Annotated in this window: 69 protein-coding genes and 3 pseudogenes (1 of these 72 cut by a window edge); 39 read left to right on the top strand and 33 right to left on the bottom strand. The window is 66.9% G+C overall.

What is annotated here, in order from left to right; translation table 11 throughout:
- Window positions 1-87: 87 nt before the first annotated feature.
- Window positions 88-234, top strand: coding sequence for an integrase core domain-containing protein (locus tag SM191_RS01120; protein ID WP_341504589.1), 147 nt, complete (start codon window positions 88-90; stop codon window positions 232-234).
- Window positions 231-644, top strand: a complete 414-nt coding sequence (locus tag SM191_RS01115) for an IS5 family transposase (RefSeq protein WP_341504578.1) — start codon at window positions 231-233, stop codon at window positions 642-644. Before SM191_RS01120 ends, SM191_RS01115 begins: the two co-directional genes overlap by 4 nt.
- 324 nt (window positions 645-968) lie before the next feature.
- Here SM191_RS01115 and adhP read toward each other — a convergent pair whose 3' ends face one another.
- Window positions 969-2,003 (bottom strand): alcohol dehydrogenase AdhP, encoded by a 1,035-nt coding sequence (gene adhP / locus SM191_RS01110; RefSeq protein WP_341504577.1) that lies wholly within the window; start codon window positions 2,001-2,003, stop codon window positions 969-971.
- 60 nt (window positions 2,004-2,063) lie between these two features.
- A complete protein-coding gene (adh, locus tag SM191_RS01105) occupies window positions 2,064-3,575 on the bottom strand; it encodes an aldehyde dehydrogenase (protein WP_341504576.1) in 1,512 nt (503 codons plus the stop codon).
- A 187-nt stretch (window positions 3,576-3,762) separates the two neighbouring features.
- Here adh and SM191_RS01100 point away from each other — a divergent pair, with 187 nt between their 5' ends.
- A complete protein-coding gene (locus tag SM191_RS01100) occupies window positions 3,763-4,800 on the top strand; it encodes a sigma-54-dependent Fis family transcriptional regulator (protein ID WP_341504575.1) in 1,038 nt (345 codons plus the stop codon).
- A gap of 256 nt (window positions 4,801-5,056) precedes the next feature.
- Here SM191_RS01100 and SM191_RS01095 read toward each other — a convergent pair whose 3' ends face one another.
- Together SM191_RS01095 and SM191_RS01090 are read right to left on the bottom strand one after the other, a co-directional pair.
- Window positions 5,057-6,043, bottom strand: a complete 987-nt coding sequence (locus SM191_RS01095; protein WP_341504574.1) for a FecR family protein — start codon at window positions 6,041-6,043, stop codon at window positions 5,057-5,059.
- On the bottom strand, window positions 6,043-6,558 hold the full coding sequence (locus tag SM191_RS01090) for an RNA polymerase sigma factor (RefSeq protein ID WP_341504573.1): 516 nt from the start codon (window positions 6,556-6,558) through the stop codon (window positions 6,043-6,045). Before SM191_RS01090 ends, SM191_RS01095 begins: the two co-directional genes overlap by 1 nt.
- Window positions 6,559-6,820: 262 nt before the next feature.
- On the opposite strand from SM191_RS01090, the gene SM191_RS01085 reads away from it, so the two are divergent.
- The 7 genes from SM191_RS01085 to SM191_RS01055 all read left to right on the top strand — a co-directional run bounded on the left by SM191_RS01085 (window position 6,821) and on the right by SM191_RS01055 (window position 20,756).
- Window positions 6,821-9,271 (top strand): TonB-dependent receptor domain-containing protein, encoded by a 2,451-nt coding sequence (locus tag SM191_RS01085; protein WP_341504572.1) that lies wholly within the window; start codon window positions 6,821-6,823, stop codon window positions 9,269-9,271.
- A 93-nt stretch (window positions 9,272-9,364) separates the two neighbouring features.
- Window positions 9,365-10,693, top strand: a complete 1,329-nt coding sequence (locus tag SM191_RS01080) for an amidohydrolase (protein WP_341504571.1) — start codon at window positions 9,365-9,367, stop codon at window positions 10,691-10,693.
- Window positions 10,690-12,063, top strand: a complete 1,374-nt coding sequence (locus tag SM191_RS01075) for a putative 2OG-Fe(II) oxygenase (RefSeq protein WP_341504570.1) — start codon at window positions 10,690-10,692, stop codon at window positions 12,061-12,063. The genes SM191_RS01080 and SM191_RS01075 overlap by 4 nt, the downstream gene beginning before the upstream one ends.
- Window positions 12,064-12,155: 92 nt before the next feature.
- Window positions 12,156-14,945 carry a M14 family metallopeptidase gene (locus SM191_RS01070; RefSeq protein WP_341504569.1) on the top strand — a complete coding sequence of 930 codons (2,790 nt, stop codon included), beginning with the start codon at window positions 12,156-12,158 and terminating at the stop codon, window positions 14,943-14,945.
- A 167-nt stretch (window positions 14,946-15,112) separates the two neighbouring features.
- Complete coding sequence (locus tag SM191_RS01065) at window positions 15,113-18,139, top strand: TonB-dependent receptor domain-containing protein (RefSeq protein ID WP_341504568.1); 3,027 nt, start codon at window positions 15,113-15,115, stop codon at window positions 18,137-18,139.
- A gap of 26 nt (window positions 18,140-18,165) precedes the next feature.
- The gene (locus SM191_RS01060; protein ID WP_445949798.1) at window positions 18,166-19,626 is read left to right on the top strand and encodes an amidohydrolase; all 1,461 of its coding nucleotides are present in this window, start codon (window positions 18,166-18,168) and stop codon (window positions 19,624-19,626) included.
- A 491-nt stretch (window positions 19,627-20,117) separates the two neighbouring features.
- Complete coding sequence (locus tag SM191_RS01055; protein WP_341504567.1) at window positions 20,118-20,756, top strand: TonB-dependent receptor; 639 nt, start codon at window positions 20,118-20,120, stop codon at window positions 20,754-20,756.
- 124 nt (window positions 20,757-20,880) lie between these two features.
- Here SM191_RS01055 and SM191_RS01050 read toward each other — a convergent pair whose 3' ends face one another.
- Window positions 20,881-21,879 carry a class 1 fructose-bisphosphatase gene (locus tag SM191_RS01050; RefSeq protein WP_341504587.1) on the bottom strand — a complete coding sequence of 333 codons (999 nt, stop codon included), beginning with the start codon at window positions 21,877-21,879 and terminating at the stop codon, window positions 20,881-20,883.
- Window positions 21,880-21,884: 5 nt separating this feature from the next.
- The gene (locus tag SM191_RS01045) at window positions 21,885-22,901 is read right to left on the bottom strand and encodes a LacI family DNA-binding transcriptional regulator (RefSeq protein ID WP_341504566.1); all 1,017 of its coding nucleotides are present in this window, start codon (window positions 22,899-22,901) and stop codon (window positions 21,885-21,887) included.
- A 161-nt stretch (window positions 22,902-23,062) separates the two neighbouring features.
- Here SM191_RS01045 and ptsP point away from each other — a divergent pair, with 161 nt between their 5' ends.
- The 4 genes from ptsP to SM191_RS01025 are packed head-to-tail and all read left to right on the top strand — an operon-like array spanning window position 23,063 to window position 29,701.
- Entirely contained in the window at window positions 23,063-25,609 is a 2,547-nt protein-coding gene (ptsP, locus tag SM191_RS01040; RefSeq protein ID WP_341504565.1) for a phosphoenolpyruvate--protein phosphotransferase, read from the top strand.
- Window positions 25,609-26,577 (top strand): 1-phosphofructokinase, encoded by a 969-nt coding sequence (gene pfkB, locus SM191_RS01035; RefSeq protein ID WP_341504564.1) that lies wholly within the window; start codon window positions 25,609-25,611, stop codon window positions 26,575-26,577. Before ptsP ends, pfkB begins: the two co-directional genes overlap by 1 nt.
- Window positions 26,574-28,247 carry a PTS fructose transporter subunit IIC gene (locus SM191_RS01030; protein ID WP_341504563.1) on the top strand — a complete coding sequence of 558 codons (1,674 nt, stop codon included), beginning with the start codon at window positions 26,574-26,576 and terminating at the stop codon, window positions 28,245-28,247. Before pfkB ends, SM191_RS01030 begins: the two co-directional genes overlap by 4 nt.
- 50 nt (window positions 28,248-28,297) lie before the next feature.
- On the top strand, window positions 28,298-29,701 hold the full coding sequence (locus SM191_RS01025) for a carbohydrate porin (RefSeq protein ID WP_341504562.1): 1,404 nt from the start codon (window positions 28,298-28,300) through the stop codon (window positions 29,699-29,701).
- A gap of 45 nt (window positions 29,702-29,746) precedes the next feature.
- On the opposite strand, the gene SM191_RS01020 is transcribed toward SM191_RS01025, so the two are convergent.
- From SM191_RS01020 to SM191_RS01005, 4 genes and pseudogenes are all read right to left on the bottom strand, one after another.
- Complete coding sequence (locus tag SM191_RS01020) at window positions 29,747-31,255, bottom strand: tryptophan halogenase family protein (RefSeq protein ID WP_341504561.1); 1,509 nt, start codon at window positions 31,253-31,255, stop codon at window positions 29,747-29,749.
- On the bottom strand, window positions 31,252-31,968 hold the full coding sequence (locus SM191_RS01015) for a DUF6445 family protein (protein WP_341504560.1): 717 nt from the start codon (window positions 31,966-31,968) through the stop codon (window positions 31,252-31,254). The genes SM191_RS01020 and SM191_RS01015 overlap by 4 nt, the downstream gene beginning before the upstream one ends.
- A gap of 71 nt (window positions 31,969-32,039) precedes the next feature.
- Entirely contained in the window at window positions 32,040-34,880 is a 2,841-nt protein-coding gene (locus SM191_RS01010; RefSeq protein WP_341504559.1) for a TonB-dependent receptor, read from the bottom strand.
- 443 nt (window positions 34,881-35,323) lie between these two features.
- Window positions 35,324-35,819 (bottom strand): annotated as a pseudogene (locus SM191_RS01005) (integrase core domain-containing protein); the annotation flags it as partial.
- Between the two features lie 132 nt (window positions 35,820-35,951).
- Here SM191_RS01005 and ku point away from each other — a divergent pair.
- The 3 genes and pseudogenes from ku to SM191_RS00990 form a co-directional block, all read left to right on the top strand.
- On the top strand, window positions 35,952-36,842 hold the full coding sequence (gene ku, locus SM191_RS01000) for a non-homologous end joining protein Ku (protein ID WP_341504558.1): 891 nt from the start codon (window positions 35,952-35,954) through the stop codon (window positions 36,840-36,842).
- The gene (gene ligD, locus SM191_RS00995) at window positions 36,820-39,336 is read left to right on the top strand and encodes a DNA ligase D (RefSeq protein WP_445949797.1); all 2,517 of its coding nucleotides are present in this window, start codon (window positions 36,820-36,822) and stop codon (window positions 39,334-39,336) included. The genes ku and ligD overlap by 23 nt, the downstream gene beginning before the upstream one ends.
- Before the next feature lie 95 nt (window positions 39,337-39,431).
- A pseudogene (locus SM191_RS00990) lies at window positions 39,432-39,956 on the top strand (aminotransferase class I/II-fold pyridoxal phosphate-dependent enzyme); the annotation flags it as partial.
- 98 nt (window positions 39,957-40,054) lie between these two features.
- On the opposite strand, the gene SM191_RS00985 reads toward SM191_RS00990, so the two are convergent.
- From SM191_RS00985 to SM191_RS00975, 3 genes are all read right to left on the bottom strand, one after another.
- The gene (locus SM191_RS00985) at window positions 40,055-41,245 is read right to left on the bottom strand and encodes a serine hydrolase domain-containing protein (RefSeq protein WP_341504556.1); all 1,191 of its coding nucleotides are present in this window, start codon (window positions 41,243-41,245) and stop codon (window positions 40,055-40,057) included.
- Window positions 41,242-43,506: a penicillin acylase family protein gene (locus SM191_RS00980; protein ID WP_341504555.1), complete on the bottom strand. Its 2,265-nt coding sequence runs from the start codon at window positions 43,504-43,506 to the stop codon at window positions 41,242-41,244. Before SM191_RS00980 ends, SM191_RS00985 begins: the two co-directional genes overlap by 4 nt.
- Window positions 43,507-43,598: 92 nt before the next feature.
- The gene (locus tag SM191_RS00975; RefSeq protein WP_341504554.1) at window positions 43,599-46,547 is read right to left on the bottom strand and encodes a TonB-dependent receptor plug domain-containing protein; all 2,949 of its coding nucleotides are present in this window, start codon (window positions 46,545-46,547) and stop codon (window positions 43,599-43,601) included.
- Window positions 46,548-46,822: 275 nt separating this feature from the next.
- Here SM191_RS00975 and SM191_RS00970 point away from each other — a divergent pair, with 275 nt between their 5' ends.
- The 7 genes from SM191_RS00970 (at window position 46,823) to dacB (ending at window position 56,374) form a co-directional block, all read left to right on the top strand.
- A complete protein-coding gene (locus SM191_RS00970; RefSeq protein ID WP_341504553.1) occupies window positions 46,823-49,159 on the top strand; it encodes a penicillin acylase family protein in 2,337 nt (778 codons plus the stop codon).
- Complete coding sequence (locus tag SM191_RS00965) at window positions 49,156-50,742, top strand: N-acyl-D-amino-acid deacylase family protein (RefSeq protein WP_341504551.1); 1,587 nt, start codon at window positions 49,156-49,158, stop codon at window positions 50,740-50,742. The genes SM191_RS00970 and SM191_RS00965 overlap by 4 nt, the downstream gene beginning before the upstream one ends.
- Window positions 50,743-50,813: 71 nt before the next feature.
- A complete protein-coding gene (gene dgcN, locus SM191_RS00960; protein WP_341504550.1) occupies window positions 50,814-51,860 on the top strand; it encodes an N-acetyltransferase DgcN in 1,047 nt (348 codons plus the stop codon).
- Window positions 51,818-52,816 carry an N-acetyl-D-Glu racemase DgcA gene (gene dgcA / locus SM191_RS00955; protein WP_341504549.1) on the top strand — a complete coding sequence of 333 codons (999 nt, stop codon included), beginning with the start codon at window positions 51,818-51,820 and terminating at the stop codon, window positions 52,814-52,816. Before dgcN ends, dgcA begins: the two co-directional genes overlap by 43 nt.
- Window positions 52,807-54,072, top strand: coding sequence for a dicarboxylate/amino acid:cation symporter (locus SM191_RS00950; protein WP_341504548.1), 1,266 nt, complete (start codon window positions 52,807-52,809; stop codon window positions 54,070-54,072). The genes dgcA and SM191_RS00950 overlap by 10 nt, the downstream gene beginning before the upstream one ends.
- Window positions 54,069-54,953: a LysR family transcriptional regulator gene (locus tag SM191_RS00945; protein WP_307001005.1), complete on the top strand. Its 885-nt coding sequence runs from the start codon at window positions 54,069-54,071 to the stop codon at window positions 54,951-54,953. Before SM191_RS00950 ends, SM191_RS00945 begins: the two co-directional genes overlap by 4 nt.
- On the top strand, window positions 54,950-56,374 hold the full coding sequence (gene dacB / locus SM191_RS00940) for a D-alanyl-D-alanine carboxypeptidase/D-alanyl-D-alanine endopeptidase (protein ID WP_341504547.1): 1,425 nt from the start codon (window positions 54,950-54,952) through the stop codon (window positions 56,372-56,374). Before SM191_RS00945 ends, dacB begins: the two co-directional genes overlap by 4 nt.
- Window positions 56,375-56,385: 11 nt before the next feature.
- On the opposite strand, the gene SM191_RS00935 is transcribed toward dacB, so the two are convergent.
- From SM191_RS00935 to dld, 5 genes are all read right to left on the bottom strand, one after another.
- Entirely contained in the window at window positions 56,386-56,529 is a 144-nt protein-coding gene (locus SM191_RS00935; protein WP_307001003.1) for a hypothetical protein, read from the bottom strand.
- Entirely contained in the window at window positions 56,526-57,410 is an 885-nt protein-coding gene (locus SM191_RS00930) for a BadF/BadG/BcrA/BcrD ATPase family protein (RefSeq protein WP_307001002.1), read from the bottom strand. Before SM191_RS00930 ends, SM191_RS00935 begins: the two co-directional genes overlap by 4 nt.
- A gap of 15 nt (window positions 57,411-57,425) precedes the next feature.
- Window positions 57,426-58,490, bottom strand: a complete 1,065-nt coding sequence (locus SM191_RS00925) for a beta-N-acetylglucosaminidase domain-containing protein (RefSeq protein ID WP_341504546.1) — start codon at window positions 58,488-58,490, stop codon at window positions 57,426-57,428.
- On the bottom strand, window positions 58,481-59,797 hold the full coding sequence (locus tag SM191_RS00920) for a serine hydrolase domain-containing protein (RefSeq protein ID WP_341504545.1): 1,317 nt from the start codon (window positions 59,795-59,797) through the stop codon (window positions 58,481-58,483). Before SM191_RS00920 ends, SM191_RS00925 begins: the two co-directional genes overlap by 10 nt.
- A gap of 100 nt (window positions 59,798-59,897) precedes the next feature.
- Window positions 59,898-61,607, bottom strand: coding sequence for a D-lactate dehydrogenase (gene dld / locus SM191_RS00915; protein WP_341504544.1), 1,710 nt, complete (start codon window positions 61,605-61,607; stop codon window positions 59,898-59,900).
- A 136-nt stretch (window positions 61,608-61,743) separates the two neighbouring features.
- On the opposite strand from dld, the gene SM191_RS00910 reads away from it, so the two are divergent.
- From SM191_RS00910 to SM191_RS00885, 6 genes are all read left to right on the top strand, one after another.
- A complete protein-coding gene (locus SM191_RS00910) occupies window positions 61,744-62,601 on the top strand; it encodes a hypothetical protein (RefSeq protein WP_341504542.1) in 858 nt (285 codons plus the stop codon).
- A complete protein-coding gene (locus SM191_RS00905; RefSeq protein ID WP_341504541.1) occupies window positions 62,601-63,698 on the top strand; it encodes an anhydro-N-acetylmuramic acid kinase in 1,098 nt (365 codons plus the stop codon). The genes SM191_RS00910 and SM191_RS00905 overlap by 1 nt, the downstream gene beginning before the upstream one ends.
- A gap of 121 nt (window positions 63,699-63,819) precedes the next feature.
- Window positions 63,820-66,570, top strand: coding sequence for a TonB-dependent receptor plug domain-containing protein (locus tag SM191_RS00900; protein ID WP_341504540.1), 2,751 nt, complete (start codon window positions 63,820-63,822; stop codon window positions 66,568-66,570).
- 99 nt (window positions 66,571-66,669) lie between these two features.
- Window positions 66,670-68,244 (top strand): sodium:solute symporter, encoded by a 1,575-nt coding sequence (locus SM191_RS00895; protein ID WP_341504539.1) that lies wholly within the window; start codon window positions 66,670-66,672, stop codon window positions 68,242-68,244.
- On the top strand, window positions 68,244-69,137 hold the full coding sequence (locus SM191_RS00890; protein WP_341504586.1) for an N-acetylmuramic acid 6-phosphate etherase: 894 nt from the start codon (window positions 68,244-68,246) through the stop codon (window positions 69,135-69,137). The genes SM191_RS00895 and SM191_RS00890 overlap by 1 nt, the downstream gene beginning before the upstream one ends.
- 2 nt (window positions 69,138-69,139) lie before the next feature.
- Entirely contained in the window at window positions 69,140-69,868 is a 729-nt protein-coding gene (locus SM191_RS00885) for a GntR family transcriptional regulator (RefSeq protein ID WP_267433123.1), read from the top strand.
- Between the two features lie 64 nt (window positions 69,869-69,932).
- Here the strand turns inward: SM191_RS00885 and SM191_RS00880 are convergent, their stop codons facing one another.
- On the bottom strand, window positions 69,933-71,840 hold the full coding sequence (locus tag SM191_RS00880) for a TonB-dependent receptor domain-containing protein (protein WP_341504538.1): 1,908 nt from the start codon (window positions 71,838-71,840) through the stop codon (window positions 69,933-69,935).
- A gap of 5 nt (window positions 71,841-71,845) precedes the next feature.
- Window positions 71,846-73,951 (bottom strand): TonB-dependent siderophore receptor, encoded by a 2,106-nt coding sequence (locus tag SM191_RS00875; RefSeq protein ID WP_341504537.1) that lies wholly within the window; start codon window positions 73,949-73,951, stop codon window positions 71,846-71,848.
- Between the two features lie 131 nt (window positions 73,952-74,082).
- Here SM191_RS00875 and SM191_RS00870 point away from each other — a divergent pair, with 131 nt between their 5' ends.
- The 3 genes from SM191_RS00870 to SM191_RS00860 are packed head-to-tail and all read left to right on the top strand — an operon-like array spanning window position 74,083 to window position 77,494.
- Window positions 74,083-74,820 carry an ABC transporter ATP-binding protein gene (locus SM191_RS00870; protein WP_341504536.1) on the top strand — a complete coding sequence of 246 codons (738 nt, stop codon included), beginning with the start codon at window positions 74,083-74,085 and terminating at the stop codon, window positions 74,818-74,820.
- Window positions 74,817-76,253: an ABC transporter permease gene (locus SM191_RS00865; RefSeq protein WP_341504535.1), complete on the top strand. Its 1,437-nt coding sequence runs from the start codon at window positions 74,817-74,819 to the stop codon at window positions 76,251-76,253. Before SM191_RS00870 ends, SM191_RS00865 begins: the two co-directional genes overlap by 4 nt.
- Window positions 76,253-77,494 (top strand): ABC transporter permease, encoded by a 1,242-nt coding sequence (locus SM191_RS00860; RefSeq protein ID WP_307000990.1) that lies wholly within the window; start codon window positions 76,253-76,255, stop codon window positions 77,492-77,494. Before SM191_RS00865 ends, SM191_RS00860 begins: the two co-directional genes overlap by 1 nt.
- A gap of 204 nt (window positions 77,495-77,698) precedes the next feature.
- Here SM191_RS00860 and SM191_RS00855 read toward each other — a convergent pair whose 3' ends face one another.
- From SM191_RS00855 to SM191_RS00845, 4 genes are all read right to left on the bottom strand, one after another.
- On the bottom strand, window positions 77,699-78,082 hold the full coding sequence (locus SM191_RS00855) for a winged helix-turn-helix transcriptional regulator (RefSeq protein ID WP_341504534.1): 384 nt from the start codon (window positions 78,080-78,082) through the stop codon (window positions 77,699-77,701).
- The gene (locus tag SM191_RS19845) at window positions 78,001-78,267 is read right to left on the bottom strand and encodes a hypothetical protein (protein WP_373461782.1); all 267 of its coding nucleotides are present in this window, start codon (window positions 78,265-78,267) and stop codon (window positions 78,001-78,003) included. The genes SM191_RS00855 and SM191_RS19845 overlap by 82 nt, the downstream gene beginning before the upstream one ends.
- Before the next feature lie 101 nt (window positions 78,268-78,368).
- A complete protein-coding gene (locus SM191_RS00850) occupies window positions 78,369-79,496 on the bottom strand; it encodes a metallophosphoesterase (protein WP_341504533.1) in 1,128 nt (375 codons plus the stop codon).
- A gap of 327 nt (window positions 79,497-79,823) precedes the next feature.
- Entirely contained in the window at window positions 79,824-80,558 is a 735-nt protein-coding gene (locus tag SM191_RS00845) for a 3-oxoacyl-ACP reductase family protein (RefSeq protein WP_341504532.1), read from the bottom strand.
- Between the two features lie 130 nt (window positions 80,559-80,688).
- Between SM191_RS00845 and SM191_RS00840 the strand changes: the two genes are divergently transcribed.
- Entirely contained in the window at window positions 80,689-81,000 is a 312-nt protein-coding gene (locus SM191_RS00840; RefSeq protein WP_341504531.1) for an ArsR/SmtB family transcription factor, read from the top strand.
- Here the strand turns inward: SM191_RS00840 and SM191_RS00835 are convergent, their stop codons facing one another.
- Both SM191_RS00835 and SM191_RS00830 read right to left on the bottom strand, forming a co-directional pair.
- Window positions 81,001-81,213, bottom strand: coding sequence for a hypothetical protein (locus tag SM191_RS00835; RefSeq protein ID WP_307000987.1), 213 nt, complete (start codon window positions 81,211-81,213; stop codon window positions 81,001-81,003). It abuts the gene before it with no gap.
- Window positions 81,214-81,341: 128 nt separating this feature from the next.
- Entirely contained in the window at window positions 81,342-81,740 is a 399-nt protein-coding gene (locus SM191_RS00830) for a VOC family protein (protein ID WP_341504528.1), read from the bottom strand.
- Between the two features lie 118 nt (window positions 81,741-81,858).
- Between SM191_RS00830 and SM191_RS00825 the strand changes: the two genes are divergently transcribed.
- Both SM191_RS00825 and SM191_RS00820 read left to right on the top strand, forming a co-directional pair.
- Window positions 81,859-82,179 carry a hypothetical protein gene (locus SM191_RS00825; protein WP_341504527.1) on the top strand — a complete coding sequence of 107 codons (321 nt, stop codon included), beginning with the start codon at window positions 81,859-81,861 and terminating at the stop codon, window positions 82,177-82,179.
- A 57-nt stretch (window positions 82,180-82,236) separates the two neighbouring features.
- Window positions 82,237-82,509, top strand: a complete 273-nt coding sequence (locus tag SM191_RS00820) for a hypothetical protein (RefSeq protein ID WP_267433157.1) — start codon at window positions 82,237-82,239, stop codon at window positions 82,507-82,509.
- Here the strand turns inward: SM191_RS00820 and SM191_RS00815 are convergent.
- From SM191_RS00815 to SM191_RS00790, 6 genes are all read right to left on the bottom strand, one after another.
- Entirely contained in the window at window positions 82,504-82,881 is a 378-nt protein-coding gene (locus tag SM191_RS00815) for an NAD(P)/FAD-dependent oxidoreductase (RefSeq protein WP_341504585.1), read from the bottom strand. The two genes, SM191_RS00820 and SM191_RS00815, sit on opposite strands and share 6 nt — an antisense overlap.
- A 387-nt stretch (window positions 82,882-83,268) precedes the next feature.
- Window positions 83,269-86,493: an efflux RND transporter permease subunit gene (locus SM191_RS00810; protein ID WP_341504526.1), complete on the bottom strand. Its 3,225-nt coding sequence runs from the start codon at window positions 86,491-86,493 to the stop codon at window positions 83,269-83,271.
- Window positions 86,490-87,650 carry an efflux RND transporter periplasmic adaptor subunit gene (locus tag SM191_RS00805; protein WP_341504525.1) on the bottom strand — a complete coding sequence of 387 codons (1,161 nt, stop codon included), beginning with the start codon at window positions 87,648-87,650 and terminating at the stop codon, window positions 86,490-86,492. Before SM191_RS00805 ends, SM191_RS00810 begins: the two co-directional genes overlap by 4 nt.
- The gene (locus SM191_RS00800) at window positions 87,647-88,906 is read right to left on the bottom strand and encodes a TolC family protein (protein ID WP_341504524.1); all 1,260 of its coding nucleotides are present in this window, start codon (window positions 88,904-88,906) and stop codon (window positions 87,647-87,649) included. Before SM191_RS00800 ends, SM191_RS00805 begins: the two co-directional genes overlap by 4 nt.
- A 57-nt stretch (window positions 88,907-88,963) precedes the next feature.
- Window positions 88,964-89,302: a hypothetical protein gene (locus tag SM191_RS00795; protein ID WP_341504523.1), complete on the bottom strand. Its 339-nt coding sequence runs from the start codon at window positions 89,300-89,302 to the stop codon at window positions 88,964-88,966.
- Window positions 89,303-89,444: 142 nt separating this feature from the next.
- Entirely contained in the window at window positions 89,445-90,578 is a 1,134-nt protein-coding gene (locus SM191_RS00790; protein ID WP_341504522.1) for an ROK family transcriptional regulator, read from the bottom strand.
- A 123-nt stretch (window positions 90,579-90,701) separates the two neighbouring features.
- Here SM191_RS00790 and SM191_RS00785 point away from each other — a divergent pair, with 123 nt between their 5' ends.
- The 3 genes from SM191_RS00785 to SM191_RS00775 are packed head-to-tail and all read left to right on the top strand — an operon-like array spanning window position 90,702 to window position 95,388.
- Entirely contained in the window at window positions 90,702-93,242 is a 2,541-nt protein-coding gene (locus tag SM191_RS00785) for a TonB-dependent receptor (protein ID WP_341504521.1), read from the top strand.
- On the top strand, window positions 93,242-94,399 hold the full coding sequence (locus tag SM191_RS00780; protein ID WP_341504583.1) for a YdcF family protein: 1,158 nt from the start codon (window positions 93,242-93,244) through the stop codon (window positions 94,397-94,399). Before SM191_RS00785 ends, SM191_RS00780 begins: the two co-directional genes overlap by 1 nt.
- 11 nt (window positions 94,400-94,410) lie before the next feature.
- Window positions 94,411-95,388 carry a nuclease gene (locus SM191_RS00775; protein ID WP_341504520.1) on the top strand — a complete coding sequence of 326 codons (978 nt, stop codon included), beginning with the start codon at window positions 94,411-94,413 and terminating at the stop codon, window positions 95,386-95,388.
- A gap of 53 nt (window positions 95,389-95,441) precedes the next feature.
- Here the strand turns inward: SM191_RS00775 and SM191_RS00770 are convergent.
- Window positions 95,442-95,741: pseudogene (locus SM191_RS00770) on the bottom strand (MFS transporter); its annotated part runs 939 nt beyond the window's last position; the annotation flags it as partial.

Below are 95,741 nucleotides of genomic sequence, written 5' to 3'. Positions count from 1 at the left end.
AAGGCACAGTTCGCCGTCATCTTCGGCGAACGCTTCATCAGGGCCATGGCGGCGTAATGTTCATCCGCCCGCCCGCACACGAAATTCCTGACACTCCCCGCCTCGGTCCCCGAAGCCCGCGCCGGCATCGGCCGCTACATCGCGTTCTACAATGCCGTCCGGCCGCACTCCGCGCTTGGCGGCCGCACGCCCGACCAGATATACTTCGACCAGCCGTTACTCGCAGCGGCGTGATCAACCAGCGGCAATCCACTTATTCGAGCCGCGAGCCTGTTCAGACAAATCAAGCCACCTCTCCCTATGCCCTGATCCTGACAGCCGGCAATGTCAGCGACGTGAAGGCAGCGCCTGCGCTTCTCGAACGGGCGGGCCGAATGCGTTACCTCCTTGCTGACAAAGGCTATGATGCCGACCGGCTGCGCCGTTCGCTACGTGACGCCGGATCCGTTCCCGTCATTCCCGGACGGCGAAACCGCAAACGCACAGTCCGCTACGACAAGAAAAGGTATCGCGGCCGCCACCTGATCGAAAACGCCTTCTGCCGCCTCAAGGATTTCCGCCGCGTAGCGACCCGCTACGACAAACTCGCCGACAACTTCCTCTCAGGCGTCGCTATCGCCACTGCAATCGCCTTCTGGCTCTGATTGAGTCTCGGCCCTAAGGCCTATACAGCGGCCAGCTATGCCCAATTTTGAGTTGGGTCGGTTCGTTCGTCTGTATCCTATCGTCTGCCATGGGGGCGCAACTGAGGGCGAGCGCTCGATCAACAGTCGAGTGGAAATGGCTGCGTTATGGCGGCGCTTATGATGTTTTTGCGCCCTGTCCACGGTAGGGCATCTGCGGTGTACAGAGATTTGTCTTAACGGTGTGGGCTGGCCGAATCTCGCACCAAGAGCGTCGAAGTCTCATCCCTGCTGGACTTCCCATGCGCTGATCGGGCGGGGCCGGAGCCACCGCCCGCCGCGATTTCAGGCCGTCAGGTCGAGGACGATGCGGCCCTCGATCTGGCCTTGGCGCATCCGGTCGAAGACTTGGTTGACCTCGCCCAGCGGCACGCTGGCGACCGTCGCCTTCACCTTGCCGTCGGCGGCGAAGTCCAGCGATTCCTGAAGGTCCAGCCGGGTGCCGACGATCGACCCGCGCACTGTGATGCCGTTCAGCACCAGTCCGAAGATATTGAGTGGAAAGTCGCCGGGAGGCAGGCCGTTGAGTGCGACGGTGCCGCCGCGCGCCATCATGCCCACGGCCTGTGCAAAGGCCCTTTCGCTGACCGCCGTGACCAGCGCGCCTTGTGCGCCGCCGCCGGTCTCGCGCCTGATCGCCGCCGCCGGGTCCGCTTCGGTCCGGGCGTTGACCGTGACCTTCGCCCCCAGCCGCCGGGCGAGGTCCAGCTTGGCGTCGTCGACATCGACCGCCGCGACGTTCAGGCCCATGGCGACGGCATATTGCACCGCCATATGGCCCAGCCCGCCTATGCCGGAGATGACGACGGTATCCCCCGGCTTGGTATCGGTCATCTTCAGCCCCTTATAGACCGTCACCCCGGCGCACAGCACCGGCGCGATCTCGGTAAAGCCGATATTGCCGGGCAGATGGCCGACGAAGTTCGGATCGGCGATGACATAATCGGCAAAGCCGCCATTGACCGAATAACCGGTGTTGAGCTGGCTCTCGCACAGCGTCTCCCACCCGCCCAGGCAGTGCACGCAGTGGCCGCAGGCGGTGTAGAGCCAGGGCACGCCGACCCGGTCGCCTTCCTTGATGTGGCGAACGCCCTTGCCGACCGCCGAGACATAGCCGACGCCCTCATGCCCCGGAATGAAGGGCGGGTTGGGTTTGACCGGCCAGTCGCCCTCGGCGGCGTGCAGATCGGTATGGCACACGCCCGAGGCCTGGATCGCGACCTGGATCATGCCGTCGCTGACTTCCGGTACGGGGACTTCGTCGATGGTCAGGGGAGCACCGAATTCGCGGACGACCGCCGCCTTCATGGTCTTCGACATGGATATTCTCCTATCGTCGGGGTGATGAAGCGGGGATGGGCATCCCCGCCTTGACCGGGGTCAAAAGAAGCCGAGCTTCTTGGCCGAGTAGCTGACCAGCAGGTTCTTCGTCTGCTGATAGTGATCGAGCATCATGCGATGCGTCTCGCGCCCGATCCCGGACCGCTTGTACCCGCCGAACGCCGCATGGGCGGGATAGGCGTGGTAGCAGTTGGTCCATACCCGCCCCGCCTGGATCGCGCGGCCCATGCGATAGGCGCGGGTGCCGTCGCGGGTCCACACGCCCGCGCCCAGCCCATAGAGCGTGTCGTTGGCGATACGCAGCGCCTCCTCATCGTCCCTGAAGGTCGCGACCGAGACGACGGGGCCGAATATCTCCTCCTGGAAGACACGCATCCTGTTGTTGCCGCTCAGCACGGTCGGCTTGACGTAATAGCCCTCCAGCCCCTCGGGCCGGTTGCGCGTGCCGCCGGTCAGCACCTTCGCGCCCTCGTCGCGGCCGATGTCGAGATAGCCGAGGATCTTGTCCATCTGCTCCTGCGATGCCTGGGCGCCGACCATGGTGGCGGGGTCGAGCGGATCGCCCTGGATCATCGCCTCGACCCGCGCGACAGCCTTTTCCATGAAGCGGTCATAGATGGACTCGTGGACCAGCGCGCGGCTGGGGCAGGTGCAGACCTCGCCCTGGTTGAGCGCGAACATGGCGAAACCCTCGATCGCCTTGTCGAGATAGTCGTCATCCTCCGCCGCGACATCGGCGAAGAAGATGTTCGGGCTCTTGCCGCCCAGTTCCAGCGTGACGGGGATCAGGTTTTCGGACGCATAGGACATGATCAACTGCCCGGTCGTCGTCTCGCCGGTAAAGGCGATCTTCGCGATGCGCGGGTTCTGCGCCAGCGGCTTGCCCGCCTCCACGCCATAGCCGTTGACGATGTTCAGCACGCCCTCGGGCAGCAGGTCGGCGATCAGTTCGGCCAGCACCATGATCGAGGCGGGGGTCTGTTCGGCGGGTTTCAGCACCACGCAATTGCCCGCCGCCAGCGCCGGCGCCAGTTTCCAGCAGGCCATCAGCAGCGGGAAGTTCCACGGGATGATCTGCCCCACCACGCCCAATGGTTCGTGGAAGTGATAGGCGACGGTGTCGTGGTCGATCTCCGAGATGCCGCCTTCCTGCGCGCGGATGCATCCGGCGAAATAGCGGAAATGGTCGATCGCCAGCGGCAGGTCGGCGGCGGTCGTTTCGCGGATCGGCTTGCCATTGTCCCAGGTTTCGGCGGTGGCGAGCAGGGCGAGATTTTCCTCCATCCGGTCGGCGATGCGAAGGAGGATCAGCGCGCGTTCGGCGACGCTGGCGCGGCCCCAGCCGTCCTTGGCCTTGTGCGCGGCGTCGAGCGCCAGTTCGATATCGGCGGCCTGGCTGCGCGCGACCTGGCAGATCACCTGCCCGTCGATCGGCGATCGGTTGTCGAACCAGCGTCCGTCGACCGGATCGACCCATCGGCCGCCGATGAAATTGCCATAGCGTTCCTTGAACGGCGCTTTGCGGGTCTTGATGGCTTCCTGGATCGTCATCGAACCTCTCCTTTGTCGATTATGGGACAAAGGCTCCGCCCATGCCGGGGCGAGGGCAAGCGGGTCCGCGACGAAGCGCGCGTGTCGCGATGGACTTTCTGCGCGCGAAGCGTAGCATGTGTCGCACGACGCGACGTGAAAAGCGCGCCAGTGTCGCAATTTGCGACAGTTGGAGAAGGATGCGGCGATGGATGGCGCCGGGATAGAACAGGGGCGACGAGCCTATTTCGACGAGGGGCAACTGCCCCTGGAAAGCGTGCGCCAGCCGGTGTTGCGCTCCTGGCTGCGCTGTACCGACATGGGGCTGGCCCAGGGCAGGCGACGGAACGGCGGGCCGCTGACCGAAAGCGAACTGACCGTCCTGCGCCAGCGTCGCGAGTCGCTGCGTCGCCTGTGCCGCCCCGAACTGGAAATGTTGGCGGGCGAGGCGCGCGAGACGGGCAGCGTGGTGATTCTCGCCGATGCGGACGGGATGATCCTGGACAGTATCGGCGATACCGGCTTCCTCTCGCGCGCGGCGCAAGTGGCGCTGCGGCCGGGCGTGTCATGGACCGAGGCCAGCACCGGCACCAACGCGATCGGCACCGCCATTGCCGAGCGTCGCCCGATCGCCGTCCATGGCCCGGAGCATTTCTTCGCCGAACATGCGGTATTAAGCTGCGCGGCGACGCCGATCCTCGACCCGCGCGGCGCGATCGTCGGCGCGCTGGATATGTCGGGTCCATCGGTGAACGGGCATGGCCATGCGCTGGGGCTGATCCGGCTGGCGGTGGACCAGATCGAGCATCGGCTGTTCCGCTCGGGCTTCGCCGATTGTCGCGTGCTGCGCCTGCATGACGATGCGGCGATGCTGGGCACCGCGCGCGAGGGGATATTGGTGTTCCGCGACGAAAGGCTGGTCGCCGCCAACCGGCGCGGGCTTTCGCTGGTCGGGCGCAGTTGGGAGGCGCTGGACGATACGGCGCTGGGCGAAGTGGTGGACATGCGGGACCAGGGCGCGCGGGGGCGATTGCGCCTGACCAACGGTGCGACGCTGATCGGCGGCTGGGATGCCGAAGGGCGGGGCGGCGTCGAACTGCCCTTGGCCGCCCGCCCGCTGGCCGACGACCGGGCCGAGGCGATCGACGCGGCGCTGGCGGCGCATGGCGGCAATGTCTCGGCAACGGCGCGGCAATTGGGCGTCCATCGCAGCACCATCCACCGACATCTGGCCCGGCAGCGCTGACCGGGGCGGCCCGGCGCTTCGATCGTCACCTCATCGACAGCCAGACTTATCGGGAACAACGCTCCGCCGATTTGGCGGAGTGGCATATCTGAATGTTGATCCGGCCTGGCCGGCTAAGCGAAGGCCTTCAGAGACCGAGATGCATCGTGGGGAGAGCGGTTCGCGTCAGACTGCCAGCACCCAGCAGATCGCGGCAATGGCCTAACGGTCGAGGGAATTGCTCCGCCTTGACGAGGTTGCCTGCGCAACCTGCTTTTCATGATTGGGAAGCGAGCGCCAATCGTGTCTTGTCGGCATATATGACGCGAGCGATCCCGTAAGCCGATAGCGCGTCGGCGAGCGCATTACCCCCGCCCTCGATCTTCAGGACGCCGCTGAACACGCGGTTCGCGAGCTGCTTGTCGGTCAGTTCGATACGTTGCGTGGAATAGCGGTTGAGTTCGGCCACGACCTCTCTCAGTGGCGTAGCCTCGAACGTCAGTTCCCCCTTGCGCCATCCGGTCGCGGTATCGGCACCCGCGCTGGTGAGTTGCAGACCCGATCGATCGATCGTCAGCCTATTGCCCGGTACCAGCGTCATCGCGCGACCCATGGTGCGGCTGTCGACGCGAACCGATCCTTCGATCAAACTGACGACGACCCGGTCGGCCGCCGCGCGTACCGCGAATTGCGTGCCGAGCGCGGTGACGCGGTTTCCGTCCGCGGACACGATGAACGGATGGCGCGCATCATGCGCGACTTGGAAAAACGCCTGGCCGCGCTCGATCGCCACTCGGCGCGTCGCACCCGGCACCGCGACACGGACAGCGGATTCCGCATCGAGCGTCATCAGCGTTCCGTCCGGCAGGGTGATATGGCGCATCAACCCGGTCGGCGTCGCATAGCGTGTATCCGCGACCTGGGTCGCCGGCCCCGCCGCATATCGGTCGACGACCAGCGCGGCGGTGCCACCGATGGACAGTAGCACGGCCGCAGCGGCCGCCATCGGCCACCAGCGACGCGCGGGGGCGGGGCGCGTATCGTCGCGGGCCGCTGCGACCATGGCGAGCAGGGCCGGATCGCTCCGTGCGTCATCCAGGATGCGGGTCGTGGATACCAGTTCGTGCCAGGCGCGATCATGCGCATCGTTGGCCGATAGCCATTGCCCGAACGCGGCCCGATCCGCCGGTGTCGCGTTATCGGCATGCAGTCGCGCATACCAGGACGCGGCGGCGGCGTCCGGATCCCTCGATACGGAACCCATCAGCGTAGCGAGCCTGCAAGGTGCTTGATGGCTTTCATGATATGCTTTTCGACCGCACTCACCGATATTCCCATATGTCGGGCGATCGCAGCGTAGCTCATTTCCTCGAAGCGATGAAGGACGAACGCCTGGCGCATGCGCTCAGGCATGTCGTTCATCGCGGCGATGAGCTGCGCGAGATGCTCCTTGCCTTGTAGGACGCGCTCGGGCGAGCGGTCCTCAACGGGATGATGAATTTCTTCAAGGCTGTCGTGCGCGGAACGGTGGCGCACGGTGTCACGGCGGCCACGATCGGCAAGCACGCTTTGCGCGACCTGGAACAGATAGCCGTCGATATTGTCGATGGCGTCGGTCGCGCGGCGGGTCTGCATGCGCAGTGCAACCTCCTGGACCAGATCGTCGACCTCGCCGATCGGCGCACGCTTCGTCAGGAACCGGCGGACCGCGTTGAGATGGCCCGATAGGTCGATGGCATCCCCGTCACCGCCGGAAATGCGCGCATAGGAATTCCGCATGATCGGCCCCGTCTTGCCCGCCCGAGCCTCTGGCATCCCCCTTTATATATTCGCCGCAATCGATCATGTTGCCAGCAGGCCGTCAAGCGTACAGTGTCGCAAAACCGTCATCAGAGCGGAGGGGAGGGGCAACAGCGTATTCCGGGGGGTCGAAACGCGCGTCCTGATGCATGCCCGTGATCTTGCTATACGAACGATTGCGATATCCGCGGCCTGCGTTGCCAATGGCGAGGCGGCATCGTCGCCGCACGAACGGGTCGTGTTGGCCATCCCCGCCGGGCGGCTGGATGTCGCGCTGCGTCGACTGGCGACGCAGACGGGGCAGCAGATCCTGTTCGATCCTGCGGTGATCGGCGGTCGTACCAGCGCGGCGCTGCACGGGCCGATCGAGCCGGAACGCGCGCTTCGGATGCTGCTCGCCGACACCGGGTTGGTCGCAAAGCGTGTCCGCGCCGGCGTCATCATCATCGTTCGCCAGGCCCCGCCGCGATCGGCCGCCAATACCTTGGCGGCGGGGCCGGCGGGGCGAACGCCGGAAATCCCGGTGCCGTCCGCCGAGATCGTCGTCACCGCCCTCAAACGCCCCACCTTTCTCGGTGATACCGAGATCAGCATGGACGCGGTCAGCGGCGGCCAGGTGGTGGCCCGGGGCGCGTACGACCTGCGCAGCGCCGCCGCCCTGTTGCCCGGGCTGGTCCCGATCGCCACGGCACCGTTGCAGCAGCGGATCGCCATTCGAGGCGTCACCGGAACCGGCGAGTCCATGGTCGGGGTCTATTATGGGGAAACGCCGATCAGCGGGCCGTCGGGGACCACTTTCGATCCCGCCGCGAGTACGCCCGATATCGACCTGGTCGATATCGACCGGATCGAGCTGCTGCGCGGGCCGCAGGGTACGCTCTACGGCGCGAGTTCGATGGGCGGCACGCTGCGGGTGCTGTTCAACCAGCCCGACGCGACGCGCTGGGCGGGCCATGTCGAGGGGGGCGTGTCGGCGGTGCAGGGGGGAGGGACAGGCGCAAACGTCGCCGCGGTCGTCAACGCGCCGATCATCCGCGACACTTTGGCGGCGCGGTTCGTCGTGCATCGTCGAACCGTCGGCGGCTATGTCGACAATGATCGGCTGGGGGTGAAGGACACCGGCGCCGTGCTACGCCGGGGCGTCCGGATGGGGCTTGCCTGGACACCGTCACAGGCGGTGCGCGTCGATGCGCTGGCGCTCCATCAGGATACGCGGGTCGACGATGCGGGATTCTGGTACCCGGACCTGGGCCGCTATCGCAACGATCAGCCGGTGCGCACGCCCAATAGCGAGCGGCTCGACCTCGCCAGTGTCACCGCGCACTGGACGACCGACGCCGTTGCGGTCGTGGCGACGGGCTCGCACTATCGCTGGACGATCGTCAAGGAAGGCGACTTCACGGCGGTACTGGCGCAGCAGGCGACCAGCGACGCGAGTTGCCGGCGATATGCGATGCTTGTCGGCGAAACCGGCTGCACCCCTGAGCGGCGCCGCGCGTTCCAGGCCTATCTGCAAACGCGATTGCCGGGCGTGCTGTACCAGCCGTTTCGCGTCGACAGCACGACCGCGGAGGTTCGCGTATCCTCCGACCGGCCGGGGGCGCCCGCCTGGACCATCGGGGCGTTCGTCGAGCGGCGGCGTGATTCGGCCGAAAGCTATACGGTCCGTGCCGACGCCGTGACCGGGAAGCGGGTCGTGCCGCTCGACATCACAGGATTGCGGCTGCTGCACAGCGCGCTCGACCAGCAGGCGTTGTTCGCGGAGACGCGCTGGGGCATCGCGCCGCGACTGTCGGCGACATGGGGGCTGCGCTATTTCCACTATCGGCGTAGCGCCGACGGGTCGGTCCCGATCCCCAATATCATCACGGGCACCGGCGCGATCGGCAACGGCCGCTATGCGCGCGCGGATGACGGCGTCAACCTGAAGGCGGAACTCGCCTATCGCCTGCCGGGCGAGACCCTGATCTATGGAATCGCATCGGAGGGGTTCCGGCCCGGCGGGGTCAACATCACGCCCGACCTGACCGACCAGGAACGCATCTACGACGCCGACCATGTCTGGAACTACGAACTGGGCGTCAGGACCAGGGGCGCGGGCGGGCGGCTCGCGATCGACGGCGCGGTCTATCATATCGACTGGTCCGACGTGATCTATGCGGCATGGAGCGCGAACGGCGCGTTCGGATACAACACCAATATCGGTACGGTGCGGATCGATGGGGTCGAGGCCAAGGCAAGCCTGGCGATCGGTGCCATAAGGCTGACCGGATCGGCCAACTATACCTATGCGCGACTTGGCGAGGACCAGCCGGTCGGTACCACGGATGGCGCGGGACGACGCGGCGATCCGCTACCCAACGTGCCACGGCTGGGCTATGCGGCAGGGGTGCAGACCAGCATGTCGGTGGCGGGCGGGAAGGTCGCCACATTCGGCATCGACGCGGTCGGCGCGACCCGCGTGCCCACCGCCTTCAACGATCGCAGTCCCTATTACGAAGTCACTCCGGCACGGTTCATAATCGACGCCAACGCCGATATCCGGCTGGCACGGTGGCGTGCCGCGATCGGCGTGCGCAACGTACTGAACGCGGTCGGCGCGAACCGGCTGACGTCGAGTTCGTTCGGCGAGCGGCAACTCTACAGCAGCGCGCCCCGCACGGTGATGCTGTCCCTCGATCGCGATTTATGAGGGGCGTGGCGTCGTGGGGTTGAGGACATCGGACGCAATCGCGTCTCGCATAGCAAGGGGGCGTCGCCCCGGTCTCGAACGATGGGTGTTTCTATGAAGATGATGCTGCTTACCGGATGTGCGATGATGGCGAGTGTCGGCGCGGCGTGGGCCGATCCCGCGCCCGGTCCTGCCGCCAACAGGGCGGCGATCGATGCCCAGATCGAGAAGACCTATCCCGCGCTCGACGCGCTGTACCGTGATATCCATGCACATCCCGAAATCGGGATGCAGGAGGTGCGCACCGCCGCGCTGTTGGCGAGCAAGATGAAGGCCATGGGTTTCACCGTGACCGAGAAGGTCGGCGGAACGGGGGTGGTCGCGATCTACCGCAATGGTCCCGGGCCGACCGTGATGGTGCGCACCGAACTCGACGGCCTGCCGATGGAGGAGAAGACCGGGCTCCCCTATGCGAGCCGTGCGCAGACCGAATATGAAGGCAAGACGACCTTCGTCGCGCAAAGCTGCGGCCATGACGTGCACATGGCGGCGTGGATCGGGACGGCCCAGGCGCTGCTGGCGATGAAGTCGCAGTGGAAGGGCACGTTGATGTTCATCGCCCAGCCCGCCGAGGAGCAGCTGAAAGGCGCCAAGGCGATGCTTGATGACGGATTGTTCACCAGGTTCGCCAAGCCCGATTACGGTTTCGCCGCGCATGTCGGGTCGGGCGAGACGGGGACGGTGCTGGTCAAGGACGGCGTCACCAGCTCCAATTCGGACAGCTTGCAGATCACCTTCAAGGGGCGCGGCGGGCATGGATCGATGCCGAGCGCGACGATCGACCCCATCGTGATGGGCGCGCATTTCGTCACCGACGTCCAGACGGTGATCAGCCGCCAGAAGGACGCCAACGCGTTCGGCGTGGTCACCATCGGCGCATTCCAGGCGGGAACCGTCGGCAACATCATCCCCGACATCGCCACGCTGAAGCTGAGCCTGCGGTCGTTCGACAAGGATGTGCGGCAATTGCTGCTCGATGGCGTGAAGCGGACTGCCGAGGCTTCGGCGGCGATGTCGATGGCGCCCGCGCCCGACGTAAAGTGGCTGTACGGCACCGCCGCGGTGTTCAACGACCATGCGCTGGCCGAACGCGCGGCGGCGGAACTGAAGGCGGCAGGCGGCGACCGCGTCACCTATGTGCCCGCAACCGCGCCCGGCTGGTCGGCGAGCGAGGATTGGTCGGCGTTCGTCGATGCCGGGGTGCCGTCGGTCTATTTCACGATCGGCGGCTATGACGCCGCGACCCTGGCCGCGTTCAAGGCCAAGGGCGAAGCGGTACCGAGCAACCATTCGCCCTTCTTCGCACCCGATCACGACAAGGCGATCCGGACCGGTATCCGCACCCTGACGCTTGCGGTGCTGATGGTGACGACGCCGAAGTGACCGCTTCCGCGACGATGGAGCAGGCGCGGCGGGCCAAGGCGGCGGGCGATCTGCGCACCGCCGCCATCCTGTACGCCCGCGCCGTCGCGGAACGGCCCCAAAGCGCGGTGGCGGAGCATAATCTCGCCTCGACGCTCGGCGATCTCGGCGAATTCGCCGGGGCGGTGGAGGCATCCGCTCGCGCCCTTGCCAAGGGATCGACCGCGCCCGAGACGTGGTTGGTCCACGCGCGGGCGTTGCAAGGGACGGGGGATTTCGATGCGGCAGAGGCGGCGTTCCTGTCTGCGGTCGAATTGCGCGCGGACTATGTGGCGGCGCATCGCGACCTGGCGCAACTGCGCTGGATGCGGACGGCGGATGTCGGCGCGGCACTCGCGGCGGTCGACGCGGACCGCATACCCGCACTCGCGTCGGTCGAGGCGGTCGTGCTGATGAGTGCGGGCGAGCTGGAGCGCGCGGCGGCGGTGCTCGACCTGGCGATTGCGCTCACGGCGGATGCCGGGCTGCATCTCCTCGCGGCGAATGCGCGGGCCGCTTTGGGCGAGGCCGAGGGCCAGCTTGCCCATGCGACGGCGGCCTTGCGGCTTGCGCCGTCATCCGCCGAGGCGGCGAAGGCGGTGGTGGAAGCCTTGCTGCACGACGGGCGTCCCGCAGAGGCGGCGACATTGGCGATGCGGATCGGCACTGCCGCACCGGACGATCAGGGGGTGATCGCATTGCTTGCAACCGCGTGGCGACTGCTCGGCGATCCGCGTTATGCCGTGCTGTGCGATGATCCCGCACTGGTTTCGGCGCGCAGTATCGACGTGCCGCCGGGATGGTCTTCGTTAGCGGCTTTCCTCGACGATCTCGCGGAGACGCTGCGCGCGCGGCATGCTTGGCGAACCCATCCGCTCGGCCAGTCGCTTCGCCAAGGCAGCCAGACGCAGGAGGATTTGAGCAAGGTCGACCATCCGGTCCTACGCGCGCTGTTCGCGGCGCTCGACACACCGATCCGCGCGCATCTGGCGCAGTTGGGGACGGGGGCCGATCCGGTGCGGCGGCGCAACACCGGCGGATATCGTTTCGCGGGGGCATGGTCGGTGTTGCTGCGGTCCGGTGGCTATCACACTGATCACGTCCATCCGCGCGGGTGGTTGTCGTCCGCCTTCTATGTCGATCTGCCTGCGTCCGTAGCGGAGGAACCGCAGGGCTGGCTGGCTTTCGGGCGGCCCGGCGTGCCGACCCGACCTGCGCTGCCGCCGACGCGCCATGTCCGGCCGGTGCCCGGACAGTTGGTGCTGTTCCCCTCCTATCTCTGGCATGGGACCGAGCCGTTTTCCGGGGATGTCCCCCGGCTGACGGTGGCGTTCGATCTGATACCGCGCTGATTTATCGTCACGGCGGACTGAGGGACCGACCCGAGCATACGTCTTGAGGAACACGGGGACGGTCACGTCCGGCGGCAAAGGGGCGATATCATATGTCGAAGGTCATGCTTTTTCTGGGCGTCGGTGCGTTCGCGCTGGCAAGTGCGGCCTCCGCCGAGCCGATCACCCCAAAGGTCGGCGCCGTTACCGCACCGTTCGAAGCCTTTGCGCAGGAACCGGGCAGCGACTATTTCCTCGCCGATTACGACGCCTATGAAGCCTATCTGAAGAAGCTCGCGAGCCAATCGGACCGTATGAAGCTGGTCGATATCGGCAAGTCGGCGGAGGGACGCACGATGTGGGTCGCGATCGTCAGCTCGCCTGCGAACCTGGCGAAGCTCGGCCATTACCGCGACATCGCACGCAAACTCGCCAAGGCGGAGGTGAAGACCGAGGCCGAGGCGCAGGCGCTCGCGAACGAGGGCAAGGCGATCGTGTGGATCGACGCCGGGATGCACGCGACCGAGACGGTGACGACGCAAAGCCAGATCCATGTGCTCTACCGCATGCTGACCGGGAACGATGCGGAAACGATGCGCGTGCTGAACGACGAGATCATATTGTTCGCACAGGACAATCCGGACGGGCTTCAGCTGGTCGCGGACTGGTATATGCGCAATCCCGACCCCAAGGATCGCGAGTTCCGGACCATCCCGCGTCTCTACCAGAAATATATCGGCCACGATAACAACCGCGACAGCTTCATGGTGCAGATGCCGGAGACCGAGGCGGTCAATCGGATGCTGTTCCGGACCTGGTTTCCGCAGATCATCTTCAACCAGCACCAGACCGGACCCGCCGGCATGGTGGTGTTCGTGCCGCCGTTCCGCGACCCGTTCAACTATAATTACAACCCGATCGTGATGACCGAATTGCAGGAGGTCGGCTCCGCGATGCACAGTCGGCTGGTGTCGGAACAGAAAGGCGGATCGGGGATGCGCAGCGCCGCGCCCTATTCCACCTGGCATAACGGCATGGAACGCTCCGTCGCCTATTTCCACAATTCGATCGGGTTGCTGACCGAGATCATCGGCGGTCCGACCCCGGAAAAGATCCCGCTGATCGCCGACACCCAGCTCGCGCGCAGCGATGAGCCGTTGCCAATCGCACCGGGCGAGTGGCATTTGAAGGACAGCCTGGAATATCAATGGTCGCTGAACCGCGCGGTCATGGATTACGCGTCGCGCAATCGTGAGCGGCTGCTGATGAACATCTGGCGGATGGGCCATCAGGCGATCGTTCGCGGCAGCGAGGATAGCTGGACCACCACGCCGAAACGGGTCGATGCGCTGAAGGAGGCGGGGAAGGGGGCCAAGGCCGACGAAGGCTATGTGGGCTATAACAGCCGCGCGAGGGAGGGGATGGTCGCGCCTTCGCTCTATGCCACGGTGTTGCAGGACCCGGCCAAGCGCGACCCGCGTGGCTATGTGCTGGGTCCCGACCAGCGTGACATGCCGACCACGATCGCGTTTCTCAACGCGCTGATCAAGAACGGCGTCGATGTCGATCGCGCCACCGCGTCGTTCACTGCCGGCGGCAAGCGCTATCCGGCGGGGACATATGTGGTGAAGACCGCGCAGGCATACCGCCCGCACGTGATCGACATGTTCGAACCGCAGGATCATCCGCACGACCCCGAATTTCCCGGCGGTCCGCCCAAGGCGCCATATGACGTCACCGGCTACACGCTGGCCTATCAGATGGGCATTCGCTTCGATCGCGTGCTCGACGATTTTTCGGGCAGCTTCGAACCCGTGCCAGACCTGTTGACGGTGGGCCCTGGCCGCGTGATCGGTTCGGGCAAGGCGGGCTGGATCGTCGGGCATGAGGCGAACAACAGCTTCATTCTCACCAATCGCCTGTTGAAAGCGGGCGTGCCGGTGGCCTGGATCGGGGCCGCGACCAGGGCGGGCGGCAAGGATCTGGCCGCCGGTGCGATCTGGGTCCCGGCGTCGGCGGCCGCTGCTGCCATCATGGCGTCGTCGACCAGGCAGCTCGGGATCGACGCCTATGCCGTGGATCGTGCGCCCGCTGCCACCAGGCTGGCGTTGAAACCGGTGCGCGTCGGCCTGGTCGATCGCTATGGCGGGGTGATTCCCGCTGGCTGGACCCGCTGGTTGCTCGAACAATATGAATTCCCGTTCAGCGTGGTGTATCCGCAAGAGCTGGATGCCGGGAACCTGAACGCCAAATATGATGTGCTGCTGTTTGCGGACGGTACCGTGCCTACGACGCAGGGCGGGCCGTATCCGGGGGGCTATCGCTTCGCGATGCCCGCCGCGAAAAACATCCCGGCCGAGTATCGCGGCTGGCTGGGCGAGGTCACGCCCGAAAAGACGCTTCCCGCGGTCGCGGCGTTCGCAAAGGCCGGGGGGACGGTGGTGACGGTCGGCAGCGCGAACCGACTGGCGACGCTGCTGGATCCGCAGATACAGCCCGCACTGGTCACGAAGAAGGCCGATGGGTCGCTCGCCGCGCTCGACAAGAAGCAATTCTACATTCCCGGCGCATTGCTGTCCGCCCGGGTCGATACCCGCCAGCCGCTGGCATACGGCATGACGCCGACGGTCGATATCTTCTTCGACGAAAGTCAGCCGTTCACGCTGTCCGGCACCGCGGCGAAGAAGGTCGCGTGGTTCGAGGGGGCGGCGCCGTTGCGCAGCGGCTGGGCGGTGGGGCAAGAGCGCCTCGACGGTACGGTCGCGATCGTCGATGCCGATCTGGGCAAGGGCAAGCTGTTCGCGATGGGCCCTGAAATCACCCAGCGCGCACAGCCCTATGCGACGTTCAAGCTGTTGTTCAATGGCCTGCTATACGGTCCGTCGGTGACCGCCACGCGTTGACCTCATGATATAATAGTACGCGATGATGGCATTTTGGGGGCGATTGGGAACAATCGCTCCCTTTTTCTTGGAACTTTTTTCTTTGCGCACGTGAGGTGCCGCGATCGGACCGCGTCATGATCCTTGAGGCCGCCAACGATGCGGTTGGTTCAAGGGGGAAGTTCGACATGGTTGTACGGGGTATCACGCGGGCGTTTCTCGGCGGGAGCTGCGCTTCCATTGCACTCGCCGCCGGCACGGCGCATGCGCAGAGCAGCGTGCCGACCGCGCCGCCAGCCAGCGTACAGGCTGAACAGCCCGAGGATGAGTCGCTCGGGGAAGTCACCGTCACCGGATCGCGCATTGCCCGGTCCGACTATGTCGCGAACAGTCCGATCGTCTCCCTGTCGAGCGATACGCTGGAAAATACCGGTCGTGTCACCGTCGAGAGCGCATTGTCGCAGATGCCGCAGTTCACCGGCGCGTTCGGGCAGGGCAATACCGGCAGCACCAGCACCGGTCTGAACGGCGGCCAGGCCAATGCCAGCCTGCGCGGCCTGGGGGCGAAGCGCACGCTGATCCTGCTGGACGGCCGCCGGATGCAGCCCTCCAACCCCGATGGCTCGGTCGATCTGAACACCATTCCGGAAGCCCTGATCGAGAATATCGAGGTCATCACCGGCGGGGCATCGACCACTTATGGGTCGGATGCGACCGCCGGCGTGGTCAATTTCCGGCTGCGCCGCAATTTCAAGGGCGTGACCCTCAACGGCCAGACCGGCGTGAGCGACTATGGCGACGGCAACACCTATCGCATCACCGCCACCGCCGGTTCGACCTTCGCCGATAATCGCGGCAACGCTGTGCTGTCGTTCGATTATACCCGCCGTGACCCCGCGCAGCAGATCAAGCGCGACTATTATACCTTCCGCACCACCACGCCCGGGCTGAGCACGATCCCGCAGGGTACCGCGCTGTTCGGTGCCAACCTGCCGACGCTCGCCGCGGTCAATTCGGTGTTCGTGGGACAATATGGAACGCCCGCGCTGACCGGCAATGCGGCCGGGCGCTATACCGGGCAGATCGGCTTCAACACCGACCAGACGCTGTTCAGCACGGCGGGCGTTCCCGTGCTCAACTATCGCGATCCCCAGACCGACGAAGCCTATATCGTCAACAGCGGCACCAACAGCCAGCAGGTCAATTTCGGCTATAATGGCGGATCGCTACAGGCCGATCTCGATCGCTATTCGGTGTTCGGCAAGGTCGACTACGACGTCACCGACAACATCAAGGCGTTCGGCCAGTTCAGCTATACCACCTATAATTCGGTCGGGATCACCAACCCGACGCTGGCCTCGAACGTCTATGGCCTGACGGTGCCGACGACGAACCCGTTCATCTCGCCGGCCTTCCGCTCGATCCTGGCGTCGCGGCCCAATCCCAACGCGGCGGTCACCTTCTACAAGGCGCTCAACATCCTGGGTCCGCGCGTCCAGTCCTATGAATACGACGTATATCAGTTGACCGCCGGACTGTCGGGCAAGCTCGGCATCCGCGACTGGACCTGGGACATCTACGCGAACACCAGCAAGGCCAAGTTCCAGAACGCGCAAACCGGCGGCGCCAGCGCGGGCGCCATCTCGCGCCTGCTGAACAGCCCGACCGGCGGCACCGAATTGTGCGCCGGTGGCTTCAACCCGTTCGGTAACGTGACGCCTTCGCAGGAATGCGTTAGTTACATCTCTCGGCGCACGCTCAACACCAACGAACTCCAGCAAAAGACCATTGAAGCAAATATCCAGGGCGGCCTGGCAGAGTTGCCGGCGGGGAGCCTCCGCTTCGCGCTGGGTGCCGACTATCGCAGCAATTCCTATGCGTTCCAGCCGGATGCGCAACTCTCGCTGCCTGACGGGACCAGCGATATCCTGGGCTATAGCGTCCTGCGCGCGGCCGGCGGAACGGTCAGGGTGGGCGAGGTCTATGGCGAGCTGCTCGTGCCGTTGCTGCACGATATCCCATTGATCCAGCAATTCGATCTCGATCTCGGCTATCGCTATTCCAACTATAATTCGGTCGGCGGGGTGCACGCCTACAAGGCCGATGCGAACTGGCAGGTGTTCGACGCGCTGCGGTTGCGCGGCGGATATAATCGCGCGATCCGCGCCCCGAGCGTGGGCGAACTCTACGCCCCGATCTCGACCGGCAGCGTCGCGATCGGCAGCCCCGCCGCGACCACCGCGAACGGCGATCCGTGCGACGTGCGATCGTCCTACCGCGTCGGCGCGAACGGCGCGCAGGTCCGTGCGTTGTGCCTGCAACAGGGTGTGCCGACCGCGATCATCGATAGCTATCAGCTCGGCACGGCGCAGGTGTTCGCGCTGACCGGCGGCAACCCCGACCTTCAGGAGGAAATCGCCGACACCTATTCGGCGGGCGGCGTGATCCAGTCACCCTTCTCGTCGCCGCTCTTCCGCAACATGTCGCTGTCGGTCGATTATTACCGCATCGACATCAAGCAGGCGGTCGGCCCGCTTTCGATCGCGCAGGCATTCCAGTTCTGCTTCAATGCGGGCGGCAACAACCCGCAATATGCCGCCAGCAATTATTACTGCTCGCTGATCTCGCGCAATACGTCGAACGGCGTGCCGGTGAACCCGCTGCAACCGCTGCTCAACCTCGGCACCTTCAAGGTGCGGGGCATCGACGTCCAGTTCGACTGGAAGGTCAATCTTTCGGACATCGGGCTGGGAAGCAACGCCGGGACGGTCGCGCTGAATACCGCGGTCAGCTATCTGGCGTCGTTCACGATCCAGGCACTGCCGGGCGCGCCGAGCTATGATTATGCCGGCAGCATCGGGACCGGCGTCGAAACGACGGCGGGGCTGGCGCATCCCGAATGGAAGTCGGTGACGTCGTTCACCTACTCGCTGGGCGGGGCCAGCCTCGGGCTGCGGTGGCGGTATATTGACGGCATGATTGCCTCGGCGAAGGTCGTGAACCCCGCGAGCAGCACGCGCGGTGTCGACGCATACAACGTGTTCGACCTGAACGCGCGGTTCGAGGCGGGCGATACCACCGAATTCCGGATGGGGGTCACCAACCTGTTCAACACGAAGCCGCCGCAGGTCGGCGACACCCAGGGCAATTACGACGCGCAGAATTACGACGTGATCGGTCGCTACTTCTTCATGGGAATCACCAAGAAGTTCTGATCCGCACGGACTTGAGGAGATAGACGATGAAGACCATGATGCTCTGGGCGGCGCTGATGACGACGACCGCCGCCATGCCCGTCACGGCGCAAGACCTTGCGCCTACCGATCGCACCGCGCTGATCTCTGCGGTCGATGCCAATGCCGCGCCGATCTCGGACACCGCGCTGCAAATCTGGAAATATGCCGAGATGGGCTATCTGGAGACGAAAAGCTCGGCGCTGCTGCAAGCCCGGCTGAAGGCTGCGGGGTTCACGGTGAAGGCGGGGGTGGCCGGCGAGCCGACCGCCTTCGTCGCCAGCTTCCGAAACGGGACAGGACCGGTCATTGGCGTGCTTGCCGAATATGACGCTCTCCCCGGGCTGTCGCAGGCCGCCTTGCCGGTGCGGACCCCCTTGGGTGGGGATGCCGGTCATGGTTGCGGCCACAATCTGTTCGGCACCGCGTCCACCTATGCCGCGATCGCCGTCAAGGACTGGATGGTCAAGAACGGCGTGCAGGGCGAAATCCGCGTCTATGGCACGCCGGCCGAGGAAGGTGGGTCGGGCAAGGTCTATATGGTCCGCGAGGGCCTGTTCAACGACGTCGACACCGTGCTGCACTGGCATCCGGGCAATGCGAACTCCGCATCGCAGGCGCCGTCGCTCGCCAATATTTCCGGCAAGTTCCGCTTTCACGGCAAGTCGTCGCATGCATCGGGCGCGCCCGAAAAGGGGCGGTCGGCGCTGGACGGAGTCGAGGCGATGGACGCCATGGTCAACATGATGCGCGAGCATGTTCCCGACCATACGCGGATCCACTATGTCATCACCAACGGGGGCAAGGCGCCCAACGTCGTGCCGGACGAGGCCGAAGTCTATTATTATGTCCGCGACCAGGATCCGGAGATCGTCAAATCGGTTATGGAGCGGGTCAAGAAGGCCGCGCAGGGCGCCGCGATGGGCACCGAGACGACGGTCGACTTCGAACAGATCGGTGGCGTCTACAGCCTGTTGCCGAACGAAGTGCTGATGAAGGCGATGGATCGCGGGCTGCATGCCGTGGGCGGGATCACCTGGACACCCGAAGAGATCGCCTTCGCCACCCAGTTGCAGAAATCGATGCCGGCGGGCGCCCCCGCTCTCGCCAGCGTCGGCCAGATCGAACCCGCTCGGCTTGAGACGAAGGCGATCGGCGGGTCCACGGACGTGTCGGACGTCAGTTGGGTGACGCCGACGGTGGGGCTGTCGACCGCGACCTTCGTGCCGGGATCGGCGGGGCATAGCTGGCAGAACGTCGCGGCGGCGGGATCGAGCATCGGCGTGAAGGGCGCCATCGTCGCCACCAAGACGCTCGCGCTGACGGCGGCCGAACTCTTCCGCAACCCGGCCGAAATCGCTGCTGCCAAGGCGGAGCTCCAGAAGCGCCGGGGGCCGAACTTCACCTATGAGGCCATGCTGGGCAATCGCAAGCCGCCGCTGGATTACCGAAAGACCGCGTCGGAATAGCCTCGAAGATCGGGCGCTTCCCGGAACGCGCGACCATCATGAGTGTCCATCGGTGTCCAAAGGGGATCCCTGCTCCGTCGCGCCAACATGGCAGGCGAGGCAGGGGGCCGATGCTGACGATGGATGAACCGGAACTCGAGAGCGTTGCCGCCCGGCCTTAGCGATCGTGCGCAGAATGTGCTGTAACATCCCGCTCAGGGAGACGGTGGCGAAGGCGTCGATGTGCGACGACATGGGGGGCTCATCGACGCTATCCGGACCGGAGACCGGATTGCGGCTTCGCCTGAAACCGTCGCTATTGGCATGGCCTATGCCTGTTCGGAGTGGCGCTCCGCAGCCTGGGCCATCCCGCGTCTTCCGCGAAAGGTGCGGGGGCTCATGCCGGCCCGCACGCTGCTTATCCGTGGCGGCTATCAGCGAGCGGTGCGCGCGCCCATCGGCGAGTTGCTCAGCTCGCCGATGGGCGCGAACGGATCACGGGTCCGGGCACGGTGCTGCGGCCTGAATTCGCGTCGCCGGTCTTCAACAGCCTGTCCTTCTTGGTCGACTATTACGACATCTCGATCCGCGACGTGATTTCGACGGTGGCGGGCAACACCACGCTGGCCAAATGCTATAACCAGGACGGCAGCAACCCGAGCTACAGCGCGACCAACACTTTCTGCCTGCTAATCTCGCGCGGCAATAGCGGCGGTATCGCCAATGTCTCGCTGCCCTATCTCAATCCGGGCGGGTTGAAGGCCAGCGGTGTCGACTTCCAGCTCGACTGGGCCGTGCCGCTGGGGTCGCTGGGTAGTCTGGGCGAGGGGCGCTTCACGCTCAACTCGGTCGTCAGCTATCAGATCAAGAACTTCGCAACGGATGCATTCCAGGAGTTCCGGGGCACGATCGACGCGACCAATGCGCTTCCGCTGCCCCGCTGGCGCCATCTGAACGCGATGCGCGACGTCACGGCGGTGATCCGCCCGGCAAACCCTGCGTCCGGCGCGCCGGCCTGTGATCTGTTCGACCTGACCGCGCGGGTTCGTGTGAACGACGCCTATCAGTTCCGGTTCGGCGTCACCAATTTGTTCGACAAGGCGCCGCTGGTGATCGCGGGCACTCCGGGCAATACGCTGCCCGGCACATAGGACGTTCTGGGCCGGTCCTTCTATGTCGGCGTCAAGGCACGGTTTTGATGTGCTTTCGGCCCGCCTCTCCGCAGGCGGGCCGATTTCTTCGGGAAAGATGATGTGGGTGGCGCCGCGATGCCGTTCAACAAGGCGAGCCACGCAGTGCGGTGATCTCCTCCGCGTCGCCGAGCATCAATCCGACGCGCTGATGCAGTCCGGTGGGCAGGATATCGAGGATTCGTGTTTCGCCATCGATCGCCGCGCCGCCCGCCTGTTCGATCAGATAGCTCATCGGATTGGCCTCGTACATCAGGCGAAGCCGGGCTTGTCCGGTGCGCGCGTCGCTGGGGTAGAGGAAGGTGCCACCGCGCTTCAGGATGCGGTGAACGTCGGCCACCATCGATCCGGTCCAGCGCATTGAATAGTCCCGGCCGCACGGCCCCTCGGTTCCGGCGACCCGGTCGTCGACGAAACGGGCGACGGCCTCCGACCATTGGCGCCGCCGCGCCGCGTTGATCGCGAATTCGGGCGTGCCGCCGGGCATCCGGATTGGGCCGTCGGTCAGGTTCCAGGACCCCACTTCACGGTTCAGCGTAAACTCGTACACACCGGTCCCGATCGACAGGATCAGCAGCGTCTGCGGGCCATAGATGGCATAGCCCGCCGCGACCTGCTCCGAACCGGGCTGGAGGAAATCCTCCTCACCGATCTCGCGACCCGCCGCGTCCGCCGGAGCCTTCAGCACCGAGAAGATCGTGCCGACCGACAGGCAGACATCGATGTTGCTCGACCCGTCGATGGGATCGAACAGCAACAGATATTCGCCCTTGGGATAGCGGTTGGGGATGCGGTGGATCGTCTCCATCTCCTCCGACGCCATCGCCGCCAGATGTCCGCCCCATTCATTGGCATCGAGCAAAAAGTCGTTGGCGATGACATCCAGCTTCTTCTGGACCTCGCCCTGCACATTCTCGCTGCCCAGCGACCCGAGCACCTCGCCCAGCGCGCCCTTCGACACGGCATGGCCGACCGTCTTGCAGGCGCGCGCCACCGTCTCGATCAGCAGGCGCAGTTCGGAAGGCAGGTTCGCAGGCCCCCGCTGCTGTTCGATCAGGAAGCGCGTGAGCGACATTCGTGGCATCATGGTCAGGCTCCGGGAACGGTGGAGGAGAGAGAAGGCGTCAGGGGTTCGCTGGAGCCGCGGGCGATCAGGCGCCCGGCCAGCACCACCTTGCGGACCGCCGCATCGGCATGGTCGAGTCGGTCGATCAGCATCGTCATGGCGGTGCGGCCGATCTCCTCGACCGGCTGCTCGATCACCGACAGGCCGCCGCCGACCAGATCCATCCACCCCTCATTGTCGAACCCGGCCAGCGCCATGTCGCCCGGCACCGACAGGCCGAGCCCGTGCAGCGTGCGCAGCACCGCCATCAGGGCCAGGCCGTTGCTGGCCACCAGCGCCTCGGGGCGGTCCGGGCGGGCGAGCCGGTCGGCGACGATCCGCGCCACCTCGCCATCGCCATGCGGCACGGCGATCGCCTCGGCCTCGAGGCCCAGCCGCCGCGCCGCTGCCTCGAAGCCCGTGCGGCGTTCCTCGCCGGTGCTGCTCGAAGCGCCGAACAGTCCAGCGATCCGGCGGAAGCCGCGCGCATGGAGATGCTCGACCAGCATCGCCGCCATCGCCGCATTGTCGAGCACCACGCAGTCATGCGCGATGCCGGGCGTGGTGCGATCGATCAGGATCATGGGATAATCGGGCTTGGTCTTGGCCAGTTTGGCCAGCCCCTGCCGGGTCGGTGCCAGGATGACGCCAGTGACGCGCTCGTCCTGCATCAGTTGCAGGTACATGGCCTCACGGACCGGATCCTCGTCGGTGTTGCACAGGATCACCCGCATGCCACGCGCATAGGCCAGGTTCTCGATGACGCGCGAGACGGCGGTGAAGAACGGGCTGCGGATGTCCGCGACGACCAGCCCGATGGTGTTGGTATGCCGCGAGCGCAGCCGCCGCGCGGCAAGGTTTGGCCGATAGCCCGTCGAGCGCACCGCCGCGAGCACGCGGTCGCGCATCGACTCATCGACGTTGCGACCGCCCAGCACGCGCGAGACGGTCGCGGTCGAGACATTGGCGACTCGCGCTACATCCTTGATGCCTACCGTCATGGAAAACGTTCTCTCCTCTCCGCAGCGTGATCTGACGTCGCTTTCTGCCTTTTCATGCCCGCTCACCTGATTTGTGGCAAGCGCTATTGACTTAAATTCGAGAAAACGTTTTCTAGAGCAGCAAGCGATGATCAGAGTCGCGTCGGAGAGGCCCGAGAGACATGTCCACCCAAGCCCCACCCCCTGCCGTCCGCCCGGAGTTGATCCGGCTTGGGGCCATCGCGACCGACAAGCAGGACGCGATCCGCCAGGCGGGGCAAATGCTCGTCGCGGCGGGCTGTGTCGGGCCGCGCTATGAGGACAGCATGATCGCGCGCGAAGGCGTGGCGAACACCTATCTGGGCTCGGGCGTGGCGATCCCGCACGGCTTGGGCGAGGACAAGGGGTTGGTCCGCCGCGACGGAATCGCGGTCCTCCAGTTCGTTGACGGGATCGAATGGAATCCTGGTCAAGTCGCACATCTGGTCGTCGGCATCGCCGCCAGTTCGGACAGCCATATCGCAATCCTGCGCCGCCTGACCCGCCTGATCCAGGACGAGGCGCGGCTTCACCAGCTGGCGACCACGACCGACCCGTCACTGATCATCGCAGCGTTGCAGGATGATGCCGTCGACCAAAACCGGGCCCGCCTGCCGGCCGAGGATCTGGACGAGCGGGTGACCTGGACCGTCGATTATCCGACCGGCCTGCACGCCCGCCCCGCCGCCGCCTGGGCCGAAGCCGCCAAGGCGCTGCCCGTCGCCCTGCGCGTCCGCCACGACGCAGAAACCGCCGATCCGCGCAGCCTGGTCGCTCTCCTGCAACTCGGGCTGAAGGCGGGGAACGCGATCACCATCTCGGCGTCGGGCTCTGGTGCAAAGGCTGCGCTGGACAGCTTCCACGGCACGATCGCGCGCCTGACCACGCGCGAAAAGGCCGATGCCGCCCGCGCTGCCGAAAAGGCCGCCGCCGCCGTGCCGGTCCAGGGCTGGAAGCCGGTCGGCACGCCCGCGATGATAGCGGGTGTCGCGGCCAGTCCCGGCCTCGCGATCGGCAAGGTCCATGTCCTGGCCTCCGCCGAGCTGGACGTGGTCGACCATCCCGTCGACCTGGCGACCGGCGGCGCGCTGCTGGAGGGGGCGCTGGTCCGTACCCGCGCGCAGATGCAGCGGCTGATCGACGACACCACCCGCCGCCTGGGCGCGGGCGATGCGGCGATCTTCAAGGCGCAGGCGGGCCTGCTCGACGACACCGACCTGATCACGCTCACCTGCCAGCTGATGGTCGAGGGACATGGTGTCGCATGGGCCTGGCATCAGGCGATCGAGCGCATGGCGGGTCAGCTGTCGGCGCTGGGCAATCCGGTGCTGGCCGCGCGCTCGGCCGATCTGCGCGATATCGGGCGGCGCGTGCTGGCGCAGATCGACCCCGGTCTCGGTCTGGGCACGCTGGACGACCTGCCCGATGCGCCGTGCATTCTGGTCGCGGGCGATCTGGCGCCGTCCGACACCGCCGCGCTCGACACCAACCGCGTAGCGGGCATCGCCACCGCGCTGGGCGGGCCCACCTCGCACAGCGCCATTCTCGCCCGGACGCTCGGCCTGCCCTCGGTCGTGGCGGCGGGCGCGGACCTGTTGTCGCAGGCGGCGGGGACTGTCGCGATCGTCGATGGCGATACCGGCCGCGTCTGGCTCGACCCGTCCGAGGCCGACCTGGCCTCGGCGCGCGAGTGGATCGCTGCCATCGCCGCACGCCGCGCCGCCGAGGAGGCCGAGCGCAGCCGCCCGGCGGTGACCCGCGACGGCCACAGCGTCGCCATCGCCGCCAATGTGAACCGCCCCGATCAGGTCGCCGAAGCGCTGGCGCAGGGTGGCGAGGGCGTCGGCCTGATGCGCACCGAGTTCCTGTTCCTCGAAGGCGGCGACAGCCCCAGCGAGGACGAACAATTTGAAGTCTATCGCGCGATGATCGACGCGCTGGACGGCCGCCCGCTGATCGTCCGTACGCTCGATATCGGCGGCGACAAGCAGGTGCCGCATCTGCACCTGCCGAAGGAGGAGAACCCGTTCCTGGGTGTGCGCGGTGCGCGGTTGTTGCTGCGCCGCCCCGACCTGCTGGAGCCGCAACTGCGCGCGCTCTATCGCGCCGCCAGGGAGGGCGGCGACCTGTCGATCATGTTCCCGATGATCACCTCGGTCGCCGAGCTGCTGACCCTGCGCGAACGGTGCGAGGCGGTGCGCGTGGCGCTCGACGCGCCGGTGGTGCCGGTCGGCATCATGATCGAGGTACCCGCCGCCGCCGTGCAGGCCCATGCGCTGGCGAAGCACGCCGATTTCTTCTCGGTCGGCACCAACGACCTGACCCAATATGCGCTCGCCATCGACCGGCAGAATCCCGAACTGGCGAGCGAGGCCGACTCGATGCATCCCGCCGTGCTCAAGCTGATTGCGATGACCGTGGAGGGTGCGCGGAAACATGATCGCTGGGTCGGCGTATGCGGCGGGCTGGCGGGCGATCCGTTCGGGGCGGCGCTGCTGACCGGGCTGGGCGTTACCGAGTTGTCGATGACCCCACGGGACCTGCCCGCCGTCAAGGCGCGGCTGCGGGTCAGCGAGCTGCCTGCGCTCCAGGCGCTCGCCGCCCACGCGCTGACCGTGGAGAGCGCCGCCGAGGTGCGCGCGCTGGACGTCGCACAGGTCGTCGAGATCCGCGAGAGGAGCGCCGCGTGATGCGTATCGCGACCGTCACCTTCAATCCCGCGATCGACCAGACGATCACGCTCGACCGGTTGGTGCCGGGCGAAGTGCACCGCGCCCGCTCGATCCGGCAGGATGCAGGCGGAAAGGGCGTCAATGTCGCCAGTTGCCTGGCCGATTGGGGTGCGCCGGTCACCACGTTCGGCCTGCTCGGCGAAGGCAATGCCGCGCTGTTCGAGATGCTGTTCGAGCAGAAGGCGATCCAGGACCGTTTCATCCGCATCGCGGGCGACACCCGCGTCAACATGAAGATCGTCGACGATACGGACACCACCGACATCAACATGAGCGGTCCGGTGGTCGGCGAGGCCGATGTCGCCCAGGTCACGCAAGGCGTGGCGGCGTTCGCGGGCGAGGACGCGCTGATCGTCCTGTCGGGCAGCCTGCCGCCCGGATGCGACCCGATCCTCTATGCCGAGATGGTCGCGACGCTGACCGCGCGCGGCGCGCGGGTGCTGCTCGACACCAGCGGCGCGCCGCTCACCCAGGCCCTGCGCGCCGATGTGCTGCCGATGATCGTCAAGCCCAATCGCCGCGAACTGGCCGCCTGGGCCGACACCTCGCTGGAGACCATGGCCGATGTCGTGGGGTGCGCCACCGCGCTGCATCGGCGCGGCGTGGCCTTGGTGGTCGTGTCGATGGGCGGGGACGGCGCGCTTTTCGTGTCGGAGGAAGGCGCGCTCGTCGCGCATCTGCCCGCCGGGCCGCTCGCCAGCACGGTCGGTGCAGGCGATGCGATGGTCGCGGGGCTGGCCGCCGGGATCGCCGAGGGCGCGGGGCTGGAGCGGATCGCGCGACTGTCGACCGCCTTCGCCGTCGCCAAGCTGGGGCGGCTGGGGCCGCATCTGCCCGATCTGGCAACCATCGACGCGCTGGCGGCGCAAGTGACGATCAGCGGAGCCGGGATCAACGGCCCGTCCATGGTGGGAGAGGACGCATGAAGAGGCTGTTGGCGATCGTCGACGCCGGGGACGCGGGCGTCACCGGCGTCCTGGCGGGCGAGGCACTGCGCCGCGCGGCGCGCGATGCGGGCCGGTCGATCGAGATTGAACTGCGCACCGCGCAGGGCGTGGTCAATCCGGTATCGGCCGGGGACGACGACATGCTGCTGTTCGTCGGGGCCGAGGACAGCGCCGACGCGGCGACCCGCGCGCGCGCCGACCGGCTGCTGACGCTGGAGGCGGTGCTCGCCGATCCGGCCGCCGCCCTGGCTATCGGCGAGAACACCCGCGCCGCGACGAAGAAGATCGTCGCGATCACCTCCTGCCCCACCGGTATCGCGCATACCTTCATGGCGGCGGAGGGGTTGCAGGAAGGCGCGCGGCAACTCGGCTATGACATCCATGTCGAGACGCAGGGGTCGGTCGGCGCGGGCAACCCGCTGACGCCCGAACAGATCGCCGAGGCCGATGTCGTGATCATCGCCGCCGATCGCGAGGTCGACCGCGCGCGTTTCGCGGGCAAGCGGGTGCTGGCCAGCAATACCAAGCCTGCCATCACCGGCGGCGCGGCGCTGATCGAAAAGGCGCTGGCCGAGGCCAAGGTGCAGGGTGGCGCGACGACCGCCGCCAGCACCCCTGAGGCAACCGAGCGTGCCGGGCCGTACAAGCATCTGATGACCGGCGTTTCGTTCATGCTGCCCTTCGTGGTGGCGGGCGGCCTGCTGATCGCGCTCGCCTTCGCGCTGGGCGGCATCCACGCCAATGACGAGGCGAATGCGGGCACGCTCGCTTATGCCCTGTTCACCATCGGGGCCAAGGGCGGCTTCGCGCTGATGGTGCCCGCGCTTGCGGGGTACATCGCCTATTCGGTCGCCGACCGGCCCGGCATCGCGCCGGGCATGATCGGGGGGATGCTGGCGAGCAGCTTGGGTGCGGGCTTTCTGGGCGGCATCGTCGCAGGCTTCATCGCAGGGTACGGCGTCGATGCGCTCAACCGCGTCATCCGCCTGCCGAAGAACCTCCAGGGGTTGAAGCCGGTCCTGATCCTGCCGCTGCTCGGCACGCTGCTGACCGGCCTGCTGATGATCTATGCGGTCGGCACGCCGGTCGCCGCCGTGTTGTCCTTCCTGACCGAATGGCTGCGCGGAATGCAGGGGTCGAACGCGGTGCTGCTGGGGCTGATCCTGGGCGGCATGATGGCGTTCGACATGGGCGGGCCGGTCAACAAGGCGGCCTATGCCTTCTCGGTCGGACTGGTCGCCAGCCAGGTCTATACCCCGATGGCAGCGACCATGGCGGCGGGCATGACCCCGCCGCTCGCCATCGCGCTCGCCACCCGGCTGTTTGGCAACCGCTTCACGGCGGACGAGCGGGAGGCGGGCGCGGCGGCGGCGGTGCTCGGCCTGGCCTTTATCAGCGAGGGTGCGATCCCCTTCGCGGCGCGCGATCCGCTTCGGGTGATCCCGTCGCTGATGGCGGGTTCGGCGGTGGCGGGGGCGATCTCGATGGTCGCGGGCGTCGAACTGCGCGTGCCGCATGGCGGCGTCTTCGTGCTGCCGATCCCCGGCGCGGTCACGCATCTTGCCGCCTATGTCGTGGCGCTGGCGGCCGGAGTGGTGGTCAGCGCGGTGCTGGTCGGATTGGTGAAGCGCCCGGTCACGCAGGTCTGACATCTGCGGCCTTCGGGGCGGACAAGAGTTTTCCAAGAGGGGAAAATGTCATGGCTGGAGTGAAGAGCCTCGCGGCGATCGCCGCGCTGGGCATGGGAATGGCTGCGTCCGGTGCGCGAGCGGAGGACGTACCGCCAGCGACGGGGCCTGCGGCACCGCAGGTATCGCGTCAGGCGACCAAGACGGTGCCGGTGGTGCTGGGCCAGAAGAAGAAGGGCGTCGAGACCTATCAGCCGCTGGCCGATGACGGGATCACCCTGGCGCTCAACTATACCGGTGAGGCCGCTGTGAACGCGACCGGCGGCTTTGCGCAGAAGGCCGCCTATACCGGGCAAATCTATGTCGGTGCGGACATCGACTTCGACAAGATCGCCGGGATCAAGGACGGTGGCCTGCACCTGGCCATCACCAACCGACACGGCCAAAGCCTGTCGCAGATCGCCATTGGCAACAACACCTCGGTCCAGGAAGTCTGGGGCACCCAGAACACGCACCTCGCCATCCTGACCTGGGAGCAGAAGCTGTTCGGCGGCGCGCTCGATATCGAGGCGGGCAAGAGCCAGGCGAACATCCATTTCCTGAACTCGCCCTATTATTGCCATTTCCAGACCAACTCGGCCTGCGGCAATCCGACCTTCGTCTTCAAGAACAGCAACTTCACCTATTTCCCGGCGTCGAGCTGGATGGCCAAGGCCAAGCTGACGGTGGCCGACCGATGGTTCGCCCATGCCGGCATCTACGAGGTCAATCCCAACCGCAAGCGGCCCGACGACAACGGTTTAAGCCTCAGCTTCAAGGGCGGCACCGGCTTCGTCGTGCCCTATGAGCTGGGCTATGCCTCCGACTATCAGGCCGACCGGCTGCCGCGTCATTACATCCTGGGCGGCTGGATCGACCGGGGCGACTATGCCGATCCGCTGCGCGACGACCGGGGCGGAATTGCGATCCTGAGCGGACGGCCCGCCGCGACGCTCAAAGGCCGCAGCGGCCTCTATGTCCGGTTCGACCAGATGCTGACCCGGCCGGATCTGAATTCGCATCGCGGGCTGGGCGTGTTCGGCGTGGCGATGACCAACCTGTCCGGTCGGGTCGAGGAGCGGCATTTCCTGGAACTGGGTCTGCTTCAGACCGGCACCTTCGCGGGCCGCGATCAGGACACGATCGGCTTCGTCATCAACCAGCAGAGCTTCTCCGACCTGGCGATGGCGCGGATGCGCGCGGCTCGGCTGGCGGCGGGCGGTGACGGCAACATCCGGCGCAACCAGTATATGATGGAACTGGCCTATGGCGCGCAGATCGGACCCGCCGTCCGCGTCTCGCCCAACATCCAGTATATCCTCCATCCCGACCAGACCGGAATGCCCTTCCGCCGGACGAGCATCCCCAATGCCCTGGTCTTCGGGTTCAAATTCACCATCGACGCGCCCACCCTGATTGCCGCCGCCCGCCGGTGACGGGTGCCATGGCCCGCTAAAGACCCCCCGGCGGTGCGCAGGGGTTCAGGCTTTCGCGGAACAGTGGCGTGCTATGAAGTCGCCATGCGCGGGCATATGCCCGGTCGCAGCCCGGGTCACCGCCGCGATCCGTCCCAATCGCGCGCGCAGCTCGTCCCTCGGCACGGCGGTCGCCAGCGGATCATGGCCGCTGGCGACCAGCCCCTGTCCATCCATCACCGCCAGCCAGCTGGTCTTGGTGAACAACTCGTCCGCCTCGTGATAGACGCGGCCCGTGCGGGCGTAGATGGCCAGCCGTTCGACCAGAGTCTCGGGGATGTCCATGCCCGCCAGTTCGCGCCAATAGGCGGTGTCGCGCCGCTCGGTCGCGTGGAAATGCAGGATCAGAAAGTCGCGGACACTGTCGAACTCCGCCGCCATCAGCCGGTTGTAACGGCGCGTGTCCGCCGGCTCGAACGCCTGGGTGGGCAGCATTTCCAGCAGCCGCGCGATCCCCGCCTGGATCAGATGGATGCTGGTCGACTCCAATGGCTCCAGAAAGCCTCCGGCCAGGCCCAGCGCCACGCAGTTGCCGATCCAGAACCGGTCCCGCCGTCCGGTGCGAAAACGCAAGGGGCGCGGATCGGCCAGCGGCGCGCCATCGAGATGGGCCAGCAGCGTCGCGACCGCCTCGTCGTCGGACAGATGGCGGCTGGCATAGACCAGGCCGTTACCGGTGCGATGCTGAAGCGGGATGCGCCATTGCCAGCCCGCACCATGCGCGGTCGAGCGGGTGAACGGCGTTGGCGGCCCGACATTGGCGGTGGGCACCGCGACCGCACGGTCATTCGGCAGCCAATGCCCCCAATCCTCGAACCCGGCGCCCAGAGCACCCTCGATCAGCAGGCCGCGAAAGCCCGAACAGTCGATAAAGAAATCGGCCGCGACCCGGCGCCCATCGGCCAGCACCACCGCCTCGATGAAATCGCGTGGGGCCCCGCGCTCGACCGACACGACACGGCCCTCCTCACGGCGAACGCCAGCGGCCTCGGCATGGCCGCGCAGGAAACGGGCATAGAGCGCGGCGTCGAAATGAAAGGCATAGCCGATATGCGCAAGCGGCGTATTGCCCGACTGGGGCCGCATGAACCGGCCCGCGCGCGCGGCGGCCGCACAGATTGAATAGGCTTCGAGCGGAAGGGCCTCCCCCGCCAGCCGCAGCCGCTGCCACATCGCCTCGAACGGCACCGCGCCCTTGTCGATGCCGTACACGCCAAAGGGATGGAAATAGCGATGGCCGGGTCGCCGCCAGTCGACGAACTCGATACCCAGCTTGAACGTGCCCTGCGTCGCGCGGACGAAATCGTCCTCATCGATGCCGAGCAGCGCGTTGAAGGCCTGGATCGGCGGGATGGTCGCCTCGCCGACGCCGACGGTGCCGATTTCCTCGGATTCGACCAAGGTGATCGTCGGTCCCCCAGGTCCCAGCACACGGGCGAGCGCGGCGGCCGCCATCCACCCGGCGGTGCCTCCGCCGATGATCGCGATCCGGCCGATGGGCGCGTCGTCGCTCATGCCGCCAGCCGACATTGCAGGAACAGATTGCCGGTCAGCCGTCCCGCGCTGGGGTCAGCAGCCCGATTGGGAATGCGGGTGATGCGCCCCGAATGGAGCAGGTTCGCGCGGTAGAGGATCAGCCGGTCGGGCCTGGCGGCAATGGCATCGATCATTTCGAACGCGGCATCGCCATCGGAGCAGTAACCGGCGGGCGGTGGCGGATCGCTGGCACGGGCGGCGTGATATGAAGACAGGCGATCGGCATCCAGCGTCTCGAAGCCGGTGGCGCGATGGCGAAAAAACGCGGTGCCGTCCACGTTGCCCGGTGAGAGGAAGTGGACGGTGGCAAATTGCAGCCGGTCGGCGGTGTCGACATGCGGCACGCGTTGATCCTCGGATAATGCGGCGGGATCGGTGGTGACCAGCGAAAAATTGCCGCGCGCGCGGGCAGGGCGCACGGCGGTGCCGGTGAAATACATCTCGATCAGCGGCAGGACCCGGCGCACCATCGCATCGACATAGGCGACCGGCGCAGGACCGAGCAGGCCAGGATAGGCGCTGCCCACCCCGGCGGCCGGGGCAAAGGCGGACCGCGTGGCGGCGAAATCGCGCAGATGCTCGATCCATCCGGTCGCACCGTCCAGAATGACGACCGGCTCGCGCTCATGACCGATCTGGCGGACGGTCGGGATGGCATCGGCGGCGAATTCCAACACGGGCGGCATGGCCATGATCCTTCCTACCCCCTGTGCGAAAAAAGACCGGCATGGTCCGTCATCCAGACCATGCCGGCAGGCGGGGATCAATAGGTCGCGCGGAGCGACAGGCCGAAGCGGCGATCGTTCAGCTGATACTGAAGCGGCTGGCCCATCGTGCCGATGTACGTGACGTTCATGCGGTTGGTCAGGTTCACCGCATCGGCGGAGACCGCGATATGACTGTTCAGATTGACGCTGACCGAGGCATCGAGCGACGCATAGGGCTTGGCATATTGCGGCTGGTTCGTGCCCGCACCGAACGTCTGGTCGAGATAGCTCGACCGCCAGTTATAGGCGAGGCGCGCGGTCAACGGCCCCTTTTCGTACAGGCCGATCAGATTGTAATTATGCTTGGACAGCTTCTCCAGCGGCAATTGCGTGTTGCCCGATCCGGCGATGGCGAACGGGTTGGTGACGTTGGAGTCGACATAGGTGTAATTCGCCTGCACGCCGAAGCCGCTGAGCAGGCCGGGCAGGAAGTCGAAGAACTGCTGATAGCCGATCTCGGCGCCCTTGACCGTGCCCTTGCCTGAATTCAGCACGGTGTTGACGTCATAGGCGCGCCCCTGAAAATTCTGGACGATCACGCCGCTGGCCAGGAAGCCGTCGACCTTCTTGTAGAAGAGACCGCCGGTCAGCGATCCGGCCGGCGCGAAATACCATTCCGCGGTCACGTCGAAATTGTTCGATGAGATCGGCCGCAGGCGCGGATTGCCCGAATTGGCGCTGGGACGGCCGGTGATCGGATTGATCTGATTGGGGTTGTTCAGCGTCAGGTTGGTCGACAATTGATCGAAATTCGGCCGCGCCAGCCCCTTGGAATAGGCGAAGCGCATCTGGAATTCTTCGGTGATCCGCGCCCGCAGGTTCACGCTGGGCAGCGCGCGGGTATAGCTGTTCTGGATCGAGAGCGGCGAACTGGTCCCGTCGGAATTGAACTGGGTGCCGAACGAGGTCAGGTCGGTCTTGACCAGCCGGACACCGATGCCGCCATCGAAACGCAGGCCCGCGCCTTCGAAGGCATAATCGACCGCGCCCCAGGCGGTGTAGGTCTTCTCGGTCTGCGAATTCAGGTCGCCCGGTGCGAAGGCATCCTTCGTCTGGGCTCCAAAGAGGGCATAGAGCGCCTTGGTCTGCGCCCAGACCCCGTCGCCGGCGGGGAAGGCGGGGTAGAGGAAACCGCCGGTCACGCTGCGTCCGTCGAAGAAGTTCTTGGACGGACCCGGCATCGCCAGCTGGGGATTGCGGCTGAGCGGGATCAGCGCGGTGCCGTCCGGTGCCGAACAGGACCGATCGGGCCCGGTGGCATAGAGGCAGACGCCGTTCCAGGTGCCACGCAGATCGATCGAATTGTCCGAATAGCGTGCGCCCCCGCGCAATTTTTGCAGGAAGCCGCCCTCCAGATCATATTCGATGTCATAGGCCAGGGCGAGCGTGTCGGCGTCGTTGCGCTGCAATGCGTCGGCGATGAACGGCGTGCTGTAATTGGCCGGATTGCTGAGCAGCGCCTTGTCGCGCACGTCCCATTGCGGACGGCTGCCGCGCAGGTCGAAGTCGATGATCGACGGGTGCGGCGACCCGGTGGGCGTATTCTGCCCGGCTGCGGTAAACAGCGACAGGACGTGGCCGTTGCGGTCGGCGTTGTAATAGCTCTTCAGATACTGGGCGTCGAAATGGACCTTGGCCCGGTCCGTCGCCTGCCACTCGGCGGCCAGGGTGAAGTTCTGGCTCTGGCTCCACAATTCCTGATCGAAACGGCCGGTTTCGAAATTCTGCCCGCGCAGCGAGCCGGAGGTCGCATAGCCTTCGTTGTTGAAGGTGAAGGTCGATCCGGGCAACGGGTTGGACTCGCTGCCGCCATTGACCGTGTAATAATAGGCGCCGCGCCGGTTGAACCAGTATTTCGCGAGCTGATATTGACCGGTGATCAGCAGGTTGTCCGCGGCCTGCCATTGCACCGCGCTGGCGATACCCAGGCGACGGCGATCACCCAGGTCGTCATAGACCTGCATACCCATCGGCGCCTTGGCATTGGCGGGCGCACCGGAAATGCTGCCGGCCGGAATCGGCTGCTGCGGGTTCGCGAGGATGCCGTCCTGGCGGTAATGGCTGGTCGAATAGACGGCGTTGAAGAGGAAGCCGATCTCCCCGATGCCGGTGTCGAAGCGGTTGCTGTACAGGCCCGAGGCCGAATAGCCGAACTTGTCGACGCGGTCGTAATAATTGCCGCGCAGCGTGCCGCTGATCGTCTGGCCCGGCTGGTCGAAGGGGAGGCGGGTGCGCAGGTTGACCGCGGCGCCGACGCCGCCCTCGATGATATTAGCGGGCGCGTTCTTGTAGACGTCGATACCGCCCAGCAGTTCGGGCGGAATCCCCTCCAGATCGAAGGCGCGGCCACCCGATGCCGAATAGATGGCGCGGCCGTCGAGGAAATTCTGCACCTGGGTCAGGCCGCGCACGGTGATGGCGGGCGATGTGCGGTGATCGAAGTCGGTAGCGCCTTCGCCGTACCGGCGCTGAATCTGGACGCCGGTGATGCGCTGTAGCGCCTCGGTCGTGTTGGCGTCGGGCAGCTTGCCGATATCCTGGGCCTGCACCGAGTCGATGATCTGATTGGCGTTGCGCTTCAAAGCCTGGGCCGAGCGCAGCGATTCGCGCACGCCGGTGACGACGATGTCCTGATCCGAAACGCCCTGTTCGGCCACCTGCGACGCATTCAGCGCGCCGGTCGGCTGGCTGGGGTCGCGGCCCTGCTCGACGCGAAGTTCGGCACCGCGCTTTGGCGGTGCGACGGCGGCCTGTGCGTTGGCGATGTTCTGAATGCCACCCGTCGCGATCGCAACGATGGACGCGCCGAACAACCAGCGCGATGCAATATCTCGCATATATCCTCCCCCCAATGTCCGTCCGCTACCCTGCGGCTCGCATCCTCATTGGCATAAACGAAAATGCCTGACAAATGAAATTGAATGAAAGCGATAGTATTTTTGCGTTAGGCGTAACATAATGATTTAGCTGCCGAATTCTTGAAGAACTCACTGCGTCGTGGATTTTGAATGTCAGTCCATAACGCGGCAGGGGACCAAATGAACTTGCTTTAATTGTCGTGAAATCGGGGTGTTTTGGGTAGGATTTCGCAAATTTATCAACAGTTTGCTTGTCGGTGGCCCAGAGGGCTGTCTCAGATTGGTGCCAATAGCGCCTTGGGGCGTCCAGCGACTATAGCCGAGAAGCCCAACGGCTCGACGGCTCCAACGAAGGCAAAGCCTGAAGTCTGACAATTGCTGTATGCTGATGGCCGTATTCAGGTTGGCAGGGTGAGGGCGGATCATCCCGCGCAATCGCTCCGCTGTCTGACGACGTGCCGTATCCAGGGGTATAAGTTTGTCCGCGCTAAAGTGTATGATCCCGGCATTTGATGCTGCGGGCTTGATGCGAATCGTGCGGTGTCGTTTTGCCATGCTTTGCAGATGGTTTCGTGAGGTGTGAGGCCTTTGAGGGTCTCGAGCCTGCGTTCGAAGCTGTAGGCAGCGACGAAGTCGCCGAGATGCTGCCGAAGCTGGTCGCGGCTGTCTAATGGTACCGCTTGACGGTCGCTTCCTTGATGGTGCGGTTCATCCGCTCCACCCCGGCCTTTGCCGGGGCAGGCTCTGCCCGTTGGTCCAGGGATGCTCCACCTTGGTCAGGCGATGTTCGATGCCGTTCTCGTCGCAGACGCGGTCGAAGATGTGGTGGAAGGCGTATTTGTCGCAGGCACGATCGGTGAACTGGATGCCATTGTCCGTCAGCACAGTGTGGATACGGTAGGGCACAATCGCGTTCAACCCTTACGCCATCGTGAAAGCCGATCGCCGTGGAGAACACCTTGAGTTTCGGCGCCTTTGCCATCCAACGCTCCTTTTCCGGGCGAACTCCCACAGCCTGTCGTGCGTTGCACAGGGGCAAGGAGAACCGGCATGGCCGCACGCGCTTACTGGCAGGGACAGATCAAGCTCGCCTTGGTCTCGATCCCAGTGGAAATCTACTCCGCGACCCGCTCGGGTGCGACCGTCTCGTTCAAGCAAATCCACGAACCCAGCGGCAAACCGATCCATTACGAGAAGGTGGTGACCGGCATCGGACCCGTGGACAAAGACGAGATCATGAAGGGCTATGAGGTAGCCAAAGGCGAATATGTGCTGTTGGAACAGGACGAGATCGACGCGGTCAAGCTGGAGAGCAAGAAGACGCTGGAGCTGACGCAATTCGTCGACGCGGACGCGGTCGACGTGCTCTATTATGAGAAGCCCTTCTTCGTGGTGCCAGCCGATGATCTGGCGAACGAGGCGTTCATCGTGCTGCGCGAGGCCCTGAAGCGAACCCGCAAGGTCGGGCTGGGGCAACTGGCGCTCAGGGGTCGCGAATATGTGGTAAGCCTGAAGCCATCGGGGCGGGGCATGGTTCTGGAAACGTTGCGCTACGCCGACGAAATGGAGAAGGCCCAAGGCTATTTCCGTGAGATACCCGATGACGAGCCCGAAGGCGAGTTGCTGGAACTGGCGGAGGCGCTGATCGACCGAAAGAGCGGGCCGTTTCACCCGCAGGAATATCATGACCGCTATGTCGATGCGCTTCGCGACCTGATCGAACGCAAGCGCAAGGCCAGGGGCAAGAAGATCATCGAAGATGACGGGGAGGACAAGGCGGCCAAGGGCAGCAATGTCGTCGACCTGATGGCGGCTCTGCGTCAGTCGATGGGCGGCAAGGGCGGCGCGTCATCGGCGAAGAAACCGGCCCAGAAGAAGCCGGTTGCGAAGAAGCCGGCGTCCGGCAAGTCGACCAGGCATGTGGCGAAGAAACGTGCCTAAGCGCGCAGCCAAGGCGGAGGCGCCCCTGCTTGCGACCTATAACGCCAAGCGGGACTTCGCCCGTACCGCCGAGCCCGCCGGGACGCTCGAGCCCGGGCATGGCAACCTCTTCATGGTCCAGAAGCATGACGCCACCCGGTTGCATTGGGACTTTCGACTGGAAATGGATGGCGTGAAGCATGACGCCACCCGGTTGCATTGGGACTTTCGACTGGAAATGGATGGCGTGCTGAAGAGTTGGGCCGTGACACGCGGCCCCAGCCTCGATCCCGCCGAAAAGCGGCTGGCGGTCCGCACGGAGGATCATCCGCTGTCCTATGCGACCTTCGAGGGTACGATCCCCGCCGGCGAATATGGCGGCGGCACGGTGATGTTATGGGATCGCGGCACCTGGTCGCCGGTCGCGGGCAAGTCCGCGTCGGACATCGACGCTGGCCATCTTCACTTCGTGCTGCATGGGGAGCGGATGCGGGGCGAATGGATGCTTATCCGCCTGAAGCCACGCGGCAAGGAGCGACGCGAGAACTGGTTGTTGCGCAAGGTGCGGGATGCGGAGGCCGGGGGCACCGACGTGCTGGTCAAAGAGGCGCTGACCAGTGTCGCCACCGGACGAACGATGGCGGAGATCGCAGACGGACGACCCGCACGCTCATCCAAAAGGAAGGTCGCGGCGGCCGGTCGCGCATCGCCACCGCGCACGCGCCGGGGCAAACCGACATTGCCCGCGTTTCGCAAGCCCCAGCTATGCACTCTGCAGGACACCGTCCCCACCGGCACCGCATGGCTGCATGAGATCAAGTTCGACGGCTATCGCGTGCTGGTGGCAATTGCCGATGGCCGAGCCAGGATATTCACCCGCACGGGCCTCGACTGGACCGACAAGTTTCCCGACATCGCCCATGCCGCAGCCCGGTTGACCGGCACCGCGCTGATCGATGGCGAGGCGGTGGCGTTCAAGGACGGGCGGCCCGACTTCTCGACGCTGAAGAACGCGATCGGGGAGGGTGGCGAGACCGTGCTGATGGCGTTCGACTTGTTGGAACAGGATGGCGAGGATCTGACCGCGCTTCCGACGCTGGAGCGGAAGGAACGGCTACGCTCGCTGCTGGCCGATGCGCCCGCCGACATCCGCTTTTCCGAACATGTGATCGGCCAGGGAGAGGCGCTATTGGATCAGATGTGCCGCGACGGGTTGGAAGGCGTGGTGTCGAAGCGCGCGGATGCGCCCTATCGCTCCGGCCGCACGCGTGCCTGGGTCAAGGTCAAATGCGTCAAGCGGGATGCCTATGCGATCGTGGGCTGGCTTCCATCGGACAAGCGCCGTGGCTTCAAATCGCTGCTGCTGGGGCGAGAGGGGCCGGACGGCTACGTCTTTGCGGGCAAGGTCGGTACCGGGTTCGATCTGGCAACGATGGAAGCGCTCCGCCTCAAACTGGAGCGTCTTGAGCGGAAGACGCCGACCGTGGTCGCGCCCAGGGCGGCGGTGAAGGGCGCTCACTGGGTGACGCCCAGCCTATCGGCCGACATCGCCTATGCGGAGATGACGCCGGATGGATTACTGCGCCATGCCAGTTTCATCGGGCTGACCGGCCGCCGGGGCGCGACGGCCCCCGACTCATCTCCCACGTCTGAGACCGGCGTGGCCATCACGCATCGCGGCCGGGTCGTCTTTCCCGAAGCGGGCATCAGCAAGGGCGATCTCGCGGACTATTATGCGACGATCGCTCCCGTGATGCTGCCGTTCATGCGCGCCCGCCCCGTCAGCCTGGTCCGCTGCCCGCAGGGGCGGGGGCGCAAATGCTTCTTCCAGAAGCATGACGCCGGCAGCTTCGGCGACCATGTCCGCCGCGTGTCGATCCAGGACAAGGACGGCGACGCCGACGATTATCTCTATGTCGGCGATATCGATGGGGTGATCGCCTGCGTGCAGATGGGGGCGATCGAATTCCACGGCTGGGGTTCGAGGGTGTCGGAGGTCGAGACGCCGGACCGCATGGTGTTCGATCTGGACCCCGACGAAGGACTGGCTTTCACCGAAACCAGGCGCGCGGCGGAATATCTGAAGGAGCAACTGGCCGAGCTGGGCCTGACGAGCTTTCCCATGCTGTCCGGGGGCAAGGGCATCCACGTCATCGTTCCGCTCACGCCCAAGGCGGCATGGCCCGAGGTGAAGAGCTTCGCCGAGCGGTTCGCAAAGGCGCTCGCCGCGGCCGATCCCGAGCGTTTCGTGGCAAGCATGGCCAAGTCGAAGCGATCCGGGCGCATCTTCGTCGACTGGCTCCGTAACCAGCGCGGCAGCACCGCGGTCATGCCCTATTCTGTACGGGCGCGGGACAATGCCCCGGTCGCTGCACCAGTGTCATGGACCGAGTTGCGAGAGATCGAGACGGCCGGAGCATGGACGCTGTGCGATACGGACATGCTTCTGCGCCGTGCCGCCAGCGCCGCGCTGGCCGGATGGGGAATGGCTCGTCAGACATTGCCGGATGTCTAGGTTCCGGGTGTATCAAACGGCTAGCGTGCGGAGCGATGCATGACCCCGTCCGATCGAGTGGTGCTGCTAGGATAGGCTGACGCCGCGAGGCGGTCTGCGCCCATCGGGGTCAGGAAGTGGCCGACGATGCGCCGATCAATTCGATCATGACGGCTCCCGGCTGCGTCGCTGGCCTGACCCTGTTCGTCTGCTCGTTCGTGCGGTATCGGACGCCGGTCCTGATCGAGGACCCGTCGTCCTTCGCCCATGTTGCGGTGTTGCTGGCGCAAGGCGCGGAAATCTATCGCATCCCGCGTGAGGCGGACGGTCCGAACCTGGAGGTGCCGCGCCTGATGTGCGAGCGCCACCGATCCAAGATGTTCCTGTTGTCATCCATGCTTCAGAACTCCACGGGCACCAGCATCTCGTTGCACAAGGCGCGGAAGCTGGTGGAGATCGCGGCCGAGTTCGATATCAGGCTGGTCGACGACGCCAGTTACGCCGATCTGGCGCCAGTGACCGCTGGTCGCCCTGCGGTGCCGCTGATCCTGCTCGATCAGCTGGAACATGTGATCCACATCGGCGGCTTTTCCCAGACCCTCTCGCCGGAGATCGGTGTCGGTTACATCGTCGCGGGTGAGCGCTTCATGGAGCTGCTGAGTGTGTTTCGTCCCGTCCAGGGCCTCGCAAACATGCTGATCCCCGAGCGTGTGGTCTATCGTTTCCTGCACGACGGGCTCTATCGCCGCCGTTGCGAACGTATCCGGTCCGGGCGCGGCTGTCTGTCCAAGGGAAGGCCGTCGATCGCCGCCAATATCGCGGTGTGGATCGCGATCCGGGCTTCACCGATGCGCTTGTTGTCGCGGGTGGGATTTACGCGATTGGTCAGGAGGACGATGAAGGCGTCACGCTGGCGGTCGATATAGAGGGACGTGCCGGTGAAGCCGGTATGGATCAGCGCGTCGGGGGAGGCGCGTGGACCGGCAAAGCTGCCGGATGCGTCGGGCATGTCCCACCCGAGCGCGCGCGACGTGCCCGGCGGTTCGGCCTGGCGTGTGGTAAAGGCGGCGATGCTGGATGGCTTCAGCAACCCTTTGCCGCCGCGAAGATAGAGCTCCGCCAGCTTGGCCAGGTCCCGCGCGGTCGAAAAGAGCCCGGCATGTCCGGCAACACCGCCCAGCACATAGGCGTTCTCGTCATGCACCACGCCCCGGATCAGCCGGTGGCGGAACACATCGTCCTGCTCGGTCGGCGCAATCCTTTCCAACCGGCTGGCGGGCGGGTTGAAGCCGGTATCCTTCATCGCCAGCGGCCCGAATGCAGTGTCGTGCAAGAACCGGTCGAGCGGCTTGCCAGACAGGCGCTCGACGATTTCCCCCATCAGGATCATGTTTTCGTCGCGATACTGGTAGCGCGAACCGGGTGGCCACGCGACCGGCATATGGTCGATCAGGGCGAGCAGTTCCTGCCGGTCGCGGCTGTGCTGCCAGAGGAGATCGGTGGTGAACAGGCCCGAACTATGGCTGAGCAGGTGCCGTATGGTGATCCGCTCATGTCCGGGCGTGGCGGCGAAGGTCGGGAGATAGGCGATCACCGGGCGATAGAGATCGAGCAACCCCCGGTCGTAGAGCAACTCGGCCGCGGTCGTCGTGCCGACGACCTTGGTGAGCGAGGCGAGATCGAAGATCGCGTTGCGGGGCATCGGCGGTGCATCGGGCGCGGACGACATCCGTCCGACGCTTCGCAGTGCCGCCAGCCTGCCATGGGTGCCGATCGCGACGACCGCGCCGGGAAAGGCCTTGCCGACCCAGGATCGGATTTCGTCAAAGGCGGTGGCGAAGCGTGGCGTCGGTGCCCCGGTAGCGGCCGAGGGGGCGAACATCGCCGCCACGGTCATCCCCTGTACGAAGCGCCGCCGGTCGATCGTCATGGGTGAAGCTTGGTCATGTGGCGAATATGCGCGTCGACCGCCTCTCTGCCAAAGGGAAAGGGGCGGGCCTGCCCCGCCAGCCATGTCGCATAGGCGTCGCGATAATGCGGGGAGCGCGGGTCGATCGACTGGCCGGGCAGGGAGAGGACCACGCTTTTGTCCCAATCGCCGACATCGCAGACCATCAGGAAGCTCGCGCCGTGGCTGACATGATAGTCTCGGGCCGCGACATAGCCGCGCGCCATCACCGTGAAGGCATCGCCCCCGGATCGCCCGCCCTCGATTGCGGGCAGCACGGAGTCGATCCCCGGCCACCCCGACAGGGGATGGCGAAGGACGACGCGGTGAGCATCGCCCCAGCGCCAGAGGGCCGGATCGGCGCCGAACGTCTCCATCGCGACCTCCCAGGCCCGACCGAGCACGCTTGCGAGAAGGGCATCGCGTGCCGCCTCCGGCTCGGTACCGAGCCGCTCGTCGGGGCGGGTGAGGAGCGCGAGCATCGGTCGTGGATCGATCGACGTCACCAGATCGCGCGCCGCGTCGGGCACGATGGCGGCGAGGCAGGCCTTGCCGAGTTCGATCCACAGCATCTCGAACAGCGCGGCGGGTGCGCTGTCCGCGCCCAGCCGGGCATCCCAGTCGCGCAACAGGGCCGCCGCCCGGGCCGCCATGCCGTCGAGCCCCTTGGGCAGCAGCGGCAGAAGCGCCAGCGCGGGGAGGGACAGATCGTCATGCTGCAACGCCACGCTGTCGGACAGGCTATGGCTGCCTGCTTCGCCGACGACCTGCGCGATACGGTCGTAGCGATAGGGGGCGTTCCAGGTGAAGCTCGTCACCCCTTTGGCCGACGACCATTCCGGCGGAAGGTTGAACTGGTTGGCCGAGGCGAACCAGCCTTGCACCGGATTGAGAAGCGTCGGCATCTGCTCGGTCGGAAGGATGCCCTGCCAGTCATAGCCTCCGTCGCCCGGCACCGGCAACAGCCCGTCATGCCGTGGGCGGACCGGAACATGGCCGAGCAGCCGCCAGCCGATATTGCCGTCGACATCGGCATAATGGAGATTGGTCGGTGCGACGTGCAGCCGCGCCGCCTTGGCGAGTTCGTCCCAGTTCCGCGCCAGGTTGAGCGCGATGATGGCGAAGGTCATGTTGACGCCGGGACGCAGCGAGACCGACGCCAGCGCCGTGGCACGCAGGCGGGACGGATCGTGCAGCAGCACGGGGCCGTGTTCGGCATGGCGGAGCGTCACCGCCACATCGTCGGCGTCCTTCACGCGGATCGCCTCGGACGTCCGCGCGAACCGTTTCCATTGCCCCTGATGGCGATAGGTTTCGGGATCGTTCGGGTCGAGTTCCAGGACGTACAAATCCTCCTGGTCGATATGCGAATTGGTCCGCCCGAACGCGTAATAGTCGGTATGGCCCTGCATGATGCCGGGCATGCCAGGGCTTCCGGCGCCGATCACGTCGAAGCCGGGCGCGGTGAGATGAGCGAGGTGGCGCGGCGAGAAGCCGCCGATGCCTAGATGCGGGTCGTTGGCCAGGATCGGGCGACCGGTGGCCGAGCGTGCGGCGGAGATCGTCCAGGCGTTGCTGCCATGGGCTTCGCGGTCGAGACGGTCCTCGACCGGATCGCAACCGGCAAACGAGGTATCGTTCCAGGGTAGAGGCCCCTCGGTCTCGCCGAGGATACCCAGATCGGCCTGCGAGATGGCGGCCAAATCAAGTCCTTCAGGTAGCTGCGGCGTCCAGTTCCCGGCCAGCGGCGCGACCAGCGCGTCGAGGTCGAGCAGGCCGAGCGCCGCCAGTCGGGCGCGACGGACTTCGTCGGTGACGCTGCCCATGTCGCCGCTGCGGATGCGGACCAGATCGGCGATGTCCCAGCGCAGCGGTCGCAGCTTCAATACGCCATATTCGGGGGGCAAGAGCGAGGGATCGTCCTCCAATTCTGCGATGCGGGCGTTGATCCCATCGACATAGGCCCGGGCGCAGGCGACCACATCGGCGGGAAGCCCCGCCAGTTCGGCGGCGACGTCGCCGCGATAGAGCAGCAGGCGCGCGGCATGGTCATGGAGTACGAACCGGGCGCCGAAAGCCTCCGCCAGCCGGCCGAGGTCGCGCCGCATCTGGAGATCGATCTGGAACAACCGGTCGCGGGCGACGACATAGCCCTGGCCGAAATAGGCATCGGGAATGGAGGATGCGCGAATATGCGGCACGCCCCATTCGTCGTCTGCGATGGTCACCGGGCCGCGTGCCACGCCGCTTACCTCCCTGGCGGCGTGGGACTGTGGAACGGTGCCGAGAGGCGGCGGCGATGATCGGGCGCACATCTCATCGCCGCCGCCCCGGTTCAGCGTGTCTGGAACCGGACGCCGACCCGGAAGGCGCGGCCGAGCAGGTCCGAATAGGTGCTGTTGGCCGCAAGCCCGGTTTCCGGCAGCAGGATGGGATCGCGATCCAGCAAATTGGTGACGTTCAGGAAAACCTCGGCCCGCCCGCCGCCGCGGGTTTCGATCTTGGCGGTCAGGTTCAGGTCGAGATACATCACGCCCGAGATGGCGTTGTTGTCGATCGTCGGGAACTGCGATACGGTCGCGGCGGGGCGTCCGGTCGGGCAATTGCCGTCGCAGACGATGTAATTGTTGCCATAGGTGCCGCTGCTCACCCCGCGCGCCGTGCCGGTGACCGAGAAGCGGTCGTTCTCATAGCCCAGGTTGAAGCGATAGATCCATTCGGGCGGGCTGGTGCCGCTCAACTGGCCGACGATGTCGATCGGCACCACATTGGGCACGCCGCTGTCGGTGATGTTGTGGATGTAGCGCGTCGCCAGTCCGTGCAGCGTCACCGCACCGGGGGCTCGATCGAAGATTTCGCTGAGCGGCACCCGGTAGCTGGCGTCGAAGTCGATGCCGCGCACCCATTGGCGGGCGAAGTTGAACGGGCTGGCGCGGAAGAACAGCTCGCGATCGCCCGTCGGATCGGGGCCATAGGCGGCGCAGAAGTCCCTGCGCCCCTCATAGCAGCGATTGATGATGTCCTGGGCGAAGAACTGCCCGATCGCGTCCTTCAGCTTGATGTCGAAGCCGTCGACGGATGCCGAGAAGCCGGGCAGGAAGCGGGGCTGTAGCACGACGCCGATGGAGACCGAATCGGCCTTTTCGGGGCGCAGATTGGGGTTGCCGGTCGTGATCTCGCGGAAGGTGACGGTCGTCCGCCCGGTCGCCGGATCGGTCAGCGTGTTGGTCCGCGACGTACCGGACGCGTACAGCTCGCTGAGATTGGGCGCGCGGATGTCGCGCGAACGGGTGGCGCGGAAGCGGATGTCCGGGATGGGCTGCCACGTCGCGCCGACCTTCCATGTCGTGACATAGCCCGAAGTGGAATAGTCGGTCCCGCGAACCGCTCCGTTGAATTCGAGGCCCAGGCCCAGCGGAACCGCCGTTTCGAGATAGGCCTCCTTGACGTGATAGCTGCCGAAGGTGGGCAGGAAATTGCCCACCGACCAGCCGGTCTGGAACTGGCTGGGCACGAAGCCCGACACCGACTCGCGGCGATATTCGCCGCCCACCGCGACGCTGACGTCACCCGCCCAGGTCGCGAAGGGGGTCAGCGACAGATTGGCCCCAGCGACCGTCTGCTTCAGTTTCTGGTCGCGGTAAGGGTCGCCCAGCACATAGTCGATCGCGGCCGCATTGGCGACGCCGATGCCCAGCCGGTTGAGCGGCACGCAGCCATTGGTCGGCGCGGTCAGCGAGGATCGGCACACGATCGTGCCCGCCGCCACCCCCAGCGCATTGCCGGCTGGCGCCGCGACCGCATCGGTCGCATTGGCCATGTTGGCGGTGTTCATGATGTCGCGCAGTTGCTCATGCGCGTTCGTCTCGCCATATTGGCCATAGACGTTCCAGAAGGCCTTATGGCCGAATGCCTGGAACTCGCCTTCGCCGCCGATCGCATAGCGTTGCACGTCGCGGCTGCTGTTGTTCTTGCGATAGGGGAGGTCGACGGCGGTGCTGCCGACCGTGACCGAGGTGACGGCGGAGCGCTCCGCCGGGGTGATGAGCCTGGCGGACACCGCATTGGCGAGCGCGGCCTGGAGATACGGGTTGGCCGCCGTCAGCGTGATGCCGGTCGTCGATTGCGGCCCGGCGTTGAACAGCGTCTTTTGCCAGTTATAGGATGCCTCGGCGAACAGCGTCACGCCGGTCGCGACCTCGTAGCTCAACCGGCCGAACGCGCCCCGGCGGTCGTCGTCCGCATCCAGGCCGATATTGCGGCCCTGGTCGTTGACGCGCCAGTCGCCGCCCTGGGTTAGCGAGGGGGCGGTCGATCCGCCCGGCGCTGGGAAGCTGAGCGCGCCATATTGGAACTGGCTCGCCGCGCCGCCCTGCCCGAAATAGATGCCGCGAAGCCGGTTCGCGACGCCACCGCTGGAATTGAGGATGATGCCGCCCGGCGTGGTGTTGGCGACGCCGACCGGCTGGCGGATCAGATATTGCGGCTGGCCATTGGTGTTGGTGTAGTTGGGATTGGTGATGCGGACGACGCCGCGCGCGTTCCAGTCGCGATCGACCCGGAAGATGCCGTCGCGATGCGCCCATTCGCCGCTCAGCAGCAGGTGCCCGCGATCGTCGCTGCCAAAGGCGGTGCCGACGGCGGCGCTGAACGAGTAATTGGCCCCGTCACCCCGTTCGGTGATGCCGTTGTCGGCCAGGATCTTGATGCCCTGATATTTCTTGTCGAGCACGAAGTTGACGACACCGGCGACCGCGTCCGATCCATAGGCGGCGGAGGCGCCGCCGGTGACGATCTCGACGCTCTTCACCAGGGCCTGGGGAAAGGTGTTGACGTCGACCAGCCCGGTGACGCTCGACGAAACCGTCCGCCGTCCGTCGAGCAGCACCAGCGTGCGAATCTCGCCCAGGCCGCGCAGGTTGAGCGCGTTGATGCCCGCCAGGCCGGAACTGATCGCCAGGCGCGAATTGGAGGGGCGGGTGGACCCCGCCAGCGCGGGCAATTGGTTGACGAAATCCGCGATGTTGTTGGTCGGGGAGGTGTTGAGGATGTCCTCCTGCGTTGCCACGGTCAGCGGCGTCGGCGACTGGAATCCGTTGCGGATGATCCGGGTGCCGGTGACGGTCACGTCGTCCGGATCGATGTCCGTACCGCCCGTCGCCGGTGGCGGCGGCACGTCGGCGGCGGGCGTCGTCTGGGCCCAGGCGGGGGCGGCGAGCGCCATCGACAAGGCTGTCAGGCCCGTACCGGCCCTGATCAGCCGGAGCCAAGATCCGTCGGTCATCTGCAATCCCCCATATTCACGATCTTCGGAGCGTGATCTCCCTGCGGACGGTCATGGTCTTATCGCTGATCCGTGCATCCGGGATGGTGCAGGCGAGACGTAACCCGGGTCAAGGGTCGACCGACTACCGATCGTTGGGTGGGCCATAGCCTTGGATTATGGTGGCATTGCACGCCTGTCTCGCAGCCCTATGCTTCGGGACCGGCCGCCCTGTCGGCCTGGACGCCAACGACGTTGCGGCGGCGCGCCACGGGGTGGTTCGAGAAGGGGAAATCATGGTCTCTCGCCGTACATTCCTGCTCGGCGCCACGGCGTTGGGCGCGCTCGCGCCGTGGCGGGGGATCGCCCAGGCGATCACGCCGACCACCCATGCGACGGTTCCCGGACTGTCGCGGCCGATCGAGATCGTCGATGATCGCTGGGGTGTCCCACATATCCGCGCGCGGACCAAGGCGGACGCCTTTTTCGGTCAGGGCTATGTCGTCGCGCGCGACCGGCTGTTCCAGATCGACTTCGCCCATCGCCGGGAAATGGGGCGGATGGCCGAGGCGTTCGGCGCGGCGTTCGCGGTGCACGACGCCAAGGCGCGGCTGTTCCATTATCGCGGCGACCTTGAGGCCGAACTGGCGCATGTGCCGTCGCCGGTGCTGGACTGCGTGCGCGGCTATGTCGCGGGGATCAATGCCCGGATCGCCGAGGTCGAGCACGATCCGACCCTGCTGCCGCTGGAATATCGCATCCTGGGCGTGATGCCGCTGCGTTGGGAACTGCGTGATCTGGTGCTGGCGCGCAGCGGCTCGGTCGGCAATGTCGATGACGAGATCCGCCGCGCCATGCTGGCGGCGATGGGGCGGCTCGATCTCGACCGGCTGGTGGCACCTTTGCGCCCTGCGACCGCCATGACCGTGCCGGAGGGGCTGGACCCGGCGCAGGTCAGCGAGGCGGATATGGGCGTTTTGCAGCTTGGGCCCTTGCCTTTCGGGCCGGGGACGCGGACCCGCGACCGGGACGAGATGTTGAGCGCCACCAATGCCGGGTCGAACGCCTGGACGGTGGCGGGCCGCCGCACCGCCACCGGTCGTCCGATCCTGGCCAATGATCCGCATCTGGGCATCGGCGGGTTCGGCCCGCGCCATGTCGCCCATCTCACAGCACCCGGCCTCGACGTGATCGGCGGCGGAGCGCCCGGGCTGGCGGGTATCATGCAGGGGCATACCGACCGCTTCGCCTTCGGTCGCACCAATTTCCACATCGATCAGGAAGACATGTTCGTGCTGGACCTCCACCCGGACGACCCGGAGCGCTACCGCCATGACGGCGGCTGGACACGGTTCGAGCGGCAGGTGATCGACATTCCCGTGAAGGATGCGCCGCCGTATCGCGCCGTGCTTCGTTATTCGGTGCAGGGGCCGGTGGTGTCGCACGATCCGGCCCGTTCGCGCGCGACCGCGATCGCCTCGGTCGGGATGCAGCCGGGCGGATCGGGAGCGTTCTCCATGGTGGCGATCAACCTCGCGCAGGACTGGGCGGGGTTGCGCGAGGCGTTCAGGCTGCACCCGTCGCCCACCAATTTCCATTATGCCGATGTGCGCGGCCATCATGCGTGGCAGGCCATCGGCTTCTGGCCGGAGCGCAAGCGCGGCAAGGGGCTGCTGCCGGTGCCGGGCGATGGCCGTTACGACTGGGTGGGGATGCGCGATTTCCGCGCCTTGCCCGGCGAGTTCGATCCCGCCAAGGGCTGGTTCGCCTCCGCCAACCAGAACAACCTGCCGCCCGGCTGGCCGGTCGAACGGAGCCCCGCCTTCTCGTTCCGCGATCCCGCCCGCTATGACCGCATTGCCGAGACACTCTCGAAACAGACGCGGCACAGCCTGGCCGACAGCGTGGCGCTCCAGCACGATACGCTGTCGTCGCTCGCCCGGCGTTTCCAGGCGATGCTGCCGCGCCAGCCCTCACCCGAAGCCAGGGCGGCGGTCGCGATGCTGTCGCGCTGGGATGCGCGGATCGACGGGGCGAGCGCGGCGGCTGCACTGTACGAGGTGGTGTTGCGCGAGCTGAACGCTCGGATGGTCGCCGCGCTCGTCCCGGAAAGCGCGCGCGACCTGATCCCCGCGATCGAGCCCCCCGAGCTGTTGCGCGTCGCCGCCGACCGGCCCGACCTGATCGACCAGTCGCTCGCCATCGGCTGGACGGAAGCCGCCAGGCTGCTGGGGCCCGATCCGACAGGCTGGCGGTGGGAAGCGCTGCACCGTGTCCGCATCACCCATCCGCTTGCGCGGATTCCGGCGATCGCGGCAGCCTTTCCCGTGATCGAAATAGGGGGCTCGGGCGGCGACGGCTTTACGGTGATGGCGCGCTGGCTGGGCGACGGGCCGGACTGGCGGGTCGGCGGCGGGGCGAGCTATCTGGAGGTGATCGACGTCGGCGACTGGGACCGGTCGCTGATGCTCAACCTGCCGGGCCAGTCGAACGATCCGCGCTCGCCGCACCGGCAGGATCAGGTCGGGGCCTGGAGCGTCGGCACGATGCAGCCCATGCCGTTCAGCCGATCGTCGGTCGATGCCGTCGCGGCCACCATCACTCGCCTGCAACCCGAAAGGAGCATTTCATGAAGCGCCTCGCCCTGATGGCCCTGGTCTGGTGCGTCGCCACGGCGTCGACCGCACCGCGCGTCGATGTCGTGATCCGGGGCGGCACCATCTATACGGGGGCGGAGACGCCACCCTTCATCGGCGATGTCGAACTGTCGGGCGATCGCATCGTCTATGTCGGGCGGTCGCGGGGCACGCGGGCCGGCACGGTGGTCGACGCGCGGGGGAAGATCGTCGCGCCGGGCCTGATCGACGCGCATACCCATCCGGACAGCTATATCCGCTCGGCCGATCCGAAGGCGCGGCTCAATCTCCCCTGGCTGGCGCAGGGCGTCTCGACCGTGGTGATCGGTGTCGATGGCTATGGCACGTTCGAGGTGGCGAAGGACTCGAAGGCGCTGGAGGCGAGCGGGATCGGCACCAATGTGGTGCCGTTCGTCGGCTTCGGCGCGATCCGCGAGCATGTGCTGGGCCAGGACGCCCGCGCGCCCACGCCCGCCGAACTGGCGGAGGAAAAGCGGCTTGCGGCCCGCGCGATGTGCGAGGGCGCCTATGGCCTGTCCACCGGCCTGTTCTATCCGCCGCAAAGCTTCGCCAAAACGGACGAGGTGGCGGCGGTCGCCAGCGAGGCGGGCAAGCGCGGCGGCCTGTACGACACGCACCAGCGCGACGAGGCCCATTATTCGATCGGCCTCCTCGCCTCGACACGGGAAGCGATCGAGATCGGGCGCATCGCGGGCACGCCGGTCCATTTCGCCCATCTGAAGGCGCTGGGCGTCGATGTGCAGGGCCAGGCGCCCGCGCTGATCGCCACGATCGAGGCGGCCCGCCGCACCGGTCAGGTCGTGACCGCCGACCAATATCCCTGGCTCGCCTCGGGATCGAGCGTCGATGCTGCGCTGGTGCCGGGTTGGGCGATGGACGGCGGCTATGCCAGGTTGCTCGCGCGGTTCGACGATCCGGCCGCACTCGCGCGGCTGAAGACCGAGATGGCGGAGAATCTGCGTCGGCGTGGCGGGGCGGACTCGCTGCTGCTCACCGCGCAGGGCCAGCCCTGGAGCGGCAAGACGCTTGCCGCGATGGCGGCACAGTGGGGGCTCTCGCCGATCGATGCGGCGATCCGTATCCTGCGCGTGCCCAATGCGGCGCGCACCGGCCCGGCGGGCAGCGACGTGGCCAGCTTCAACATGGTGGATCGCGACGTCGACCTCATCATGAAACAGCCCTGGGTGGTGACCTCGTCGGACGGATCGGACGGCCATCCGCGCCAATATGCGACCTTCCCGCAACTCTATCGCACCTATGTCGTCGAGCGGAAGGTGATCAGCCTGTCCCGGTTCATCCGCAGATCGACCGGCGCCACGGCGGACATGTACCGCATCGCGCAGCGCGGATATCTCCGGCCCGGCTATTATGCCGACGTCGTGGTGCTCGATCCCCAGACATATGCGCCGCGCGCCGACTATATGCATCCGCGGGTGCCCAGCGTCGGGGTGAGCGCACTGTTCGTCAACGGGCGACGGGCGCTGTCCGATGGGGCGGCGACGGGCGTTGCAGCGGGCCGGGCGCTGCTGCGGCCCCGGCCCGGCGGCTGCGGCCAATAGCCGGACGTTATAGGCGGCGATGCGAGCGTGATTGGCGGCGTATAGGGAGTTGCTTCTATCATGTTCGCATCATGACCATTCCCGCTCCCTACCTCCTCTATCTCGGCCATTCCGATGACGAGATCGGTCTCAAGACATCGCGCGGTCTGGCCGCCTTTCGCCGCGACGATTGCGTGGGCGAGTGGCGGCACGACGATTGTCCGTTCACGCTCGGCCTGCCCCGGATGGATGCCGCCGCCGGGCGTACGGCAGGCGCACGGACGCTGGTGCTGGGCATCGCCAATCCGGGCGGGCGTTTCCCCGACTGGATGATCGGCGACGCCCTGGCCGCGATCCGTGCCGGGCTCAACATCGCCTGTGGGCTGCATCAGCGGCTGCGCGACGTGCCCGTGCTGGTCGCGGCGGCGAAGGAGGCCGGCGTCACCCTGTTCGACGTGCGTGACGCGCCAGAGACGCTGCCGGTCGGCAACGGTCGCAGGCGGGCGGGCAACCGGCTGCTGACCGTCGGCACCGATTGTTCGGTCGGCAAGATGTACGCCACGCTCTGCCTTCGGGATGCCATGCGCGCGCGGGGTGTCGTCGCCGACTTCCGGGCGACCGGCCAGACGGGCATCCTGATAGCAGGAGAGGGCGTGCCGCTCGATGCGGTGGTGGCCGACTTCATCGCAGGGGCGATCGAGACGCTGGCCCCGGCCCGCACGGATGAGGGCTGGGACTTGATCGAGGGGCAGGGGTCGCTGTTCCACCCGGCCTTTGCAGGCGTTTCGACCGGCCTGCTCCACGGGGCACAGCCGACTGCATTGGTGATGTGCCACGATCCGCTGCGCCCGCATATGCGCGGGCTGCCGCATTTCCCGATGCCGGGGCTGGCCGATTGCCTGGAGGCCAATCTGCGCGTCGCCCGGCTGACCAGCCCCGACGTCCGCGCCGTCGGGGTGGCGCTCAACACCGCCAAGCTCGACGAGGCGGCCGCCCGACGTCTCTGCGCCGAGACCGAGGATGCGCTGGGCCTGCCCTGTACCGATCCCTATCGCTTCGGTGCCGAGCCGATCATCGACCTCTTGCTGGAGACGTCATGCGACGCTTCCTCACCGTTCGTCACGACGCTTTCCCGCTAAGGGCGCCGTTCCGCATCGCGCGCGGCGTGAAGACGGCCGCCGATGTGGTGACGGTAACGATCCGCCAGGGCGACGCGCAAGGATGGGGCGAGGGCGTGCCCTATCCCCGCTATGGCGAGACGATCGACGGCGCGATCGCGGCCATCGAGGCCGTACGCGCCCTGATCGAGCATGGCGCGACCCGAGCGGACATCGCCGGGGCGATGCCGGCGGGGGCCGCGCGCAACGCGGTGGATTGCGCCCTATGGGACCTGGAGGCGCGGCTGGCCGGGACGAGTGTCGCCACGCTGGCGGGTATCCCGCCCGTGGCCGCGCTGGCGTCGGCGATCACCATCGGGATCGATACGCCGCAGGCGATGGCCCAGGTCGCGCGTGGCGTGGCGCGGGTGCCGCTGCTCAAGATCAAGGTCGATCGCGAGGGGGCGGCCGATCAGATCGCGGCGGTGCGCGCCGTCGCACCCACGCCGCGACTGATCGTCGATCCCAATGAAAGCTGGCGGGTGGGGGACATCGCCGACCGGCTGCCCATGCTGCTGGCTCAGCGTGTCGACCTGCTCGAACAGCCGGTGCCCGCCGGTGAGGATGAGGGGCTCGCCGACCTGGCGGGCGCGATCCCGATCTGCGCCGACGAGGCGTTGCACACCCGCGCCGACCTCGATCGACTGGCCGGGCGCTACAGCCATGTCAACGTCAAGCTCGACAAGACCGGCGGCTTGACCGAAGCATGGGCGCTGGCCACGGAGGCGAGGGCGCGAGGGTTCGGCGTGATGATGGGGTGCATGGTGTGTTCGTCGCTGGGGATCGCGCCCGCGATGCTGGTGGCGGGGGGCGCGGACTTCGTCGATCTCGACGGCCCGCTCTGGCTGGCGACCGATCGCCCCGGCGGCGTGCGCGATGACGGCGGCATTCTGAGCCCGCCCCAACCCGGCTTCTGGGGAACGCCCGCTTGCGCCTGATCCGGGGCTGGTTCGCCATTCCGCTGTGGCAGCGGGTGGTCGGCGGGTTGCTGCTCGGCGTCGCGCTGGGGCTGTTCCGGCCCGAGGCGGCCGGGGCGATCCGGCTGGTCGGAGAGCTGTTCGTCCGGCTCATCAAGATGCTCGTCGTGCCGGTGGTGCTGGTCACCATCGCAGGCGGAATCGCGACCTTGGGCGATCCGCGACGGCTGGGGTCGATCGGCCTGCGCACCGTGGGGCTGTTCGCCGCGACCACGCTCGTGGCGGTGTCGGTCGGCATGGCGATGGGCCTAGTGCTGAGGCCCGGCGTGGCCATGCCGCTGGCGGGCGTCGTACCCCATCCGCTCGGCCCCCCGGTGACGCCCGCCGACCAATTGCTGTCGATCGTGCCGACCAACATCGTCGAGGCGCTGGCGCGCGGCGACATGCTGGCGATCATCTTCGTCGCCGTGCTGCTCGGCACCGGCAGCGTGATGGCGGGTGAGGCGGGGCGGCCGGTCGTCGCGCTGCTCCAGGGTCTGTCCTCGGTCCTGCTGCATATCGTGCGCGCCGTGATGGAGGTGACGCCGTTCGGCGTTTGCGCGCTGATCGCCCAGGCGGTGGCGGTGAACGGCGCAGCGGTGTTCGTCCATGTCGGCTGGCTGGCGCTGGCGGTCGTGCTCGGGTCGCTGGTGCAGATGCTGGTGGTGCATGCCGGGCTGGTCGGGTTGATCGCGCGACTGCCGGTGGTGCGCTTCTTCCGGGGGATCGTCGATGCGCTGGTCGTCGCCTTTTCGACCGCCTCGTCCTCGGCGACGCTACCGGTCGCGTTGCGGGTGGCGCAGGACAATCTGGGCGTGTCGCGCGGCGTCGCCTCGACCGTGTTGCCGCTGGGCGCGTCGATCGGCAAGGACGGCACCGCGATGTATGTCGGACTGCTCGGCCAGTTCGCGTTGCAGGCGCTGGGCATCGTGCCCGACGCCACCATGCTCGTCACCATGTTGCTGACCGGCGCGCTGGCGGCGTTCGGGACGGCGCCGGTCCCCTCCGCCTCGCTGTTCATGCTGGCGGCGATGCTGTCGGCGGTGGGCGTCGGGGCGGAGCAGACCGCGCTGGTCGTGGGGCTGGTCCTGCCGTTCGATCGATTGCTCGACATGACGCGCACCGTGCCCTCGGCCTCGGCCAATCTGGCGGTCGCCACGCTGGTCGCGCGAGGCGAGGGAGAGCTGGATACGGCGCGCTTTCGCGGGTCGAGCGATGGCGTTAGCTTGCATCGATGAACCTTCGCCATATCGAGATTTTCCACGCGGTGTACGTCAACGGCTCGGTCTCCGCCGCCGCCCGCGCCCTCAACGTGTCGCAACCCTCGGTGTCCAAGACGCTCCGCCATGCCGAGAGCCTGCTGGGGTTCGAGCTGTTTCAGCGCTCGAACGGGCGGCTGTTGCCGACCGAGGACGCCCATGCGCTGTTCGCCGACGTCGCCGATATCCAGGAGCGGGTGCGCGCGTTGCGCGAGGCGGGGCGCAACCTGCGCATGGGTGCCGGGACGACATTGCGCATCTCCGCGCTGCCCAGTCTGGGCCTGGGGGTGCTGCCCGATGCGGTGTCGCGGTTTCTTGCCCGGCGGCCCGATGTCCGCTTCGACTTGCAGACGGTCCATCACGACGACCTGCTCCGTAAACTCTATGAACGCGAAAGCGACATCGCCATCGCCAGCGAGCCGCCGCGCGGCGTGGCGCTCACTCATGACTGGCTGGGCGAGGGCGAGATGGTCGTTCTTTACCGCGAACGCGACATGCCCGATGCGCCGCCCCGGCTGGAATTGTCGCAACTGGTCGGGCGGCCGCTGATCTCGCTCAAGGGCAGCGGCCCGATCGGCAAGCTGCTGTCCGAGGAGATCGACCGGCACGATCTGGTGCTGGACGAGATCGTGGTGGCGCGGACCTTCTACATCGCCGCCGCGCTGGTTCGTGCAGGCGTGGGGCTGGCGATCGTCGACAATTTCACCGCGGCGGCATCGATGACGCCGGGGCTCGCGATGCGGCCGCTTCGCCCGTCGATCACCTTCGACGTCCATGCCATCCATCTGCTCGATCGCCCGCCCTCGATGCTGGCGGCCGAGTTCCTGACCCTGTTGAGCGAAGAGATCGAGCGCCGATGATGGGAGGCCTGTTGCTGCCGCTGTTGCTGGCGGGCGCGCCGGTCGAGGCGCCGCTGCCGCCCGCCGCGATGGAGGCGCTGGCGAAGGCGCCGCCGGGCACGCGCATCGGGCTGGTGGTCGTCGATCCCGAGGGGCGCGAGATCGTCGCGCTGCGCCCGGACGAGCGCTTCGTGCCCGCGTCCAACACCAAGCTGTTCACCACCGCCGCCGCCTTCGCGACGCTGGACGTGGCGACGCCCGATGCGCCGGGTGGGGCGACGGTTCGGCTGGAGGGGCAGGGAACCCCGACGGTGATCCTCGCGGGGCATGGCGATGCCCGCCTGTCCTCCGCGCCCGATTGCCGTGTCGATTGCCTGGCGGAGCTGGCGACAGCCGTGGCGCGCCGCACGCGGGCGGTGGGCGATGTCGTCGGCGACGACACGGCGTTCCCCGACGAGCGCTGGCCGCAGGGGATGAGCTGGAACAACATGAGCGGCGCCTATGGCACCGGCATCTCGGCGCTGACGCTGGACGACAATGTCGTGACGCTGACCGTGACACCCACCGCGCCGGGTGCGCCGCCACGGGTCGTCGGTGACGGCTATTACCGGATCGACAATGCCGCGACGACGGGCGCGGTGGGCGGGGCACGGACGCTCTCGGTCGAGCGTATGCCGGGCAGCGACCTTGTGCGTGTGACCGGCAGTCTCGCCTTGGGGACGGCGCCGGTCGTCCTGAGATTGGGGGTCGATGATCCGGCGCACCGGGCGGCCTGGCGGTTCGCGCAACTGCTGCGGGCGGCGGGCGTGACGGTGTCGGGGCGGATCACCGTGCGGCACCGGCCGTTGACGGATGCTGACGATCCCGTGCGACGCGGAGGCGGCCCCGTTGCGGCCGTTGCGCCCGTGCCGGTGCTGGCGGGCCTGACGCCACCGCCGCTGGCCGAGGATCTGCGCGAGACCAACAAGATGAGCCAGAATCTCCACGCCGAACTGCTGCTGCGCCGACTGGGGCCGGGCGGGTCGGTCGCCGATGGGCATGCCGCCGTCGACACGGTGCTGGCCCGTGCTGGCGTGCCCCGCGCGACCTATGACTTTGCCGATGGCGCGGGCATGTCCAACTATAACCGCGTTACTCCGCGCGCGACGGTGGCGCTGTTGCGCTGGGCGGAGACCCAGCCCTGGGGTGCGGCATGGCTGGCGACGTTTCCCGTTGCCGCCACCGACGGCACGCTCGCGCGGCGGTTCGTCGGTACCGCGCTGGCTGGGCGGCTGATGGCGAAGACCGGCACGCTCAACGCCGCCAATGCGCTGGCTGGCACGATGATCGCGGCGAGCGGGCGGATGCTGACCTTCGCCGCCTATGCCAACGACATGGCCGACGACGCGAGCGCTACGGCGGCGATCGACGCGGCGCTGCTGGCGATCGCCGCCGCGAACTGAGCGGCGGTCGATCAGCCCCGCAACAGCGCGAGCGCATTGGACGCGAGCAGAGCCGGGGCGGGCGGCGGCGCGGGCAACGCCTTGAGCAACGGTGCGGCGACCGGGCCGAGCGCGGCCAGCCCGGTGGCGGCGAGGAAGCGGCGGCGCGCGATCATGGCAAAATCTCCGTCGTCCGGGTGGGCAGGCCCGCAAGATACAGCGCTCCGCTCAACGCATCGCCCAGCGGTTCGCTGAGCCGGGCGACGGTTCGTGCGCGCAACCAGGGGCGCATCTTCGCCGACAGGCCGCCGAGCAGCGCGCAGCGGGGCGCGCCGCGTTCATAGATCGTCTCGATGAACCGTTCGATATGGCCTGCGGCATCCTCGACGATCGAGCGGGCGATCGCATCGTCCGCCTCGGCATAGTCCATCACCAGCGGCGCGAAGCTGCCATAGTCGCGCGGGGTCGCCTGATCCATCCAGGCGATGGCGCGGGCCGTATCATGGCCGAACCGCTCGGTGACGGCGGTGCTGAGCGGCGTCGCGCGGGTCCGCCCGTCCAGCGCCCGCAGCGCATGGCGCATCGCGCTGAGGCCCAGGGCCGCGCCGCTGCCCTCGTCCGAAATCGGAAAGCCATAGCCGCCGATCCGGAAGCTCTGCCCCCCCACGCGCACCTGCGCGATGCTGCCGGTACCGATGATCAATATCGCCCCGTCGCCGCCGCCATGGGCCCCCAGATTGGCGATGACGGCATCGGTGTCGAACACCGTCGAGGCGAAGGGAAAGGCGAAGCCCTCCAGCGCCGCCCGCACGCCGGGCCGCGAGATGCCCGCGATACCCATCGCCGCCCGGACCCCCGCGACCTGCGCCGCGTCCAGCCCCGCCGCGCGGACCGCGTCCTCGGTCACCCGGCGCAGCGTCGCATAGAGCGCGTCCAGCCCCAGTCCGGCATTGGCCGGGCCCGCCTGGGCGGTGGCCAGCACCTGACCGGTGCCGTCGACCAGGCGGCAACGGCAATGGCTGCCACCCGCGTCCACGCCGAGAAAGAACTGCGTCATGTCCGATCCTTGCCTCTACTGCGTCTGCACCTCTTCCAGCGTCGTGCGGAAGCGACCGTCCAGCCAGTCGGTGATTTCGCGCGCCGCCGGATGATCGATCGCCCCATAGCGCTCGCGCAACTCGGCGAAACGAGGGCCGAGATTGTCGAGGCCGGTATCCTGAAGCGGCAGGATATCCCGGTGCAACAGGGTCGCCAAATCGGCGCCCAGCACCTTGGTCGCCGCCGTCAGAAAGGCCTGGCCATAGGCGTAGCGTTCCCCTTCGCGGTAGCTGGCGGCGAGCGTCAGTGCCGGGATGCAGGACAGGAGCGGTTGCGACGCGGGGTTGATCGCATGGCCGGTGACATGATGGCGGATCGCGGCCGGGCGACCGGTAAAGGCGCGCAGGTGGAGATACTGCGACATGCGCACGCCGTCATTGACGGGATAATTGTCCCACAGGCACACCTTGCGCCCGAGTTCGTGCTGCACCCGCTCCAGATGGGCGACGCCGATCTCGCGCGAGACCACTTCCTCGCCGGTCCAATAGACCCGCACCTTGCGATCGAGATGGCGGCCGAGCTGATGCAGATAGTCCGGCGGCCGCTTGCCCCAGGCGCGTTCCAGGATCGGATCGTCCGAATAGAAGCTCGGGCAGAAGAAGACCTGGGTCGCGCGGCTGTTGTTCGCGCAGAAGCCGACCAGTTCGGCCTGACTCCGCGCCAGATCGGGCAGGTCGGCGGGCAGGTCGTCGAACAGGATGGCGAGGTCGTCGATGCCCAGCGCGTCGAATTGCCGCAGCTTCCGCGTCAGCGCCGCACGGGATTCCTCGTTGAAAGGATGCGTGCTGCCCGCCGGGGTGAGCGCCACGCCGAAGCGCACGCCCAACCTCCTGCACTCGGCGGCGAAGGCGGCCAGCGTGGCGAATTGTTCCGGCGGATGCGGCTCGTGCCAGCGGCGGCGCAGGAACGGGTCGGCCTTGGGCCCGTAATGATAGAAACGATAGCCCGCCCCCGCCAGCGTGCGCAGCACCGTGGTACGGTCCGCCCAGCTCCAAGGCTTGCCGAAAAAGCCCTCGATCACGCCCAGGTTCAGCGCCATGTCTTCTCCTTATTGCGATTATCGAGCACCGTCGCCACCGCATCCCGCAGCACCGCCTCGCGCAGGGTGTCGAGCGCGGGATAGGGCTCGCCGTCCGGACGGTGGACCCGGTTGGTGAGCAGCACGACGGTCATGTCCAGTTGCGGGGAGAAGGCGAACCAGGTGCCGGTAAAGCCCGAATGGCCGTAAAAGGGGGCGGCGATCCCGGGGAGCTGCGTCTTGTGGAAGCCCAGGGCTTGATCGGCGTCGAACGGCGTCTGCTCGAATGCGGCGATCGTCGAGGCGGGTGCGAGCCGCCAGCGGCCATGGCAGCCACCGTTCAGCAGCGCCTGCGCATAGCGGGCAAGGTCGGTCGCGGTCGAGAACAGCCCGGCATGCCCCGCCACACCGCGCCAGCCGAGCGCCGCATTGGCATCGTTCGCCTCGCCGACCAGCATATGGTTTCGATAACTGGCAAAGGGCTGGGCGGGCGGGAAGGGCGCGGCGGGATAGGGCTTGCCGGTTTCCGCCATGCGCCGCTGATACGCGTCGCCCTGCGATGTCGCGGCGGCACGTCGGCGCAAGGTCGATGACGGCAGGAAACCGGTATCGGTCATGCCCAGCGGACGATAGAGCCTTTCGCGGACATAGCGGTCCAGCTTCATGCCCGCGACCCGCTCGACGACCGCCCCCAGCAGCATGAAGCCAAGGTCGGAATAGGCGAAGCGCGAACCCACCGGATAGCGAAGTGGCAGGGCCGCCAGATAGGGGAGTATCTCGCCCGAGGCGTCGCGGTGGAGCCAGGTCGGCTGCCATTCCCATAGCCCTGCGCGGTGGGTCAGCAATTGACGGACGGTGATGTCCGCCTTGTCGGTCCCCCGAAACTCCGGCAGCAGCGCGCCCAGCCGGTCGTCGAGGGACAGGCGGCGGGTGCCCATGAGATGCAGGATTGCGGCGGTCGTCGCCTCGATCTTGGTAACGGAGGCCATGTCGAAGAGCGTATCGACGCTCATTGCTCGCGGCGTTGCGAGTGGGTGCGGCGTGCCGTCCGGTGCCGTGGTCAGCGTCTGGGCATGGCCGAAGGCCGCGCGATGGACGATCCGCCCGCGATCGGTCACGAGCAGCACCGCGCCCGGATAGAGCGTACCGACGCCGCCGCGGACCGCCGCGTCGATCCGGGCGAAGCGCGTATCGCTGGCGCGGTTCGATGGGGCGCTCAGGGTCGGGCAGGCGGCAGGCGCGGCGGACGCAGGCGCGGCGCAGATGGCGAGCCACGCGAGAAGTGGGGCGATGCGGGCGCGGCGGGTTCGCGCGGCTCGAAACTTCATGCGCTCCATCGCTCCGCCATAGCATGCCGACGGATGGCCACCCATTCCACCATGGCGGACGTCCATAACGGCTGGCCATGGCCCCGGGGGCGACGGACGCTCAAGCCGGACCGTCCGATGCGTTGCACCAGTGGCGCGCACGGGGCGTCTGGCCGATGCCGGGGTTGAGCTGGTTTCGTGGATCGATCCGGCGGTAGAATTCGGCCAGCGCGGGCGGTGCGACATAGAGGTGGCCGACATTGTGCTCGGCCGGATATTGCGCCCCGCGCGCGTCGAGCAATGCCCATAGCGCATGCTCGAACGCCACGGGGTCGTTGCCTTTTCGGACGATATAGTCCTGATGGAAGACATGGCAGAAGAAATGGCCGTAATAGAGCGCATGTATGACCTGGGCGTCGAGCGCGGGCGGCAACGTCTCGGTCCATGTTTCGGCATTGCGGGGCAGGGCGACGTCGAGCGCGACGATATCGGCGACGGTGTCGGCATGGACCGCCCGGTAGCGGACCGCGGCACCCGCCGCGACGAACCGGTGGAGGAACGCCTTGGCGCTGTCCGCTGCGCTGCATTGGACATGGTCGCCCGCGTCGTCGCCGGGAAACAGCCGGGTGAGCAGGGCGCGGGTCTGGTCGATCTGGTCGCCCGACACCTTCAGCATCAGGTGATGCGCGAAGCGATCGCGATAGCTCCGCATCCAGGCGGGCAGGTGATCCGGTAGGAAACGCCCCGCCGCCTGCAGCAGGCGGTCGCTCAACCCCCGGGACATACGATCGGCCACGGCATCGAAGCGGGCCTTGGCGGCGAAAAGCGCAGGCAGCCGGTCGGTGCCGAGCCGCTCGATCGCGAAGAAGGTGTCGCGGCCATAGCGATCCGCCACGTCGAAGGCGGTGCGGTGCATATATTCGCCCGCGATCGGCAGACTGTCGAAATCGCGCAGCATCGTCCGCCGCAGGTCGGTCAGGCGGTCGGGTTCATTGGTGCCGATATAGAAGGTGGCGGTGCCCTCTTCGCGCGCGAAGGTGTCGAGGCGGACCGCGAAGACGATCAGCTTGCCCGCACTTCCCGCCGCCTCGAACAGACAGCGCGGGTCGGCATTGAAGCGGGCGGGGACATGGCTGTCGATCGCCCGGACATGTTCGGCATAGCGGTGATCGTGCGCCCATCGATCGCCCGCGTCCTCGATATCGGCGTCGCTGAAATCGCCGCGATCGAGGCGGGACAGGATCGTCTCCGGATCGTCGCCCAGCGCGATGCCCAGATGATTGACCAGGGTCAGGGTGCCATCGGGCTCGACGGCGGCGAACAGGGCCAACTGGGTATAAGCGGGCCCGCGCCGGATCAGCGAACCGCCCGAATTGTTGCAGATGCCGCCGACGACCGACGCCCCGAAACAGGATGACCCGATCACCGAATGCGGCTCTCGTCCATAAGGTCGCAAGGCCTGTTCGAGCTCGTACAGGGTCGCGCCGGGCAGGCACACCACCTGCTCACCCCCTCGAATCACGGTCAGCCGCGACAATCGCGTGGTGCTGATGATGACGAGGCCGCCCGGATAATCATCGCCATCGGGGGTGGAGCCACCGGTCAGTCCGGTATTCGACGCTTGCAGGAGGATCGAGACATCGGCGGCGACGCAGGCCTGTGCGACGCGCCACATCTCGACCAGACTGCCCGGTCGTACCACGGCGATGGCCGGTCCCCCGCCGGTGCGATAGCCTTTGCGGAAACGGGCGGTGGCACGCGCCGTGGTCAGGACGTGGCGGCGACCGACCGTGGCACACAGCCGGGCGAGCAACGTTGCGGTGTCGGTCATGGTGCGCCGAGGGAACGTCATAACCCGAGTAAATACCACTATGCCGAATGACGCAAGTGGCATGCTATTGGTTTGCATGTCTGCGAGCATCGGCGTAGCATGTCCCATCGCATGAAGATCGGATCGGGAGCATGGAATGCTGAGGATCGATGTCGCGCTCTCCGATGGCGGGAGCATGGTGAACGAGGATGCGATCGGCCATCATGGCGACGCGGCCTGGGTGATCGACGGGGCTACGGGCGTCGGTCCATCCCTGCTGGACGCCCCGAGTGACGCGGCCTGGTTCGCGCATACCGCCAGCCGGCTGATCGCCGAGGCGCTGGCGGAAGATCCGGATCGATCCACGATCGAGATGTTGCGCCTGGTCATGACGCGCTGTGCTGCCGCGCTCGCGGATGCCCAGCGTCGCGCCGCCGACGGCACGCATGAGCATCCCTCGGCGGCCTTTGCCATGATCCGCAGGCAGGGCGACGTCGCCGAGATCACGGCGCTTGCTGACTGTCGCGTGGTGACGGTGGACGATGCGGGGACTGCGCGATTGTTCGGCACCTATGCGCTCGATACCGTCGAGGCGCGGACCCTTGCTGCGGTCAAGGCGATCCGCGAGGAAGATCCCTCGATCGATAATGATGCCTTGAAGCTTCGCCTGTTGCCGGGCCTGAGCGACAATCGCCGTCTCAAAAATCGTGAGGGCGGCTATTGGGTGCTCGGCACCGAGCCCGCCGCGGCGGACCATGTCTGGCAGGCGACGGTGCCGCTCCGGCCCGGCCAACGCTTCGCCATCGCCAGCGACGGGTTCCTGCGGCTCGTCGAGTTGTTCGGGATAGCGACGCCTGCCGATCTGCTGGCGATCGCCACGCCGGAGGACGGGGCCGCCTGGCTTGCACGATTGCGCGATATCGAGAGCGAGCCGGATTCTTTGCTGCGTCATGTCCGTGTGAAGCGGCACGACGATGCCAGCCTGATCGTCTGCACCTGGGACCCGACGCGCTGATGCTGGTGATGGGCTATATGAGCGGGACGTCGCTCGACGGTGTCGATGTCGCGATGATCGAGACCGATGGTGAGCGGATCGAGGCGTTCGGCCCCACGGCGATCATCCCGTTTACGAGTGCCGAACGCACGATCATCGAGCAGGCGACCCGCGATGCTCTGGCGTGGAACGGCTATGGCGCGGTGCCGTCGTCGTTCGATCCCGCATCCGACCTCATCGTGCGGCTGCATGTCGAGGTTGGTGAACGGGTTATCGCGGAGGCCGGGTGCCGCCCGGCATTGATCGGTTTTCACGGCCAGACGTTGCTTCATCGGCCAGAGCGGGGCTTGTCCGTCCAGATCGGCGATCCCCGGATGCTGGCGGATGCCCTGGGCGTGCCGGTGGTCGCGCAGATGCGGCAGGACGATTTGCGCGCGGGCGGGCAGGGGGCCCCGCTGGTGCCGGTCTATCACGCCGCGCTTGCCGACTATCTCGGGCTCACGCGACCGGTCGCGTTCCTTAACGTCGGTGGTGTGGCGAACCTGACCTGGGTCGGCGCGGAGGGCACGCTGGTCGCGTTCGATACGGGGCCGGGCAATGGCCTGATCGATCAGGTCGTCCAGGCGCGTGGCGCGGGCCGTTATGACGATGGTGGCCGGTTCGCGGCAGCAGGCAGCGTCGATGCGGAGATACTGGCCCGGCTCCTGGCGCACGACTATTTCCGTGGGGAGGGGGCGAAATCGCTCGATCGCTATGACTTTCCGCTCGACTGGGCGGCGACCTGTTCGCTGGAAGACGCCGCCGCGACGCTCACCGCTTTCACGGCCGAGGCTGTCGCCCTGGCGGCCCGCATGCTGCCCGCCCCGCCCGAATGCTGGATCATATGCGGCGGGGGCAGCCATAATCCGGCGCTGATGGCGGCGCTGCGCGATCGACTCGGGACATGCCGGACGGCGGACGACATCGCCTTGCGCAGCGATTTCATCGAGGCCGAGGCGATGGCGTTCCTAGCCGCGCGCAGCCTGCAGGGCCTGCCGCTGACCTTCCCGGGCACGACCGGCGTTGCCGCGCCGCTGACGGGCGGACAGCTATGGTATCCCGTGTGTAATACCAAATGATGATACCACATCTTTACATGTTGGTGACAGGTATGCATGATCGGGGCGGGTTTCCGGGCCCGTCGTGCGACATGTTCCATGATAGGCGGACCGGGTTGGGGCATATCAGGGAGGGACTTTGATGATCATGACGTCATACCGACAGAGCGTAGCCGCAGCCGCACTGGCCGTCGCCCTGATCCAGGCACCCGGCGCCGCGCTGGCGCAGACCGGTCCGGCGACGTCGGCTACCCCCGCGCCCCAGGACGCTTCGACGACCGGTGACGAGGTCGTGGTGACGGGCACGCGCATTCCCGTTCCCGGCCTGACCTCCAGCAGCCCGGTCGCCTCGACCAGCGAGGAGCAGATCAAGTTGCGCTCCGCCCTGACGATCGAGGATTTCTCCACCGCCATTCCGCAATTGTCGGGCGGCGTGCGTCAGGGCTCGCAGGGCAGCGATGCGTTCGGCGCCCAGGTCCTCGAACTGCGCAATTTCGGCCAAAGCCGCTCGCTGGTGCTGATCGACGGCACGCGTGCGGCGCCGTTCAGCTTCCGCAACTCGGTCGACGTCAATGCGATTCCCGCCTCGCTCATCAAGCGTGTCGACGTGCTGACCGGCGGCGCGGCGGCGGTTTACGGCGCGGATGCCGTGGCGGGCGTCGTAAACTTCATCCTCAACGACGAGTATGAGGGCATTCGCGGCACCGCAACCAGCCGGTTGTCGGTCCAGGGCGGCGCGCAATATGGCGGCTCGCTGATGCTGGGCACCGGCATCGGTGATCGTGGCAACTTGGTGATCGCGGCGGACTATACCCAGCGGGACGGGGTGCGCGCCGGACAGCGCGACTGGGCCGCGACGCCCAACCAGACGATCCCAAGCCTCGGCGGCGTCTTTACCGATGTCGCGAGCGGTCGCCGCTTCGGCTTCACCGACGATGGCGCGTTCACGACCAGTCCTTCGCCCACATCCAACATTTCGGCCAGCTATCCGCTGATCTCACCGCTCAAGCGCATCAACGTGGCGGCGCTGTACAAATACGAGGTCACGCCGCAGGTCGAGCTCTATGGCCGGGCCATGTATACCAATGCCCGGACCGAGGAGACGGGTACTCCCGGTGCGGCGCCCGCCTCGGTCAACCGTAATGTCGCGATCAGCGCGACCAATCCGTTTCTGACCGACGCGATCCGCAACCAGTTGACCTTCGTGAACGGCACCGCGCAGGTGAACGTGTCGCGTTCTCTCGCCGAGCTGGGCCTGATCACCTATGCGACCGAGCGCAACACCTTGCAGGTCCAGTCGGGGCTGCGTGGGCCATTGACCGATGCGGTGCGGTGGAACGTCTATGCGCAATATGGCCGTTCGACCGAATCGTCCCTGATCTCGGGCGACGGCCTCGTCACCAACGCGGCCGGCGCCAACAATTTCGCGTCGATCGTCAATTCGGTGAACATCTTCGGCCCCAACCGGCCCGGCCTCGCCGCCGCGCTGGGCAGCACGATCGACGGCTTCATTCGCAAGCGCGACCAGTTCGTCACGGCGGGGACGCTGAGCGGCACGCTGGCCGATCTGTTTTCCCTGCCCGCAGGTCCCATCGGTTTCGCAGGCGGCGTCGAGTATCGGCGCGAAACGGCGAGCATCAATCAGGACAGCGCGCTGCTGTCCGGCAATACCTATCGCCAGGGCGTGCAGGCCGCCTATCGCGGGGCGTTCGACGTCATCGAACTCTATGGCGAACTCCTCGTCCCGCTGATCCACGACACGCCGCTGATCCGCAAGCTCGACGTCGGCGGCGCCTATCGCCTGTCGGACTATAACCTGTTCGGCACGCACGGCACGTGGAAGGTCGAAGGCAATTGGGAAGTCGACCGCAACCTGCGGCTGCGCGGCACCTATCAGCGGGTGTTGCGGACGCCCAATTTCGGCGAGTTCGCCGCCAGCACTTCCTCGCTGCCGCTCAACAGTCTGGTCACGGTCGATCGCCTGAAGCCGCGCTATGGCGGCGATCCTTGCGTGATCGGTACCGGCAATGCGGCGCAATGCGCGCGGTTCGGTGCTCCGGCGGTCGGCTCGGCCAATTCCACCGCCCCCGGCTATCTGACCGGCAACTATTATTATGGCGGCAATCCCGACATCAAGCCGGAGACGGGCTATACGACGACGGCGGGTGCGGTGTTCACGCCGACCTTCCTGCCGGGCCTGAACGTGACGGTCGACTATTATAACCTCGACCTGCGCGGGGCGGTCGGCGTGATCCAGCCGATCGCGGCGATCACGAGCTGCTACATCACCAATCCGAGCGCGAGCAATCCGCTGTGCGCGCTGGTCACGCGCAACGCGAACGGCACCTTCGCCGATGCGTTCGTCAACAACCAGAATCTGGGCCGTCTGCTGCAACGCGGCTTCGACATCTCGGCAGCCTATACGCTGCGGCCGGACTGGCTGCCGGGCAGGGGTGTCCGCGCGAGCTATCAGGGCAACATCGTCACCTCCTACCTGATCCAGGCGAACCCGACCGTGTCGGCGGTGCAGTGCAAGGGCACGTTCGGCGCGACCTGTTCGAGCGACGGCACGACCCTTGTCCAACCGGACTATCGCCACACCGCCGGGCTCGGCTGGCGGCTCGACAAGGGCGTGATCCAGTTCGACTGGCAGCGTATCGGCAAGGTCCGGTCGAGCACGGTCGGGTCGACCGAGACGCTTCCGGCGCAGGATATCTTCGACCTGTCGGCATCGTACGATTTCACCGATGGCGTGACGATGAGCGCGGGCGTCTACAACCTCTTCGACAAGACGCCGCCGCGCGTGTCGACCGGCGGTGTCTTCAACACCTTCCCCGACACTTACGACATATTGGGGCGGACGATCGGCTTCTCGCTGACCGCGCATCTGTGATCGGATAGCCTTGCTATGGCGCCCGGCCCGATGCGCGGGCCGGACGCATTCGCCTCATGCCCGTGGACGTTCGGTTCCGGGCGATCGGAGTATGCTTCGATGACGCTGCCCTTCTCCATGGCCGACTGGCTGGTGATCGCGGGCTATCTGCTCGTGCTGGTCGTGGGCGGATGGATATTGACGCCGCGCCATACCACGTCGGCGCGCGAGTATTTCCTGGCGGGCGGCACCGTGCCGGCGTGGCTCGCCGCGCTTTCGGTGCTGTCCGCGACGCAGTCGGCCGCGACCTTCCTGGGAGGGCCGGACTATGGCTATCACGGCGACCTCACCTATCTCAGCGGCAATATTTGCGGGGGCCTGATCGGCGCGATCTTCGTGGCGCATGTCCTGATCCCGCGTTTCTATGCGATCCGCGCCACCACCGCCTATGAGTTGCTGACCTTGCGTTTCAGCGAACGGGCGACCCGCTGGGCAGGGGGCATGTTCCTGGTGGGACGGGTCTTTGCCGGGGGCGCGCGCGTGTATCTGGCCGCCATCGCGCTGGCTATGGTCGTCACGGGGGGCGTGGGTGTGCAGGGCATCATCTTCGCCGCCGCCGCGCTGGTCGTGGCGAGCGTGGCGTTCACCTTCGTCGGCGGTCTGAAGTCGGTATTGTGGAACGACCTGATCCAGTTCGTCGTCTATGTCGGCTCGGCGATCGCGGTGCTGGTGTTCCTGCGCCTGTCGATCCCGGCCTCGAATGGCCAGATACTGGAGGCGCTGGCGCATACGCCGCAGGGCGTGGACAAGCTGCGCCTGTTCGACTTCTCGCTGGACCTGTCGCGGCCCTTCTCGGTACTGGCGATCGTCACGGGCCTCGCGCTGCTCTACATCGCCAATGCGGGCATGGATCAGGATACCACGCAGCGCCTGCTGTCCTGCCGGGATGCGAGGATGGGGGCGCGGAGCCTTTACCTGTCCGTGCTGGCGACCGTGCCGACCGTCGGCATGTTCATGGTCATCGGCCTGTTGCTGTACGTCTTCTATGACCGTCCCGACCTTATGAGCGGTTCGGGCGCCGTCGCGGCCAGCAGGTTCGAGGGGCAGAAGATCAGCATCTTCATGCACTATATCCTGACCCAATTGCCCGGCGGCCTGCGCGGCCTGGTGACGATCGGCATTTGCGCGGCGGCGGTGGCGACCACCAATTCGGCGCTTAACGCGATGTCGTCGGTCCTGGTGCAGGATTTCTATCGTCCCTGGCGCGACCGGCGCGGGCCCGTCGAGGAACATCATTTCGTCCAGGCCGGGCGTGCGGGCATGGGCATCATCGGCTTCGCGATGTTCCTGATGGCCGTCCTTTCCTTCTATTGGCAGCGGCACAGTTCGATGGGCCTCCTGGAGTTCGCGTTGCAGGTCATGGTGTTCAGCTATGCGGGTCTGCTCGGCGTGTATTTCACGGCGTTGTTCACCACGCGCGGCACCACCGGCTCGGCCATCGCGGCGCTGTTGATCGGCTTCGTGACGATCATCCTGCTGCAACCGGCGATTGCCCGGGCCATCGACCTGCCGCTCGCGCTCACCGGGCTATCCTTTCCTTTCCAGCTTTGCATAGGAACGGCCTTGGCGTTCCTGGTCTGCGCCGCGCCAGCGGGCCGCTCCGCATCGACGCTCCCAGTGGGATCAATGCTATGATGAACACCGAAACGCTCGACGCCCGGTATCTGGACCTCGACCAATGGCCGACAGAATCGGCGGTCGAAGCGATGCTGGAAGGGCAGATGGCCGCCATCGCCGCCATCCAGTCGCAGACGGCCGCGATCGCGCGGGCTGCCGAAGCGGCGGCGGCGCGGCTGGGCCAGGACGGACGCCTGATCTATGTCGGCGCGGGCACATCGGGTCGGCTCGCCGTGCAGGACGGTACCGAACTGAACCCCACTTTCTGCTGGCCGATGAAGCGTCTGGTCTTCCTGATGGCGGGCGGCTTCGGCGCGCTGACGGAGGCGTATGAAGGGGCGGAGGACAATGTCGAGGCGGCGCGGGCCGACATCGACGCCTGCGCGATCACGCCGTCCGATGTCGTCATCGGCGTCGCGGCGAGCGGACAGACGCCGTACACCGTGGCCGCGGTTCGGCACGCCAGGACGCTCGGTGCGCTGACGATCGGGATCGCCAACAATCCGGGGACGGCCCTGATCGAACAGGCGGAGCATCATGTGCTGGCCGATACGGGCAGCGAAATCCTGGCGGGATCGACCCGCATGAAGGCGGGAACCGCGCAAAAGGCGGTGCTGAACCTGTTGTCCACCGCCCTCATGCTGCGCCTGGGGTTCGTCTATCGCGGGCGGATGGTGGCCATGCGCGTATCCAACGCGAAGCTCCTTCGACGCGCTCGCCGCATGGTCCAGGAACTGTCCGGCGTGGATGCCGAGGTGGCGATCCATGCGCTGGGCGTCGCGGAGAACGACATAAGGTGTGGCGTGCTGGTCGCCATGGGCTTACCCCTGGACGAGGCGAGGGCGCTGCTCGACGCGCATCAAGGCAGCCTGCGCGACGCCCTGCACGCGCTGGACGCGCGGAAGGCGTGACGATGCGCGACATCGCCTGGACGCGGAGCGACGAAGCGACGCCCTTGTACCTGCAACTCGCCCAGAGCCTGCGCGAGCATATCGACGGCGGGGGGATCGATCCGGGGAGCGCGCTGCCCTCCGAACGGGAACTCAGCGAAATGGTGGGCTTGTCGCGCGTCACCGTCCGCAAGGGCATCAAGCAGTTGATCGACGAAGGCGTGCTGATCAGCAGGCAGGGTTCGGGGACCTTCGTCGCGCGACGGATCGAAGCGCCGGGGGCAAAGCTGAACAGCTTTACCGACGACACCCGGTCGCGCGGGCAGGACCCCGGCGTGGTCTGGATCTACAAATCCTACGCCTTGGCGACCGAAGAGGAAGCTGCGGCAGTGGGGGTGGCTCCCGATGCCCGCGTCGCCCGCCTCGGCCGTGTCCGCCTGGCGGGCGATGAACCGCTGGCGATCGAGCATGCGGTGATTCCGGCGATCTTCATGCCCGACCTCGATGCGCTGGGCGATTCGCTCTATCAGGCGCTTGAGGTCCATGGCTTTCGACCCACATCGGGCACGCAGCGCGTCCGCGCCTCGCTCGCCACGCAAACCGAAGCCGGAATCCTCAACGTACGACAGAATTCCGAGGTCTTGCGGATCGAACGCTGCACCCGAATTCCCGATGGGCGGATCGTCGAATTCACCCGCTCCGTCTATCGCGGAGACCGCTACGAGTTCGTGACGGATCTGAATGTCGTCTGACGCAATGCCACTCTACGGTCAGGTCGCGGATTCTCCGGCGAACGCCATGGGATAAGGCCCAGTGCTAGAAATCCGCCGTCAGGCTCGCGGTCACCCGGCGGCCCGGCAACAGGGTATAGCCGCCACCGCCGGACACCCGCCAACCGAATGTGTCGGCGACGTTTCGGACCTGTAGCCGCAGCAGCGTCGGCACGCGACCGATGCGACTGCGATAGCGGGCACCGAGGTCGAGAATGGCGCGGGCCGGGAGCGCGGCGGTGTTCGCGGCATTGGCGGTCCGCCGCGCCTCGAAGGTCGCATGGGCGTCGACCGAGACACCGGCAAGGCCCGGAATCCGATAATCGGCGCTGGCGTCGATGAACAGGGGCGTGCGGCCGATGGGGCGCGCGCCGATCCGTCCGTCGTCGACCGCCTGGCCGGTCACGCGGGGACGCAGCAAGACCATGCCCGCGACCATGCTCAAGCCCTCCAGCGGACTGCCGGACAGCGACGCCTCCGCCCCGCGATGGGTGACGGTGCCCAACTGCCGAAACATGCCGTCGCGCCGGTCGAGATCGAAATAGGGCTTGGCGATGTCGAACACCGCCGCTGTCGCCCGCCAGCCGCTGGAAAAGGCATAGCGCGCGCCCGCCTCATATTGCCGGGTGCGCAGCGCGGGCAGCGCCGCGCCGGGATTGCTGGCATTGCCCGGCGCGATCCCGCTTTCCTCCAGCCCGCGCGTCGTCGCGGCGTAGAGCGTCAGTCGCTCGGTCGGCAGCAGCGCCAGCGCGGCGTTCCACAACCATGGCCGGTCGTGTTGGAGCACGACCGGCGCTCCCGGCACCGCGACCGTCTTGCGGTAATCGGTGCGTGTCAGGCCCAGATTCAGTTCGAGCAGCCTTGCCCAGCGCAGTTCATAACCGATGGCATAGCTCGTCTGCTGCACATCGTCGCGCGTCCGCTCGCCGGGAACCAGCCGCGGTTGGGGCTTTGGATCGGGAACGCCGATCGTCGCCAGCCCGAAATCGGCGGTGGCCAGCCCGCCATAACGCGCCGCCACGTCGCGAGCGCGTACCGACACGAGCAGCCGGTGGCGACGCGGACCGTCCTCGATCAGGCGGCTGACCCGCAGCTCGCCCGAGGTGGAGGCGGTCGTCTGATCCTCGCCCGCCAGGACGAAGGACCGTCCCACCCCGTTCGCGTCGACCCCGCGATAAAAGGCGGTGTGATATTCGTCGCGGGCGAAACGGCTGCGAAAGGCACCTGCCATGACCTGCCATTTGCCGAGCGTCGCCTTGGCCAGCCCGCCATAGTTGAAGGCCTGCCCCGCCCAGTCGGCCCAGTCCTGCCCAAAGAAGCGGCGGCGGGGAATGCGTCCCGGAACGCGACCATCGGCGGTGAAGATCGTCGGTGCCTGTTCCTCGTCGCCAAAGCTGTAGCCGCCATAGAAGCCGGTCAACTCGACGCCGTCGGCGGGCCGCACCCGCGCAATCCCGCCATAGCTGACAAACCAGCCCCCGGCGCCGCTGACATACTCATCGTCGTACAGCGCCGCATCCAAGTTGATGCCGATCCGGTCGCCGATCGGGATGGCCGCATCGACGACCAGGTCGGTCCCCAGATAGTCGCCGCTGTTCACCTGCACGCTGACGACCGGTTTCGTTCCCGCGCGCCGCATCTCATGGTCGATGATCCCGGTCGGTGCGGGCAGGGGATAGCCAAAGGCGCTGAGGCCGACGCGAGTCGTTGTTTCCCGCGTGATGACGCTGCTTAATATGGCGGCACGGTCCCAGTAGACGCCCTCGATCCGGTTGTTCCCTGCCTCGGTCGCGCTGAAGCCGCGCACCTCGCCGCTGGCATAGATGCCGATGGACTCGCTGCCGACGCTCTTGCCGAAGCCGTCCTCCGCCTCGCGCACCGTATTCTCGGCCGTGCGCTGCCCGGCGGCGGGCATGGCCCAGCCCCCGGCGACCAGCGCCAGCCCCCATGCCATCCGCCTCACAGCGCGACGGCGATCCGGGCGCGGATCGTGCGCGGCGCGCCGGGTGTGATCCACACGTTCGAATAGCTGCTTTCCAGATAATAGGCGTCGAACAGATTCTCGCCATCGAGATGCGCGGACAGTCCCTTGGCGACCTGATAGGACAGGTTGAGGCGCGCGGTGGCATAGCCCGGCAGGCGGAAGCCGCTGACGACATCGTCGCCCGGCCGCTCGCCGACATAGGTCACTCCGGCACCGATGCCGACCGATCCGGGATCGGTCCCCCGCGACTGCCAGAAGGCATAGGCCGCGCCGCTGTGGTGCGGGATGTTCGACAGGCCGCTGCCGGTCAGGCCGGGCCGCGTGTCGCGCGTCACCTTCGCATCGGTATAGGCATAGACGCCGGTCAGGGTCAGCCGGTCCCCGGCACGATAATTGACGTCCGCTTCCACGCCACGGCTGCGCGCCTCGCCGGTCGCGATCGAGAAACCGGCATTGGCGGGATCGTTGACCAGGATGTTGCGCTTGGTGATCTGGAACAGCGAGACGGTGCCGTTCAGGCGCTTGGCCAGGGCCGCGACCTTTACCCCGGCTTCCCAGGCCTCGCCGCGTTCGGGCGCGAAGGGATTGGCGGCGGCGTCGACGCCCTGGTTGAACCGGAACGACCGGCCCCAGCTGACATAAGTGGAGACATGCTCGCTCGGCGCGAAGGTGAAGGCGGCGCGGGGGCTGGTCGCCTGCGGGCGCTGGCGGTCGGTGCGACCGCTCCGATAGTTCACATTGTCCTGCCGTATCCAATCGTGGCGGATGCCGAGCAGCAGCGAGAAGCGATCGTCGAGCGTCAGCAGATCCTGCGCATAGACACTCTGTCCGCTCAGCCGTTCGAGCAGATTCTGGTTGAGCGGCGCGACCGGCTTGGGCTGGCCATAGACGGGGTTGAAGATGTCGATGTCATAGGGCTGCGCCGCCGTCGGGCTGAAACGGTAGAAGACGCGCCGCTGGTCGAAGTCGAAGGCGTCCGCGCCGACCCGCAACTGGTTGCCGATGCCGAGCAGCGTCCGGTTGGCGCTGATCTCGATCCGACCCGACAGATCCTGCCACTTGTAATCGTGGATGCGCAATTGCCGTCGCAACCGCGTGCCGACCAGCGCGGCATTGTGCGTCGACTGGCCCAGCAACGCGCCGTCGCGATACTGGACACCCCCCTCCAGCGTGATGCCGGGGGCCAGGTCGACATAGGCCGTCGCCTGATGCTGCGACGTGCGCTGGGTCATCTGCCCGTCATTGGGCTCGCCCAGGAACCGGTCGCGCGGCAGTGCCCGGCCATTGCCGTTCACCGCGACCAGGCCGCGATCATGGGTGAAATGGACGAGGTTGTATTCGAGCTGGTAGAGCAGCCGCACCCGGTCGCTGACCCGCCAGCCGATCGACGGCGCGAACAGCAACCGGTCGTTATGGACGAAGTCGCGGAAGCTGCCGCCGTCCTGATAGACGCCGATCACCCGCGTCGACAGGCCACCCTCGACCGGCCCGCCAATGTCGAAGCTGCCGCGCCACGTATCGAAACTGGCATAGCCCAGCTCGCCGCTCGCATGAAAATGGTCGAGCGGCGCCTTCGTCACGATATTGATCGAGCCGCCCGGCTCGCCCTTGCCCGACAGTGCCGAGGCGGGACCCTTCAGCACCTGGAAACTTTCGACCGTCGCCACATCGCGGCGCGCATTGAAGCCGCGATTGGCGCTGAAGCGATTGACCAGCAGATCCGGCCCCTGGTTGATGTCGCCGGAAAAGCCCCGGATCGCATAGGCATCCCATGCCCCGCCGAAGCTGTTCTGCCGCGACATGCCCCCGGCAAGATCGAACAGCTGCGACAGGTCGGTAAAGCCCGCTCGGTCGATCAGCATATCGTCGAGCAGGCGGACATTCTGGGGCAGCAGATGCGGGTCGATGTCGAGCCCGTTGATGCTGGCATTGGCCTTACGCGATCCGGTGACGACGACCTCGTCGGTCGTTTCCTCCTCCGTCGGCACGCGCTCGCCCGATCCCTCGGCGCGAACACCGGTAGCGGTCAGTAGCGGCACGAGAATCAGGGCCGGGGCGAGTCGGCGCAGGCAGATCGTCATGGAATCCTCGATGCAAATGATACGCAGTTACGCGCCTACAAACCGATCGTCTGTCGCCTGTCAATGAAATGATACATCGTGACTGTTGACGGTGGCGTGGCCGAGAGGGCAGTGATCGGGCCATGTCGATCATGCCTTCAACCCCCGCTGCCTCGTCCGAAATCGCCATAGCGGATGCCACTCTCTCTTATGGCGCCCATCAGGTACTCGACTGCCTGACGCTGTCGGTCGCGGCGGGCGAAATCTATGCGCTGCTCGGCGGGAACGGCGCGGGCAAGTCGACGACCTTGTCGACATTGCTGGGCTTCGTCCGGGTCGATGAAGGCAGCGTCCGGGTCAGTGGGATCGACCCCGCGACCGACCCCGACGCGGCGCGACGGCGCATCGCCTATCTGCCGGAAAATGTTGCGCTGTACGAACATCTCAGCGCGGTCGAGAATTCGGATTATCTGCTGGCGCTGTCGGGTACGCCGCGCGACCGGGCGGCGATTGCCGGGGCCCTGGCGGCGGCGGGGTTGCAGGAGCGGGCGTTCGATCAGCGGCTGGGCGGCTTCTCCAAGGGAATGCGGCAAAAGGTCGCCATCGCGGTGGCGCTGCTCCGCGAGGTGCCGGTGCTGCTGCTCGACGAGCCGACCTCCGGCCTTGATCCGCGCGCGACAGCCGATTTCAACGCGCTGCTCCACGCGGTCCGTTCGCGGGGCACCGCCGTGCTGATGGTGACGCACGACCTGCTCAGCGCCGCCGATGTCGCCGACCGCATCGGCTTCCTCGAAGGCGGACGCATCGTGGCCGAGGTCGCGGCGGAGGGTGAGGCCCGGTTCGACGTACGCGCCCTGCACGACCGGTTCGCCGGGGTCGCGGGCGCATGAACGCGATCTCGCTGATCGCGCGCGACGAATGGCGGCTGATGCGGCGCAACCGCGTCACGGTGACGGCCGTCCTGCTGCTGCTCCTGCTGACGATGGTCGCGGTCGTCACCTCCTGGACGCATCAACAGGGCATCGCCGATAGCCGTGCGCGCAACCAGGCGGAGGCGAACCATGCGTTCGAGGCGCAGCCCGACCGCCACCCGCACCGCGTCGTCCATTACGGCCATTTTATCTTCCGCCCGCTCGGGCCGCTCGCCGCCTTCGATCCGGGCGTCGACGCCTTTACCGGCAACACCATGTTCCTCGAAGGGCATCGGCAGAATAGCAGCAATTTCGGCGATGTGCGGCAAAGCTCGGCGCTGGTCCGCTTCGGGCAGCTGACCCCGGCCTTCGTCCTTCAGGCCGTGGCGCCGCTGCTGCTGATCTTCCTGGGCTATGGGGCCGTCGCGCGCGAGACGGAGGGGGGAACGCTGCGCCCGCTGATGCTGCAAGGGGCGTCGGCACGGGCGATCGTGCTGGGCAAGCTCGCCGCGCTGGGCGGGGTCGCGCTGCTGGTCGGGCTTCCCGCGATGATCGGTTTCGTCCTGATCTCCGGCCAGCCGGGGGCGTTTGCGGGGCCGATGCTGGCGATCGCGCTGGCCTATGCCGCCTATCTCGCGCTGTGGGTGGTGGCGATCATCCTCGTGTCGATGCTGGTCCGTCGTCGCCGCGATGCGCTGCTCGCCTTGCTGGCGGCCTGGGCGGTGACCGTCGTGCTGTTGCCGCGCGTCGCCCCCGATATGGCGAGTGCGGCCTATCCGCTCGCCAACCGACTACAGACCGATGTCGCCATCGCCCGCGACCTGCGGCGGATGGGCGACAGCCATAATCCCGACGACCCGCATTTCGCGAAGTTCAAGGCGGACGTGCTGAAACGCTATGGCGTGACCCGCGTCGAGGATCTGCCGGTCAACTACAAGGGCCTCCTAGCGCTCGAAGGCGAGGCGATGACCAGCAAGCTGTTCGATCGTTATGCTGCCGACAGTTTCGCGGCGCAGACGCGGCAGAATGCGCTGGTCACCGGCGTCGGCGTGCTCAGCCCGACCATCGCGTTGCGCCAGGCGTCGATGGCGGCGGCGGGCACCGACTTCGCCGGCCACCGCCGCTTCCTCGAACAGGCGGAGGCCTATCGCTACGCCCTGGTCCAGCGGCTGAACCGCTTGCAGGCGGATGCGGTCAGCTATGCCGACGACACCGCCAAGGACGCCGGGGCGGACCGGCGCAAGCGGATCGGGGCGGACAACTGGCGCCGTATCCCCGAATTCACCTTCGTCCAGCCCGATGCCCGGACCCTGGTGCGGGCGAGCCTGCCAGGGCTGGCGATCATGCTGGGGTGGCTGTTGGCGGCCGGGGGCGCGCTGGCCCTCGCCACCCGTCGGCTGGGAGCGAAGTGATGGCGATCTGGATGCATGAATTGCGGCTGCTATGGCGGTCGCGCATGGCGAGCATCGCGCTGGTCCTGCTGGCCATGCTCAGCATCGCCGCCGTCGCCGCCGGCATGGCCGAAATGGCGCGGCAGCGCGCCGCCATCGATGCGATTGCGCCCGCGCAGGCGGAGGATATCGGGGCGATCGCCACCTATATCGATCGGGAAAAGGATGCGGGAAGCGCCGCCTATTACAGTTTCCACCCGACCTGGGACGCGCCCGCACCGCTCGCCTTCGCCGCTATCGGAATGCGCGACGTCGCGCCCTATATCCTGCGGGTCCGGGCGCTGGGTCTGGAGGCGCAGATCTATGACGGCGACACCTTCAATCCCGAACTGGCCCTGCCGGGGCGGTTCGATTTCGCCTTCGTGCTGGTCTTCCTTGCGCCGCTCTTCGCCATCGCGCTGTTTCACGATCTGAAGTCCGGCGAGCGCGAGGCCGGGCGGGCGCGAATGCTGGGCGCGTTGCCGGGCGCGGGGCGACTATGGCTGCGGCGCGGGCTGGTCCGTTTCGGGCTGCTGTTGACGGCCCTGTCGGTGCCGTTCGTAATCGGCGCGATCCTGTCGGGGGTCGCCGCCTGGACCGTGCTGCTCGTGGTGGCGGTGGCGGGCGCCTATCTGTTGTTCTGGATCGGGTTGGCCGGGCTGGTGTCGCGTCTGGGTCATGGATCGACCGCCAATGCCGCGACGCTGGCCGGATCGTGGCTGGTGCTCGTCCTTGTGATCCCAACGCTCGCCAACGTGATCATCAACCGCGCCATTCCCGTTGACGAAGGCGCCAAGATCGCCTTGGCACAACGTGAAAATGTCCACCACGCCTGGGAAATCCCGCGTGAGGAAACGATGCGCCGCTTCTACGCCAGCCACCCCCAATGGGCGGACTCGCCGCCGCTGCCGGACGCTTTCCATTACAAATGGTATTTCGCCTTCCACCAGAATGGCGACGAGAGCGTCGCCGATCGAGTGAAAGCCTATCGCCAAGGGCTGGAACGGCGCGCCGCGACCGCCGACGCGCTGGGCTGGCTGCTCCCGTCGGTCGGAGTCCAGGCGTTGCTGACGCGGCTCGCCCATACCGATCTGAGCGCCCAACTCGCCTATCAAGATCGCATCCGCGCCTTTCACCGGCGGTTGCGCGCATTCTATTACGACTACATGTTCCACGACCGGCCCTTCGGCAAGGCGGACTTCGCCAGAGCACCGCGATACTGAACGCGAGTTAAGGGGATGCGATAGGCGATGATGCTACGTCGCCTTCGTCATTGACGCCCAGGCGTGCCGGATCGTGAGCGGGGGCGCCAGCCACTGCGCGCGGGCTTCTTCCTCGATGCGCGTGAGCAGGGGGCCCGGCACCTCGAACCTGTCAGCAACATACCCCCTGCGGCAGCCAGAGGCTGGTCAACGACGCTCGCGTCCCTAGCCATCGCGCTCGGCGAAAAGTTTCTGCATCACGGCCATGTTCGCGGTGCCCCATTGGCATAAAGGCTCCAGCGCCTGCGCAAGGCTCTGGCCGAGTGGGGTCAGCGTATAGTCGACCCGTGGCGGAACCTCCTTGTAATCGTTCCGGCGCAGGACGCCGTCCGCCTCCAACTCCTTGAATTGCTGGATCAGCACCTTGTCGCTGACATCGCGAATGGCGCGCTTCAGTTCCCCATAGCGGGTCGGGCCGCGCAGCAGGAAGGTGAGGATCAGGGGCTTCCACTTGCCCAAGATGATCTTCAGCGTAGCGTCGAGCCCGCAGGTAAAGGCGGGCGCGATCGGCGTCGTGACGGGATCGTCGGCTTGCGGCGTTTCAGACATTCTGAGCACTTACCAAAAGGTGGATATTTCGACGTCAATATGAAGGGCACCATCGTCACGGTGCGGATCAGCGCGGCGATGAACCATGCCAGGAGGAGTATGGGAACATGCCACTGCCCGGCAAGCGCGACGATCGCGGCGGACGCGCCGCTATCGGTCAGGGCCCGACCGAAACCCGCGCCCAAGCCGACGACGAGGGTGCTCCCATTTTTTGCGCCTCATCGTTCCATCAGCCGCCGATAAAAGCAGGTTGGGACCCCTGTCTTACCCTATCGTGATATCGGCCCTATGGTACCGGCCGTAATGTGAACCGCGTGATTTCGGACGGCACGCCCAGCCGCAGCGCGAAGCCCGGCCACAAGCCGGTGCCGTTGCTGACATAGAGCGTCATGCCACCGACCGCGTATCGTCCCGACACGAACCCGGCATTGCCTCGCGCGACGAGCCGATCGAGCCCGCGGATCATGCCGCCATGGGTGTGCCCGGACAGTTGAAGCGCCACCCCGCGCGCGGCGGCATCGCGTGCCTTGCGGGGTTGATGGTCGAGCAGGATGATCGGCGCGTCGGCGGGTGCCCCTCGGAGCGCAAGGGTGAGGTCTGGTCCGGCCTCGCCGACGCTGGGCGCCGACGGGTCGGTGACTCCCGCGATCACCAGTCCGTCGCCGCCGCGTCGGATCACGGCATGCGCATTGGTCAGCATGCGGAAGCCCATGCTCGACAGGCGCCGTATCCACGCGCCGTAATCGAAGAAATATTCGTGGTTGCCCGGAATGGCATAAACCCCGTCGGGCGCACGCAACTGCCGCAATGGCGCCACGTCATCACGCCGCATCTCGACCGACCCGTCGATGAAGTCGCCGGTCACGACGATCAGGTCGGCACCGGACGCATTGGCGCGCTCGACGACCGACTGCGCCCATTGGGCAGTGAAGAGGCGGCTGATATGCAGGTCGGTAAGCTGAACGATCCGGTAGCCGTCGAAGGACGACGGCAGGTCGCGGATCGCCACCGTCACGTCCTTGATAGGCGGAACGCGCAGCGCGTTGGCGACCCCTATCCCGGCCAGTACCGCCGCCATTCCGGCGATGGCATATCGGAGAAGGGCTGGCTCTCGGATCACCTCCCGGCGAACGAGCATGGTCAGCAGTGCTCCCAGGTCGAGGAACAGTTGGAACACGGCCAGCAGGAGCAGCGCGCCGAATGCCCAGTTGAACAGGATGACGACCAGCCGCGGGAATTCGGGCGCGAATACCGAGCCTGAGGAGAGGCGGCTCCACAGGTGGAACTGCGAGGCCGCGATCATCAGGAACCCGGCGGGTATCTTGGCCCAAAGCGGCAGCGGCAACGGCCACAGCCAGCGTGCCAGGACGATCAGCGCCGGTACGGCAAAGACGAGATTGAAGATGAAACCCACTCCGGCTGTTGCATGCGATGTCGGTTCTGAACGAAGCGCTCGCCCTACGTGTCCACCATAGGCACGGGCGAGGGGGGCGACGGGTGCCGTGGTGGCGGCAACGGCACCCGTCCTGTTTCAGGGGCTTGGCAACCACCGAGTGCGGCGGATGGACGAGTATCGGGGGCAGAGGTCCGCGTCATACTCGCCCAAGCTTCGTCGGCCCCTTCCACCAGGCCGGATCGCCATTCAGACATGCCCTGCTTTTCTCTCCCCTATCCAAGGAAGAGGGAAGAAGGAGTAGTGTGAATGTCGATGGGTCTTGGGAAAGGGAGGCGATCACTGGCCTTACGCCGTCGCACCGCCGTCGATGTTGAGTGTGGCGCCGGTGATGTAGCTTGCATCCGGCCCAGCGAGGAACGCCACCGCGCCCGCGATCTCCTCGACCTTGCCGTAGCGGCCGAGTGGGATGGCTTGCAGCACCTGTCCCGCGAAGTCGCTGTCGGCGGGGTTCATGTCGGTGTCGATCGGTCCCGGCTGCACGGTGTTGACCAAAATGTTGCGCGGCGCGAGGTCCTTGGCCCAGCCGCGCGCGAGCGCGGCGACGGCCGCCTTCGTCGCGCTGTAGACCGTGGTCGCGGGGAAGGCCATCTCGCCCGAGATGCTGCCGATCAGGATGATCCGCCCGCCGTCGCGAAGATGCGGCAGGGCGGCGCGGGTGCCGACGTGGAGGCCCTTCACATTGACGCCGAACTGGCGGTCATAGGTTTCGTCGGTATCCTCGGTGACGGTCGAGAATTCGGCCACTCCGGCATTGTGGACCAGGATGTCGATCCCGCCCAGCGCGGCGGCGGCTTGTTCGACGCCCGCTCGCTGCGAGGCCGGATCGGCGGCATTGGCCTGGAAGGCGAAGGCGGTGCCGCCCGCGCTCTCGATCGCCGCCACGGTGGCATCCGCTGCCGACTTGTTCCCGGCATAGGTGATCGCCACCGCCGCGCCCTCGGCCGCCAGTCGCTTGGCGATGGCCGAGCCGATGCCGCGCGATCCGCCGGTGACGAGCGCTGTCTTTCCCTGGATGGACATGTGCATTCTCCAAAATCTGGCCCGCGATCACGGCATCGTGCGCTGTCGGCAGGCGGAAGATGGGGTGATGCTTTAATAGTTCAATAATACCGAACTATTAAATTCACTGAATTACCCTATATCTGTTGGCATGCCCCGCTTCACCCATCCCCGGCTGGAGGACGTTCCGCTCGATCTGGCGCTTCACGCGCTCGCCGATCCCAATCGGCTGGCCATGGTGGCGCGGCTCGCCGCGACCGAGCGGCTGCGCTGCACCGACGCCGCGCCGTGCGAGTCCATCCCGAAGAGTACGCTGTCCAATCATCTGAAGCTGCTGCGCGCGGCGGGGCTGATCGAGACGACGCAGGCCGGGCGCGAGATGATCAACACACTGCGCCGCGCCGAATTCGACCAGCGTTTTCCCGGCCTGCTCGACGCGGTGCTCGCCAACCGGCCTGCCTGATTACCGACCGATCGCGTCGAGTTCGGCCACGGCGTCTTTGGGCAGGTAAGCCACCGACAAAATGCTGCATTGGGCGCAGAGGGCCTGCTGGTCGATGTCGCGGCGGCGGGCGGCGATCTCGTCCGATCGGCGGGCATGATCTTCCGCCATCATCCACGTGCCTTGGCCCAGCGCGGGGACGGTCGTGCCGTCGGGAAAGCGGATCGTCTTCATGCGGCGGTCAATGTCCCACGCCGCGCATCGGGCCAATATTCGCCGACCCTCAGGCGCGATCCTCGTCGCACCGGATCGACCAAGCGCTGCCCATCCCCGAAAGGGACAGGCAGCACAGGTTCGCTGGATTATCGGGTAAAGTGAATCCCGCAGAGCTTATTGCCGTCGGGATCGCGGAAATAAGCGAGTTCGACCGTGCCCATGGACGCCGTGTGGCGCGGTCCGGGCGGTGCTTCGATCGAGGTGCCGCCATTGGCGACCGCGACATCGTGAAACTGCTTCACCTGCTCCGGCGAGTTGCATGCGAAGGCGACGGTGCCGCCGTTCGCGACGGTTGCCGGTTCGTCGTTGATCGGCTGGCTGACGATGAAGTTGGTCCCATTGCCATTATTGTAGATGAGCCGGGTATGGCCGCTGTCGGCGATGTTCCGTGTTGCTTCGCCCACGCCCAAGGTGCCCAGCACCGTGTCGTAAAAGCGCTTAGATCGCTCAATGTCGTTCGATCCGACCATCGTGTGAAACAGCACGCCATTCTCTCCTGCTCAGGATATTTTCCAAACGAGCCCGAACCGCATCCGGGCCACATGGTTACGAGCGATACCCGAATTTGTGCCTTCGCCGATTTGCTATGCTAGAGACCCGGCCATGTCGAAATCCCGAACAAACGCCGGAACCGTCACTGTCGATGGCGTGGCCTATGATTGGCGCCTGCACAGCGAACCCCATGAGTCGGATGACGAGGGGTGGAAGGGCATGACGATCTCGCTCCTTCAGCAGGATGCCAAGCGCGAAGCCCTGGTCGAATTTCCGCCGCCCAAGCGGCTGTTGAATGGATTGCCGCGCGGTCGGCTTCAGCTTGACGATGCGACGATGGCGCGCTGCGTGCGCTCGGCGATATCGGCCGGGTGGGAGCCGATGTCGCGTGGCAGGCCGGTGGTCGTCATGGTCGACGCCGAGGGCAATTGAGCCGCACCGGGGATTTGCCTTGTCACAGCCGGCAGGGCGGGCCAATCTCGTCCGAAGATGAAGACTTCCCCGGTTTCCGACGAATATGCACGCGGACGACGCGATGGATTGCGCCTGGCGCTGTCGATCCTCGAGGCGGAGGAGGCCAAGTGGGAGGCACGGCTCGGCGAGAGCCCGTCCTGGCGAACGAACGCGATGCGGGTCATCCGCCACAAGGCGTATCAGGTGGCCCGCAAGCGCGTGCAGACGGCGCTTCATCGCCTGTTGCCAAAGTCGGAAACGGCCTTGCCGAGTGAGATCGCACAAATGATCGACCAAGCCGGCTTATAGGCCAGTGAGTGCGGGACGACAGCGGGTTGATCCATCCCTCCCCCTCAGGAGAGAGGCCGGAGGTGGGGCGCTTCCACAGATGCGACTCCATGTCATCCCGCTCCAGAATTCCGCGACTTTGCTCCTGGCGGAACTGGCGAAGCGGCTGGGGTGATAGGGTGGAAGATCGACGATCGGCGTCGCGCCGCTGACGATATCGGCGATCAGATGGCCTGCGCCCGGCCCGATGCCGAAGCCGTGCCCGCTGAACCCTGCGGCCAGCACCAAACCGGGCAGTTGGTCCACCTCGCCGATGCCGGACACGCCATCCGAGGTGCTGTCGGCAGAACCCGCCCAGGCGCCGATCACGGCCTGTTCCGACCGACGCGGCATCAACTCCAGCGCGGGCATGGGTGCGCTTGACGGTCGCCGCATCGGGCGTGGGATCGACCTTGCCGCTGCCGCTGATTGACAGGGTATAGCCGCCATCGCCGCGCAGTGTCATCCAGATATAGTCGCTGTGCATCGCCGCCGGGAAGATGTCCGGGCCTCACGCGTCGATGCTGACCAGCCGTGCCCGCCCGAACCGTGGTGCCGGGTGCCTGGGCAGGGGATGGGGCCGTGACCATGCCTATCGTCATGATGCTCGCCATAATGAAGGACTCCCCCCCCGAGCGTCAGAATGCAGTCGTGCCAGCAGCGCAACGGCGTCGATTTCGAACAGATAGCCGTAGTGAAGCTCGGGCCCGCCCCCGGCGACGGCAGGGGGCGGGCAGGCGCTCACGCCGCAATCGGCGGCCCGATGCGCCTCCGGGCTTTCGTCCAGCGCGCCGCCCAGGCGGTGATCGCGGGCAGCACGACCAGCGTCAGCGCGGTGGAGGTGATCAGCCCGCCGATCACCACCGTCGCCAGCGGCCGCTGCACCTCCGCCCCCGTGCCGGTCGCCAGCGCCATCGGCACGAAGCCCAGCGAGGCGACCAGCGCGGTCATCAGCACGGGCCGCACCCGCTCCATCGCGCCCTTAGCAATGGCCCGGTCATCCGCCTCACCCATCGCGCGGTGCCGGGCGATGGCGCTCATCATGACGAGGCCGTTGAGCACCGCCACGCCCGACAGCGCGATGAAGCCGACCGCCGCGGTGATCGAGAAGGGGATGCCGCGCAGCAGCAGCGCGAAGACGCCCCCCGCCAGCGCCATCGGCACCGCCGAGAACACGATCAGTGCGGGCACGAAGCCGCCCAGCGCCATGAAGAGCAGCGCATAGATGGCCAGGAAGCAGATCGGCACCACCAGCATTAGGCGGAGCCGCGCCGATTGCAGGCTCTGAAAGGTGCCGCCCCAATCGGTGTACATGCCCGGCGGCAGGGGCATCTTCGCGATTAGCGCCTCCGCCGCCTTGACGAAGCCGCCCAGGTCGCGGCCCCGGACATTGACCTGGACGGTGATCATCCGCTTGCCATTCTCGCGGCTGATCTGGTTCAGCCCCTGGGTATAATGGAAGCTCGCCACCTCGCGTAAGGGCAGCGAACGGGCCGTCTGCCCCTCGGCGGCGGGGAGCATCACCGGGATCGCGCCCAGCGTGTCGATATCGTCGCGCTGCACGTCGGGCAGGCGGACGACCACGGCGAAGCGACGATCCCCCTCGAACACCAGCCCCGCCTCGCGCCCGCCCAGCGCCGCCGCGACGGTCGCCGCGATCTCGTCGACCGACAGGCCCAGGCGACCAGCCGCCTGGCGGTCGATCCGCACGTCGAAGGTCGGCGCGCCGTCGGTCTGCTCGACGCTGACATCCGCCGCGCCCGGAATGGTGCGCACGGCCCCCGCGATCTTCTGCGCCTCGGCCCCCATCGCGTCGAGATCGTCGCCGTACAGCTTGATCGCGACATCGGCGCGCACACCCGCGATCAGCTCGTTGAAGCGCATCTGGATCGGCTGCTGGATCTCGGTGCGGTTGCCGATCACCTGTTTCATCCGCTCTTCAATGCGGCGGATGATGTCGGCCTTGGTCCGCACCTCGGCGGGCCATTCGCTCTCGGGCTTGGGGATGATATAGGTGTCCGACGCGTTGGGCGGCATCGGGTCGGTGCCCAGATCGGCATTGCCGTTCTTGGAAAAGACCAGCGCCACCTCGGGCAGCGTCTTCAGCGCATTCTCGATCCGCATCTGCATCTGCGTCGACTGGTCGATCGAGGCGGAGGGGACGCGGAAATTGGTGACGGTGATGTCCTTCTCGTCGAGCTGCGGCATGAATTCCTCGCCGAGCAGGCCGAAGCCCAGCAGCGCGACCGCGAACACCGCCGCCCCGCCCATCACGAAAGGGCGCGGCCGGGCGATGGCACGGTCGAGCACGGGGGCGTAACGCGCCTTGAACCAGCGGATCGGCCACACCTCGGTTTCCTCGACCCGGCCCTTGATCAGGATCGCGATCATGGCGGGCACGAAGGTCAGCGACAGGAGGAAGGCGCAGGCCAGCGCGATCATCAGCGTGATCGCCATCGGCGCGAAGGTCTTGCCTTCCACCCCCTGGAAGGTGAGGAGCGGCGTGAAGGCCAGGAATATGATCGCCTGGCCATAGACGGTCGGCCGGATCATCTCGCGCGCCGAAGCGGCGGTGGTCTCCAGCCGTTCCGCGCGGGTCAGCAGCCGCCCCTCGACCTGCTGCCGCTCGGCGAGGTGGCGCAGGGCGTTCTCGACGATGATGACCGCCCCGTCGACGATCAGCCCGAAGTCGAGCGCGCCCAAGCTCATCAAATTGCCCGATACGCCCAGCATGTTCATGCCGGTCGCGGTCATCACCATGGTGATCGGGATGACGGCGGCGGTGATGAGGGCGGCGCGGACATTGCCGAGCAGCAGGAACAGCACCACGATGACCAGCAGCGCGCCCTCGACCAGGTTCTTGCGGACCGTGGCGATGGTCGCGTTGACCAGCTTCGACCGGTTATAGACCGGCTCGGCAAAGACGTCCGGCGGCAGGGTGCGGTTGATCTGGACCAGTCTGTCAGCGACCGCCGTGGATACGATGCGGCTGTTCTCGCCGACCAGCATCAGCACGGTGGAGATGACCGCCTCCGACCCCATGCGGCTGCCCGAGCCGGTGCGGACCGCGCCGCCGATCGTCACCTGGCCGACATCGCGCACCCGGACGGGCACATTGTTGCGGGTGGCGACGACCGCGTCCTGGATATCCTCGATCGACTTCAGCCGGGCATCGGCGCGCACCAGGAAGCTTTCGCCTGCGCGTCGGACATAATTGGCCCCCGCCGAGACATTGGCGCGCTCGACCGCATCGGCCAGCTCGGTCATCGATATGCCGTAGGAGGCTAGCGCCGACAAATTGGGCTCGATCAGATATTGTTTGACGTAACCGCCATTGGAATCGACGCCCGCCACACCCTTAACGGTGCGCATCTGCGGCCGGATGATCCAGTCCTGGACGGTGCGCAGGTACGCCGCCCTGGCCAGTTCGGTGGTCAGTCGCTCGCCCTCGGGGGTCAGGTAGCTGCCGTCGCTCTGCCAGCCGGGCTTGCCGTCGATGCGGGGCGCGCCGCGCCCGTCGGGATGGCGAAAGGCGATGGAGTAGAAGAAGATCTCCCCCAGCCCGGTGCTCAGCGGCGAGAGACTGGGCTGGACTCCGGCGGGCAGGCTGTCCTTGGCCTGGGCCAGCCGCTCGGCGATCTGCTGGCGCGCGAAATAGATGCTGGTCGCATCGGTGAACACCGCCGTCACCTGGCTGAAGCCGTTGCGCGACAGCGAGCGGGTCATCTCCAGCCCCGGAATGCCCGCCAGCGCGGTCTCGATGGGGAAGGTCACCTGCTTCTCGACATCGACCGGCCCCAGCGCGGCGACGAAGCTGCTGACCTGCACCTGACGGTTGGTTACGTCGGGCACCGCGTCGATGGGCAACAGGGTGATCTGCCACGCGCCGAACGCGACGACGGCCAGCGTCAGCACCGCGACCAGCCAGCGCAGCCGGACCGAGCCGGACAGGATGGCGGCGATCATTCCTCGCCCCCCATATCCTTTTCGAGTTCGGCCTTGATCAGGAAGGCGTTGGTCGTCGCGATCCTCGTACCCACCGCGATGCCGCCCGCGATGGCGACCATGCCGTTGGAGCGGCCCGCGATCGTCACTGGCCGGGCGCGGAATCCTTGCGGGGTGCGGACGAACACCATGTCGCGCCCGCCCAGCGTCTGCACGGCGTCCTGCGGGATCATGATGCCGGCATGTGCCGCGCCGCCGCTGGCGAAGATGCGCGCCTGGACCAGCTGGCCCGGCGCGAGCGTGGCGGCGGCGGCTAGCGGCGTGACGATGACCGTCGCGGTGCGCGACTGCGGATCGACGACGCCGGTCGCGGCGCGGACCCGGCCTGCGATGGCCTGTCCCTCGCGGGTGATGAGGTCCACCCGGTCGCCAGCCCGGATGCGCGCGGCTTCAGCCGGGGGAACGGCGGCGGCGATTTCCAGGCGGCGGGGATCGGCGACGTGGAACAGGTCGGTCTCTGCCGCGACATATTGCCCCAGCTTCGCCTCGGTCATGGTCACGCGCCCGGCGATGGGACTGGTGACGGCCACCGAGCGCCCGTCGCCGGTGACGCGCGCGGCCCCTGCCGCCGCGCTCGCACGGAGCGCATCGGCCTGCGCCACTGCCAAATTGGCCTGGGCCGCATCATAGTCGGCGCGCGGCGAAACCCCCTGCGCCAACAGCCCGCGCTCACGCTCCAGTTGTCGCCGAGCCAGCCCGACCCGCGCGGCGGCGGCGGCGCGGTCGGCGGTGATCTGCGAGGCGTCACGGCTTTCGATCAGCGCCAGCGTCTGCCCGGCCCGCACCGCATCGCCCAGGCGGACGAGGATGCGGGTGACGGTGCCGGGCGCGCGGGCGGTCAGCACGGCGTCGGCATCGGGCGTCGCCTGGACGGTTGCGGCGGCGATGACTGCCCGGTCCAGTTCGCCCGTACCCGCCGCCGCGACGGCGATCTGCGACGCGGCGATGGCTTGCGGCGATAGGACCAGCGTGTCGGGTGGTCCCTCTTCGGCAGCGGGCTGGGCGGTGGGGGCGGGGGATGCGGTCGGCTGGGTCAGCCGGGCCGCACCGAAGCCGAAAGCAGCGGCGGCGACAAGGCCCAGCGCGGCGCCCGCATAGAGACGATGTTTGGTGATCATTGGACCGGTTCTCCGGTGATGCTGAGGCCCGCCAGGCGGGCCAGGGTGGCGCGCGCCTCGAAACGGGCGATGTCGGCGTCCAGGATGACGCCGCGCGCGGCGCCCAGATTGTGGCGCGCGCTCAGAAGCTCGATCAGCGGCGCCTTGCCCGCCTCATAGGCGAGGCGCGCCAGCCGATAGGCTTCCTCGGCGGTGGCGAGCATCCGCCGGGCCGCCTCGCCCCGCTTGTCGGCGGCGGCGATCAGCGCGACGGCGGCGCGGGTGCCCGCCTCGGCCTCTAGCAGGGCGGCGGCGGCGCGCGCTTCCATGCCCTGCAACTCGGCCTGGGCGGCGGCGATATTGCCCCGGTTGCGGTCGAAGACCGGCAGGGGGACGGAGACGCCCGCGACGACCGCCGGGCCGTTCGCGACGCGCAGCTGTCGCACACCCAATTGCGCGGTGATGTCGGGCGTGGCGCGGCGTTGCTGCACGGTGACCGCGCGGGCGGCGGCGTCACGCTCGGCCTGGGCGAGCTTCACCGTCGCGCTCTGCATCGGGTCGACCGGGCCGCTCGCCGGATGTGCGTTCATCCGGTCGATGAGGGATTCGGCGATGCCGCTATAGGGTGTCGGCGATCCGGCCAGCGCCGCCAGCCGGGCGAGCGCGCCGAACCGCTCCGCACGGGCGACCTCCAGGTCCGACTCCATCGTGTGCAGTTCGGTCTCGGCCTGGACCTGGCGTAGCCGTGCCTCCTTGCCCGCCGCGACCAGCGCGCGGGCGACCTTCAGCACGTCGGTCGCCTCCTCCACCTCGTCCTCGGCCAGCGCGATGCGGCGGTCGGCGACCTCGGCTCCGGCATAGGCGCGGGCGAGGTCGGTCGCGAAGGCGATGCGCCCCTCGATCCCGCGTGCCTCGGCCAGGGCGACCCTGGCCTCTCTGGCGGCGATCCGGGCGGCGCGCTTGCCGCCCAGTTCGATCGGCTGGTCGATCTGGAGCGTCGTCTGCTGCTGGTCGCGGGCATTGGTGCGAAGGTCGCCCGCGAAATTCTCGGCCAGCAGGTTGATGGAAGGGTTGGGCCGGGCGCGCGCCTGTTCGGCCTGACCGCGCGCCTGCGCCACATCGGCGTCGAGCGCGGTGACGCGCGGTGCTTCGCGCGCCTCGCGCAGCAGTTGCGAGAAGGGGGGCGCGGTTTGCGCCCGGCCCGTGCCGGCGGGCCATAGCGCCACCAGCGTACCGGCCAGCGCGATGCCGCGCGCCCGGCGAATGAAACCGTTCATATCTTTGCTGTTCCTGCCACATGGGGAGCCTGTTGACGCCGAAGCGCCGAACCGGGCTCAGCGGCGAGGGGGTCTCAGCAGCGCGGCGGGGGTGATTCCGCCTGGCAGGTCGTCGATGGCGATCGTCCAGCGGGTGACGGACATGCCGATCAAAGGCGCGGGCGCCGTCACGCCCGCATAGACGACCCATTGGCTGACCGCATGGGCAAGGACATGGATGGGGGCATCGGGATCGCTGTGCGATGCCGCGTGGCTGTGCAGGACCGATACGGCGTGAACGGGATCGTCGTCATGGACCATGGCGTCATGCCAGCCCGACAAGCCGATCAGCCCCAACACCGCCAGCAGGGCCAAGGTGGCGCTCAGAAACGCGGATCGGGCGTAACGGGTCGCCATGACGGCCAGAATGGCGGCAAGCGCTCCCCGAGGCAAGCCCGTGACCGCCATCGGGCGCGCAGAATCGGCCGTGGCGGGCTGGTCGTTCGGCAGATCATATCGTTGGCCGGCGCGTTTCGCTCAGAGAGCCGGTCATCGATCGTCAGTTTCGCGCAATCGTCGCATGGATCGGCAACAGGGCCGCGCCCAGCGCGGCGCCCGCGCCGCCGAGCAGGGACATTTCGACCCTATATCGCCCGATATCGCTCTCGACACTATGTTCGCCCCAGATGATGTCGCGGCGGTTCAGGCGTTCGACAAGGCCCTGCATGATGGGGGTGGGCAGGGGGCTCATCAGACGGATGGCACCCGGTTCGAGCCAGGCTATCGCCGAGTTGACGGTTTGCAGCAGTTGATCGGCGGCGCGTTCCAGCCAACGGTCGATGACCGCTTCATATCCCGGAATCGCGTCGGCGAAGTTGGCGAGCGAATCCACGCCGCATCCCGCCGCCTGCAACGTGGCGATGAGGTCGAGCGTGGTCGGGCGGGGCCGATCGCCCGGATAGAACATTCCGATCTCCCCGGCACCACCCGCTTCGCCGCGCATCAATCGCCCTTCGTGGATGATCCCGGCGCCGACGCCGTGCCCCAGCAGGATCACGATGGCCGTGGTGCAGCGTCCGATCAGTCCGCCGAGATAATATTCCGCCAGTGCGGCGGCGGTCGCATCATTCTCGATCCAGATCGGCAGTTGCAGCGTCTCCGCGAAGATGTCCCGCAGCGGAGCATCCTTCCATCCGGGCAGGTTGCGGACGATGCTCCAGCGATTTCCGTCGCGCGAAAGGGCCGGTCCGGGCGCGCTGAAGCCTACGCCATAGAGCCGCCGCCCCAGCAGGCGATGCTCGAGGGTGAGTTCGTGGATGCGACGGTCGACATGCCGCGCGAAGCCCGCCGGATCGGTCAGTTCGATCGCCTCCGACGTCAGGGCGATGACCCCGCCCGCATAGTCGACGACCGCGATCTCCAATATCCCCGCATAGAGCGCGAGCCCGAAGGCATAACCGCCTGCCGCGGAAATCCGAAGCGGCACCGTGGGGCGGCCGCGTGCGGGCAAGGCCTCTGACGGCATCTCTTCGACCAGGCCTTGCGCGGCAAGCGCCTTGGTCAACCGGGTCACGGCACTGTTGCTGATCTGGAGCGTCGCGGCGAGGGTGGAGCGGGACTGCGCGCCGTGGGTCCGCAACTGCCAGAGTAGGCGTTTTTCCTCGTCCAGAAGAGTGAGTGAGGGATATCTCATGGCCTGGACTCGATAGCGGCCCGAAATTCGGCAGGCGATTAATTTCCGCGAAAATAAATAAATCCGTCACACGCACCGCCCATCGGCGCGCTCAATCGCACCGCATTTCGGGGGAACATTCTGATGAAACGCCACAATCTCTTCGCCAGCTCCGCTATGGCCGCACTGTGCGTGATGGCCGCTCCGCTCGACGCGCAGACGACCAGCCCGACCCCGACCGAAGCGACGGACCAGGTCGCGGCCGAGACGACCGCCGCCGATCCGGCGCAGGTCGATAACGGCGCGCATGGCGACATCATCGTCACCGGCTCGGCCCGCGCGCAGCGTCGCTTCGATGTCTCCTATGCGGTCAACTCGCTGTCGCAGGCCGATGTGCAGAAGATCGCGCCGAAGAGCTTCGCCGATCTGCTCGGCACGGTTCCCGGCATCCAGGTCGAGGCGACCGGCGGCGAGGTGCAGAACGTCACCCGCGTGCGCGGCATTCCCACCGATCGCGGCTATCTGATCTTCCAGCAGGACGGCCTGCCGCTTTACCACGAGATCGACGGTGTCTTCTTCAATTCCGGGGAAGGCATGAACCGCTACGACCTGATGACCGAGCGGGTTGAGATCGTGCGCGGCGGCCCGGCGCCGATCTATGCCAGCAGCGCGGCGGCGATCGCCAACAACATCACCGTATCGGGCGGCCCGGTGGCGCGGGGCAAGGCGCAACTGACGCTGGGCGACACCGGCCTGTACCGGCTCGACGCGATGCAGTCCGGCCCGATCAGCGACGACACCTATTTCGCGGTCGGCGGCTTCCTGCGGCAGCATGACGGCTATCGCTATGGCGGTTTCCCCAGCGACAAGGGCGGCCAGATCCGCGCCAACCTGAAGCACGACCTGAGCAACGGTTTCGTCAAGCTTTCGGCCGAATATGTGAACGACCACAACGTCTTCTACCTGCCGATCCCGACCAATGATCCGCGCAATCCGACCGTCTCGCTCAATCCCTATATCGACTATTTCACGGGCACGTTGAACTCGCCGTCGCTGCGCAACGTCAACGTCAAATATCGCGACGGGGCGGGCGCCTTGCAGAGCATGAACCGCGACCTGTCCAACGGTCGCCATATGCGCTTCTTCAACGCCGCACTGGACTATGAGGCGGATTTCGACGGCTGGAAGGTCTCGGCCAAGCTGGGCGGGACCAAGGGCAAGTCGAGCTTCGACGCCTTCTACTCCACCACCAATCCCGCCGACGCCAACAGCTTCGCCGCCAGCTATCTGAACGCGGCGCGCACCGCCTTCGGCGCCAATGTCGCGCGGCTCGGCTATGCCTTTGCGGGGACGAACGGCACCTCGGTCTATGATCCCTCCACCGCGTCGGGACTGGTCATGTCGGGGCAGTATCGCGCGTCGGAATCGGACTTCTACTCGGTGCAGGGCGACCTCAGCGTTACCCGCCAGTTCGCGACCGGCATGGGCGAGCATGACGTGCGCGTCGGCGTGTATAGCTCCTTCTACGGCAACACCCTGCTCCAGGCCTATCAGGACATGTTGATCGAGGTGCGCAGCCAGCCGCGCACGCTCGACCTCGTCGCCTATTCGGCGACCGGGCAGGTGCTGGGCTCGGTCACGCAGAACGGTGTGCTGCGCTACACCACCACGCTCAATCAGGGCGCGGGCGATGCGCAGATGATCGCCTTCTACGCCAACGATACCTGGGACATCACGCGCGGGCTTCGCGTCGATGCGGGTGTCCGCACCGAGCGCTATAGCTACAAGGGTTTTGCGTCGCCGACGACGCAGGTCAATCTGGGCGACGCGACCACGCTGGCCGACGACACCACCCGCGCCTTCACCGGGCAGGTGCTCGACCAGCGGCTGAAGCCCAATGCGACCAACTGGACGGTCGGCATCAATTACGACCTTACCCGCCACTTCGGCGTCTATGGCCGCATCTCGAACCTCGAAGTGCCGCCGCAACTCGGGGTGGTGACCAGCATCAATCCGGCGATCGTGAAGACCAAGGCGCGCCAATATGAGGTCGGCCTGAAGGCGAGCTTCGGCCCCAACTATCTCTATGCGACCGGTTTCTACACCAAGTTCAATCCCTTCAACGCCTCCTTCGCCGCGTTCAACCCGGTGACCGGTCGCAATGACCAGACGCTGCCCTTTATCGGCGAGGCATCGGTGAAGGGTGTCGAGGTCGACGGTCGTGTCGCGCCGGTCCGCTGGTTCTCGCTCGACGGATCGGTCACCTGGCAGAATCCGGAATATGCCAATCTCCAGAACACATCGGGCGCGGACCCGAGCGCGGTGAACGGCAACCAGATCATCCGCGAGGCCAAGTTCTTCGGCAATCTGCGCCCCAGCGTCGATTTCGACCTGGGCGAGCAGCGGCTGTCGGTGTTCGGTCGGTTCGAATGGGTCGGCCGCCGCTATGTCGATCTGTTCAACCGTACCGCGATGCCGGGATACCAGACGGTTGGCGCGGGTGCCTCGCTCGACTGGGGGACGTGGCGCGTTCAGGTGGTCGGCGACAATCTGTTCAACGCCCATGGCCTGACGGAGGGCAATACCCGGACCGACCAGTTTGCGGGCCAGGGTTCGTCGACGGCGATCTATGGTCGTCCGCTGTTCGGGCGGAACTTCCGCCTCATCGTCAGCCGGAGCTGGTGATGCGGGTCATGGCCAGCGCCGCGATGCTCGCCCTGACGGCGCTTGCCGCCCCGGCGAAGGGGCAGGAGGTGGGCGACCGCGTCCTGTCCGCCCTGTCCGCGCGCCTCTTTCCGATGCTCGACGCCGCCGGACGGGATCCGGCGGCGCTTGGGCGGATCGTCGGCACGCCCGAGATGAAGCGCGTCCTGACCGCCCGTCGCGATCGCCGCGCGGGTTGCGGGAGCGATCTGACCTGTCGGGCGCAGGCCATGCTCTGGAGTCCGCAGGATGCCGATGCGCTTCGTCGCGCCGTGGCGGGGGAAAAATTTCTGCCCGCCGCCGATGACGGCGTGGGAGCGCAGGCGGATCGCGAGATCGCGGGCGTCAACATGATCGTCCGCAGCTATGCGCTGGGGGCCGTTCCCACCACCGCGATCGACGGGCCCGGCACGGTGTCGCCGCAGGATCGGCAGTCCCGCCTCCAGGCGGCCGACTGGCTATCGGATACGCTCCGCGCCGGATCGGCACAAAGCCTCGATCCCAGCATCGACTATGCGCTGGCGCTGCTTGATGTCAGCGACCGTACCGACGCGATCGGCCATGAGCCGCTGCTGGACGGCGCCAATGCGGCGGCGGCAGCGCGTGCCAGGGGGCTGGACTGGCGGCGCTATCGCTATGGCGCGATGATCGTGACGGGCGTCGGACCGGAGGTCGAGGGCGAGCCGCTCAGCCCGTTCGGCAAATATCATCTCCGCCTGGCCGCGCGGCGGTTCGCGCAAGGGGATGTCGCCTTCATCCTGGTCAGCGGCGGTCGCGCCCATCCGCGCGCGACGCCCTTCACCGAGGCCAACGAGATGCGCCGGGCGCTGATCGAACGCTACGGCATTCCGCCCGAGGCGATCATCAGCGAGCCCTATGCCCGCCATACCACCACCAACCTGCGCAACGCCAGCCGGATGCTCGCGCGGCTGGCTATGCCCGCCGATGCCGAGACGCTGATCGTCTGCAACCCGGCGCAGAGCGGCTATATCGAAAGCGCGAAGTTCGCCGAGCGCAACATGGCGGAACTGGGCTATCAACCCGGCCGGGTCGTCCGCCGTGTCTCGCCGACCGAACTGGTCTTCCGCCCGTCGCGCTTGTCCGAGCGCGTCGATCCGCGCGATCCCCTCGACCCCTGAAAGGAACCGGCATGAGACGCCTTGCCCTGGCCGCCGCCCTGATCCTGTGCCCCGCCACTGCCCAGGCCTGGGGTGGGACGGCCCATGCCGTGATCGACCGCGCGGCGATCGAGGCCATCCCGGACGATGGTCCGGTCTTCCTGCGCCGCCACGTCGATTACATCGCCGCCTCCGCCGCTCTGCCGGACAGTTGGCGCGGCGATGCGGAGGGCTTCTCCAAGATCGAGGAGGACCCGAACCATGGCTGGTTCCGCGAGCAATTCGCCTTTCTGAAGCCGATCCCCCGCTCGCGATACGAATTCATCCTGGCGCTCTACAAACGCTACGAGGTCATCAAGGACAGCGATTCCGCGACCGCTGCGCGCACCAATGTCCGGTGGACCGGGACGCTGCCCTATGCCGCCCTGGAGGCCTATGATCGGCTGATCGTCTGCATGCGTGCCATCCGGGCGGCGCGGGCCAGTGGTGGCGATGCCTCGGTGCCGGAACAGCATTGCGCGTTCCAGGCGATCCGGCTGGGCCATTATATCGGCGACGGCTCTCAGCCGCTGCACGACTCGGTCAACTCCGATGGCTGGCGTGGTCCCAATCCGAACGGCTATACCCGCGACCGCAGCATCCATGGCCGGTTCGAGAGCGGCTTCGTCGATGCCATCGGCCTCAAGGCGGGGGACATTCTGCCCCGGATCGGGGCACCGGGCCATCAGGAGGGGGACATGTTCGAGGCCGTGTTGCGCTTCCTCGACCAGTCGGGCGACCGGATGGAGACGGTCTATCGGCTGGAAAAGCGCGAAGGATTCCGCAACCCCGCCGACAAGGACGTGCGCGCGCTGATCTACGAACGGACGGCGGCGGGTGCGGCGATGCTGCGCGATATGCTCTGCCGCGCCTGGGCGGAAAGCGCGATGCCCCCGGCCAAGGTGTCGCCGTCGCCGCTGGACTTCGACAATCCCCGCTTCAACCCGGAGACGGGCTCTGCCGCACCCTGACGCCGCCCCAGCGCGCGCATGAGGCTGGCATGGCGCGCATGATTCAGTGTGAAGCGCCGCAGCAACAACATCGCCAGCACCGCACCGACCAGCGGCACCCCCAGCCCGAGCGCGACCATGCCCAGCCGCACCGCCTCGGGCTGGACCGCGCCGGGCACATAGCCGAGCAGGTTCAGCGCCCCGCCGATCATCGCGGTCGAGGCCGCGCCACTGGCCTTCACCAGCACCAGGTAGAAGGCGAACAGCCCCGTCTCGAACCGCCGCCCGTGCCGCCACTCGACGACGTCGACCGCATCGGCCAACAGGCCCCAGGGCAGCATGAAGACGCTGGCGAAACCGAAGCCGATCACTGC

It is taken from the genome of Sphingomonas sp. 2378 (assembly GCF_038084995.1).
In the GTDB taxonomy this organism is placed as follows: Bacteria; Pseudomonadota; Alphaproteobacteria; order Sphingomonadales; family Sphingomonadaceae; genus Sphingomonas.
Note: the sequence above shows the minus strand (reverse complement) of the source record. Positions and strands in the feature narration are given on the sequence as shown.

Excerpts from the sequence above, each read along its gene's own strand:
- adhP (WP_341504577.1), bottom strand. The coding sequence starts at position 2,003 with ATGTCGAAGACCATGAAGGCGGCGGTCGTCCGCGAATTCGGTGCTCCC.
- adh (WP_341504576.1), bottom strand. The coding sequence starts at position 3,575 with ATGACGATCCAGGAAGCCATCAAGACCCGCAAAGCGCCGTTCAAGGAA.
- SM191_RS01100 (WP_341504575.1), top strand. The coding sequence starts at position 3,763 with ATGGATGGCGCCGGGATAGAACAGGGGCGACGAGCCTATTTCGACGAG.
- SM191_RS01095 (WP_341504574.1), bottom strand. The coding sequence starts at position 6,043 with ATGGGTTCCGTATCGAGGGATCCGGACGCCGCCGCCGCGTCCTGGTAT.
- SM191_RS01090 (WP_341504573.1), bottom strand. The coding sequence starts at position 6,558 with ATGCGGAATTCCTATGCGCGCATTTCCGGCGGTGACGGGGATGCCATC.
- SM191_RS01080 (WP_341504571.1), top strand. The coding sequence starts at position 9,365 with ATGAAGATGATGCTGCTTACCGGATGTGCGATGATGGCGAGTGTCGGC.
- SM191_RS01070 (WP_341504569.1), top strand. The coding sequence starts at position 12,156 with ATGTCGAAGGTCATGCTTTTTCTGGGCGTCGGTGCGTTCGCGCTGGCA.
- SM191_RS01065 (WP_341504568.1), top strand. The coding sequence starts at position 15,113 with ATGGTTGTACGGGGTATCACGCGGGCGTTTCTCGGCGGGAGCTGCGCT.
- SM191_RS01060 (WP_445949798.1), top strand. The coding sequence starts at position 18,166 with ATGAAGACCATGATGCTCTGGGCGGCGCTGATGACGACGACCGCCGCC.
- SM191_RS01050 (WP_341504587.1), bottom strand. The coding sequence starts at position 21,879 with ATGCCACGAATGTCGCTCACGCGCTTCCTGATCGAACAGCAGCGGGGG.
- SM191_RS01045 (WP_341504566.1), bottom strand. The coding sequence starts at position 22,901 with ATGACGGTAGGCATCAAGGATGTAGCGCGAGTCGCCAATGTCTCGACC.
- ptsP (WP_341504565.1), top strand. The coding sequence starts at position 23,063 with ATGTCCACCCAAGCCCCACCCCCTGCCGTCCGCCCGGAGTTGATCCGG.
- pfkB (WP_341504564.1), top strand. The coding sequence starts at position 25,609 with ATGCGTATCGCGACCGTCACCTTCAATCCCGCGATCGACCAGACGATC.
- SM191_RS01030 (WP_341504563.1), top strand. The coding sequence starts at position 26,574 with ATGAAGAGGCTGTTGGCGATCGTCGACGCCGGGGACGCGGGCGTCACC.
- SM191_RS01025 (WP_341504562.1), top strand. The coding sequence starts at position 28,298 with ATGGCTGGAGTGAAGAGCCTCGCGGCGATCGCCGCGCTGGGCATGGGA.
- SM191_RS01020 (WP_341504561.1), bottom strand. The coding sequence starts at position 31,255 with ATGAGCGACGACGCGCCCATCGGCCGGATCGCGATCATCGGCGGAGGC.
- SM191_RS01015 (WP_341504560.1), bottom strand. The coding sequence starts at position 31,968 with ATGGCCATGCCGCCCGTGTTGGAATTCGCCGCCGATGCCATCCCGACC.
- SM191_RS01010 (WP_341504559.1), bottom strand. The coding sequence starts at position 34,880 with ATGCGAGATATTGCATCGCGCTGGTTGTTCGGCGCGTCCATCGTTGCG.
- ku (WP_341504558.1), top strand. The coding sequence starts at position 35,952 with ATGGCCGCACGCGCTTACTGGCAGGGACAGATCAAGCTCGCCTTGGTC.
- ligD (WP_445949797.1), top strand. The coding sequence starts at position 36,820 with ATGTGGCGAAGAAACGTGCCTAAGCGCGCAGCCAAGGCGGAGGCGCCC.
- SM191_RS00985 (WP_341504556.1), bottom strand. The coding sequence starts at position 41,245 with ATGACGATCGACCGGCGGCGCTTCGTACAGGGGATGACCGTGGCGGCG.
- SM191_RS00975 (WP_341504554.1), bottom strand. The coding sequence starts at position 46,547 with ATGACCGACGGATCTTGGCTCCGGCTGATCAGGGCCGGTACGGGCCTG.
- SM191_RS00970 (WP_341504553.1), top strand. The coding sequence starts at position 46,823 with ATGGTCTCTCGCCGTACATTCCTGCTCGGCGCCACGGCGTTGGGCGCG.
- SM191_RS00965 (WP_341504551.1), top strand. The coding sequence starts at position 49,156 with ATGAAGCGCCTCGCCCTGATGGCCCTGGTCTGGTGCGTCGCCACGGCG.
- dgcN (WP_341504550.1), top strand. The coding sequence starts at position 50,814 with ATGACCATTCCCGCTCCCTACCTCCTCTATCTCGGCCATTCCGATGAC.
- dgcA (WP_341504549.1), top strand. The coding sequence starts at position 51,818 with ATGCGACGCTTCCTCACCGTTCGTCACGACGCTTTCCCGCTAAGGGCG.
- SM191_RS00945 (WP_307001005.1), top strand. The coding sequence starts at position 54,069 with ATGAACCTTCGCCATATCGAGATTTTCCACGCGGTGTACGTCAACGGC.
- dacB (WP_341504547.1), top strand. The coding sequence starts at position 54,950 with ATGATGGGAGGCCTGTTGCTGCCGCTGTTGCTGGCGGGCGCGCCGGTC.
- SM191_RS00935 (WP_307001003.1), bottom strand. The coding sequence starts at position 56,529 with ATGATCGCGCGCCGCCGCTTCCTCGCCGCCACCGGGCTGGCCGCGCTC.
- SM191_RS00930 (WP_307001002.1), bottom strand. The coding sequence starts at position 57,410 with ATGACGCAGTTCTTTCTCGGCGTGGACGCGGGTGGCAGCCATTGCCGT.
- SM191_RS00925 (WP_341504546.1), bottom strand. The coding sequence starts at position 58,490 with ATGGCGCTGAACCTGGGCGTGATCGAGGGCTTTTTCGGCAAGCCTTGG.
- SM191_RS00920 (WP_341504545.1), bottom strand. The coding sequence starts at position 59,797 with ATGAAGTTTCGAGCCGCGCGAACCCGCCGCGCCCGCATCGCCCCACTT.
- dld (WP_341504544.1), bottom strand. The coding sequence starts at position 61,607 with ATGACCGACACCGCAACGTTGCTCGCCCGGCTGTGTGCCACGGTCGGT.
- SM191_RS00910 (WP_341504542.1), top strand. The coding sequence starts at position 61,744 with ATGCTGAGGATCGATGTCGCGCTCTCCGATGGCGGGAGCATGGTGAAC.
- SM191_RS00905 (WP_341504541.1), top strand. The coding sequence starts at position 62,601 with ATGCTGGTGATGGGCTATATGAGCGGGACGTCGCTCGACGGTGTCGAT.
- SM191_RS00900 (WP_341504540.1), top strand. The coding sequence starts at position 63,820 with ATGATCATGACGTCATACCGACAGAGCGTAGCCGCAGCCGCACTGGCC.
- SM191_RS00895 (WP_341504539.1), top strand. The coding sequence starts at position 66,670 with ATGACGCTGCCCTTCTCCATGGCCGACTGGCTGGTGATCGCGGGCTAT.
- SM191_RS00890 (WP_341504586.1), top strand. The coding sequence starts at position 68,244 with ATGAACACCGAAACGCTCGACGCCCGGTATCTGGACCTCGACCAATGG.
- SM191_RS00885 (WP_267433123.1), top strand. The coding sequence starts at position 69,140 with ATGCGCGACATCGCCTGGACGCGGAGCGACGAAGCGACGCCCTTGTAC.
- SM191_RS00880 (WP_341504538.1), bottom strand. The coding sequence starts at position 71,840 with ATGGCATGGGGGCTGGCGCTGGTCGCCGGGGGCTGGGCCATGCCCGCC.
- SM191_RS00875 (WP_341504537.1), bottom strand. The coding sequence starts at position 73,951 with ATGACGATCTGCCTGCGCCGACTCGCCCCGGCCCTGATTCTCGTGCCG.
- SM191_RS00870 (WP_341504536.1), top strand. The coding sequence starts at position 74,083 with ATGCCTTCAACCCCCGCTGCCTCGTCCGAAATCGCCATAGCGGATGCC.
- SM191_RS00865 (WP_341504535.1), top strand. The coding sequence starts at position 74,817 with ATGAACGCGATCTCGCTGATCGCGCGCGACGAATGGCGGCTGATGCGG.
- SM191_RS00860 (WP_307000990.1), top strand. The coding sequence starts at position 76,253 with ATGGCGATCTGGATGCATGAATTGCGGCTGCTATGGCGGTCGCGCATG.
- SM191_RS00855 (WP_341504534.1), bottom strand. The coding sequence starts at position 78,082 with ATGTCTGAAACGCCGCAAGCCGACGATCCCGTCACGACGCCGATCGCG.
- SM191_RS00845 (WP_341504532.1), bottom strand. The coding sequence starts at position 80,558 with ATGTCCATCCAGGGAAAGACAGCGCTCGTCACCGGCGGATCGCGCGGC.
- SM191_RS00840 (WP_341504531.1), top strand. The coding sequence starts at position 80,689 with ATGCCCCGCTTCACCCATCCCCGGCTGGAGGACGTTCCGCTCGATCTG.
- SM191_RS00835 (WP_307000987.1), bottom strand. The coding sequence starts at position 81,213 with ATGAAGACGATCCGCTTTCCCGACGGCACGACCGTCCCCGCGCTGGGC.
- SM191_RS00825 (WP_341504527.1), top strand. The coding sequence starts at position 81,859 with ATGTCGAAATCCCGAACAAACGCCGGAACCGTCACTGTCGATGGCGTG.
- SM191_RS00820 (WP_267433157.1), top strand. The coding sequence starts at position 82,237 with ATGAAGACTTCCCCGGTTTCCGACGAATATGCACGCGGACGACGCGAT.
- SM191_RS00815 (WP_341504585.1), bottom strand. The coding sequence starts at position 82,881 with ATGCCGCGTCGGTCGGAACAGGCCGTGATCGGCGCCTGGGCGGGTTCT.
- SM191_RS00810 (WP_341504526.1), bottom strand. The coding sequence starts at position 86,493 with ATGATCGCCGCCATCCTGTCCGGCTCGGTCCGGCTGCGCTGGCTGGTC.
- SM191_RS00805 (WP_341504525.1), bottom strand. The coding sequence starts at position 87,650 with ATGATCACCAAACATCGTCTCTATGCGGGCGCCGCGCTGGGCCTTGTC.
- SM191_RS00800 (WP_341504524.1), bottom strand. The coding sequence starts at position 88,906 with ATGAACGGTTTCATTCGCCGGGCGCGCGGCATCGCGCTGGCCGGTACG.
- SM191_RS00795 (WP_341504523.1), bottom strand. The coding sequence starts at position 89,302 with ATGGCGACCCGTTACGCCCGATCCGCGTTTCTGAGCGCCACCTTGGCC.
- SM191_RS00790 (WP_341504522.1), bottom strand. The coding sequence starts at position 90,578 with ATGAGATATCCCTCACTCACTCTTCTGGACGAGGAAAAACGCCTACTC.
- SM191_RS00785 (WP_341504521.1), top strand. The coding sequence starts at position 90,702 with ATGAAACGCCACAATCTCTTCGCCAGCTCCGCTATGGCCGCACTGTGC.
- SM191_RS00780 (WP_341504583.1), top strand. The coding sequence starts at position 93,242 with ATGCGGGTCATGGCCAGCGCCGCGATGCTCGCCCTGACGGCGCTTGCC.
- SM191_RS00775 (WP_341504520.1), top strand. The coding sequence starts at position 94,411 with ATGAGACGCCTTGCCCTGGCCGCCGCCCTGATCCTGTGCCCCGCCACT.